This is a genomic window from Nonomuraea pusilla (assembly GCF_900109355.1).
Classification (GTDB): Bacteria; Actinomycetota; Actinomycetes; order Streptosporangiales; family Streptosporangiaceae; genus Nonomuraea; species Nonomuraea pusilla.
In genome coordinates this window covers 171,785-285,446 of record NZ_FOBF01000006.1, presented here as the reverse complement: position 1 = coordinate 285,446, position 113,662 = coordinate 171,785, and the positions used below count along the sequence as shown (strand labels likewise).

105 protein-coding genes and 1 pseudogene (2 of these 106 cut by a window edge) are annotated in these 113,662 nt (G+C 73.0%); 49 read left to right on the top strand and 57 right to left on the bottom strand.

Going from position 1 to position 113,662, the window contains the following annotated elements:
• The 3 genes in view from BMX74_RS15650 to BMX74_RS15640 are tightly spaced (at most 9 nt apart) and all read left to right on the top strand, a layout consistent with a single transcriptional unit that may run on beyond the window.
• Positions 1-948: the 3' portion of an MFS transporter gene (locus BMX74_RS15650; RefSeq protein WP_218153963.1), read on the top strand. It extends 372 nt beyond the left edge of the window; the window shows 948 of its 1,320 coding nt (coding positions 373-1,320); its start codon lies off the left edge, out of view; it ends in the stop codon at positions 946-948.
• Between the two features lie 9 nt (positions 949-957).
• A complete protein-coding gene (locus tag BMX74_RS15645) occupies positions 958-1,623 on the top strand; it encodes a response regulator transcription factor (protein WP_055503462.1) in 666 nt (221 codons plus the stop codon).
• Entirely contained in the window at positions 1,620-2,963 is a 1,344-nt protein-coding gene (locus BMX74_RS15640) for a sensor histidine kinase (RefSeq protein ID WP_091101026.1), read from the top strand. Before BMX74_RS15645 ends, BMX74_RS15640 begins: the two co-directional genes overlap by 4 nt.
• Before the next feature lie 16 nt (positions 2,964-2,979).
• Here BMX74_RS15640 and BMX74_RS15635 read toward each other — a convergent pair whose 3' ends face one another.
• Complete coding sequence (locus tag BMX74_RS15635) at positions 2,980-3,885, bottom strand: TAXI family TRAP transporter solute-binding subunit (RefSeq protein WP_055503464.1); 906 nt, start codon at positions 3,883-3,885, stop codon at positions 2,980-2,982.
• Positions 3,886-3,911: 26 nt separating this feature from the next.
• On the opposite strand from BMX74_RS15635, the gene BMX74_RS15630 reads away from it, so the two are divergent.
• Positions 3,912-4,637, top strand: a complete 726-nt coding sequence (locus BMX74_RS15630) for a Mut7-C RNAse domain-containing protein (protein ID WP_055503465.1) — start codon at positions 3,912-3,914, stop codon at positions 4,635-4,637.
• A gap of 13 nt (positions 4,638-4,650) precedes the next feature.
• Here the strand turns inward: BMX74_RS15630 and BMX74_RS15625 are convergent, their stop codons facing one another.
• Positions 4,651-5,343 (bottom strand): ABC transporter ATP-binding protein, encoded by a 693-nt coding sequence (locus BMX74_RS15625; protein ID WP_091101024.1) that lies wholly within the window; start codon positions 5,341-5,343, stop codon positions 4,651-4,653.
• A gap of 165 nt (positions 5,344-5,508) precedes the next feature.
• Here BMX74_RS15625 and BMX74_RS15620 point away from each other — a divergent pair, with 165 nt between their 5' ends.
• Positions 5,509-5,988, top strand: a complete 480-nt coding sequence (locus tag BMX74_RS15620; RefSeq protein ID WP_055503467.1) for a hypothetical protein — start codon at positions 5,509-5,511, stop codon at positions 5,986-5,988.
• Positions 5,989-6,016: 28 nt separating this feature from the next.
• On the opposite strand, the gene era is transcribed toward BMX74_RS15620, so the two are convergent.
• The 8 genes from era to BMX74_RS15580 form a co-directional block, all read right to left on the bottom strand.
• Complete coding sequence (gene era / locus BMX74_RS15615; RefSeq protein WP_420538131.1) at positions 6,017-6,925, bottom strand: GTPase Era; 909 nt, start codon at positions 6,923-6,925, stop codon at positions 6,017-6,019.
• 17 nt (positions 6,926-6,942) lie between these two features.
• Positions 6,943-7,419, bottom strand: a complete 477-nt coding sequence (locus BMX74_RS15610) for an NUDIX domain-containing protein (RefSeq protein ID WP_091101021.1) — start codon at positions 7,417-7,419, stop codon at positions 6,943-6,945.
• 1 nt (position 7,420) lies between these two features.
• On the bottom strand, positions 7,421-7,780 hold the full coding sequence (locus BMX74_RS15605) for a hypothetical protein (protein ID WP_055503470.1): 360 nt from the start codon (positions 7,778-7,780) through the stop codon (positions 7,421-7,423).
• Entirely contained in the window at positions 7,752-8,372 is a 621-nt protein-coding gene (locus BMX74_RS15600) for a hypothetical protein (RefSeq protein ID WP_055503471.1), read from the bottom strand. Before BMX74_RS15600 ends, BMX74_RS15605 begins: the two co-directional genes overlap by 29 nt.
• 331 nt (positions 8,373-8,703) lie before the next feature.
• Entirely contained in the window at positions 8,704-9,999 is a 1,296-nt protein-coding gene (locus tag BMX74_RS15595) for a hemolysin family protein (RefSeq protein ID WP_055503472.1), read from the bottom strand.
• Positions 9,996-10,472, bottom strand: a complete 477-nt coding sequence (gene ybeY / locus BMX74_RS15590; RefSeq protein ID WP_055503473.1) for an rRNA maturation RNase YbeY — start codon at positions 10,470-10,472, stop codon at positions 9,996-9,998. The genes BMX74_RS15595 and ybeY overlap by 4 nt, the downstream gene beginning before the upstream one ends.
• A 19-nt stretch (positions 10,473-10,491) precedes the next feature.
• On the bottom strand, positions 10,492-11,526 hold the full coding sequence (locus BMX74_RS15585; RefSeq protein WP_055503474.1) for a PhoH family protein: 1,035 nt from the start codon (positions 11,524-11,526) through the stop codon (positions 10,492-10,494).
• A 93-nt stretch (positions 11,527-11,619) separates the two neighbouring features.
• Positions 11,620-11,964, bottom strand: coding sequence for a histidine triad nucleotide-binding protein (locus BMX74_RS15580; protein WP_055503475.1), 345 nt, complete (start codon positions 11,962-11,964; stop codon positions 11,620-11,622).
• 256 nt (positions 11,965-12,220) lie between these two features.
• On the opposite strand from BMX74_RS15580, the gene BMX74_RS15575 reads away from it, so the two are divergent.
• Together BMX74_RS15575 and BMX74_RS15570 are read left to right on the top strand one after the other, a co-directional pair.
• Positions 12,221-12,733, top strand: a complete 513-nt coding sequence (locus BMX74_RS15575; RefSeq protein ID WP_055504092.1) for a SigE family RNA polymerase sigma factor — start codon at positions 12,221-12,223, stop codon at positions 12,731-12,733.
• Positions 12,730-13,371 (top strand): hypothetical protein, encoded by a 642-nt coding sequence (locus BMX74_RS15570; protein WP_055503476.1) that lies wholly within the window; start codon positions 12,730-12,732, stop codon positions 13,369-13,371. The genes BMX74_RS15575 and BMX74_RS15570 overlap by 4 nt, the downstream gene beginning before the upstream one ends.
• 41 nt (positions 13,372-13,412) lie before the next feature.
• Here the strand turns inward: BMX74_RS15570 and BMX74_RS15565 are convergent, their stop codons facing one another.
• The 3 genes from BMX74_RS15565 to hrcA are packed head-to-tail and all read right to left on the bottom strand — an operon-like array spanning position 13,413 to position 16,302.
• Positions 13,413-14,138 (bottom strand): 16S rRNA (uracil(1498)-N(3))-methyltransferase, encoded by a 726-nt coding sequence (locus tag BMX74_RS15565; RefSeq protein WP_091101020.1) that lies wholly within the window; start codon positions 14,136-14,138, stop codon positions 13,413-13,415.
• Positions 14,138-15,277, bottom strand: coding sequence for a molecular chaperone DnaJ (gene dnaJ / locus BMX74_RS15560; RefSeq protein ID WP_091101017.1), 1,140 nt, complete (start codon positions 15,275-15,277; stop codon positions 14,138-14,140). The genes BMX74_RS15565 and dnaJ overlap by 1 nt, the downstream gene beginning before the upstream one ends.
• Positions 15,278-15,288: 11 nt before the next feature.
• The gene (gene hrcA / locus BMX74_RS15555; RefSeq protein WP_091101014.1) at positions 15,289-16,302 is read right to left on the bottom strand and encodes a heat-inducible transcriptional repressor HrcA; all 1,014 of its coding nucleotides are present in this window, start codon (positions 16,300-16,302) and stop codon (positions 15,289-15,291) included.
• A 156-nt stretch (positions 16,303-16,458) separates the two neighbouring features.
• On the opposite strand from hrcA, the gene BMX74_RS45615 reads away from it, so the two are divergent.
• The 6 genes from BMX74_RS45615 to BMX74_RS15520 all read left to right on the top strand — a co-directional run bounded on the left by BMX74_RS45615 (position 16,459) and on the right by BMX74_RS15520 (position 22,137).
• Positions 16,459-17,418: a hypothetical protein gene (locus BMX74_RS45615; protein WP_256256966.1), complete on the top strand. Its 960-nt coding sequence runs from the start codon at positions 16,459-16,461 to the stop codon at positions 17,416-17,418.
• Between the two features lie 18 nt (positions 17,419-17,436).
• Complete coding sequence (locus tag BMX74_RS15540) at positions 17,437-18,246, top strand: DUF3097 domain-containing protein (protein WP_055503480.1); 810 nt, start codon at positions 17,437-17,439, stop codon at positions 18,244-18,246.
• Positions 18,243-19,157, top strand: a complete 915-nt coding sequence (locus BMX74_RS15535; RefSeq protein WP_091101012.1) for a DUF4870 domain-containing protein — start codon at positions 18,243-18,245, stop codon at positions 19,155-19,157. The genes BMX74_RS15540 and BMX74_RS15535 overlap by 4 nt, the downstream gene beginning before the upstream one ends.
• Before the next feature lie 142 nt (positions 19,158-19,299).
• On the top strand, positions 19,300-19,968 hold the full coding sequence (locus BMX74_RS15530; protein ID WP_091101010.1) for a TetR/AcrR family transcriptional regulator: 669 nt from the start codon (positions 19,300-19,302) through the stop codon (positions 19,966-19,968).
• 12 nt (positions 19,969-19,980) lie between these two features.
• On the top strand, positions 19,981-20,337 hold the full coding sequence (locus BMX74_RS15525) for a hypothetical protein (protein WP_055503481.1): 357 nt from the start codon (positions 19,981-19,983) through the stop codon (positions 20,335-20,337).
• A 750-nt stretch (positions 20,338-21,087) separates the two neighbouring features.
• A complete protein-coding gene (locus tag BMX74_RS15520; protein ID WP_091101008.1) occupies positions 21,088-22,137 on the top strand; it encodes an alpha/beta hydrolase in 1,050 nt (349 codons plus the stop codon).
• A gap of 108 nt (positions 22,138-22,245) precedes the next feature.
• On the opposite strand, the gene hemW is transcribed toward BMX74_RS15520, so the two are convergent.
• Entirely contained in the window at positions 22,246-23,466 is a 1,221-nt protein-coding gene (gene hemW, locus BMX74_RS15515) for a radical SAM family heme chaperone HemW (RefSeq protein ID WP_055503483.1), read from the bottom strand.
• 219 nt (positions 23,467-23,685) lie between these two features.
• Here hemW and BMX74_RS15510 point away from each other — a divergent pair, with 219 nt between their 5' ends.
• Positions 23,686-24,930: a glycoside hydrolase family 18 protein gene (locus tag BMX74_RS15510; protein WP_256256965.1), complete on the top strand. Its 1,245-nt coding sequence runs from the start codon at positions 23,686-23,688 to the stop codon at positions 24,928-24,930.
• Between the two features lie 112 nt (positions 24,931-25,042).
• On the opposite strand, the gene BMX74_RS15505 is transcribed toward BMX74_RS15510, so the two are convergent.
• The 3 genes from BMX74_RS15505 to lepA form a co-directional block, all read right to left on the bottom strand.
• Positions 25,043-25,348, bottom strand: a complete 306-nt coding sequence (locus tag BMX74_RS15505) for a hypothetical protein (RefSeq protein WP_055503485.1) — start codon at positions 25,346-25,348, stop codon at positions 25,043-25,045.
• 199 nt (positions 25,349-25,547) lie between these two features.
• Complete coding sequence (locus BMX74_RS15500) at positions 25,548-26,039, bottom strand: GNAT family N-acetyltransferase (RefSeq protein ID WP_256256964.1); 492 nt, start codon at positions 26,037-26,039, stop codon at positions 25,548-25,550.
• A 176-nt stretch (positions 26,040-26,215) separates the two neighbouring features.
• Positions 26,216-28,087 (bottom strand): translation elongation factor 4, encoded by a 1,872-nt coding sequence (gene lepA / locus BMX74_RS15495; protein WP_055503487.1) that lies wholly within the window; start codon positions 28,085-28,087, stop codon positions 26,216-26,218.
• A 14-nt stretch (positions 28,088-28,101) separates the two neighbouring features.
• Between lepA and BMX74_RS15490 the strand changes: the two genes are divergently transcribed.
• The 6 genes from BMX74_RS15490 (at position 28,102) to BMX74_RS15465 (ending at position 37,031) form a co-directional block, all read left to right on the top strand.
• Positions 28,102-29,091 carry a glycoside hydrolase family 18 protein gene (locus BMX74_RS15490; protein WP_091100999.1) on the top strand — a complete coding sequence of 330 codons (990 nt, stop codon included), beginning with the start codon at positions 28,102-28,104 and terminating at the stop codon, positions 29,089-29,091.
• Positions 29,092-29,240: 149 nt separating this feature from the next.
• Complete coding sequence (gene rpsT, locus BMX74_RS15485) at positions 29,241-29,510, top strand: 30S ribosomal protein S20 (protein ID WP_055503489.1); 270 nt, start codon at positions 29,241-29,243, stop codon at positions 29,508-29,510.
• Positions 29,511-29,730: 220 nt separating this feature from the next.
• Entirely contained in the window at positions 29,731-32,802 is a 3,072-nt protein-coding gene (locus tag BMX74_RS15480) for an ABC transporter permease (protein WP_091100996.1), read from the top strand.
• Complete coding sequence (locus BMX74_RS15475) at positions 32,799-35,405, top strand: FtsX-like permease family protein (protein WP_091100994.1); 2,607 nt, start codon at positions 32,799-32,801, stop codon at positions 35,403-35,405. The genes BMX74_RS15480 and BMX74_RS15475 overlap by 4 nt, the downstream gene beginning before the upstream one ends.
• On the top strand, positions 35,402-36,349 hold the full coding sequence (locus BMX74_RS15470) for an ABC transporter ATP-binding protein (protein ID WP_091100991.1): 948 nt from the start codon (positions 35,402-35,404) through the stop codon (positions 36,347-36,349). The genes BMX74_RS15475 and BMX74_RS15470 overlap by 4 nt, the downstream gene beginning before the upstream one ends.
• On the top strand, positions 36,339-37,031 hold the full coding sequence (locus tag BMX74_RS15465; protein ID WP_055503493.1) for an ABC transporter ATP-binding protein: 693 nt from the start codon (positions 36,339-36,341) through the stop codon (positions 37,029-37,031). Before BMX74_RS15470 ends, BMX74_RS15465 begins: the two co-directional genes overlap by 11 nt.
• An 18-nt stretch (positions 37,032-37,049) precedes the next feature.
• Here the strand turns inward: BMX74_RS15465 and BMX74_RS15460 are convergent, their stop codons facing one another.
• The gene (locus tag BMX74_RS15460) at positions 37,050-38,276 is read right to left on the bottom strand and encodes an MFS transporter (RefSeq protein ID WP_091100990.1); all 1,227 of its coding nucleotides are present in this window, start codon (positions 38,274-38,276) and stop codon (positions 37,050-37,052) included.
• A gap of 69 nt (positions 38,277-38,345) precedes the next feature.
• Between BMX74_RS15460 and BMX74_RS15455 the strand changes: the two genes are divergently transcribed.
• Both BMX74_RS15455 and BMX74_RS15450 read left to right on the top strand, forming a co-directional pair.
• Positions 38,346-38,855 (top strand): MarR family winged helix-turn-helix transcriptional regulator, encoded by a 510-nt coding sequence (locus BMX74_RS15455; RefSeq protein ID WP_055503495.1) that lies wholly within the window; start codon positions 38,346-38,348, stop codon positions 38,853-38,855.
• Between the two features lie 33 nt (positions 38,856-38,888).
• Positions 38,889-39,782, top strand: coding sequence for a permease-like cell division protein FtsX (locus BMX74_RS15450; RefSeq protein WP_143078669.1), 894 nt, complete (start codon positions 38,889-38,891; stop codon positions 39,780-39,782).
• 102 nt (positions 39,783-39,884) lie between these two features.
• Here the strand turns inward: BMX74_RS15450 and BMX74_RS46485 are convergent, their stop codons facing one another.
• Positions 39,885-40,088, bottom strand: a complete 204-nt coding sequence (locus BMX74_RS46485; protein ID WP_337959849.1) for an SbtR family transcriptional regulator — start codon at positions 40,086-40,088, stop codon at positions 39,885-39,887.
• A 14-nt stretch (positions 40,089-40,102) separates the two neighbouring features.
• On the bottom strand, positions 40,103-40,483 hold the full coding sequence (locus BMX74_RS44955; protein WP_218153962.1) for a hypothetical protein: 381 nt from the start codon (positions 40,481-40,483) through the stop codon (positions 40,103-40,105).
• On the opposite strand from BMX74_RS44955, the gene BMX74_RS46290 reads away from it, so the two are divergent.
• Positions 40,373-41,083, top strand: coding sequence for a hypothetical protein (locus BMX74_RS46290; protein WP_337959848.1), 711 nt, complete (start codon positions 40,373-40,375; stop codon positions 41,081-41,083). The two genes, BMX74_RS44955 and BMX74_RS46290, sit on opposite strands and share 111 nt — an antisense overlap.
• Before the next feature lie 83 nt (positions 41,084-41,166).
• On the opposite strand, the pseudogene BMX74_RS46285 reads toward BMX74_RS46290, so the two are convergent.
• The 10 genes and pseudogenes from BMX74_RS46285 to BMX74_RS15395 form a co-directional block, all read right to left on the bottom strand.
• Positions 41,167-41,781: pseudogene (locus tag BMX74_RS46285) on the bottom strand (epoxide hydrolase family protein); the annotation flags it as partial.
• Between the two features lie 41 nt (positions 41,782-41,822).
• The gene (locus BMX74_RS15430; RefSeq protein ID WP_218153961.1) at positions 41,823-42,578 is read right to left on the bottom strand and encodes a GNAT family N-acetyltransferase; all 756 of its coding nucleotides are present in this window, start codon (positions 42,576-42,578) and stop codon (positions 41,823-41,825) included.
• Positions 42,579-43,161: 583 nt separating this feature from the next.
• Positions 43,162-44,145, bottom strand: a complete 984-nt coding sequence (holA, locus tag BMX74_RS15425; RefSeq protein WP_177227355.1) for a DNA polymerase III subunit delta — start codon at positions 44,143-44,145, stop codon at positions 43,162-43,164.
• A gap of 764 nt (positions 44,146-44,909) precedes the next feature.
• The gene (locus BMX74_RS15420; RefSeq protein WP_256256963.1) at positions 44,910-47,015 is read right to left on the bottom strand and encodes a ComEC/Rec2 family competence protein; all 2,106 of its coding nucleotides are present in this window, start codon (positions 47,013-47,015) and stop codon (positions 44,910-44,912) included.
• A 625-nt stretch (positions 47,016-47,640) separates the two neighbouring features.
• A complete protein-coding gene (locus BMX74_RS45610; protein WP_256256962.1) occupies positions 47,641-48,045 on the bottom strand; it encodes a ComEA family DNA-binding protein in 405 nt (134 codons plus the stop codon).
• A 263-nt stretch (positions 48,046-48,308) separates the two neighbouring features.
• A complete protein-coding gene (locus tag BMX74_RS45605) occupies positions 48,309-48,476 on the bottom strand; it encodes a hypothetical protein (RefSeq protein WP_256256961.1) in 168 nt (55 codons plus the stop codon).
• Between the two features lie 1,363 nt (positions 48,477-49,839).
• Entirely contained in the window at positions 49,840-50,937 is a 1,098-nt protein-coding gene (locus tag BMX74_RS45600) for a DegV family protein (RefSeq protein ID WP_177227353.1), read from the bottom strand.
• Between the two features lie 13 nt (positions 50,938-50,950).
• The gene (gene hutI, locus BMX74_RS15405; protein WP_055503503.1) at positions 50,951-52,159 is read right to left on the bottom strand and encodes an imidazolonepropionase; all 1,209 of its coding nucleotides are present in this window, start codon (positions 52,157-52,159) and stop codon (positions 50,951-50,953) included.
• A gap of 449 nt (positions 52,160-52,608) precedes the next feature.
• Entirely contained in the window at positions 52,609-54,021 is a 1,413-nt protein-coding gene (gene hflX / locus BMX74_RS15400; RefSeq protein ID WP_055503504.1) for a GTPase HflX, read from the bottom strand.
• Positions 54,022-54,105: 84 nt separating this feature from the next.
• Entirely contained in the window at positions 54,106-54,798 is a 693-nt protein-coding gene (locus tag BMX74_RS15395; protein WP_055503505.1) for a DUF4097 family beta strand repeat-containing protein, read from the bottom strand.
• 155 nt (positions 54,799-54,953) lie between these two features.
• Here BMX74_RS15395 and aceB point away from each other — a divergent pair, with 155 nt between their 5' ends.
• The 7 genes from aceB (at position 54,954) to BMX74_RS15360 (ending at position 62,428) form a co-directional block, all read left to right on the top strand.
• A complete protein-coding gene (gene aceB, locus BMX74_RS15390; protein ID WP_091100979.1) occupies positions 54,954-56,531 on the top strand; it encodes a malate synthase A in 1,578 nt (525 codons plus the stop codon).
• Between the two features lie 277 nt (positions 56,532-56,808).
• Complete coding sequence (locus tag BMX74_RS15385; RefSeq protein WP_177227364.1) at positions 56,809-58,245, top strand: FAD-linked oxidase C-terminal domain-containing protein; 1,437 nt, start codon at positions 56,809-56,811, stop codon at positions 58,243-58,245.
• Complete coding sequence (locus BMX74_RS15380) at positions 58,245-59,450, top strand: FAD-binding oxidoreductase (RefSeq protein ID WP_091100975.1); 1,206 nt, start codon at positions 58,245-58,247, stop codon at positions 59,448-59,450. Before BMX74_RS15385 ends, BMX74_RS15380 begins: the two co-directional genes overlap by 1 nt.
• Position 59,451: 1 nt before the next feature.
• Complete coding sequence (locus BMX74_RS15375; protein WP_091100973.1) at positions 59,452-60,687, top strand: (Fe-S)-binding protein; 1,236 nt, start codon at positions 59,452-59,454, stop codon at positions 60,685-60,687.
• A gap of 2 nt (positions 60,688-60,689) precedes the next feature.
• Complete coding sequence (locus BMX74_RS15370; RefSeq protein WP_256256978.1) at positions 60,690-61,436, top strand: IclR family transcriptional regulator; 747 nt, start codon at positions 60,690-60,692, stop codon at positions 61,434-61,436.
• 38 nt (positions 61,437-61,474) lie between these two features.
• Entirely contained in the window at positions 61,475-62,212 is a 738-nt protein-coding gene (locus BMX74_RS15365) for an IclR family transcriptional regulator (RefSeq protein WP_091100968.1), read from the top strand.
• 3 nt (positions 62,213-62,215) lie between these two features.
• Positions 62,216-62,428 (top strand): DUF2277 domain-containing protein, encoded by a 213-nt coding sequence (locus BMX74_RS15360; protein WP_055503512.1) that lies wholly within the window; start codon positions 62,216-62,218, stop codon positions 62,426-62,428.
• Between the two features lie 46 nt (positions 62,429-62,474).
• On the opposite strand, the gene BMX74_RS15355 is transcribed toward BMX74_RS15360, so the two are convergent.
• Positions 62,475-62,993, bottom strand: a complete 519-nt coding sequence (locus BMX74_RS15355; RefSeq protein WP_143078668.1) for a hypothetical protein — start codon at positions 62,991-62,993, stop codon at positions 62,475-62,477.
• A 91-nt stretch (positions 62,994-63,084) separates the two neighbouring features.
• Here BMX74_RS15355 and BMX74_RS15350 point away from each other — a divergent pair, with 91 nt between their 5' ends.
• From BMX74_RS15350 to BMX74_RS15340, 3 genes are read left to right on the top strand one after another with little or no spacing between them, the layout of a single operon-like run.
• Entirely contained in the window at positions 63,085-63,762 is a 678-nt protein-coding gene (locus tag BMX74_RS15350; RefSeq protein WP_055503514.1) for a response regulator transcription factor, read from the top strand.
• Entirely contained in the window at positions 63,759-64,982 is a 1,224-nt protein-coding gene (locus tag BMX74_RS15345) for a HAMP domain-containing sensor histidine kinase (protein ID WP_091100964.1), read from the top strand. The genes BMX74_RS15350 and BMX74_RS15345 overlap by 4 nt, the downstream gene beginning before the upstream one ends.
• A gap of 35 nt (positions 64,983-65,017) precedes the next feature.
• Complete coding sequence (locus BMX74_RS15340; protein WP_091100962.1) at positions 65,018-65,416, top strand: PepSY domain-containing protein; 399 nt, start codon at positions 65,018-65,020, stop codon at positions 65,414-65,416.
• A 28-nt stretch (positions 65,417-65,444) separates the two neighbouring features.
• Here BMX74_RS15340 and BMX74_RS15335 read toward each other — a convergent pair whose 3' ends face one another.
• From BMX74_RS15335 to BMX74_RS15285, 11 genes are all read right to left on the bottom strand, one after another.
• Positions 65,445-66,143 (bottom strand): HNH endonuclease family protein, encoded by a 699-nt coding sequence (locus tag BMX74_RS15335; protein WP_082534914.1) that lies wholly within the window; start codon positions 66,141-66,143, stop codon positions 65,445-65,447.
• Positions 66,144-66,175: 32 nt separating this feature from the next.
• Complete coding sequence (locus tag BMX74_RS15330) at positions 66,176-69,358, bottom strand: 2Fe-2S iron-sulfur cluster-binding protein (protein ID WP_091100960.1); 3,183 nt, start codon at positions 69,356-69,358, stop codon at positions 66,176-66,178.
• Entirely contained in the window at positions 69,355-69,603 is a 249-nt protein-coding gene (locus BMX74_RS15325) for a sarcosine oxidase subunit delta (protein ID WP_055503519.1), read from the bottom strand. The genes BMX74_RS15330 and BMX74_RS15325 overlap by 4 nt, the downstream gene beginning before the upstream one ends.
• Complete coding sequence (locus BMX74_RS15320) at positions 69,603-70,805, bottom strand: sarcosine oxidase subunit beta family protein (protein WP_091100958.1); 1,203 nt, start codon at positions 70,803-70,805, stop codon at positions 69,603-69,605. Before BMX74_RS15320 ends, BMX74_RS15325 begins: the two co-directional genes overlap by 1 nt.
• Positions 70,802-73,207: a GcvT family protein gene (locus BMX74_RS15315; protein WP_091100955.1), complete on the bottom strand. Its 2,406-nt coding sequence runs from the start codon at positions 73,205-73,207 to the stop codon at positions 70,802-70,804. Before BMX74_RS15315 ends, BMX74_RS15320 begins: the two co-directional genes overlap by 4 nt.
• 102 nt (positions 73,208-73,309) lie before the next feature.
• Positions 73,310-74,068, bottom strand: a complete 759-nt coding sequence (locus BMX74_RS15310) for an SDR family NAD(P)-dependent oxidoreductase (RefSeq protein ID WP_091100954.1) — start codon at positions 74,066-74,068, stop codon at positions 73,310-73,312.
• A gap of 1 nt (position 74,069) precedes the next feature.
• A complete protein-coding gene (locus tag BMX74_RS15305; RefSeq protein ID WP_055503523.1) occupies positions 74,070-76,346 on the bottom strand; it encodes a hypothetical protein in 2,277 nt (758 codons plus the stop codon).
• A gap of 19 nt (positions 76,347-76,365) precedes the next feature.
• On the bottom strand, positions 76,366-77,121 hold the full coding sequence (locus BMX74_RS15300) for an SCO6745 family protein (protein WP_236714718.1): 756 nt from the start codon (positions 77,119-77,121) through the stop codon (positions 76,366-76,368).
• Between the two features lie 50 nt (positions 77,122-77,171).
• Positions 77,172-77,984, bottom strand: coding sequence for a diaminopimelate epimerase (gene dapF / locus BMX74_RS15295; protein ID WP_091100951.1), 813 nt, complete (start codon positions 77,982-77,984; stop codon positions 77,172-77,174).
• Between the two features lie 9 nt (positions 77,985-77,993).
• On the bottom strand, positions 77,994-78,899 hold the full coding sequence (gene miaA / locus BMX74_RS15290) for a tRNA (adenosine(37)-N6)-dimethylallyltransferase MiaA (RefSeq protein ID WP_091100948.1): 906 nt from the start codon (positions 78,897-78,899) through the stop codon (positions 77,994-77,996).
• 12 nt (positions 78,900-78,911) lie between these two features.
• Positions 78,912-79,439, bottom strand: coding sequence for a methylated-DNA--[protein]-cysteine S-methyltransferase (locus tag BMX74_RS15285; RefSeq protein WP_055503526.1), 528 nt, complete (start codon positions 79,437-79,439; stop codon positions 78,912-78,914).
• Between the two features lie 150 nt (positions 79,440-79,589).
• On the opposite strand from BMX74_RS15285, the gene BMX74_RS15280 reads away from it, so the two are divergent.
• From BMX74_RS15280 to BMX74_RS15270, 3 genes are read left to right on the top strand one after another with little or no spacing between them, the layout of a single operon-like run.
• Complete coding sequence (locus BMX74_RS15280) at positions 79,590-79,910, top strand: hypothetical protein (protein WP_055503527.1); 321 nt, start codon at positions 79,590-79,592, stop codon at positions 79,908-79,910.
• 5 nt (positions 79,911-79,915) lie between these two features.
• Positions 79,916-80,557 carry a nucleotidyl transferase AbiEii/AbiGii toxin family protein gene (locus tag BMX74_RS15275; RefSeq protein WP_055503528.1) on the top strand — a complete coding sequence of 214 codons (642 nt, stop codon included), beginning with the start codon at positions 79,916-79,918 and terminating at the stop codon, positions 80,555-80,557.
• Positions 80,558-80,615: 58 nt separating this feature from the next.
• Positions 80,616-81,530: a ribonuclease Z gene (locus BMX74_RS15270; protein WP_091100946.1), complete on the top strand. Its 915-nt coding sequence runs from the start codon at positions 80,616-80,618 to the stop codon at positions 81,528-81,530.
• Here the strand turns inward: BMX74_RS15270 and BMX74_RS15265 are convergent.
• The 4 genes from BMX74_RS15265 to miaB all read right to left on the bottom strand — a co-directional run bounded on the left by BMX74_RS15265 (position 81,506) and on the right by miaB (position 86,288).
• A complete protein-coding gene (locus tag BMX74_RS15265) occupies positions 81,506-82,180 on the bottom strand; it encodes a class III extradiol ring-cleavage dioxygenase family protein (RefSeq protein WP_091100944.1) in 675 nt (224 codons plus the stop codon). The two genes, BMX74_RS15270 and BMX74_RS15265, sit on opposite strands and share 25 nt — an antisense overlap.
• 17 nt (positions 82,181-82,197) lie before the next feature.
• Complete coding sequence (locus BMX74_RS15260; protein ID WP_055503536.1) at positions 82,198-82,944, bottom strand: isocitrate lyase/PEP mutase family protein; 747 nt, start codon at positions 82,942-82,944, stop codon at positions 82,198-82,200.
• A gap of 102 nt (positions 82,945-83,046) precedes the next feature.
• Positions 83,047-83,694, bottom strand: a complete 648-nt coding sequence (locus BMX74_RS15255) for a hypothetical protein (RefSeq protein ID WP_091100941.1) — start codon at positions 83,692-83,694, stop codon at positions 83,047-83,049.
• 1,100 nt (positions 83,695-84,794) lie between these two features.
• The gene (miaB, locus tag BMX74_RS15250; protein WP_055503538.1) at positions 84,795-86,288 is read right to left on the bottom strand and encodes a tRNA (N6-isopentenyl adenosine(37)-C2)-methylthiotransferase MiaB; all 1,494 of its coding nucleotides are present in this window, start codon (positions 86,286-86,288) and stop codon (positions 84,795-84,797) included.
• 137 nt (positions 86,289-86,425) lie between these two features.
• Here miaB and BMX74_RS15245 point away from each other — a divergent pair, with 137 nt between their 5' ends.
• The 5 genes from BMX74_RS15245 to BMX74_RS15225 all read left to right on the top strand — a co-directional run bounded on the left by BMX74_RS15245 (position 86,426) and on the right by BMX74_RS15225 (position 91,601).
• Positions 86,426-87,181: an amino acid ABC transporter ATP-binding protein gene (locus tag BMX74_RS15245; protein WP_055504099.1), complete on the top strand. Its 756-nt coding sequence runs from the start codon at positions 86,426-86,428 to the stop codon at positions 87,179-87,181.
• A 17-nt stretch (positions 87,182-87,198) separates the two neighbouring features.
• Positions 87,199-88,053: a glutamate ABC transporter substrate-binding protein gene (locus BMX74_RS15240; RefSeq protein WP_055503539.1), complete on the top strand. Its 855-nt coding sequence runs from the start codon at positions 87,199-87,201 to the stop codon at positions 88,051-88,053.
• 73 nt (positions 88,054-88,126) lie between these two features.
• Entirely contained in the window at positions 88,127-88,816 is a 690-nt protein-coding gene (locus BMX74_RS15235; RefSeq protein WP_055503540.1) for an amino acid ABC transporter permease, read from the top strand.
• Positions 88,813-89,724, top strand: coding sequence for an amino acid ABC transporter permease (locus BMX74_RS15230; RefSeq protein ID WP_055503541.1), 912 nt, complete (start codon positions 88,813-88,815; stop codon positions 89,722-89,724). The genes BMX74_RS15235 and BMX74_RS15230 overlap by 4 nt, the downstream gene beginning before the upstream one ends.
• 68 nt (positions 89,725-89,792) lie before the next feature.
• The gene (locus BMX74_RS15225; protein ID WP_091100938.1) at positions 89,793-91,601 is read left to right on the top strand and encodes a S9 family peptidase; all 1,809 of its coding nucleotides are present in this window, start codon (positions 89,793-89,795) and stop codon (positions 91,599-91,601) included.
• A gap of 25 nt (positions 91,602-91,626) precedes the next feature.
• Here the strand turns inward: BMX74_RS15225 and rny are convergent, their stop codons facing one another.
• The 3 genes from rny to BMX74_RS15210 form a co-directional block, all read right to left on the bottom strand.
• Positions 91,627-93,243 carry a ribonuclease Y gene (gene rny, locus BMX74_RS15220; RefSeq protein WP_055503543.1) on the bottom strand — a complete coding sequence of 539 codons (1,617 nt, stop codon included), beginning with the start codon at positions 93,241-93,243 and terminating at the stop codon, positions 91,627-91,629.
• 447 nt (positions 93,244-93,690) lie between these two features.
• Entirely contained in the window at positions 93,691-94,497 is an 807-nt protein-coding gene (locus tag BMX74_RS15215) for an alpha/beta fold hydrolase (protein ID WP_091100935.1), read from the bottom strand.
• 113 nt (positions 94,498-94,610) lie between these two features.
• Complete coding sequence (locus BMX74_RS15210) at positions 94,611-95,255, bottom strand: dihydrofolate reductase family protein (RefSeq protein ID WP_055503545.1); 645 nt, start codon at positions 95,253-95,255, stop codon at positions 94,611-94,613.
• Positions 95,256-95,360: 105 nt separating this feature from the next.
• Here BMX74_RS15210 and BMX74_RS15205 point away from each other — a divergent pair, with 105 nt between their 5' ends.
• A complete protein-coding gene (locus BMX74_RS15205; RefSeq protein WP_091100933.1) occupies positions 95,361-95,858 on the top strand; it encodes a winged helix-turn-helix transcriptional regulator in 498 nt (165 codons plus the stop codon).
• Positions 95,859-96,117: 259 nt separating this feature from the next.
• On the opposite strand, the gene recX is transcribed toward BMX74_RS15205, so the two are convergent.
• From recX to recA, 3 genes are all read right to left on the bottom strand, one after another.
• Positions 96,118-96,651: a recombination regulator RecX gene (gene recX, locus BMX74_RS45590; protein ID WP_152992396.1), complete on the bottom strand. Its 534-nt coding sequence runs from the start codon at positions 96,649-96,651 to the stop codon at positions 96,118-96,120.
• 1,328 nt (positions 96,652-97,979) lie between these two features.
• Positions 97,980-98,111, bottom strand: coding sequence for a hypothetical protein (locus BMX74_RS45585; RefSeq protein ID WP_256256960.1), 132 nt, complete (start codon positions 98,109-98,111; stop codon positions 97,980-97,982).
• 1,212 nt (positions 98,112-99,323) lie between these two features.
• Positions 99,324-100,415, bottom strand: coding sequence for a recombinase RecA (recA, locus tag BMX74_RS15195; RefSeq protein ID WP_055503547.1), 1,092 nt, complete (start codon positions 100,413-100,415; stop codon positions 99,324-99,326).
• 389 nt (positions 100,416-100,804) lie between these two features.
• On the opposite strand from recA, the gene BMX74_RS15190 reads away from it, so the two are divergent.
• The gene (locus BMX74_RS15190; protein WP_091100931.1) at positions 100,805-101,200 is read left to right on the top strand and encodes a hypothetical protein; all 396 of its coding nucleotides are present in this window, start codon (positions 100,805-100,807) and stop codon (positions 101,198-101,200) included.
• Between the two features lie 26 nt (positions 101,201-101,226).
• On the opposite strand, the gene BMX74_RS15185 is transcribed toward BMX74_RS15190, so the two are convergent.
• On the bottom strand, positions 101,227-102,174 hold the full coding sequence (locus BMX74_RS15185; RefSeq protein WP_143078667.1) for a DNA-binding response regulator: 948 nt from the start codon (positions 102,172-102,174) through the stop codon (positions 101,227-101,229).
• Positions 102,175-102,309: 135 nt separating this feature from the next.
• On the opposite strand from BMX74_RS15185, the gene BMX74_RS15180 reads away from it, so the two are divergent.
• Positions 102,310-102,579, top strand: coding sequence for a hypothetical protein (locus tag BMX74_RS15180; protein ID WP_055503550.1), 270 nt, complete (start codon positions 102,310-102,312; stop codon positions 102,577-102,579).
• A gap of 23 nt (positions 102,580-102,602) precedes the next feature.
• Here BMX74_RS15180 and BMX74_RS15175 read toward each other — a convergent pair whose 3' ends face one another.
• Positions 102,603-102,797 (bottom strand): DUF3046 domain-containing protein, encoded by a 195-nt coding sequence (locus tag BMX74_RS15175; protein ID WP_055504101.1) that lies wholly within the window; start codon positions 102,795-102,797, stop codon positions 102,603-102,605.
• A gap of 43 nt (positions 102,798-102,840) precedes the next feature.
• Here BMX74_RS15175 and BMX74_RS15170 point away from each other — a divergent pair, with 43 nt between their 5' ends.
• Positions 102,841-103,038 carry a hypothetical protein gene (locus BMX74_RS15170; protein WP_055503551.1) on the top strand — a complete coding sequence of 66 codons (198 nt, stop codon included), beginning with the start codon at positions 102,841-102,843 and terminating at the stop codon, positions 103,036-103,038.
• A 20-nt stretch (positions 103,039-103,058) separates the two neighbouring features.
• Here BMX74_RS15170 and BMX74_RS15165 read toward each other — a convergent pair whose 3' ends face one another.
• Positions 103,059-103,547: a VOC family protein gene (locus BMX74_RS15165; RefSeq protein WP_055503552.1), complete on the bottom strand. Its 489-nt coding sequence runs from the start codon at positions 103,545-103,547 to the stop codon at positions 103,059-103,061.
• A gap of 90 nt (positions 103,548-103,637) precedes the next feature.
• Here BMX74_RS15165 and BMX74_RS15160 point away from each other — a divergent pair, with 90 nt between their 5' ends.
• Entirely contained in the window at positions 103,638-108,398 is a 4,761-nt protein-coding gene (locus BMX74_RS15160) for an ATP-dependent helicase (RefSeq protein WP_256256958.1), read from the top strand.
• A gap of 71 nt (positions 108,399-108,469) precedes the next feature.
• On the opposite strand, the gene BMX74_RS15155 is transcribed toward BMX74_RS15160, so the two are convergent.
• The gene (locus BMX74_RS15155) at positions 108,470-109,588 is read right to left on the bottom strand and encodes an NAD(P)/FAD-dependent oxidoreductase (RefSeq protein WP_091100924.1); all 1,119 of its coding nucleotides are present in this window, start codon (positions 109,586-109,588) and stop codon (positions 108,470-108,472) included.
• 112 nt (positions 109,589-109,700) lie between these two features.
• Between BMX74_RS15155 and BMX74_RS15150 the strand changes: the two genes are divergently transcribed.
• From BMX74_RS15150 to BMX74_RS15140, 3 genes are all read left to right on the top strand, one after another.
• The gene (locus BMX74_RS15150; RefSeq protein ID WP_091100922.1) at positions 109,701-110,483 is read left to right on the top strand and encodes a GntR family transcriptional regulator; all 783 of its coding nucleotides are present in this window, start codon (positions 109,701-109,703) and stop codon (positions 110,481-110,483) included.
• 131 nt (positions 110,484-110,614) lie between these two features.
• Entirely contained in the window at positions 110,615-112,447 is a 1,833-nt protein-coding gene (locus BMX74_RS15145; RefSeq protein WP_177227362.1) for a gamma-glutamyltransferase family protein, read from the top strand.
• On the top strand, positions 112,444-113,190 hold the full coding sequence (locus BMX74_RS15140; protein WP_055503557.1) for a sulfite exporter TauE/SafE family protein: 747 nt from the start codon (positions 112,444-112,446) through the stop codon (positions 113,188-113,190). Before BMX74_RS15145 ends, BMX74_RS15140 begins: the two co-directional genes overlap by 4 nt.
• A gap of 64 nt (positions 113,191-113,254) precedes the next feature.
• On the opposite strand, the gene BMX74_RS15135 is transcribed toward BMX74_RS15140, so the two are convergent.
• On the bottom strand, positions 113,255-113,662 hold the 3' end of the coding sequence (locus tag BMX74_RS15135; RefSeq protein ID WP_055504102.1) for a carboxylate-amine ligase. It continues 678 nt past the right edge of the window; the window shows 408 of its 1,086 coding nt (coding positions 679-1,086); its start codon lies off the right edge, out of view; its stop codon occupies positions 113,255-113,257.

Genomic DNA, 113,662 nt, shown 5'->3' with positions numbered 1-113,662 from the left:
GTCGGTGGCGAATACGCGGCCAGCGCCACGTACCTGACCGAGGCCACGCCTCCCGGCAAGCGCGGTCTGGCCTCCAGCTTCCAGTACGTCTCCATGACGGCGGGCCAGCTCGTCGGCCTGGGCCTGCAGATCATCCTGCAGAACACCATGTCGGAGGAGGCGCTGAAGTCGTACGGCTGGCGCATCCCGTTCATCGTGGGCGCCCTGGCCGCCGCGGTCGTGTTCTACCTGCGCCGCAGCCTCATGGAGACCGAGGCGTACGACGAGGAGGAGCGCGAGGCGGACGGCACGGCCGCGCGGCGCGGCACGATCAAGGGCCTCCTGGAGCACAAGAAGGAGGCGCTGCTCGTCATCGCGCTGACGATGGGCGGCACGGTCGCGTACTACACCTACACGACGTACATGACGAAGTACCTGTCGAACACGGCGGGCCTGTCGAAGGAGACGGCGACGCTGGTCAGCTTCTGCGCGCTGTTCCTCTTCATGTGCCTGCAGCCGCTGGCCGGCGGCCTGTCGGACCGCATCGGCCGGCGCCCGCTGCTGATCACGTTCGGTGTGGGCTCGATGCTTGGCACGGTGCCGCTGATGACGGCGCTGTCGGGTGTCAGCGGGTTCGGCGGCGCGTTCGCGCTCTCGCTCATCGGCCTGATCATCATCACCGGCTACACGTCGATCAACGCGGTGGTCAAGGCCGAGCTGTTCCCGACGCACATCAGGGCCCTGGGTGTGGCGCTGCCGTACGCGATCGCGAACGCCCTGTTCGGCGGCACCGCCGAGTACGTGGCGCTGTGGTTCAAGGACAGCGGCATCGAGTCCGGCTTCTACTGGTACGTCTCGGGCTGCGCGGCCGTCTCGCTGGTCGTCTACCTGACGATGCGTGAGACCCGCGACGCCGCCCTGTCCCGCGCGGAACAGGCGAAGTCCGATTCGGTGACCGTTCGCGTCTAACCTTGCGGCATGCGGGTTCTTCTGGTCGAAGACGACGATCGGCTCGCCTCAGCGCTCACCACGGCCCTCGCGCGCCACGGCCACCAGGTCACGCGCGCGGGCCTGGCGGTCGACGCCCTCCGCCTCGCGGGGGGCGTCGACTTCGTCCTGCTGGACCTCGGGCTGCCCGACATGGACGGCCTCGACGTGCTGCGCCGCCTGCGGCGCGTGTCGGCGGTGCCGCTGATCGTGGTGACGGCCCGCACCGAGGAGCGCGAGGTGCTGCGCGGCCTGCGCTCCGGAGCCGACGACTACCTGGTCAAGCCGTTCCGCACGGCCGAGCTCATGGCCCGCATGGAGGCCGTGATGCGGCGCGGCACGCGGCCGATGCCGCCGCGCGACCACGTCGTGAGCGTCGGCGACGTCCGCATCGATCTGGAGTCCAGGCAGGTCACGGTCGCGGGCGAGCCGGTGACGCTGACCAGGCGCGAGTTCGACCTGCTGGCGATGCTCGCGCGCGAGCCCGGCGTCGTGCGAAGCCGCGAGGAGATCCTGGACGAGGTGTGGGGCGACCCGCTGCTGTCGGCGTCGCGCTCGCTGGACGTGCACGTCGCGGGCCTGCGGTCGAAGACGGGCCGGCCCGGCCTGGTGGAGACCCTGCGCGGCACCGGCTACCGCCTGGGATCGACCGCGTGAACTCACGCCTGGTCGTCACCTTCACCACGCTGATCGTCTTCCTCATCGCGGCGCTGGCGGTGCCGCTGGGTTTCGCGTACGCCTCGCACCGGACCAACCGGCTGCTGCTAGACCGCCGCGCCGACGCCACCCGGTTCGCCGAGCTGGCCGACCAGGCGTACCGGGAGAGCGACCACGCGTCGCTGATGGCGGAGGTCTTCCGTTACGCGTCGCTGTACGGTGCGGCGGTGCGCATCCGCGACCGCAACGGCTCGGTGCTGTTCACGGCGGGCCGTTTCCAGGCCGACGACGAGGAGGCGAGCCGGCTCGCGCTGTCGGGACGCACCACCGAGGACCTCCCGCTGATCAACCCGTTCGGCCCGGCCCGGGTGCTGCTCGCCGAGCCGGCCGGGCGCGACGCCCAGCTCTCCGGCGTGGTGCTGCTGGAGGCGCCCACCGACCAGGCCAGGACGGACGTGTCGCTGGTGTGGGGGGCGCTGGCGCTCGGCGCGCTGGTGGCGCTGGCGTACTCGGTGCTGGCGGCCAGGCGGCTGGCCCGCTGGATCCTGCGCCCGGTGACGGAGCTGGACCGGACGACGCAGGCCATCGCGCAGGGCCAGCTGGACGCGCGGGCCCATCCCGGGGCGGGGCCGTCGGAGCTGCGCAGGCTGGAGGAGCGGTTCAACGCCATGGCCGACGCCGTGTCGAGCGCGATCGAGCGGCAGCGGGCGTTCGTGGCCGACGCCTCGCACGAGCTGCGTACGCCCCTCACGGTGCTGGGCCTGCGGCTGGAGAACCTGGAGCCGCATCTGAAGGGCGAGGGCGCGGCCGAGTTCGAGGAGGCGATGGCGGAGCTCGACCGCCTGGCGCTGCTCGTCGAGGACCTGCTGGCGCTCGCCCGGGTCGAGGCGGGCGCGGGCGGCGACGCCAAGGAGGCCGAGCTGCGGCCACGCCTCGGCGTGTGGCGCGAGGTGTACGCCGCCAAGAAGATCAACCTGGTCACGGACGTGCCCGAGGCGGCCGCCGTGCCCGAGGCCGTGGCGCGGATCGCCGACATCGCGCTCGACAACGCCCAGAAGTTCGTGCCGGAGGGCGGCACGGTGACGGTCACGCTGGCGGACGGCGTGCTGCGGGTCGCCGACGACGGGCCCGGACTCGGCGAGGAGGAGCGGGCCGAGGCGCTGGGCCGCTTCTGGCGGTCGGGGGCGCACGCGAACGTGCCGGGCAGCGGCCTCGGCCTGGCCATCGCCGCCGAGCTGGCCAAGGCGTGCGGTGCCACGCTGAGCCTGCTCCCGGCGGAGCCTCACGGCCTGGTGATGGAGCTGCGCCTGCCCCGCGCTGGCCGCACCGACCAGCCGTGACCAGGCGGCGGGCCGATCAGCCGTAGACCGAGCGGTAGTAGCGGGCCGCCCCCGGGTGGAGCTGGACCACGCCGGTGCCGATCGCGTAGCGCCTGTCCAGCCGCCCGCCGGGCGCCGACGGGGCCTGGAGCCGGTCGCGGGCCGTGAACAGCGTCTCCGTCACCGTGTACACCACGTCGTCGGGCAGGCTGGAGCGGCACATCAGGTAGCTGGGCGTGCCCACCGTCGGCACCGGCCTGGCGTTGCCGTACGCGCCCGCGGGGACGTCGGCGTGCTCGTACATGGGGCCGAAGTCGCGGCGCAGCACCGCCACCAGCGGTTCGAGCGGGACCAACGCGACACCGGGCAGCGCGACGAGCGCGGGCGTAGGCACGCCGCCCGACCAGAAGAAGGCGTCGATCTCGCCGTCGCGCAGCGCCTTGATCGACTCGTCGAGCCCCAGCCTCGTCAGCCGGGGCGGCCTGGGCAGCGCCGCGGCGGCGAGGACCCGGGTGGCGGTCACGGCGGTGCCCGACCCCTCGGCGCCGATGGACAGCCTCCGCCCGGCGAGGTTCCTGACGCCGGTGATGCCGCCGTTCTCCGCCACGACGAGGTGGACGTAGTTCATGTACATCCTGGCGAGCGCGGCGACCGGCTGGTGCCGCACGCGGACGGCGTCGTCGGCGCTGTCGGCCAGCGCGAACCCGATGTCGGCACGGCCGTCGGTGAGCATCGTGAGGTTCTGGACGCTCGCGGCCGTCTGCAGCACCTGCACGGTCATGCCCTCGCGCCGCAGCTCGGCCGCCAGGCGGTCGCCGAGCACCCCGTACGGGCCGCCCGCGAGGCCCGTGGCCAGCCGCAGGACCCGCGTCTCGCCGCCGGTGCCCGAGCAGCCGGCCGCGACCGCGGCGAGCGCGAGGAAGGCGCGGCGGGATATCGACATGAACTCACGGTATCCGCTCACGCAGAATGAGGAATGTGACAGATTGGGACGCAGAGCTTCGTATCGCGCCAGAGTTGACCATGTTCCTGCCGGTGAGCCGCCGCAGGGAGCGGCAGCGCGTCGCCCTCGACAGCACCTCCACCCTGGGACACCACGTCGAGTCGCTCGGCGTCCCGCTGACCGAGGTGGGGCCGATGACGGCCGGCGGACGCGGGGTCCCGCCCTCCTACCAGCCGGAACCCGGCGACGTGGTGGAGGTGCTCCCGATGCCCAGGCCGCAGCCGCTGCCGGGCGAGCCGCGCTTCCTTCTGGACGTCCACCTGGGCACGCTCGCGCGGCGGCTGCGCCTGCTCGGCATCGACGCGGCCTACCACAACGACATGGACGACCCGTCGCTGGTCGTGCAGGCCAACGAGGAGCGGCGGGTGCTGCTCACGCAGGACCGCGGCCTGCTGCGCCGCCGGGCGCTGTGGCTCGGAGCGTACGTGCGCGGCTCCCGCCCGGCCGACCAGCTGCGCGACCTGCTGGACCGCTTCGCTCCCCCGCTGCGGCCGTGGACGAGGTGCACGGCCTGCAACGGCGAGCTGGTGCCGGTGGACAAGGACGACGTCGAGCCGCTGCTGGAGGCGGGGACGAAGCGGACGTACGACGCCTACGGCCGGTGCGGCGCGTGCGGCCAGGTGTACTGGCGCGGCGCCCACGCCGGCCACCTGGAGCACATCATCGAGCAGGCCCGCGCCTGGGCCTCCTGACTGGCCTCCCCGCTCAGCCCGCCACCGGGTACGGCTCCATCGCCAGACACCCGCCCGCCAGCGGGTAAGGCTCCATCGCCAGGCGCCCGCCCGTCAGGACGGCGGAGGTGTCCGCCAGGCGGGCGGCGATCCTGGGGCGCCGCTCCGCGACGAGCATCGCCACGCCCCGGTCGCGCAGCCCGGCGAGCGCGTTCTCGGCGTCGGACGCGGCGCGCGGCTGGAGCCCGTCCGCGGGCTCGTCCAGCAGGAGCAGCGCGGGCCTCGTCACGAGCGCGCGGGCCAGGGCGAGCTGCTGCCGCCCGCCGACGGGCAGGTTCCCCGCGGTACGGTTCAGCAGCGGGCGCAGCGCGGGGAGGACGTCGAGCGCCTCGTCGAGCGCCTCCCTGGGCTGCTGGGCCGCCTCGGCGGCGACGAGCAGGTTGCCGAGCACGGACAGCTGCGGGAAGCACCGGTGCCCGTGCGGGACGTAGGCCATGCCGAGGCGGGCCCGCTCCTGGGGGCGCAGCGCGGTGACGTCCGCGCCGCGGAGGCGCACCGAGCCGGCCGTGGCGGGCCGCACGCCCATGACGGTGTCGAGCAGCGCGGTCTTGCCGGACCCGCGCTCGCCGACGACGCAGGCGATGCGCCCCTGCGCCACCTCCAGGCTGATCCCGGCGAGGACGGCGACGCCGCCGCGCCGGTGTTCGAGTCCGCTCACCTGCAGCATCGCTCGGCCTCCTCGCCGGATGGGCTGTGCGACGATGCTCGCCCACCCGGATTGCCCAGGAGGTTCCACCGCGTTACGGCAGGATTGCCATCCCCTCAACACGACCGCCGACCGGGCGGGGGTGAACGGGTGGCCGGGCGGGCACGCGCGGCTTACAGTCGTCGTGTGGCCGATCACCTCAAGCCCGCCCCCGCCCCGCCGCGGGCCGGGCGCGGCTACGCGCTGTCCGTCGTCCTCGCGGGCGCGCTCCTCGCGTTCTGCGCGGTGCTCCCGTGGGCGGGCGTGGAGGCCAGGAGCGCCGTGATCGGCGGCGCGATCTCCAGCGACGTCCGCGGCATCGACGACGCCGCGGGCCTGTGGACGCTCGCCGCCGGGCTGGCCGTGCTGGCCGCCGGCGTGGCGGGCCTGCTCTCCCGGCCCCGCGTGGCGGCCCTCGCGGCCCTGCCGGCCGTGCTCGCCGCGGTGCTGCTGGTGCGCTTCGCCGCCGCCCCCCGGCAGATCGGCGACCGCCTCTCGCTCGACCTGGGCGGCCTGCTGTCGGTGCAGCCCGTGATCAGGATCGGCTGGTACGCCGCCCTGGCCACCGCGGTGGCGGCCGTCGTCCTGTCGGTGCTCGCGCTGACCCGGCGCGCCCGCCGCTCGTAGCGGCCCGCAGTCGCGGGAGCCGTGGGCGTCAGTCGAAGAAGCCGAGGCGGCGGAGCTGCTTCGGGTCGCGCTGCCAGTCCTTGGCCACGCTGATCCGCAGGTCGAGGTAGACCCGGGTGCCGAGCAGCGCCTCGATCTGCTTGCGCGCCCTGGTGCCGACGTCGCGCAGCCGCTCGCCCTTGTGCCCGATGACGATGGCCTTCTGCGACGGCCGTTCCACGAACATGTGGGCGTAGATGTCGAGCAGGTCGTCGCGCCCCTCGCGGGGCAGCATCTCGTCGACGACGACGGCGATGGAGTGGGGCAGCTCGTCGCGCACGCCTTCGAGCGCCGCCTCCCTGATCAGCTCGCCGACGAGCACCTGCTCGGGCTCGTCGGTGAGCTGGCCGCCCTCGTACAGGGGCGGGGACTCGGGCAGGTGCTCGATGAGGACGTCGCCCAGCACATCGAGCTGCTCCCCCGACTGGGCCGAGACGGGCACGATCGCGGCGAACTCGGCCACCTGCGACACCGCCAGCAGCTGCTGGGCGATCTGCTCCTTGCCGACGAGGTCGCACTTGGTGACGACGGCCACGACGGGCGTCTTCTTCACGGCGGCCAGCTTGTCGGCGATGAACCTGTCGCCCTTGCCGATCGGCTCGTTCGCGGGGACGCAGAAGCCGATGACGTCCACCTCGGTGAGGGTGGACAGCACGAGGCTGTCGAGCCGCTCGCCGAGCAGGGTGCGCGGCCGGTGCAGGCCGGGCGTGTCGACGACGACGATCTGGGCGTCGGGCCGGTGCACGATGCCCCTGATGACCCGCCTGGTGGTCTGCGGCTTCGACGAGGTGATCGCCACCTTGCTGCCCACCAGGGCGTTCATCAGGGTGGACTTGCCGACGTTCGGCCTTCCCACGAAGCAGGCGAATCCGGCGCGATGGCTGTCTGGCGAAGTCACTAGTGCATTGTCACCCATCATCCGGCGTGTTCACGCCACCAGGCGAACGCCTGGGGCGCGACGAGCGGCGTCCAGGGAGCGGTGTGGAGCGTGCCGAGCTCGTCCTCGGTCACCCAGCGGACGTCGCTGATCTCCACCCCGTCGGGCTCGGGCTCGCCGGAGGCGAGCGTGCAGGCGTAGGTGGCGGTGACGTAGCCCACCTCGTGCCCGTTCGGGTAGACGGCGCGGAACTCGGGGCCCCCGTACACGCCGATCAGGGCCATGACCGCGACCTCGACGCCGAGCTCCTCCTTCAGCTCCCTGACCACGGCGTCCTCGGGCCGCTCGTCGGGATCGACGCCGCCTCCTGGCGCCGCCCAGAAGCCGACGTCCTGGTGGCGGGCCATGAGCAGCCGGCCGCCGGCGTCGAACACGAACCCGCTCACCGACGGCAGCATGATCAGGTCTGGTCCCACCTTGGCGCGCAGGTTGGCCAGGAACGGCGACATCGGCATGTCAGCTTCGCAGGGTGCCGTCGGGGCCGGCCACGAGCAGGGACGCGACGCCCAGCTCGGCCACGACCGCGCGGTCGGCGTCGCTCGGCCCCTCGCCCGCCGTGACGAGCGCCGCCGCCTCCAGCGACCGCGCGCCGCTGGAGACCGCCATGGCCGCCGCCACCTGCACGGCCGAGAGCGTCAGCGCGTCCAGCGCGACGTTCGTGGCCGCGTACGTGCGCCCGGTCTCGTCGCGCACCGCCGCGCCCTCGGCGGCCTCGTTGCGGGCCCTCGCCGAGCGGGCCAGGGTGATGATCTTGCTGTCTTCGGGATCGAGAGTCACGGGCACTAGGTTAGGCGCCCGCCATCCGGACGACCGCATCGACCAGTTCCTTGGTGCGGGCGGCGTCCACCTCGCGCAGCCCGGCGTGCACCACGCCCACAACGGTGTCGTTCACGCGCGACAGCACCACGTCCATCGTGTACGGGTAGCCGTTGAGCCGCCCGCGCAGCCGGGCGCCCACGGTCTCGTCCCCGCCCGCCTGGACGGGCAGGTCCCGCAGCCGCAGCCGGGTGCCGGTGCCGCGTACCTCGCGGCAGGACTCCAGGGCGTCGCCCAGCTCGTCCAGGTGGTCCTCGGCCTCCCCGTCGGCGTAGCTGGCCAGGCCCACGGCGGCCTGCTCGCCGAGGGCGTCGCCCTGGTAGCTGACGGCCGCGTGCCCGGTCAGCGCCTGCGTGGGCGCCCGCCCGGCGACGAGGTCGAGCACCGCCCTGCAGTTGGCGTCCAGGTGCGCGAACGGCACCGTCCACGCCTGGTCGGGATGGTCGGAGAAGCCGTCGGGCAGGTCCGGCTGCTTCACCAGCGCGTCGCGGAGCCTCGCCATGGCGTGCGCGTCCAGCAGGCTCTCGGCCGGTCCGCCCCCGCAGGCCGTCAGCGCCGACGCGGCCAGGCCGAGCGCGATGATCTTCCTCATGATCCCCCCTGGACCGCAGCCTCCCCTGACGACCAATGCGGCAATCCACCGGAGATCCCAAATAACGCCCAAACGCTAAAAGGGTGCCCTCGTCCGGCTTACCGGACGAGAACACCCTTTACGCCGAGCAACGTCGCGGCCGGCTAGCTGACCGGACGTTGTCGTCCCCCCAGGCGCATCCTCCGGCCGCGAACCCCACCCGGCGTTCGGATGCCTCCCCGTGACACCCACCGCACCGGGTGCCGAGATCAGAGTGCTCCACCCCGCTTGCAGGACGCTTGTAGAACACTTACGACAACCGACCCCACAAAGGACACCGGATTCGAAGCCCTCAGTCGTGCTCGGAGTCGGACGGATCGGAGTCGTCCTCCGGGGGCTCCACGCGGCGCACCACCACGGTGCTGATGCGGTTGCGGCGGCCCGCCAGGCTCTCGGCGGTCAGGCGCAGCCCGGCCACCTCCGCCTCGGAGCCCGCGATCGGCACCCTCCCGAGCGCGTGCGCCAGCAGCCCGCCGACCGTCTCGACGTCGTCGACCTCGATCTCGGTGTCGAACAGCTCACCCAGCTCGTCCACCGGCATCCGCGCCGTGACGCGCAGCCCGCCGTCGGGCACGGGCTCGACGCGGGGCGCCTCCTGGTCGTACTCGTCGGTGATCTCGCCGACGATCTCCTCCAGGACGTCCTCGATGGTGACCAGGCCCGCCGTGCCGCCGTACTCGTCGATGACGATGGCGATGTGGATCTGCCTGGCCTGCATCTCGCGCATGAGCTGGTCGATGGGCTTGCTCTCCGGCACGTACGCCGCCGGCCGCATGATCGTCTCGACCTTGTCGCCGCCGCCGTTCTGGCCCGCCTCGTGGATCCTGCGCGCGATGTCCTTCAGGTACGCGATGCCGACGACGTCGTCCTCGTTCTCGCCCACCACCGGGATGCGCGAGAACCCGCTGCGCAGCGCCAGCGAGAACGCCTGGCTGATGGTCTTGCCGCGCTCGATGTAGACCATGTCGGTGCGCGGCACCATGACCTCGCGGACCAGCGTGTCGCCCAGCTCGAACACCGAGTGGATCATCTCGCGCTCGTCCGGCTCGATGACGCGGCGCTCCTCGGCCAGGTCGACCAGGTCGCGCAGCTCGGCCTCTGAGGTGAACGGCCCCTCGCGGAACCCCTTGCCGGGCGTGAGGGCGTTGCCCAGCAGGATGAGCAGCTTGGGCAGCGGGCCGAAGATCCGGGTCAGCCGGTAGACCACCGGCGCGCCGGCCAGGGCGACCGGCTCGGCGTGCTGGCGCCCCAGGGTGCGCGGCATGACCCCGACGACCACGTAGCTGACCACGATCATGACGGCCGCCGCGCTGACGTACGCCCAGCCCTGGTCGTGCATCACGTCGATGAACAGCAGCGTGGCGATGACCGTGGCGACCATCTCGCAGCTCACCCTGAGCAGCAGCAGCAGGTTGAGGTAGCGCGGAGGGTCGGTGACGATCGCCTGCAGCCGCTCGGCGCCGCGCCGCTGCTCGCGCACGAACTCCTCGGCGCGCACCCGCGAGATGCGGGTCAGTGCCGTCTCCGCGCTGGCGATCAGGCCGCCGACGATCACCAGGGCGATGGCCGACAGCAACCAGGCGTTCACCGCGTCTCGCGCACCTCCTGCCAGGACTCGAGGAGCTTGGCCTGCAGGCCGAACATCTCCTTGTGCTCCTCGGGCTCGGCGTGGTCGTAGCCCAGCAGGTGGAGGATGCCGTGCGTGCACAGCAGTTCGAGCTCGTCCTGCGCGCTGTGGCCGGCGTCGCGCGCCTGCTTGGCGGCCACCTGCGGGCAGAGCACCACGTCGCCGAGGAGCGCCGGGTCGGCCGGGCCCTCCGCGTCGCCGCGCGCGCCGCCGCCCGGCCGCAGTTCGTCCATGGGGAACGACAGCACGTCGGTGGGGCCCGGCTCGCCCATCCACTTCTCGTGCAGCTCCGCCATGGCGTTCTCCTCGACGGCCACGATGGACAGCTCGGCGAGAGGGTTGATCTCCATCTCGGCGAGGACGTGGGTGGCCAGGGCGAGGAGGTTCTCCTCGTCGATCTCGACGCCGGACTCGTTGTTGATCTCGATGCTCATCTGTCGCTCACTCGGGCGCTCACGGGCGCCGCTTTCCGCGTTGCTGGATCGCCGTCTTGGGTTCCTGGGCCGCGTCGTAGCGGCCGTAGGCGTCGACGATCTCGCTCACCAGCTTGTGCCGCACCACGTCGGCGCTCGACAGGCGGGCGAAGTGGATGTCGGGGATGCCCTCCAGGATCTCCTGGACGACGCGCAGGCCGCTCACCGTGCCCGTGGGCAGGTCGACCTGCGTCACGTCACCGGTCACCACGATCTTGGAGTTGAACCCCAGACGGGTGAGGAACATCTTCATCTGCTCGGCCGAGGAGTTCTGGGCCTCGTCGAGGATGATGAAGGCGTCGTTGAGCGTGCGCCCGCGCATGTACGCCAGCGGCGCCACCTCGATCGTGCCCGCTGCCATGAGCTTCGGGATCGAGTCGGGGTCGACCATGTCGTGCAGGGCGTCGTACAGCGGCCGCAGGTAGGGGTCGATCTTCTCGTACAGCGTGCCGGGCAGGAAGCCCAGCCGCTCGCCCGCCTCGACCGCGGGACGCGTCAGGATGATGCGGTTGACCCGCTTCTCCTGCAGCGCCCGCACGGCCTTGGCCATCGCGAGGTACGTCTTGCCGGTGCCCGCGGGGCCGATGCCGAACACGATCGTGTGCTTGTCGATGGCGTCGACGTAGCGTTTCTGGTTGACGGTCTTCGGCCTGATCGTGCGCCCGCGCGAGGAGAGGATGTCGAGCGACAGCACCTCGGCCGGCCGCTCGGACGTCATGCGCAGCATGGCGATGCTCCGCTCGACCGTGTCGGGCGTGAGCTCGCCGCCGCTGCGCAGCACCTCGACCAGCTCCTCGAACAGGCGCACGACGGCGCCGCTCTCGTCGGGGCTGCCGGTCACGGTGATCTCGTTGCCACGCACGTGGATGTCGGCCCTGAAGGCGCCCTCGATGACGCGGAGCAGCTCGTCACGGGAGCCGAGGAGGCTGACCATCGGGTATTCGTCCGGAATCAGCACCTTGGCTTGAGTGCGCGAGGGAGGTGCCGTTCGTCGGGATTCATGTAGCTCGGACATGGGCAGGCCACGCGGCCTGATGCCTCCCGGTCTCTTTACGGAGTTCTTCTCCGCCCATGGTAGCCGGGACCAGGGTGATTACTCGCGCCAATATCAGCCGGGCGGCCAGTTCAGGTCACGCCCTCCGAGAACGTGCGCGTGCACGTGGAACACCGTCTGCCCCGCCGCGGGGCCGGTGTTGAAGACGACGCGGTAACCCGCGGGCGCCACGCCCTCCTGGACGGCGATGGCGTGCGCGGTCTTCAGCACGTCGTCGGCGAGCCCGTCGTCGGCCGAGGCGAGCGCCGCCGCGTCGGCGTGGTGCTGCTTCGGCACCACCAGGACGTGGGTCGGGGCCTGCGGATTGATGTCGCGAAACGCCAATGTCCTGCCGGTCTCGTAGACGATCTCGGCCGGGATCTCCTTGGCCACGATTTTGCAGAAGAGGCAGTCGTTCACAGGAGCACCCTAGCCGTTGCGAATCGGTGATCCGGCGTGTCGTGGCGGCAGAAGATCCGCGAGGTTAGGGTGTCTGTGCGAGACTTCACCAAAAGGAACGATTCAGGGTCGGGCGAGCGCCACCTGGCGAGGACACGACTGGGTAATGCACCCTAAGGAACCGGGGAAACCTCAAGAACCGGAAGAGCGTAAACCCTCTGGGAGAGCGGCGCGTCCCACTGATGTGACCACCGAGACCCTTCTGGCCGACAGGTCGATGGGGGCGGCGCCGGTCGCGTGGGACGCCGACATGGCCGTGACCGCGCTCTACAGCGCGCACTTCCGGTCGTTGGTGCGTCTCGCGGTGTTGCTGGTGCGCGACATAGCGACCGCGGAGGAAGTCGTGCAGGACGCGTTCGTCGCCATCCACGGCGCCTGGCGCAGACTGCGCGACCCCGACAAGGCACTCGCCTACTTACGCCAGTCCGTCGTCAACCGCTCCCGCTCCGTGCTGCGCCACCGCGCCGTCGTGGAGAAGTACGCTCCCAAGGGACTGCCCGACGCGCCCAGCGCCGAGAACGGCGCCATCGGCGAGTTGGAACGGTCCGCAGTCATCGAGGCGTTACGCGCGCTGCCCACCCGCCAGAGAGAGGCCCTGGTCCTTCGGTACTACGGTGATCTGTCCGAAGCTGAGATCGCCCACGCCATGGGGATCAGCAAGGGCGCGGTCAAGAGCCACACCGCACGTGGCATGGCCGCCCTGAGATCCGTCCTGGAGAAGATGTCATGACCCAGCCCCCCGACGAGTACGGCGAGCTCCTGCGCCGTGCGCTCCGCGCGGAGGCGGACGCGGTCGTGCCCTCCCCGGACGGGTTGGAGATCATCCGCACCCGCATCGAACGGCGCGGCGTGCGCTCCCTGTTCTGGTGGCGCGCCGGCGCGGCCGCCGCCAGCGCCGTCCTGGTGGCGGGCGCGATCGTCATGGTCGTCCCCGAGCTGCGCTCGACCGTCATCCCCCAGGACACCTACCAGCAGGTCAGGGAGACCTCGAAGCTGCCGTCCAACTCCTCGACCAGCCGCTCCCAGCCCCCGCCGAGAACCTCCGCGCCCCAGCACTCACAGGTCGTGGTGCCGCCCGTCACGCAGCGGCCCGAGCCGTCGCACCCGGAGGAGACGGCCAGGTCCACCAGCAGGCCGGTACGCACACCCACACCCACCCCGACCCCCACCCCGTGCGCGACGCCCGCGGGCGCGCAGGACGAGGTGGCGGCCGACTGCCCCGAGTCCGCCCAGACGCCCACGCCCACCGACTCGTCCGCGCCCACCGGCGCCTGCCCGGCCGAGGAGTGCCCGCCGGACGACCTGACGCCCACGCCCGACGCCGCCGCGGGCAGCCCGCTGTCCGGGGTCACCCACACGACGCCCTAGGGCTCCGTCCACCCGCCCCGCTCACCGGCGACCCGTACGGGTCACCAGCGGCCCGTACGGCTCAGCAGGACCGCCGCGGCCGCCACGCCCGCCGTGGAGGTACGCAGCACGGTCGGCCCGAGGAGCACCGGCACCGCCCCCGCCCCGCGGAACCGCTCCAGCTCCTCCTCGGACACGCCGCCCTCGGGACCCACGACCACGACGACGTCGCCGCCCGGCGGCAGCGCCACCCGCGACAGCGGCTCCTCGGCCTCCTCGTGCAGCACCAGCCCCAGCGCGGCGCCCGACAGCAGCGCCTCGACGCCCGCCGTGGAAACCGGCTCCGCCACCTCCGGCAGGTGGAACCTGCGGGCCTGCTTACCGGCCTCCCTGGCGGTGGAGCGCCACTTGTGCAGCGCCTTGGCGACCTTGTCGCCCTTCCACTGCGTGACGCTGCGCGATGCGGCCCACGGCACGATGACGTCGACGCCCGCCTCGGTCATCATCTCGACCGCCAGCTCGCCCCTGTCGCCCTTCGGCAGCCCCTGGACGACCACCAGGCGCGGATCGGGCGCGGGCACCTCGTGGCGGCCCGTCACGTCGAGCCTGAGCGCGTCCTTGAGCGCCTCGCGCACCACGCACTCGGCCACCCGGCCCGCGCCGTCGGTCAGATCGACCCGCTCGCCGGCGCGCAGCCGCCGCACCGCCGCCGCGTGCCGGCCCTCGGGGCCGGCCAGCAGCAGCTCGGGCCCGTCGAGTTCCTCCGAGAGGAACACCGGTACGGTCATCAGCGCCCGTTGAAGGCGTCGCGCAGCCGCGAGAAGAAGCCCTGCTGGCCCGGCGCGAACTTGCCCGGCGGGCGCTCCTCGCCGCGCTGCCTGGCCAGCTCGCGCAGCAGCTCCTCCTGCGCCGGGTCGAGCTTGCTCGGCGTCTCCACGTTGACGTGGATGAGCAGGTCGCCCCTGCCCGACTCGTTGAGCCGCTGCACGCCCCTGCCGTACATGGTGATGACCTGGCCCGACTGCGTGCCGGGGCGCACGTCCACGTCCTCGGCGCCGTCGAGCGTCTCGACCGACAGCGACGTGCCGAGCGCGGCCGCCGTCATCGGGATCTGGACGGTGCAGTGGAGGTCGTCGCCGCGCCGCTCGAAGATCTCGTGGGGGCGCTCGACGATCTCCAGGAAGAGGTCGCCGGGCGGGCCGCCGCCGGGGCCGACCTCGCCCTCGCCGGCGAGCTGGATGTGGGTGCCCTCCTCGACGCCAGCCGGGATGCGCACCTTGATCGTGCGCCGGGTGCGCACGCGGCCGTCGCCCGAGCACTCCTGGCAGGGGTGGCGGATGATCGTGCCGAACCCGCCGCACTGCGGGCACGGCCTCGAGGTCATGACCTGGCCCAGGAACGACCGGGTGACCTGGGAGATCTCGCCGCGGCCGCTGCACATGTCACAGGTGTCGGGGTGGGTGCCGGGCGACGCGCCCGAGCCGTGGCAGACCTCGCACAGCACCGCCGTGTCGACCACCAGCTCCCTGGTGGTGCCGAACGCCGTCTCGCGCAGGTCGAGCTCGACCCTGATGGTGGCGTTGCGGCCCCTGCGGGCGCGCGATCGAGGCCCCCGGCTGCCCGCGGCCGTGCCGAAGAAGGCGTCCATGATGTCGCTGAACGGGAAGCCCGCGCCGAAGCCGCCGGCGCCCGCGCCCGCTCCGCCACCGCCGAAGGGATCGCCGCCCAGGTCGTACATCTGGCGCTTGTTCGGGTCGGACAGCACCTCGTAGGCCTGCGTGATCTCCTTGAACCGCTCCTGGGTCTCAGGATCGGGGTTCACGTCGGGGTGCAGCTCGCGGGCGAGACGGCGGTAGGCCCGCTTGATCTCGTCCTGACTGGCGTCACGGCGCACCCCGAGGGTGGCGTAGTAGTCGCTGTTTGCCACTTATCGACCTCTTAAGATGCAGCCAGGATCTGGCTGACGTAGCGTGCCACCGCGCGCACGGCGCCCATCGTCACCGGGTAGTCCATCCTCGTGGGGCCCAGCACGCCGAGCCTCGCCAGTTGGTTGTCGCCAGAACCGTACCCCGCGGCGACCACGGACGTGCCTCGCAGGTACGGGTTTTCCGATCCGATGCGCACGGTGAGCGCGGCGGGGGTGTCTGAGGAAGTCTCGCCGAGCAGCCGCATGAGCACGACCTGCTCCTCCAGGGCCTCCAGGACGTCGCGCAGGCCGGTGGAGAAGTCGGCGCCCGCCAGGTTGGCCGCCCCGGCGAAGACGATCTTCTCGTCGTGGCGTTCGACGAGCGTCTCCAGCAGCACCGACAGGATCGTCGCCACGACCGGGCGGTCCTCAGGAGGAAGCCGCTCGGGCAGGTCGGAGACGAGCTCCGGGACGCTGCTGAGGCCGCAGCCGTCGAGGCAGGCGTTGAGCATCGCGCGCATGTGCGCGACGCGGGTGTCCTCGACCTGCTCGGGCAGCTCGACGACGCGCTGCTCGACGCGGCCGGTGTTGGTGATCAGGACGAGCATCACCCGCCGCTCGCTCAGCGGGACCAGCTCGACGTGCCTGACCGTGGACCGGGTGAGCGTGGGGTACTGGACGACCGCGACCTGCCTCGTGAGCTGCGCGAGCAGCCGCACGGTGCGGGTGACGACGTCGTCGAGGTCGACGGCGCCCGCCAGGAACGTCTCGATCGCCCTGCGCTCGGCCGCCGACAGCGGCTTGACCTGGGAGAGCCTGTCGACGAACAGGCGATACCCCTTGTCGGTGGGCACCCGGCCCGCGCTGGTGTGGGGCTGCGTGATGTAGCCCTCCTCCTCCAGCGCGGCCATGTCATTCCTGACCGTCGCCGGGGAGACCTTCAGGTTGTGGCGCTCGGCCAGCGCCTTGGAGCCCACCGGTTCGTTGGTGGACACGTAGTCTTCGACAATGGCGCGGAGCACCGCAAGCTTCCGATCGTCGAGCACGTGCTCACCTCCTGCCTCTGCCTCTCGGGAAACGACAGGTCTAGCACTCTGTGTTCCCGAGTGCCAAGTGTACGGCTCTCGCCCACAAGGTGCGATAACACCGGCTCTCATCCTGCTGCTAGCGTCCTACAACCGACAGGCTTCACACTTGCCCACATGACCGACGATTCACCTTCCCCTCAGTACGGCCCGCCGCCCGGTCAGGGCCCCTACCAGGGCCAACCCCCGCAGTACGGGCAGCCGTCGTACGGGCCGCCCCCGCAGTACGGGCCGCAACCCGGCTCCCAGCCCGGTTTCGGCCAGCCGCAGTACGGGCCGCCGCCGCAGTACGGCCAGCCCGGACAGCCCGGGCCGTACGGGCAGCCCGGACAGCCAGGCCTCTACGGTCAGCCCGGCCAGCCGGGGCAGCCGGGGCAGGCGGGGCAGGCGGGGCAGGCGGGCGAGTACGGGCAGCAGGGTCAGTCCGGGCAGTGGCAGCCGCCCGGCCAGTACGGGCAGTTCGGCCAGCACGGGCAGTTCGGTCAGTTCGGTCAGGGGCCCCAGTTCGGTTCCGGCCCGGACCCGAAGGCCGTCAGGCCGCGCCTGTGGTGGATCGCCGCCGCCTGGGGCGTCGCCCTGGTGTGCGTGATCGTCGGCGTCGCTCTGTTCACCAACGGCGTCGTCGGCGGCGTGTCGGGCGTCGCCCCCACCAAGACGTTCGCCGCGGGCGAGAACGTCAAGGTGACGCTCGACCCGGCCGAGCGGCCCGCCGTCTACCTCTCCAGCGACACGCCGGTCCACTACGAGTGCCGGATCAGCGGCGGCCCCGGGCAGGCGAAGCTCGCCACGTCCGCCGCGAACCAGACCGTCAACGACGGCGGCACCACCTGGGAGCTGATCCTGCTGGTCAACGCGCCGAAGAAGGGCGAGTACGACCTCACCTGCGCCGTACAGGAGCAGGCCGACGTGCGTTTCGGCGTGGGCCGCGACCTGCTGTCGGCGGCCGGCGGCATCGTCGGCGGCGTGGCGGCGCTGTTCCTGGTCCCCGGCTTCGGCGTGCTGCTCGCGATCATCATGACCGTCGTCGTCCTCGTCCGGCGCAACGGACACCGCAAGCGCCTTGCGGTGTCCGGGTGATTTGCTACGGTCCCCGGTGTGTACGAGGGTGACGTTCTGGCGGGGAACTGGCGGCGGCCGGGCAAGGGCACGATCCCCCAAGTGCCCGCGGAGCCCGACCTGGTGGTGGAGGACGCCGACAGCGGCTTCTGCGGCGCGGTCGTGGCCTGCGACAAGGAGGCCGTGACGCTGGAGGACCGCTTCGGCAGGCGCCGTCTCTTCCCGCTCGCCCCGGCCGCCTTCCTCCTGGAGGGCAGACCGGTGACCCTCGTCCGTCCGTCGGCCGTCGCCCCCGCGGCGCCCCGGCGCAGCGCGTCGGGCTCGATCGCGGTCGAGGGGCTGCGCGCGCGGGTGGCCAGGGAGAGCCGCATCTACGTCGAAGGCGTGCACGACGCCGCCCTGGTCGAGAAGATCTGGGGACACGACCTGCGGGTCGAGGGCGTCGTGGTCGAGTACCTGGAGGGCGTGGACGACCTGCCCGCCATCGTGGCCGAGTTCGGGCCCGAGCCCGGCCGACGGCTGGGCGTGCTCGTCGACCACCTGGTGCCCGGCTCCAAGGAGAGCCGGATCGCCGCGCAGATCACCTCGCCCCACGTGCTCGTCGTCGGTCACCCGTTCGTCGACGTCTGGCAGGCGGTCAAGCCGTCCGTGCTGCGCATCCCGGCCTGGCCGGACGTGCCGCGCGGGGTCCCGTGGAAGGAAGGGGTGATCGCGGCGCTCGGCTGGCGCTGCGACCCTCCGGAGGCCTGGCGCCGGATCCTCGGCGCGGTCTCGACGTACAGCGACCTGGAGCCGGAACTCCTCGGCCGGGTCGAGGAGCTGATCGACTTCGTAACGGAGGCACCATGAGTCAGGACCCTTCGCAGTCCCCGCCCGACGACGGCCCCACACGACGCGTCTCCCCCTCCGACCTCCCACCGAGCCAGGGCCCGGGCCACGACCAGGGCCCGGGTCACGACACTCCGCCGGGTTACGCTCCTCAGCCGGGCTCCCAGGGCGGCCACTCCCCCCAGCCCGGCCCGCAGGGCGGCTACCCCCCTCAGCCCGGATCCCAGCCGGGGTATGACCGGCCGCTCGGCTACGGGGAGCAGCCCGGGTCCCAGCCGGGCTACGGGCAGCAGCCACCCTCGTACGGCGGCTACGGCCAACCCTCGGGACACGGCCAGCCCGGATACGGACAGCCGGAACCCGGCCAGCCGCCCGGCTACGGACAGCAGCCGGGATACGGCCAGAACCCCGGCTACGCCCAGGGCGCCGGGTACGGCCAGAACCCCGGTTACAGTCAGGGCGGCTACGGTCAGGGCCCCGGGTACGGCGCGTACGGTCAGGGCCCCGGGTACGGTCAGGGCCACGGATATGGCGCCCCTCCCCCGCCGCCCGGCCACGGTTACGCCGCCCACCCCCAGGAGCCGTACGTGCCGGGCAGGTTCGGCCCGCGCCCCGGCACCGACGACACCACCCTGGCGATGCTCTCGCACCTCCTCGGCCTGGTGGTCTCCTGGATCGGCCCGCTGATCATCTACCTGATGAAGAAGGACGAGTCGCCCTACGTCAGGGACCAGGCCGCCGAGGCGCTGAACTTCCAGATCACGATGTTCATCGGCTACGTCATCGCGGGCGTGCTGACGGTCATCATCATCGGAGCTCTCCTGCTGCCCGTGATCTGGATCGTCTCCCTGATCTTCCACATCCAGGCGGCCGTCGCCACCAACCGGGGCGAGCGGTACCGGTACCCGTTCTCCATCCGCATGATCAGCTGACCCCGGCGGCCACCCACCCGTGGTCCCCCTTCGAACGCCCGGCGCGGCGCTCCTGCCGCCCGGGCGTTCGCGCGTCCGGGCCGTCCCGGTTTAGGAACGATCGTTCTTGACTGAACATTCCTAAACCCGCTATGGTCGTCGCATGGGCCGACCACGAGGGTTCGACGAGACCGAGGTGGTGCGAGCGGCGGCGGCGCTGTTCGCACGCCAGGCGTACGACGGCGTGTCCGTCGACGACCTGGTCGCTCACCTCGGGGTGCACCGCAACAGCCTGTACAAGACGTTCGGCAGCAAGCGGGGCCTGTACATGGCCGCGCTGCGCTGGCACGTGGACAACGAGCTCCTCCCGCTCGTCACGGCCGTCGGGGAGGCCCCCGACCTTCCCGGGGCGGCGCGGCGGGCGCTGGCGGCCCGCGACGGGGGTTCGCCCCTCGACCTGCTGCTGATGGCGGCGGCCGAACGCGCGCCCGTCGACCCGGAGGTCGCCGCCCAGGTGGCCAGGGCACTGAACGCCCTGGAGGAGACGCTCGCCAACCGCCTGCCCGGCGGCTCCCCCGCTCCGGGCCTGGCCCACGCGCTGACCTCGGCCCTGCTGGGCCTCCGACTCCGCGCGAGAACGTCCCCACAGGATGCCGGCACCGCAGGGCCGGAACCGGGCGCAGCACCGTCCAGAACCGCCACATCACCATCCGGACCCGACACCGTACCGTCCGGAACCGGTACAGCTTCCCCCGGCTTCGTGGATGCCGAGCAGGCGGCCGTCGTCCTCGCGAGCTACTTCAACTCAACAAATACCGATATTTCCCGATAAAGGAGCACCGCAATGGCACGGGTTCAGATCGACGGCGACACGCTCACGGTCGTCATCGAAGGGCTGGACAAGCTCTGGGCGCTGAAGAGCAGCCTGAGCATCCCGCTGTCGAACGTCCGCGGCGCCACCGCCGACCCCGGCATCGTCATGGAGTCGAAGGGCATCCGCGCCCCCGGCACCCACCTGCCTGGCGTGATCACCGCGGGCACCTTCCACGTGGACGGCGAGCGGGTCTTCTGGGACGTCCAGAACGCCGCGAAGGCCATCGTCATCCAACTGGCCGACGAACGCTACGCCCGCCTGGTCGTGCAGGTGGACGATCCCCGCGCCACCGTCGCCCTCATCGAGAACGCCATCACCCACGCCTGATCCGAACACCCCGGCCCGCGCCTCCGACCGCGTTCGCCTGGAGCCCATCACCAGCAGCACGCAGGCCCCGGCCCAAGGCATCGGCCCAAGGCATCGGCCCAAGGCATCGGCGGAAGCCCCGGCCCAGCCGCTCCGAACCCATCGGAGCGATCGGGGCGGCGCCTCCCCCGCACCCCCGAACCCATCGGATCGACCGGGCCGCACCTCCCCCGCACCCCCCGAATCCATCGGAGCGAGCGGGGCGGCGCCTCCCCCACACCGCCCGAATCCATCGGAGCGACCGGGCGGCACCTCCCCCGCACGGAGCGGCCGTCCGGGCCGCCCCTGCGCCTGACCCAAGGCCGGGCCGCCCTCGCCGGTTGCCGGCGCATCCCAGGCCGGCCGCCCTCGCGTGTTCCGGCGTGTTCCAGGCCGGCCGTCCACGGCCACTCCCGTATCAGACCGGCTCCATACGGCGGCCCGCCACGCGCCTGCTGCCCATCACCGCCGGGGGGCGGAACCCGTCCAGCGCGTGCGAGGAACGGGCCGCCCCGCTCGCCCGATGGCGTGAGCTGGACGGACCGCCCCGGCGGGCGCCGGTCCTGACGTGACGGTCGCCAGCCCCTGGTCCCCTTGGCCGCCCCCCGCTTGACCGGGCCGCATGGCCGCACCCCGGCCAACCTGTTCACCTGGCACGTTCGTCCCGGGGCCGCTCTCACCGGTCGCGGACACGAGCGGCCGACCCGCACCTACCGAAGGGATCCCCTGCTCATGCGCAGGATCGCGCTCACCGCCCTCCTGACCGCCGCCACGGTGACGGCCACCGTCCTCCCCGCTCAGGCGGCGCCGCGTCCGATCCCGGCCGAGGACCGCGAGGTGGTCTTCACCGTGGACGGCACCAAGACGTACGGCACCCTGCACGTCCCCGCCCACCGCCGTGGACAGCGGCTGCCCGCCGCGCTGCTGCTGCCCGGCAGCGGGCCCACCGACCGCAACGGCGACCAGCCTCCGGCGCTGACGCCGGGCACCCTGGCGAAGCTCGCGTCCGCGCTCGGCGACGACAAGATCATCACGTTGCGCTTCGACAAGTACGGCACCGGCCGGACCGGCATGGGCGCGTACGCCGAGCACCCGGAGACGATCGACTTCCCGGCGTTCGTCCGCCAGGCGGGGGCCGCCTACGCGCTGCTGTCCGGACAGCCCGAGACCGACCGGCGGGCGGTGTCGGTGATCGGGCACAGCGAGGGGGCGCTCACGGCGCTGCTGCTCGCCGACGAGGCACGTCCGCGCCCGGCGGGCCTGGCGCTGCTGCAGCCGCAGGCGCTGCGCCTGCTCGACCACCTCGCCATGCAGCTGCACGACCAGGTCGCCAAGGCCACCGAGGCGGGGCAGTTCACCCCGGAGCAGCAGCGCGTCATCGACCAGGCCATCGACCGGGGGATCGCCGACGTGCGGGCGGGCCGCGCCCCCGACACGACGGACCTTCCCGCGCCCCTCGCCCAGCTCTTCCAGGCGTTGCAGGGGCCCAACCAGCGCTTCGTCCAGACGGACGACGCCGTCTACCCGCCGGACGCCGCCCGCGAGCTGCGTCCGGGCACCCGTGTCCTGCTGACGTGCGGAACCCGTGACCCGCAGGTGCCGTGCGCGACCACCGACGCGCTCACCCGGGCGCTGCGGCAGGCGCACACGACCGGCCCTGGACGCGTCGTGCTGCGGGGCGTCGACCACAACCTGCGTGACGAGACGCACCCCGACGTCCTCGCGGAGGACGCGCTCGCCGCCGTCCGCGCCTTCACCTCCCGCTGGCGCCGAGGCGCCTGAGGCGGACGCCCACGCCGTCAGAGCCAGCCGCGTCAGACCCGGTCTCGTCAGAGCCGGTCTCGTCAGAGCCGGCCCCGTCAGACCCGGCCCCGTCAGAGCCGGCCTCGGTCAGACGAGCAGGTCGCGGACGAGGGCGTCGGCGAGCAGGCGGCCCTTGAGCGTGAGGACCATGCGGCCCTCCTTGAACGCCTGGGTCTCCAGCCGCCCGTCCGCCAGCGCGGCGGCCACCGCCGTGCGGGCGGCCGGGGCGACGTCGGCGAGCGGGTACCCGGAGTCGAGCCGCAGCTCCAGCATCAGCCGCTCGGCGGCCTGGTCGTCGGGCGTGAGCACCTCGCGGGCGTGCGCGGGCGACTCCTCGGCGGCCAGCCGCTGCGCGTAGGCGGCGGGGTGCTTGACGTTCCACCAGCGCGTGCCGCCGACGTGGCTGTGCGCGCCGGGGCCGACGGCCCACCAGTCGCCGCCGGTCCAGTAGAGGAGGTTGTGGCGGCAGCGCGCGTCGTCGGAGGTCGCCCAGTTGGACACCTCGTACCAGCGGAACCCGGCCTCGCCCAGCACGGCGTCGGCGATCTGGTAGCGGTCGGCGGCCACGTCGTCGTCGGGCATCGGCAGCTCGCCGCGTCTGATCCGCGCGGCGAGCCTGGTGCCGTCCTCGACGATCAGCGAGTACGCCGACACGTGGTCGGGCCCCGCCTCGACGGCGGCGGACAGCGACGCCCGCCAGTCGTCGTCGCTCTCGCCGGGCGTGCCGTAGATCAGGTCGAGGTTGACGTGCTCGAACCCGGCCGCCCGCGCCTCACGTACGGCCTGCGCGGGGCGTCCGGGGGTGTGCTTGCGGTCGAGCACCTCCAGGACGTGCGGGCGGGCGCTCTGCATGCCGAAGCTGATCCTGGTGAACCCTCCGGCGCGCAGCAGGTCGAGGGAGGCGGGGTCGACGGACTCGGGGTTTGCCTCGGTGGTGACCTCCGCACCGGGACGCAGCCCGAACTCCGCGTCGATCGCGGCGAGGATCCTGACGAGGTCGCCGGGCGGGAGCAGGGTGGGCGTGCCGCCGCCGAAGAACACGGTCTCGACCGGCAGCTCGGCGTCGCCCAGGACGCGCCTGGCCAGCCGCACCTCCTCGATCGCGGTGTCGGCGTAGTCGCGGTGGGAGGCGCCCGGCCCCAGCTCGGCGGCGGTGTAGGTGTTGAAGTCGCAGTAGCCGCAGCGGGTCACGCAGAACGGTACGTGCACGTAGAACGCGAACGGGCGCGCGCCGAGGCCGCGCAGCGCGCTCGCGGGCAGCTCGCCCGAGGCGGGTACGGGGTCGCCGTCAGGCAGGGTGGATGGCACGTCATCCAGTGTGCCCGTATCCGGAGGGTGCGGGGACCGCCGACCACGCGACGTGACCGTTGACGGAGGTGCGCGGCCACCCCTGTGCCGCGGCCGTTGAGGCGGACTCGGGGGCCACCGGCCCTGTGCCCTGACCGTTGACGGGGTACGGGGGTCGCTCTACGATCACGACAACTTTTAGGAAAGTTTCCTATGAGTAGACGCTCGGGAGCCGCTCTCGTGAAGAAGATCCTGATCGCACTCTCCCTCACGCTCGGCCTGACGGCCGTCGCCGTGCCCGCCGAGGCGCGCGCCGGGTTCCACCGGGTCGCCTACTTCATCCAGTGGGGCGTGTACGGCCGGAACTACCACGTCAAGGACGTGGACACCACCGGCGCCGCCGCCAAGCTCACCCACCTGAACTACGCCTTCGGCTTCGTCAGCGCAGAAGGCGCCTGCTACTCGGCCGACCCGTGGGCCGACTGGCAGCGGCCCGTACCGGCCGAGCAGAGCGTGGACGGCGTGGCCGACCAGCCGGGGCAGGCGCTCAACGGCAACCTCAACCAGCTCCGCAAGCTCAAGGCGCGGCATCCCGGGCTGAAGGTGCTCATCTCCCTCGGCGGCTGGACCGGCTCGAAGTACTTCTCCGACGCCGTGCTCACCGCCGAGTCGCGGGCGAGGCTGGCGGAGTCGTGCGTGGACCTGTGGCTGCGCGGCAACCTGCCGGGGCTCGAACCCGGCGCGGGCGCGGGCGTGTTCGACGGGATCGACCTCGACTGGGAGTGGCCCGGCTCGTCCGGGAACGACGGCAACGTGATCCGCCCGGAGGACAGGCGGAACTTCACGCTGTTCCTGGAGGAACTGCGTGCCCGCATGTCGGCGTTCGCCCCGAGGGCCCAGCTCACCGCCTTCCTGCCCGCCGCCACGGCGAAGATCGACGCGGGGTACGAGGTGCGCGAGGTGTTCAGGCAGCTCGACTTCGCCACCGTGCAGGGGTATGACCTGCACGGCTCGTGGGAGCGGCAGACCGGGCACAACGGCAACCTGCTGACCGACCGGCGCGACCCCAACCCGGTGCGCTACAGCGTGGACCGGACCGTGCGCGACTACCTCTCGCGGGGCGCGCCCGCCAGGAAGCTCGTCATCGGCGTGCCCGCGTACGGCCAGGGCTGGACCGGCGTGAACGCCGGAGGCGACGGCCTGTACCAGCCCGCCACCGGCCCGGCCCCCGGGAAGTGGGCCGCGGGCACCGAGGACTACAAGGACCTCGTGGCCAAGCCCGGCAAGCGCTACCGCGACCTGCGCACAGGAACGACGTGGCTGTACGACGGCAACGAGTTCTGGTCGTACGACGACCCGGCCGTGCTGCTGCAGAAGGCGGCGTACATCAGGCTGAAGGGGCTGGGCGGCTCGATGATGTGGTCGATCGACCAGGACGACGCCCGCGCCTCCCTCACCTCCGCCCTCTACTCGGTGCTCCGCTGACCGGGGCGGCACGGACCGGCCCCCGCGCCGGCAGCGGGCTCCGGGCCCCTGCCGGCGCGGGCCCTCCGAGCTTCACCGGTCGATCCCCGCACCGCCAGGCCGGCACGTACGCCTACCGCGGGGCCGGCACGCCGGAGTTGAGCGTCGACTCGGAGTCGAGCCCGGCGAGCTGTAACAGCGTCTCCAGCGCCGCCTGTCTCGTCTCCTCGACGGAGCCGCCCCGCTCACCGAAGCACTCGGCGGCCACGTCGAGCAGCGCGGCGACGACCGCGGCGTCGGGGTACGGGACGTCGACCAGCACCGTGCCGTCGTCGCCCGCACCGGCCGCCCCCAGGTGCAGGCGCAGCAGCCGCCGGGTCTCCTCGGCCACGGCGACCCCCAGGACCGCGGCCCGCTCGAAGCGCTCAGAAGCAATCACGTCACCCTCCCGTCGCACAGGTGTTCGGAAGAGAAGGTAGCCGCCTCCACCGACAGAATCCGGCGCGGCCGCCGGGCGGCAGCCCGATCGCCATCCGGCGCCGCCGCCGGACGGCAGCCGCCGCAGCGTCCGCGTCGGCCTGATCGCCTCGTCCGGCCACGTCCAGGCCGCCCCCTGCGGACGTCGTCAGGGACGCGGGTCAGCCCACGTAGACGTGGCTGGGCAGCCCGCCGTAGGTGATCGCGCGGTCCTCACGCATGCCCGCCCTCTCGGCCACCTTCCTGGACGGCGTGTTGATGTCGCGGATCACGGCCACGACCGTGCCGAGCGGGCGACCGACGCGCAGGGCGGCCCGTACGAGCTCCACCGCGTAGCCCTGCCCCCACGCGGAGGGGCGGAAGCAGTAGTAGAGGGTGAGCACGTCCTCGCCGCCGAGGCGGGTGCGGCGCAGCCCGCCGAACCCGAGCACCTCCTGCTCGCCGATGCGGCGCGCCGCCCAGTAGCCGAGGCCGCGCTCGCGCCAGTCGTCCAGCCACAGGCCGAGCATGGCCTTGCTGGACTCCAGGTCGGGGACGGGGCCGCCCGGGTTGTACAGGTTGGTGGCGGGGTCGGCGTGGATCTCGTGCACGGAGTCCAGGTCGGCGGAGGTGACCCGGGAGAGCATCATGCGCTCCGTCCGCACTGCTTCCATACGCCCCAGGCTAGCCCCAGAAATTGCGCATAAATCTGTATAAATCGCCACATTTCAGGCAGATGCCGCCCGGGAGCACGACATCCGGCACTCCACGATGAACGGGCCGACGCCGAACTCCAGGACCGGCGGCACGGCAGGACGCGGATCACCGGCGGCCCGCCCGCCCGCGCCGGTTACTTCTTGGGCTTGTCGGCGCTGGAGTCGGTGGAGAGGGCGGCGACGAAGGCTTCCTGGGGGACCTCGACCCGGCCCACCATCTTCATCCGCTTCTTGCCTTCCTTCTGCTTCTCCAGCAGCTTCCGCTTACGCGAGATGTCGCCGCCGTAGCACTTGGCGAGGACGTCCTTGCGGATGGCGCGGATGTTCTCGCGGGCGATGACCCGGGCGCCGATGGCGGCCTGGATCGGCACCTCGAACTGCTGCCTCGGGATGAGCTCGCGCAGCTTCTTGGCCATGTCGACGCCGTACGCGTATGCCTTGTCCTTGTGGACGATGGCGCTGAACGCGTCGACGGGCTCGCCCTGGAGCAGGATGTCGACCTTGACGAGGTCGGCCTCCTGCTCGCCGGCGGGCTCGTAGTCGAGCGAGGCGTAGCCGCGGGTGCGGGACTTGAGCTGGTCGAAGAAGTCGAAGATGATCTCGCCGAGCGGCAGGGTGTAGCGGATCTCGACGCGGTCCTCGGACAGGTAGTCCATGCCGAGGAGCTGGCCGCGCCGCCCCTGGCAGATCTCCATGATCGCGCCGATGAACTCGGCGGGCGCGAGGATGGTGGACTTGGTGACCGGCTCGAAGACCTGCGCGATCTTGCCGCCCGACGGGAACTCGGACGGGTTGGTGACGGTCAGCTCGCTGCCGTCCTCCATGACCACGCGGTAGACGACGTTCGGCGCGGTGGAGATCAGCGACAGGCCGAACTCGCGCTCCAGCCGCTCACGGACGATCTCCATGTGCAGCAGGCCGAGGAAGCCGACGCGGAAGCCGAAGCCGAGCGCGGCGGACGTCTCGGGCTCGTAGATGAGCGCGGCGTCGTTGAGCTGGAGCTTGTCGAGCGCCTCACGCAGCTCGGGGTACTCGTCGCCGTCGATCGGGTACAGGCCGGAGAACACCATCGGCTTGGGGTGCTCGTACCCGGCGAGCATCTCCTTCGCGGACTTGGCCGCGGAGGTGACGGTGTCGCCGACGCGCGACTGGCGGACGTCCTTCACGCCGGTGATGAGGTAGCCCACCTCGCCCACGCCGAGGCCGAGGTCGGCGGGCATGGGCTCGGGCGAGATGACGCCGATCTCCAGCGTCTCGTGGGTGGCGTTGGTGGACATCATGAGGATGCGCTCGCGCTTGCCCAGGTGGCCGTCGACCACCCGGACGTACGTGACGACGCCGCGGTAGGTGTCGTACACGGAGTCGAAGATCAGCGCGCGGGCGGCGGCGTCGGCGTCGCCGACGGGCGCGGGCACGGTCTGGACGACGTGGTCGAGCAGCTCGCGCACGCCCACGCCGGTCTTGCCCGACACCTTGAGCACGTCGGACGGGTCGCAGCCGATGAGCCCGGCGAGCTCCTCGGCGAACTTCTCGGGCTGCGCCGCCGGAAGGTCGATCTTGTTGAGCACGGGGATGATGTGCAGGTCGGCGTTCATGGCCAGGTAGAGGTTGGCCAGGGTCTGCGCCTCGATGCCCTGCGCGGCGTCGACCAGCAGGATCGCGCCCTCGCACGCCTGCAGCGACCGCGAGACCTCGTAGGTGAAGTCGACGTGGCCGGGCGTGTCGATCATGTTGAGCACGTGGCCGTCCCACGGCAGCCGGACGGCCTGCGACTTGATCGTGATGCCGCGTTCGCGCTCGATGTCCATCCTGTCGAGGTACTGGGCCCTCATGGAGCGGTCGTCGACCACGCCGGTGATCTGCAGCATGCGATCGGCAAGCGTGGACTTGCCGTGGTCGATGTGCGCGATGATGCAGAAGTTGCGGATCAACGCGGGGTCGGTCTGGCCAGGCTGAGTGCGCACCGAAGTCCGTTTCGACAGGGTTGAGGTCAAGCAGTCTTTCATGGTGACATGCCCAGGTGATTGCCCGGACCGTCATCCGCCGCGGCCTGCGCCTGCTCGCGCTTGCCTTGGTCGTCGTGGTGGGCTTGGCCGGCCTTCTGGCCGCCGCGCTCCGCCTCCAGTTTACCGGTGACGCGGCTGCCTGGGCGAAGAGCACGGGCCACGACGCCCTGTGGCTGGGGCACGCGTGGGTGGACGGCCGCCGCACGGAGGCCGACGCGGAGCGGCTGGCGGCGCGGCTGCGGGCGACGGGCGTCAGGGATCTGTACGTCCACTCGGGCCCGTTCGAGCTGGACGGCCGCTTAGATCCCGCCAAATACCCCAACGCCGGAAATTTCGTGATGTGGGTGCGAAAGCACCTCCCGGGGGTCCGCGTCTCCGCCTGGCTCGGCCAGTCCGTCGAGGACGGCCTCGACCTCGACGACCCGAAGGCCCGCGAGAACGTCCTCGCCGGCGCCGCCGCCGTCATGCGGGCCGGGTTCGACGGCGTCCACTACGACTTCGAGCCGGTGGGCGACGGCGACGAGGAGTTCCTCGACCTGCTGGAACGCACGAGGCGGCACGCCCCGCTGCTGTCGGTCGCGACGCCGCAGATCGAGCCGTACCCGCTCATGCGCCCGGCCGCCAGGGTCGCGCTCGGCCATGACAAGTACTGGTCGCGGGGGTACTTCTCGCAGGTCGTGGCCCGCGTGGACCAGGTGGCGATCATGACGTACGACGTCGGGGTGCCGCTGGCGTCGCTCTACGGCGGGTTCGTGGCCAGGCAGGCCGGGCTCGCCCTGGACCTCGTGCCGGAGACGAAGGACCTGTTCGTGGGCGCGCCCGCCTACCACGACCACGGCATGCCCTGGCTGGACGGCGCGGAGAGCGTGGCGACGGCGGCCGAGGGCGCCGGGCTCGCGCTGACGGGCCACGGCCGCCGCGAGCGCTTCGGCCTGGCCCTGTACGTGGACTTCGCCGCCACGGAGGACGACTGGCGCGAGTACATGACGCACTGGATGGCCTGACGACCCTTACACTGGTCGCGGACCCTTTGCCCAGGCCGTTGATTTGAGCAGCCGCCTGGGTTATTGGTAACCTGTTCAACTGCGTGTGGCGCGCCCTCTCTCGAGCCCGCGCGCCCCATCCATCACCAGACTTTCACCGAGGCTTCTTCGTGGCGAACATCAAGTCCCAGATCAAGCGCAACAAGCAGAACGAAAAGGCGCGCATGCGCAACAAGGCCGTCAAGTCTTCGCTGAAGACGGCGGTGCGCAAGTTCCGCGAGGCCGCCGAGCAGGGCGACGTCGAGCAGGCCCTGGTGGCGCAGCGCGCCGCCGCCCGTCAGCTCGACAAGGCCGCCAGCAAGGGCGTCATCCACAAGAACCAGGCCGCGAACCGCAAGTCCGCGATCGCCAAGCAGGTCGCCTCGCTCAGCGCCAAGTGACCTGATGACCCGGCCTTCGGGCATGGCCGCGTAGCCGGGCCGCGACGCCGCACTCCTCCGGAGTGCGGCGTTTCTCGCTTTCTCGGCTCCTTTTGTCACGATTTCGATATCACGTACGCGTCGCCGCGCCGTATCGGCTGCGTCACCGTTGTCATGATCACCTTGCCCTGCCCCTGACACTCCCGGAAAGTGCCTCTGAACGGGCGGCGAAGGGGGAAGCATGCGGGGGCCGTTGGTCGTCAAGCGAGCGTTCAGCGAGCCGCTGCTCCTCCTGGCCGCGTTCGGGTCGATCCTGCTGGCCACCACCACGCTCGTGGCGCTGACCATGTACGCCTCCTCCATCGCCGACGCCGGCGTGCGCAGGACGATGGAGACCGCCTCGTTCCGCCAGACCGCGGCCGCCGTCAGCGCGCCCGTGACCGCAGAGACGTACCCGAAGCTGGACCGCGCGGTGCGGGCGAGGCTCGCGGCGGCCTACCCGGCGGCTCCGCAGATCTCCACCAGCTTCCGCTCCGACTCCTACGCCATGCCGGGGCAGGAGCGGCGCCGGACGCCCGAGCTGCTCAGGTTCGGCAGTTACGAGGGGCTCGACCGGCACGCCAAGCTCGTCTCCGGCTCCTGGCCCGCCGCCCGCGACGACGTGGTGGAGGCGGCGATCTCGCTGTCGGCCGCGTCGGCGACCGGGTTCAAGCCGGGCCAGGAGTTCACCATCGTCAGCCGGCTCGCCCCCAGACCGGTCAAGGTGCGCGTGTCGGGCGTCTTCCAGCTCGACGACCCGTACGGCGAGCGCTGGGCGGGCGAGCAGCTGCTGAGCCGCGGCGTCGAACGACGCGAGTTCACCACCTACGGGCCGCTGATGGTGTCGCGCGACACGTTCGTCTCCCGGTTCGCCACCAGCGTGAACGCCACCTGGACCGCCGAACCCGACCTGCGCGCCCTCACCCCCGCCCAGCTCCGCCCGCTCGCCACCGCCGTCGCCGAGGTGGGCGGCAAGCTGAAGGAGGACGGCTGCACGGGCTGCGTGGTGACCACCCGGCTGCCCGAGATGCTGACGCAGCTCGACACCGCGTCGCTGGTCGCGCGCTCCACCATGCTGATCCCGGTGCTCCAGCTCCTGCTGCTGGCGGCGTACGCGCTGATGCTGACGGCGCGGCTGCTGGCCGACCACCGCCGGATGGAGGTGGCGCTGCTGCGCTCGCGCGGCGCGGGCACCGCCCGCCTGGCCGCGCTCGCCGGCGGCGAGGCGCTGCTCGTGGCGCTGCCCTGCGCGGTCGTGGCGCCGTTCCTCGGCCCGCCGCTGCTCCGGCTGGTGACCGCGCTGCCGTGGATCGAGTGGTCGGGGGTGCGGCTGACGCCCTCACCCGACCTCGGGACGTTCCTCGTGTCGGTCGGCGTGGCGCTGGCCTCGGCGGTGCTGCTGATGCTGCCCGCGCTGGCGGGCGCCCGCCGCACGTACGTGGAGGAGCAGACGGCACGCGGCCGCTCCGGCGGGCGCGGCCTGATCGAGCGGGCCGGCGCGGACGTCGCCCTGCTCGTGGTGGCCGCGCTGGCCATCTGGCAGCTCCAGCGGTACGGCGCCCCCGTGACGGCGACGGCGGGCGGCGGCCTGGGCATCGACCCCCTGATCATCTCGGGCCCCGCGCTGGCGCTGCTCACCGGCGGCATGCTGGGGCTGCGGCTGGTCCCCCGCGTGTCCCGGCTGGCCGAGCGGCTGACGTCCAGGCGGGCCTCGCTCGCCCCCGCGCTCGGCGCCTGGCAGGTGAGCCGCCGCCCGCTCAAGTACGCGGGGCCCGCGCTGCTGCTCACCATGGCGATCGCGATCGGCGTCGTGTCGATGGCGACGGCGTCCACCTGGCGCGCCTCGCAGCTCGACCAGGCCCGCCACCAGGCGGGCGCGGACCTGCGGCTGTCCGGGCCCGCCGACGGCCCCGAGCTGGGCACCCTCGGCAGGGGCACCGCGTTCGCCGGGCTGCCCGGCGTCACCGCCGTCTCCCCCGCCTTCCGCGGCCAGGTCGACGTCAGCGGCGAGGACGCCGTGCTCCTCGGGCTCGACGCCGCCAGGCTCGGCCAGGTGTTCCAGCTCCGCGAGGACCTGTCGGCGCAGCAGGTGCCCGAGCTGGCCCGCGCGCTCGCCGCCGGGCCGCGGGCGGGCGGGTTCGAGCTGCCGGGACGCCCCACGTCGCTCGGCCTGCGCCTGACCGCCGACGCCGAGGTCCCGCTGCGGCTCGTGCTGTCGGACGCCCTCGGCGTCTGGCAGGACCTGCCGGTCGGCACGGTCAAGGCCGGCGAGTCGGCCGTCGAGCTGGACCTGCGTCCCCTCGCCGGACGCACCGGGAAGATCAGCTATCCGCTGTCGCTGCGCGGGATCATCGCGACCCCGCCCCAGGAGGGATCGGCGTCCGTGACCCTGACCGGGCTGAGCGCCGACGGCCGCAGCCTGTCCCCGCCGCCGGTGTCGGTCAAGGCGACCGCGCCGAGCCAGGCCGCGGCCGGGTTCGCGCCGCCCGCCGCGCAGGGGCCGCTGCCCGTGGTGCTCACCGCCGACCTGGCCGCCTCGCTCAAGCTGGCGGCCGGCCAGGTGGGCAAGGCCAGCGTGGACCGGCGCGTCATCGACGTCCGGGTGGCCGGGATCGTCGAGCGGATGCCGACGGCGCTGCCCGGCCAGCGGGCGATGCTGGCCGACTGGGGCGCGCTGCAGGCGCTGGAGCTGACCTCCGCGCAGCCGCCGCGTCCCGCCACCGAGTGGTGGCTCGCCGCCGCGGGCGGCGACGCCTCCGCCGCCCGCGCGGCGCTCCAGCGCGCCCCCGAGTGGGACGTGACCGCCGTGGACCAGCGCGAGCTGGCCGCCAGGCTCCAGGACGACCCGCTCGCCAGCGGCCTGCAGGGCGCCCTGATGCTCGGCTTCGCCGCCGCGCTCGTGTTCGCGGCGCTCGGCTTCCTCGTGAACGCCGCCGTGGCCGCGCGGGAGCGGATGGCGGAGTTCGCCATCCTGCGGGCGCTCGGCGTGAGCTTCCGTCAGGTGTTCGGGCTGCTGGCGATCGAGCAGGCGTTCGTCGTCGTGCTGTCGCTGGCGGCGGGCACCGGCCTCGCCGTCGTGATCGGCGTGCTGGTGGTGCCGCACATCGTGCTGACCGGGCAGGCGTCCGCGGTCACGCCCGACGTGGTGCTGCACATCCCGTGGGGCGCCACGGCCGCCGTGCTGGCGCTCGTGGCCGTGGTGCTGTTCGCGATCGTCGCCGGGCTCGCGCGCAACCTGCGCAGTCAGGGGCTCGACATCCGGGAGGTCCAGTGAGGATCGCGCTGCTCTCGCGCACACACGCGGGCGCGATGGGCGTGCTGTTCGGTCTGACGCTGAGCGCGTGCCTGCTCGTGGCGGCGCTGCCCCGGGCCATGCAGGGCTCGTTCGACGCGGCGCTGCGCCAGTCGCTGCGCGCCGCACCTGCCGTCCAGGCCGACCTGACGGTGACCGTCGCGCCCACCAGGCCCGCGGAGGACCTGCACGAGCGCGGCCAGTTCACGACCAGGGACGACCGCTGGCGGGAGATCCTGCCGCCGGCGCTGCGCCCGCTCGTCGTCCCCGCCGGCTCGGGCGCCGGGCACATGAGCGCCAAGACCGAGCTCACCCCCGTGCAGGGCACGGGCGGGCAGACGTACATCAACCTCGGCTGGCTCTCCGACATGGACCGGCGGGTGGACTGGGTGCGGGGGCACGCCCCCGGCGCGCCGGGCACCATGCGGTGGGAGGGCGACAGCATCCCGGTGTTCGAGGTCGGCGTCGTGGACGAGGCGATGTCCGACATGAACCTCCAGCTCGACCAGGTCAAGGTGCTCGGCGAGGACCACTACGTGGCCGTCAAGATCGTCGGCGCCTTCAAGGCGAAGGACCCCTCCGACCGCTACTGGAGCCACAACCAGGACATCCTGCACGTCAGCCGGCTGCTGCCGCCCGGGAAGCAGGAGTTCGAGAAGCACATCACCACCCTGATGGCCGACCCCGGGCTGGCCGTCCTCGACAGCTTCGGGCGCAACCTGTCGTACAACTGGGTGCTGCCGATCAACGCCGCCCGCGCGTCCGCGCTGGCCGCGCCCGACGTGGACGCGGGGATCACGGAGTTCGCCCGGCTGCTCACGCTGCAGTCGACCAGCTCGGCCGCCCCTTACCGGCTGCTCACCGGCCTGCCCAAGCTGCTGGACGACTTCCTCGCCGCGCTCACCACCGCCCAGACCGTGATGTACCTGGTGCTCGGCGGGCTGCTGGCGGTGGCGATCGGCGTGATCGTCCTGGCCGTGCAGCTGCTCGCCGACCGGCTGGACGGCACGCTGGCGCTGGTGCGGGCGCGCGGAGGGTCGCTGCGGCAGGTCGCGGGCACCGGCGCGGCGCTGACTGCGGTGGCCGTCGTCCCCGCGGGGCTGGCCGGGTACGCGCTGTCCGCCCTCGTCCCCGGCCCCGTGCTGCCGATCGTGCACCTCGGGCCGGCGCTCGTCGTCGGCTGCGCCGTGGGCTTCGCCGCCGCCAGGCTGGCCCTCACCCACCGCACGCCGCTGCACGAGCGGCGCGGCGACGTGACCGCCGCCCGCCCCTCGGCCAAGCGGGTCACGCTGGAGGTGCTGGTGGTGGTGCTGGCGCTGGCCGGCGCGTACCTGCTGCGCACCAGGGACGTCACGTCGCGCGGCCTCGACCCGTTCCTGCTGCTCGTGCCCGTCGCGCTGACCCTGGCCGCCGCGCTGGTGACGCTGCGCTGCTACCCCTACCCGCTGCGACTGCTGGTCCGGCTGACGTCGCGCGGCCGGGCCGCCGTCCCCTTCCTGGGGCTGACCAGGGCGGCGCGGGCCCGCTCCGCCGCCGTGCTGCCGGTGCTGATCCTGCTGCCCGCGCTCGCCGTGTCGGTGTTCGCCGCCGTCGTCTCCGACGGCATCGCGAGCACCCAGCGGCTGGCGTCCTGGCAGACCGTGGGCGCGCCGATCAGGATGACGTCCGAGATCGAGATCCCCGCCGACGCGATCGAGCGGGTGCGCCGGACGCCCGGCGTGGAGCAGGTGGTGCCCGCGCAGACCGGCCGGGTGCAGGTGGGGTTCGGCGCCGAACGGGCCGAGGCCATCGCGGTGGACCTGGCGGGCTGGCAGCGGCTCCTGGACGGCGCCCCGATCAGCCTGCCCGCCGAGCCCGCCGGCGGTGCGGGGACGCCCGCGCTGGTCTCGCCCGAGCTGCGCGGACGCGGCGCGTTCGAGATCGGCTGGCAGTCGCGGGTGAAGGTGGCCACGGCGGGCGTCGTCGACGTCGTGCCCGGCTTCTACACCAAGGGCAAGTTCCTCGTGCTGCCCCTCGAAGCGCTCACCAGGCCCGCCGTGAACACCCTGCTCGTCAAGGGCGACGCCGACCCGGCCGCGCTGGCCGAGGCGGTGCCGTCCGCCAGGGTCGAGTCGCAGCGGGCCGTCCTCGACGCCATCCAGTCCGACCCGCTGACCGCGACCGTCCGGACCACGCTGCTCGTCGTCACCGTCGCGCTCGCCGGATACGCCCTGGTCGCCGTCATCGTCTCCCTCGTCCTCGGCGCCGCCGACCGGGCCGGGGCGCTGGCGTTCCTGCGCGCCCTCGGCCTGTCGGACCGCCAGGCCCGCCGCCTGACCGTGCTGGAGATCCTCCCCATGATCGTCATGACCGCGCTGGCCGGGCTCGGGCTCGGGCTGGCGCTGCCCGCGGCGCTCGGGCCCGGCGTGGACCTGTCCTCCTACGCCGGCGACCTGCCCGTCTCCGCCTACGCCCTCGATCCGCTCACGCCGACCGCGCTCGCGGCCGGGCTGGCCGCCGTCGCCGCGCTCGGCGCGTACGCGCACACCGCCATCAGCCGCCGTCGCAGCCTCGGCGCCGTCCTCCGAGTGGGTGACCTGACATGAACCCGACACCGAACCTCACGCCCGACCTGACGCTCTCCGAGCTGGAGGCCGAGGCGACGCGGAAGAAGGCCGCGTTCGGCGGTGACGCGCACATCGTGTGCGACAACCTCGTCCGCATCTACAAGACCGAGGGCGTCGAGGTGGTCGCCCTGCAGGGCCTCGACCTGGTCGTGGACAAGGGCGAGCTGATCGCCGTCGTCGGCGCGTCAGGGTCGGGCAAGTCCACGCTGCTCAACATCCTGTCCGGCCTCGACGTGCCCACCGCCGGGCTGGCCAGGGTCGCCGGCATGGACCTGCTGTCGATGACGGCCAAGGACCGCCTGCGTTACCGGCGCTCCGTCGTCGGGTTCATCTGGCAGCAGACCGCGCGTAACCTGCTGCCGTACCTGAACGCCAGGGAGAACGTCGAGCTGCCGATGAAGCTGGCCGGGCGGGCGCGCGGACAGCGGGCCTCGGAGCTGCTCGACATGCTCGGCGTCGGCGACTGCGCCGGGCGCAGGATCCCCGAGATGTCCGGCGGCGAGCAGCAGCGCGTCGCCATCGCCGTCGCCCTGGCCAACGAGCCCCAGCTCATCCTGGCCGACGAGCCCACGGGCGAGCTGGACAGCGAGACCTCGGGGCAGGTGTTCGACGCCCTGCGCACCGCCAACAGGGAGCTGGGCGTCACCGTCGTCATCGTCACCCACGACCCGCTCGTGTCCGAGCAGGTGGACCGTACGGTCGGCATCCGCGACGGGCGCACCAGCAGCGAGACGCTGCGGCGCGAGGGCGCGGAGGGGGAGATCGTCGCGGAGGAGTACGCCGTGCTCGACCGGGTGGGCCGCCTGCAGCTCCCCCGCGACTTCATGAACGCGCTCAACATGGAACGCCGGGTGCGCCTCGAACTCGAGTCCGACCACATCGGCGTCTGGCCCGCACGGGAGGAGCCCTCCGATGAGCAGTGAGCCGCTGGTGGTGGCCGAAGGGGTGCGCAAGGTCTACAGGACCGGCCCCAAGGAGGTCGTCGCGCTGCGCGAGGTGTCCTTCGAGGTGCACCCCGGCGAGCTGGTGGCCGTGCGCGGCCGGTCGGGGTCGGGCAAGACGACGCTGCTCAACCAGGTCGGAGGGCTCGACAGGCCCGACGCGGGGCGGGTCGTCGTCGACGGGCGCGAGGTGACCGCGCTGTCGGAGGACGACCTGCTGGGGCTGCGCAGGGACGTCGTCGGCTTCGTCTTCCAGTCGTTCGGGCTGATCCCGGTGCTGTCGGCCGCCGAGAACGTGGGCGTGCCCATGCGGCTGGCCCGCACCCCGGTCGCCGAGCGGGAGGAGCGGGTGCGCACGCTGCTCGCCCTCGTCGGGCTGGAACGCCACGCCAACCAGCGCCCGTACGAGCTGTCCGGCGGGCAGCGCCAGCGCGTCGCCATCGCGCGGGCCCTGGCCAACCGGCCCAGGCTGCTCATCGCGGACGAGCCCACCGGCCAGCTCGACTCCCAGACCGGACGGCAGATCATGGAGCTGCTGCGGGCGCTGGTCCGCAGCGAGGGCGTGACCGCGCTGGTCGCCACCCACGACCCCAGCCTGATCACGCTGGCCGACCGGGTGCTGGAGATCGCCGACGGAGTGGTGCACGAGGCCGTACGAGCCTGAGCCGGCGGCACGCGCGGACTACCGGCCGGCGGGCGGATCGCCGGCCGGCAGCGCGTCCTCCGGCGCCTCGTGGGCGGGCCGGGAGGAGGGCCGCCTCATGGGGGTGGCCAGGGCGGCCAGGTTGGCGGCCGCCACCAGGGCGCCCATCAGCAGCACCAGCGGCGCCACCCCGGTCAGCCCGGCCAGCGGCGCCGCCACGGCCAGTCCGAGGGGCCGCGCCGCGAACGAGATCAGCCCGTCGAAGGAGCGCACCCGGCCCAGCGCCCCCTGCGGGATCTCGTCGGCCAGGACCGTCTCCCACAGCGGGCTGAGCACGCCCAGCCCCGCCATGGCCGCGAAGTACGCCGCGGCCACCGCCCACAGCGGCGCCGACATGCCGAGGGCGATCATCGGCAGCAGGTAGCAGGCCGCGCCCAGCTGGACGGCGACCAGCGGCCTGCGCACCGGCAGCCTCGGGGCGGCCAGCACGCCGGCCACCAGGCCCGCCGTGCCGCACTGGACGATCGTGACCCAGCTCGCCTCGCCGCCGAGCCGCTGCACCGCCACCAGCGGGCCGAGTGTCAGGAACAGCCCGGCCGCGAAGTGCCACACGCCGTGCCCGAGGACGCTCGTCAGGAACCACGGCCGCGCCTTGATCTCGCGCCAGCCCTCGTACAGGTCGCTTCTGAAGGAGGAGGCGGCGCGGGCACGCGGCTGGGGGGCCGTGCGCACGCCGCCGAGGGTGAGCGCCGACCCGGCGAACACGGCGGCGGCGAGCAGCGCCGACCAGCCGGGGCCGGCCGCCACGGTGACCGCCCCGGCGATGGCGGGCGCGGCCATGCTGGACAGGCTGGTGGCCACGCCGATGCGGGCGTTGACCCGCAGCCGTTCCTCACCGGGCACGACGGCGGCCACCAGCCTCGGCACGGCCGGCATGCCGAACGCGATCGCCGCCCCCGCCACCGCCGACAGCACGGCCAGGTCGGCGACCCGGGCGACGCCCAGCAGCAGCTCGGCGGCGATCGCGGCCTGCGACAGGCAGCGGGTCAGGTCGGCGAGGAGCGCGACACGCTCGGGCCTGAACCGGTCGGCGAGCACGCCGCCGACCGGGAGCAGCAGCAGGAGCGGGACGAGCTCGCTGGCCAGCACGAGGCCGAGCGCCTCCGCCGAGCCCGTGACCCGCAGGACGGCGAGGGTGAGCGTGGTCGGGATCAGGGCGGTGGCCAGGGCCGACAGGCAGCGGCCGACGAGGAGGCGGTGCTTCATGGGGCAGCAGACTATTTCGCTGGCGAACCATTCGTCAACAAAATACTCGGTGGCGTATGATCGCGTGGCATGGAGGACTCGGTCGACAGACACCTGGCCCGCTGGCGCGGCAAGGCCCCGTTCGAGGAGCGGGTCGAGGCGATCGTCACCCGCATGCAGACGCTGGTGAAGCACCTCGCCCACACCAAGGAGGCCGCGCTCGCCCAGGTCGGGATGCAGGACTACGAGTTCGAGACCCTGCACAGGCTCGTGGCGCGGGACGGCCGCGCCACCCCGTCCGAGCTGGCGGCCGACCTGCTGCTCTCCCCCGCCGGCATGACCGGGCGGCTCGACACGCTGGAGAAGGCCGGGCTGGTCCGCCGGGTACGGAGCGTCGAGGACCGCCGCCGCGTGGACGTCGAACTCACCCCCAAGGGCCGTGACCTGTGGACCGACGCCATGACGATCCGCGGCGAGGTGGAGGCGCACATGGTCCACGTCCTCGACGAGGAGGCGCAGGCGCAGCTCGACCGGCTGCTCAGGCGCCTGCTCACCAGCGTCGAGTCAGGCCGCGTCCCCTGGGACACCCGGCCCGCCTGACGGGCCCACCTTGATCACCGAACGAGGAGTGCGATGAAGCACGTGTTATGCCGAGTGACGGTCGCGGCCGTCGTGGCGCTCGCGGCGACGGCCGCACCGGCCGTGTCCGCCGCGGCGGAGCCGCCCCCGGAGATCGGCGCCGGCGACGACTGGGAGATCGCCGTCTTCCTGTGCACGCCGTCCGCGTACGACTGCCACAAGCGGTACGCCACGGCCGAGCAGCGGCGGGACGTCGAGAGGTTCCTGAAGGGCACGCCCGAGGTCACCCAGGTGCGCCACGTGAGCCGGGCCTCGGCGTACGCGAGCTTCCGCAAGGAGTTCGCCGGACGCAAGGCGGTGCTGGCGGGTGTGCGCGCCAGGGACCTGCCCGAGTCGTTCCGCGTGCGGGTGTCGGGCGTGGCGGACCGTGGCCGGATCAGGGCTCTGGCGAACCGGCGGCCAGGCGTCGGGGTCGCCGTCGATCAGTCGGAGAGTCATGCCGGCGCCACGGCGATCTCCGAGTGGTGGGACATGTCGCTGTTTCTCTGCATGAAGGACTCGGCGCTGCCCGCATGCCTGCGCGGGCGGGGCAAGGCGAACAAGAAGGCGGTCACCGCCGAGGAGAAGAAGGCGATCGCCGCCGCCATCGAAAGCATCCCCGAGGTCGAATCGTACGAGTACGAGGACCAGGCGACGGCGTACCGGAACTTCGTCGAGGCGAACCCGGACAAGCAAGAGCTCATCTCGGTCACCAAGGTGTCGGACATGCCCGAGTCGTTCCGGCTGACGCTGCGGCCCCAGGCCGACTGGGCCGCCCCGCGCCGCCGCCTGGCCCGCATGCCAGGGGTGGCCAGCATGAGCGACAAGAAGTGCAACCTGCTGACACTGAGACTCTGGTCGGAGTACGGGCTCCATGGGCCCCGCTCCGGAACCGAGGGCTGCCCATAAGAGCACGCGGTCACGAGCCCGGACGGCGGCCTCGCCCGGCCTCCGAGACGCCGTCCCCGCCCGTTCAGCCCTGCGGAGTAATCCGGACAGAGAGCCGGCTCGTCACTCCGCGCAGACGCCCGGCGGTTCGAGGTGGCTCAGCCGGGCGGGCCGGAGGCCGTCCATCAGGAGGTTCAGCAGGCGGCCGGCCCTGACTTCGCTCCCGGCACGGGGGGCCACGGTGAAGATGCCGATGAGCGAGGCGGCGACGTCCTCGGCGGTGACGTCCGAGCGGAGATCGCCTGCCGCACGGCCGGCGTCGAGAATCGTGGTGACGGCCGTCAGCAGCTCGGTTCGACGCTCTCGGAGCCGAGCCGGTCGCCTACGGCGACGGACTGGCCGACCGGGGCCGAGCGCTCGCTCCCGGCGGCGTCACCGCCGCCATCGACCTGCACGGGGTGGAGACAGTGCACGTCGCAAGGGAACCAGGCGTCCCGGACAGCCGCATCTGCGCCATCGCCGCGCAGGTCCACGGCGTGGCGGCGGCCAACGGCGCGAACGCCGCTCCCGGCGCCCTGGAAGAGATCGCCCGCCTGGTCGCGGCGGGCCGACTGCGGGTGCCCGTCGCGGCGAGCTTCCCGATCGAGCAGATCCGCCGCGCCGCCGAACTCCAGGCCGGTCGGCACGTGCAGGGCAAGGTCGTCATCGACCTCCAGCCGCACTGGCCCGTGAGGCCGGGACGCCGGTGGTGGCCTCATCCCCGCTCCAACCTGCAGAACCACCAACCCGGCGAACCATCCCGGTCAAACCACCGGCGAGCACCGCCGAGGCGGCGTCCCCCCTCCCCAGGCCCTCCAGCCGGGCAGGCCCCTCCGGTGCCGGCGGATCAGCGGAGAGGGCGGAAGAAGGTCGTCAGCTCGCGGCCCATCAGGTCGGGCTCCTCCAGCGCCAGGAAGTGCCCGCCGCGGCCCGGCTCCGACCAGTGCCGCAGATCGGTGCAGGCTCGCTCCGCCAGCGACCGTGGCATGGCCGCGATCACCGGCTCGTGGCTGAGCGTCACCCCCACCGGCACCGTGATGGGCGGGCGCGGCGCGTTGTGCCCCCAGTCGGCGTACTGGCGGAACGACGTCCCGATCGAGCCCGTAGCCCAGTACAACGTGAGGATCGTCAGCAGCGTGTCCCGGTCGAAGCGGGTCTCCACGTCGCCGCCGCAGTCGCTCCAGTCGCGGTACTTGTCCACGATCCACGCCGCCAGCCCCACCGGCGAGTCGACGAGCGCGGCGGCGATCGTGTCGGGACGGGTGATCATGATGGCGCTGTAGCCGCCGTCCTGCTCGTCGTACGCGGCCTCCGCGTCCAGGAACGCCCGCTCCTCCGGCGACAGCGGCAGCTCGTCCGCGGCGGGCGGGATCGGCGGATGGATGAAATGGACCCCTGCCACCCGGTCCGGGAACAGCGCCCCCAGCCAGCCCGCCACCGCCCCGCCGATGTCCCCGCCGAACGCCGCGTACCGCTCGTACCCGAGCACCTGCGTCATCAGGGCGTGCAGGACGCGCGCCATCGCCTCACGCGTCAGCGGCTCGTCGAGCAGCTCCGAGTAGAGGAACCCCGGCAGGGACGGGACGATCACGTCGAACGCGTCCGCCGGGTCGCCGCCGAACCGCCCAGGATCGGCCAGCCTGGCGGCCAGCGGCAGCATCTCCAGGAAACTGCTCGGCCAGCCGTGACACAGCAGGATCGGCAGCGGATCGGGCCCCCTGCCGGGAATCCTGACGAAATGCAGCTCCCGCCCGTCCACCCGCGCCCGGTGCTGCGAGAACCCGTTCAGCTCGCGCTCCCGCGCCCGGAAGTCGAAGCCGTCGGCCCAGTACGCCACCAGGTCACGCAGGTACCCGGGATCCGCCCCGCCCTCCCACGGGCGGCCCCCGCTGGGCACGGTGAACCTCGCCTTGCGCAGCCTGGCCCGCAGGTCCTGGAGCACCGCGTCCGGCACGTCGATGAGGAAGTCGGAGACAGTCACAGGTCCCACCCCACCATGCCGCCGTCCCGGATCCAACCCGATCACCGCGTACCCGGCTGGTGCTCGCCGCCGCGCTCCCACTGCCACAGGCGCTCGCCGTCCTCGACGATCTCCGTCGCCCGCAGCCCGGCCCTGGCCGCCACCTTCATGGACGCCTCGTGATCAGGGTGGACGTGCGCCTGCAGGAGCACCGCCCCCTGGCCCCGCAACCATCCGGCCAACGCCACGGCGGCCTCGGAGGCGTACCCTCGCCCCTGCCAGGCCACCCCCACCACCCAAGCGATCTCAGCCCGCCACACCCCGCTGCCGACCTGACCGGCCATGGGGACGGCCACCTCGGCAGCTGCCGACCCGACGGCCCGGACAGCCACCTGGTCGGCTGTCGGCACGCCGACCTGCACCTTGGCAGCTGTCGGCACGCTGACCTGCCCCTTGGCAGCTGTCGGCACCACGGCATGGACAGTCGCCAGGGCGGCTGTCGGCACAGTGGCCTGGACAGTGGCCTGGACAGTCGCCTGGACAGTGCCCACCGCCTGGCCGTCCTCCCTGCGCCGCAGGATCCAGTTCAGCCACTCCTGGCGTCCGTCCGGGGAACGGCCCACGGCCAGCCTGGCGTAGCGGGCACGCAGTCCCTCCAGGTCGGGCGGCTCCCCTCCGATGAAGGCGTACAGCTCCTGACCGGCGAGCACGCTCACCATGTCGTCGGCGTCCTCCACCGCGAGAGGCGTCAACGTCAGCCGGTCCGCCTCGATCCGACCAGCGACCAGGCGGCGGCTGTCGGCCTTGTCATGCTCCACGCACAGGAGTCTTCCGTCCTAGCCGCCCCACCCGCCAACCCTTTTCCCCCCGAACACCCCAAAGCCCCCAGGAAGCGCTCATCCCGACCATCGAACCCGAGCATCAGACCTGGCCACCCCCTCCGGCTTCACATATTCACAAGCGCCGGACACGATCACCGCCGTTCACCCCGTGACCAGCCCGTGTCATCCCCCTCCACACCGGCTCCTTCGGCCCGGGCAAACCCTCGCAAGCTGACCACCTCCAGGACGAGCCGAGGACGTCAAGCTTGGCGGCGACATCTCCTACTGCCTAGTGCAACTTGCCCCCGGCAGCCAGCGCGACTTATGACCAATACACCTCGCCACCGGCTCCTACCGGATAGCGCGACTTCTGACCGAACGCGCCACGGCTTCTACCGAGCAGTGCGACTCGTCCCAGCTCAATCCGCCGGTACGACTCCTACCGGGCAGTGCAACCCCTGACCGGCACAACGCGCCACCAACTCTTACCGGGCAGTGCCACTCCCGGCCGGTGCAACTCGTACATCCGCTCCTGCCGTCGGCTCGACTCGTCACCCGGCTCAATCCGCCAGTACGACTCCTACCGGCCGGTTCGGCTCGCCACGATGACCTGTACGGCGTGCTCCAGCGCGTAACCCGGGTCGGCGCCGCCGCCCTTGACCTGTTCGTCGGCGTCGGCCACAGCCTGCATCGCCCGCGACAACCCCTCCGGCCCCCAACCGTTGAGCTGCCGCTTCACCCGGTCGATCTTCCACGGCGGCATGCCGAGGTGGCTCGCCAGCTGACCGCCCCGCAGATTCCGGGGCGCGCCACCCACTTTCGCCAGCGACCTCAACCCGCCCGCCAGCGCACTGACCAGCAACACCGGCGCCACTCCCGTGCCGAGCGCCCACCGGAGCTGCTCCAGCGCCTCCGCGAGCCGCCCCTCGATCGCCGCGTCGGCCACCGTGAACCCGGTGACCTCCGCCCGCCCCTTGTGGTACCGGGCGACGGCCTCAAGGCTGATCGTCTTGTCCTGAGTGTCGAACACGAGCTGGTTGCACACCGCCGCCAGTTCCCGCAGGTCGTTGCCCACGGCGTCGAGCAGGGCCTGCGCGGCGTCGGCCGAGATGTTCCGTCCGGCCCGCTTGATCTCCTGCTTGATGAAGTCGAGCCGCTCGGCGGGCTTGGTGACTTTGTTGACCGTCACGACGGCCGCCCCGGCCTTCTTCACCCCGTCGACCAGTGCCTTGCCCTTCACCCCGCCCGGATGCGTCAGGACGAGCACCGTGTCGTCCGACGGCTGCTTGGTGTAGGCGACGAGCTCGGCGATGACCTCCTTGGACAGGTCCTGCGCCGACCTGATCACGACCACGGACCGGTCGCCGAACAGCGACGGCGAGGTGAGTTGCGTCAACTCCCCAGTGCCGACCTTGCCGCCGACCAGGTCGTGCACCTCCGTCCCCGGATCGGCGGCCCGGGCCGCCGCGACGACGCCGCTGACCACGCGCTCGGCCAGCAACTCCTCGTCGCCGAGAACCAGGGTCACAGGTGCTGGATCGCTTGCCGCCATGTCGAGCAGCATGCCATGCCCCACACCCAACCCGGAAACCGATCGCCCGACCCCAGCCACAACGCCCTGAGCCCCAGGATGCACCGCCAGGAAGAAGCAGCCCGACGGCCGGATGCCGTATCAGGACCCAGCAAGCCAGCAGCGGAAGACGACACCATGACCGAGCAGGCCCGCAGCCGGAGACGACACCAGGGCAAGCAACGCAGCAGCCGGAGGCGAGACCAGCGCACCAGCCCGGCGGCGGGATACCGCAGCAGAGCGGAGCAAGCCCCGTGCGGGCTCCAGGACGAACAAGCCAGCAGCCTCGTACAGACACCAGGGCGAACAAGCCAGCGGCCTCGTACGGGCACCAGGGCGAAGTAGGCCCGGCGGCGGGATGCGGCAGCGGGGCGGAGCACACCGTGGGCTCGATGCGGCGCCGTGCAGGGCTGTGACCGATACATGACGCCGATAACCGGAATGCCGCCCACCTCCGGCATCACGCCCTGACTGAGAACACCCCGGCATGTCGCCCTGACGGGAACATCACCACACCGCGCCCTGACCAGAAAGATCACCGCGCCGTGCACCCCTGACCCAGAACATCACCGCACCGTGCACCCCGACCCGGAACATCACCGGACCCGTGTGCCTTGACCGGCAACATCACCGGACCCGTGTGCCTTGACCGGCAACATCACCGCACTCGTGCGCCCGCGCTCGGGCATCGCGCCCTGGCTGAGGAATCACCACAAACAGGGCAGTCCGGCCGGGCGAAAGCAGTCATCAGCCGCGGCTCATGGGGGGCGGCGGGTCAGCACGGCCAGGGTGCCTTCCTGGTCGACGACGGCGATGTCGCCCGACTGGTCCGTACGGTAGACACGGGCGCCGAGGCGGCGCATGAGGGCGAGCGTCGAATCGGCCGGATGGCCGTAGTCGTTGCCCGCGCCGACGCTGACCAGGGCCGCCCTCGCCCCCACCGACGACAGGAAGTCCGGCGACTGGCGAGGCGAACCGTGGTGCGGGATCTTCAGGACGTCCGCCCTGACGGCCTCCTGCCGGACCAGTTCCTCCTGGACCTCCGTTTCGATGTCGCCGGTGAGCAGCGCCGAACCAGCCCGCCACCGCACGTGGACGACCACGCTCGCGTTGTTGCTCACACTGCCTTCGCCCTGCCCGTTCACCTCCTCGTGGGCAGGTTCGGGGGCGATGACGGTCACCTCCGACGGCCCGAACCGCCACCGGGTGCCGGGCGGCGCCGTCCACTCCGGGATCCGCTGGCGGGCCAGGGTGGTGGACAGGCGGGACTCGGCGTCCGGCGCGGTGCGCTCCGGAGTGACGAGCACGGCGCCGACCCTCCGCCCTCTGAGCACGCCGGACAAGCCGTCGACGTGGTCGGCGTGCGGGTGGGTGAGGATCACCAGCGGCACGTCGCTCACGCCGAGCCTGCGCAGGCAGCGGTCCATGACCACCGGATCGGGGCCGGTGTCGACGATCACCCCACGCCCTGGACCGGCCGCCAGCACCAGGCCGTCTCCCTGGCCGACGTCGCACATCACCATCAGCCACCCGCTCGGCGGCCAGGGTCCGGCGAGCGGCCTGACCGCCAGCGCCACGACCAGCGCGGCCCCTGCCATCACCGCCACCGCAGCCCGCCCGGCGGGACGCCGCAGGACCGGCACGGCCATGGCCACCACCGCGGCCAGCAGAGCCAGCCCGCCGAGCCCGCCCGGCCACGGCACGGTCGCGTACGGCACCGCCGCCGCCCAGCCCGCGACGGTGATGATCCACTGGACCGCGTGCCCAGCGGGGATCACGAGGAGACGCGCGGCCTCCGGCCAGAAGGGCGCGACCAGCGCCGCCCCGAACCCCAGCAGCGTCGCGGGCGCCACCGCGGGCGCGACAAGCAGGTTCGCGGGCACGGCGACCAGGCTCACCTGGCCGGACATCAGCACCAGCACGGGCGTCACCGCGGCCTGCGCCGCGGCGGGCACAGCCATCGCCTCGGCCGCCCACCGAGGCAGCCTGACCCGCCCGGACGCTCCACACAGCGCGTCGCGCCAGCGTGGGGCCAGCAGCAGGATGCCGGCGGTGGCGGCCACCGAGAGGGCGAACCCGTACGAACGGGCCAACTCCGGAGCGAACAACACCAGAAGCAGCACCGTGGCTGACAGCGCGGCGACGCCGTCCTTCGTGCGTCCGGTGCCGAGGGCCACGGCGGCCACCAGCCCCATGAGCAGGGCACGCAGCACGCTCGGGGACGGCCGCGCGACCACTGCGAACGCCACCATCGCGATCGCCGCGAAGGACGCCCGCAGCGGCAGGGAGAGACCGAGCACCCGCGACAGCGCGAGCGCCGCCCCCGCCACGATCGCCAGGTTGGCCCCGCTGACCGCCGTCAAGTGGCTGAGCCCGGCTTCCTTCAGGTCGGCGGCGACATGCTGGTCCATGCGCGACACGTCGCCCACCACAAGTCCGGGCAGGAGACCGGCCTGCTCCGGCGGAAGAGTGCCGGCGGCCTCGCGCAGGCCCGCCCGCACGGCGCCCGCCGCCGTCTGCAGTGAGGACGGAGGCGTCAGCACCTGTGGCGGCCCCCGGACCAGGAGGACGGCCGCCGTCAGGTCGCCGGGAGTCGGCCGCGCCAGCCGGGCCGTGACGTCGAGGCGCTGGCTCGGGAGGAGCGCCGTCCACTCCCGCCCGGTGGCGAACACGGTGACAGGCACGTCGACCGCCAGGCGCGCGTCACGGGTCCGGATCGTGACGAGGGTGGCGGGGACGACGATCCGGTCCCGGGCGAAACGGCCCGCCCGGCGAGGCAGGAGCTTGGGATCGTCGGTCAGGACGACACTCGCGCTGACGGTGGCGCTCCTGGCGGCGAGGTCGGCGACAGGGCCGGTGGTCACGGCCTGGACGCGAAACGCCACAGAGGCCGACGCCGCCGCCACGCAGACCAGCACCGCCACCCCGACCACCCGCCACGCTCTTCCCCCTCCCCGACAGTCGCACTCACCCATTCCCCCAACTCCCGCACAGCCAGGCCGCCCTTCCTCGCAGCATCCCGCGCATTCGTGATGCCTTGCGTCGCGGCCTCCTGCGCACTCGCGCTGCCCCTCACCGGGGTTCTCTCCGCAGTCGTGGTGCCCTGCGTCGCGGCCTCCTGCCCACTCGCGCTGCCCCTCATCGTGGCTCTCTCCGCAGTCGTGGCGCCCTGCGTCGCGGCCTCCTGTGTAGCGCGGCCATTCGCCTTCGTCTTTCAGTTGGCCGCGCCGGCCGCTCGCTCCAGTTGCCAGGCGGTCGAGGCGATCTGGGTCGTCAGCCTGGGTGCCTCGCGCTCTGGTCGGCTCGCTTCTCGTTCGCCAGGCCAGGGCTGCGGCCGAGAGGACGGCGCAGACCGCCACCGCCGCGCTGACGATCGACGGGCAGGACAGCAGCGCCAGGGTGGTGGCCCAGGCGGCGAGTGCGGGCAGCACGAGCGGCCAGAAGGGACGCCTGTCGCCGTCGTCGGGTGGTTCCGATTGGTGGTGCATGTCAGACGCGGACCTTCGGTTTCAGCTCCGCATACCTGCGCGGACCAATGCCGGTGACCTGCTGGAGCTGGTCGACGCTGCTGAAACCTCCGTGGGTGGTACGGAACTCGACGATGCGGGACGCCAGGACCTCCCCCACGCCGGGCAGCTCTTCCAGCTGGTCGGGGGTCGCGGTGTTCAGATCGATGATCATGGAAGCCGGGTCGGCGGCGGGCGCCATGGACGTCGCGGGCGCGCCCACCACGATCTGCTCGCCGTCCACGAGCCGGCGGGCCAGGTTGAGCCCGCCGGTGGACACCCCCTGCTTCACGCCGCCCGCGGCCGCGACCGCCTCGGCGACTCGGGCACCTGACGGCAGCAGGTAGACGCCGGGTTTGCGGACCTTGCCCGTGACGTGGACCGTCACCTTCGCCGAGGTGGACGATGACAGAGGGGACGTCCCAGCCGGTTGAGAGGACGTCCCCGCCGGCAGAGGGGACGTCCCGACGAGAGCCGGCGGAGGCGGCGAGGCCGGGGCGGGAGGCGGTAGCGGCTCGGGGGACGGCTGCGACCGCAGCAGGAAGAACCCCGCGACGGCGGCCGCGACGACCGCCAACCCGACCAGGACCAGCAGCCCACGACGCCCTGGATCCAGACGCGCCGGGTTCAGCCGCGCCAGGTCGAGCCGCCTCAGACCCAGACGTCCCAGATCTTGATCTCCGGAATCCGGATATCGGAGATCAACACGCTCCAGCCCCGGCCGCCCGAGATCCGCACGCCCCTGACCCGGCCGCCTTGGACCCGGATGATCGACATCCGTACGCCCGAGATTCGGCCGATCTGGATCCAGCCGTCCACCTTCCGGGCGCCCGCCCCTCAGTCGTCCGTCCCCCAGCCATCCACCGTCCCGACGTCCGTCCCCCAGCCATCCACCGTCCCGGCGTCCGTCCCCCAGCCATCCACCATCCCGATGTTTGTCTCCCAGCCATCCACCATCCCGATGTCCGCGATCCAAGCGCCTCCGATCCGGGCGTCCATCCCGGAGTCGGGGACCTCGGCGCCTGAGAGCCCCCCGTTCGGGGCCCTCGCGTTCGGGATCCCAGCCCTTGGGGGCCCAGCGTTTGAGAGCCCGGCGGTGGCGGTGTGGGGTGGAAGGCTGTGCTGACACGGCGGCCCGGAAGGCCTGGAAGGTCGGCGGCATCGGCGCCGGGCTGCGGCTCGCGCCGCCCGGGACGTGCTCCCAGAGCGACGCGCCATCGCGCGGAGCCCCGCGCTCTTCGCCCCATGCCTGGGCAGCCGTCCTGCCGTCTCCACGTGCGCTGCCCGCCTGTGCCGTCTCCTGATGAGCGCTCCCGGTGTGCAGAGTCCCTGTCCATGCGTCTCCGTGGGCGGTCCCTTTCTCTGTGTCTGGGCGTGCCGCCCCTGTCCCTGCGACTCCGTGTGCCGTCCCGTTTGCTGTGACTCTGCGCGCCGTCACACTCCCTGCGTCGCGGTGTGCCAGCCCCGTCCCCGTGCCTGGGTGCGCGCTGGCTTCCTCCGCAGTCCGCCCGGTGCCTCGCTGTGGCATCCCTCCAGCCGGGAACCCCGAGAGCCAGGAGGCCGCCCCTTGGTGTGCGGCGACCGTCTGGGACGACTCCCTAAGAAGGGCGTCCGGCTCCGACAGCTCTGCCTCTGTGGCTTCTTGGAAGGTGCGTACGCCGGGTGCGCGCCTCGGCCTCAGGGCTCCCTCGTCTGCCGCTTCGTCGACCCAGGCGTGCGTGCTCTCCAGCGGGGCGTCGCCACTGATCCCGTGTGCGCTGGGCTCCCCGTCTGCACCTGGCTGCTCGACTGGCTGGGGTGTGCCCTTTGGTGGTGTGTCCTGGAGGTGGGCGATGGGGCGAGGTTCTCTGCGGCGGCCGGAGCCAGGCGTCTCCCAGGGCAGCGTGAGGTCGTGAGCGTCGTTGGTGCGGGTGGCGAGGCCACGGTCGCGGACGGTGATGGCTCGCAGGCGGGTCGCGGCGATCGTCCGCTCCGCCTCCGGTTCTTGGGTGCGCACGGCGGAGAAGGTAGACGTCCGGCGCGGGGCGGCAATCGGCCGAGCGGCGTTCTGTGGATAACTCCATCAAGGCCCTGGGGAAATCGACGGCCGGGCGTACGGCCCGGGCGGATCGACGGCCGGGCATGTGGCGCTGGCGAGCCCGATTGATGGCCCCGCCCCGGGGCTCATGCGGCCAGGGTGCGGTCAGGGGGTGCGCGGGGTGAGAGTGATGGCGACGACGCCGGGGCCGACATGGGCGCCGATGACCGCGCCGACCTCGACCACGCGGCACTCGCCGCCCGCGGCCTCTCCAGGTCGGCCCGTGTCCACCGCGGCCTCCCCAGGTTGGCCCGTGTCCACCGCGGCATCCCCGACCTGGCTTGGGCCCGCTGCTGGCTCGCCGGGTTGGCCCGAGTCCGCGCCCTTCGCCGCCTCCCCGGGATGGGCCGTTCTCTCCAAGGCAGTGCCCTTGGGCGTCCTCCGGGTCTTTCTCGCGGGGGGCGGGCTGGCCGGGGCCTCACCGGACTGGGCCGTGGCTGCCGCGGTCTCCCCCGCCCGGGGCGTTCCCGCCGTGTCCGGCGGGAGTAGCCGTAAGCGTTCGGTGAGATGGACGGCCAGGGTGTGGGCGCGTTCTGGGGCGCCCAGGTGCTGCACGACGGCCTCCACCGGTTCCTCTCCCGCGGCCTCGACCGCGAGGTCCTCCAGGCGGGCGAGGGCGCGGCCCGATGTCCTGACCTTCTCCAGCAGGGCGATGCGGCCGTCTGCGATGTGGAGGAGGGGTTTGATCATGAGGGCGGAGCCGAAGAGGGACGCGGCCGTGCCGATGCGACCGCTGCGGCGCAGGTAGTCGAGGGTGTCGACGTAGAAGAACGTCCTGGTGGCGGCGGCCTGGCGGCGGGCGGCCTCGGCGGCTTCCGCGAGCGTGGCGCCCCCGGCGGCGGCCTGGACGGCGGCGAGGACGGCGTGCCCGACGCCCGCCCCGATGGTCCGGCTGTCGACGACCTCGACGGGCACGGGCGCGTCCCTGGCGGCGAGCCGCGCCGACTCGACCGTGCCGGAGAGGTCGGCCGACAGGTGGACGGACACGATGCCGCTCGCCCCTTCGGCGGCGAGCGCCTCGTAGCAGCTCAGGAAGCGCGACGGCGAGGGCCGCGAGGTGGTGGCCGTGGCCAGGTCGCCGGTGAAGTCGCCCTCGTCGTACGCCACGCCACGCGAGATCACCTGTACGGACACCACCGGGACATCCGGCACATCAGTCAGGTAAGCGGTTGAATCCGTGACGACGCGGACGGAGGGCGGCATACCACGAGACTAGCTACTGAACGGGAGTGCCACCCCGCCACACGCGCCGCGGCTTCAACCCGAACGACCAGGCGAACGCGCCCTCGTGGTCGGCGTCCCACTGGACGATGTCGGCGAGGCGGCCCGGAGCGAGGACGCCGCGGTCGGGCGCCCCGAGGACGGTGGCGCCGCCGAGCGTGGCGGCCCGCAGCGCGTCGTTGACGCTCATGCCGAACGCGGCCACCGCCATGGCGATGACGAGCGACATGGACGTGATGCCGCAGAAGCCGGGGTTGTGGTCGCTGCCCAGCGCGATCTGCACGCCATGCTTGATCATCTGCCGGACCGGCGGGAGGTGGCCGCGCTGGAGCGCGGTGGCAGGGCTGACCACCGCGGGCACGCCGTAGCGCGACATGATCGCGATGTCCTCGTCGGACATGTGGTGCAGGCCGTCGGCGGACGCGCAGCCCAGCTCGGCGGCGAGTTGCACGGCGCCGCGGCGGCTGAACAGGCCGGCGTGGATGCGCGGGAGCAGCCCGACGTTGCGGCCGGAGGCGAGCACCCAGCGCGCCTCCTCGGTGGTGAAGTGGCCCTCGTCGCAGTAGACGTCGACGCTGTCGGCGCCGGCCGCGGCCGCGTCGGCGCACCAGGCGCCCACGGCCTCGACGTACTCGCGCTGGCGACCGAAGTACTCGGGAGGCACGACGTGCGCCGCGAGGAAGGTGACGTGCACCCGCGGCATCATCGGCTCCTTCTCCAGCTCGCGCAGGAGCCGCACGTCGGCCAGCTCGCCGTCGCGCGTGAGGTGGTAGCCGGTCTTGGCCTCGACCGTGGTGGTGCCGCTGAGCAGCCAGCCACGCAGGCGCTCGCGGACGCCGTTGCAGAGCGTCCAGGGGTCGGTGCCGCGCGTCACGGTGACGGTGGAGCCGACGCCGCCGCCCGCCGCGGTGATGGACGCGGCGCTGGACCCGCCGGTGCGGATGGCGAGCTCCGCGTAGCGGTTGCCGGCGTAGACCGGGTGGGTGTGGGCGTCGATGAGACCGGGCGTGACGAGCGCGCCGCCGAGGTTCTCGACGTGGTCGACGTCGACGATGTCGTCGACGACGCCGGGCACGCTCTGCGGCAGGTCGGGGGCACGGCCGACCCACGCGATGCGGTCGTTGTGAACGAGGATGGCCGCGTTGCTGAGGACCTCGTTGCCCGTCCAGAGGCGGCCGATGTTGGTCAGGAGTCGAACGGTCACCGCATCACCGCCCCGCACCGGCCTTGTCGTGGACCCCCGCACGCAGGCAGCACACAGTGCACGGCCTGCGCCGCGCCCACTGAGTCCGCTCTGGGTCCGGACGACATGGGGGGTCTCCTGCTCTCATCCGCGAAAAGCTGTGCGGTGACCGTATCGCCTGAGTCATGATCCGGCGATTTCAGTTCAGTTACGTTATTTCACAGCCGGGCTTGGTGTACAGGGTTATTCGGAAGAAAGACCACTCACCCCAAGCGTCACCCGGCCTCGCGGTGTCACCATGGCCCCCGCTGACGACGTCATTACCAGCAGCCATCGACCGAACCTATGACGAACCTCAAAGACAGACCAACGTTTGGTTCGGCCAATCCTAGCAATGACGGAGTGCGGGGACCACTGCCGCATTTGGGCAGCTCTGTACGCTTTATCGCCAGAGCTGCCCAACCGTGCCGTTAAAAGACGCGTTCGACCGGCTTGCCGACCCGCTCCAGCTCCTGGAACAGGCTCGGCAGCACGCGCGCGTGCAGGACGGTGCCGTCGCCCACGTGGTGGACGGAGAGCACCTCGCCCTCCTTGTGCGCCCGCGAGATCAGGTCGCCCCTGTCGTACGGGACGAGCAGGTTGACCTCGTGGTCGAGCCGCGGCAGCCGCTGCTCGATGAGCGCCATCAGCTCGGGGATGCCCTGCCCGGTGCGGGCCGAGACCACGATGCTGTCGCGCTCGCGCCTGGTGATGCGGTCGATCGTCTCCTGGTCGGCGGCGTCGGCCTTGTTGACCACCACGATCTCGGGCACGTCGCTCGCGCCCTCGATGTCGGCGAACACCTCGCGCACGGCGGCGAGCTGCCCCTCGGGGTCGGGGTGCGAGCCGTCGACGACGTGCAGGATCAGGTCGGCGTCGGCGACCTCCTCCAGCGTGGAGCGGAACGCCTCCACGAGCTGGTGGGGCAGGTGCCTGACGAACCCGACGGTGTCGGCGATCGTGAACACCCGGCCCTCCGGCGTGCGCGCTCTGCGCACGGTCGGGTCGAGGGTGGCGAACAGGGCGTCCTCCACCAGCACGCCCGCGCCGGTGACGCGGTTGAGCAGCGAGGACTTGCCGGCGTTCGTGTACCCCGCGATGGCCACGGCGGGCACCTCACGGCGCTGGCGCCGGTTCCGCATCGTGTCGCGCGAGGTGGACATGCCGCTGATCTGGCGGCGCAGCTTGGCCATGCGCTCGCGGATGCGGCGGCGGTCCAGCTCGATCTTCGTCTCACCGGGGCCGCGGCCGCCGATGCCCACGCCGCCGGCGGCACGGCCGCCGACCTGCCTGGACAGGTTGCCGCCCCAGCCGCGCAGGCGCGGCAGGAGGTACTGGAGCTGGGCCAGCTCGACCTGCGCCTTGCCCTCGCGGCTCTTGGCGTGCTGGGCGAAGATGTCGAGGATCAGCGCCGTACGGTCGATGACCTTCACCTTGACGACGTCCTCCAGCTGACGGAGCTGACCGGGGGTCAGCTCGCCGTCGCAGATGACGGTGTCGGCGCCGGTCGACTCGACCACGTCGCGCAGCTCCAGCGCCTTGCCGGAGCCGATGTAGGTGGCGGTGTCGGGCTTCTGGCGGCGCTGGATGAGGCCCTCCAGCACCTGCGACCCGGCCGTCTCGGCCAGGAGCTTGAGCTCCTGCAGGGAGTTCTCGGCGTCCTCCGACGTGCCCGAGGTCCACACGCCCACCAGGACGACCCGCTCCAGCCGCAGCTGCCGGTACTCGACCTCGGAGACGTCCTGGAGTTCGGTGGAGAGGCCCGCCACGCGGCGGAGGGCCTGGCGCTCCTCGAGGTCCATGTCGCCGGTCTCGATCTCGTCGAGTGCGGTGTAATCGTGCATTCGTGTCATCTCTAATAGGGAACGTCTGGACACCTCGGTGTCTTCCCCACATGGTGGCATGACATCCCCAGGTGCATCACGTGGTTATCCGGCCGCGACGGTGACGTTGCCGGAACCCGCCCTGATCGAGATCTTGTGCGGCGACGCCGCGTCCTTGCGCACGTGGACGGCCAGGTCGCCCGAGCCGATCCGGGACGTGACGGCGTAGGCGCCGTCCGGCACGGTCAGCTCGATGTCGCCCGACCCGGTGTCCAGCTCGGTCCGGTCGGGGGCGATCGTGGACTTCAGCGCGATGTTGCCCGACCCCACCTGGACGCTCAGCGTCTTGCCCGCGAGCCCGGAGGCGTCCACGTCGCCGGAGCCGGCCCTGACGTTGAGGGATCCGGTCAGCGACCTCAGCGTGACGTCGCCCGAGCCCGACTGGATGTGGACGGCGAGCCCCTTCGGGACCTCGATCTTGTAGTCCACCGAGCAGTTGGACCACGCGGCGGGGCACTGGTACGACACGGACAGCTCGTCGCCGTCGACGGAGTGGCGCGGCTTCGGCTTGTCGTCGCCGCTCCAGCGCAGGATCTCGGTGACCCGCACGACGTTCCCGCCCGTCTCGGTGATCACGCTGTCGCCCGCGCCGCTCTCCAGGCGCAACGCGCCGACCTTGTCCTTCACGTCGTACGTGACGGTGTCCTCGTTCCTGGGGCCGACGAGGCCGGCCATGCCGCAACCCGTCAGGAGCATCGTGGAGGCCAGCAGGCCGCCGGCGATGGTGATCGTCTTCATGACCGTCATCCTCTCCCGGTGAGCCGGGCGGCGCATCGGGGATGCCCCTTAGCGCACCCCTGGGAGGACCTGGTCTTGAACCGGGGAAAGCCCGTGGAGTAGCGTCGCTTCCATCATACAGAATCAGTTTTCCACATAGCGGAAAAGAGGCTCCTATGGAGATCACCGGCCCGATGCTCGAACGGTTCGACGAGATCCTCACGCCGGAGGCGCTCGGCTTCGTGGAGGCACTCCAGCGGGAGTTCGGCGCCAGGCGGCTGGAGCTGCTGGAGGCGCGGCAGGCCAGGCAGGCGGAGCTCTCGGCGGGCGGCACGCTCGACTTCCTGCCCGAGACCAAGGCCGTCAGGGAGGGCGACTGGCGCGTGGCGCCCCCCGCCCCCGGCCTGGAGGATCGCCGCGTCGAGATCACCGGGCCGGTCGACCGCAAGATGACCATCAACGCCCTCAACTCGGGCGCCAAGGTGTGGCTGGCCGACTTCGAGGACGCCAACTCCCCGCTCTGGGAGAACTGCGTGGGCGGCCAGCTCAACCTGCGCGACGCGCTCGACAGGACGATCGACTTCGAGGCCGGCGGCAAGACGTACGCGCTCAGGCCGGACGCCGAGCTGGCGACCGTCGTCGTCAGGCCGCGCGGCTGGCACCTCGACGAGAAGCACGTCCAGGTGGACGGCCGGCCCGTGTCCGCCTCGCTGTTCGACTTCGGCCTGTACTTCTTCCACTGCGCGCAGCGCCAGATCGACAAGGGCAAGGGCCCGTACTTCTACCTGCCGAAGATGGAGTCGCACCTGGAGGCGCGGCTCTGGAACGACGTCTTCACGCGTGCCCAGGAGCTGCTGGGCGTGCCGCACGGCACGATCAGGGCGACCGTCCTCATCGAGACGTACCCGGCCGCGTTCGAGATGGAGGAGATCCTGTACGAGCTGCGCGAGCACTCGGCGGGGCTCAACGCGGGCCGCTGGGACTACCTGTTCAGCGTGATCAAGAAGTTCCGCACCCGTGGACGCGAGTTCCTGCTGCCCGAGCGGAACGCCGTCACGATGACCGCGCCGTTCATGCGGGCGTACACGGAGCTGCTGGTGCGCACCTGCCACAAGCGGGGCGCGCACGCGATCGGCGGGATGGCGGCGTTCATCCCCTCGCGCCGCGACCCGGAGGTGAACGCGACCGCGCTGGAGAAGGTGCGCGCGGACAAGACGCGCGAGTCGGGCGACGGCTTCGACGGCTCGTGGGTGGCGCACCCGGACCTGGTGCCGATCTGCCGCGAGGTGTTCGACGGGGTGCTGGGCTCGCGGCCCAACCAGCTCGACCGGTTGCGCGAGGACGTCAGCGTCAGCGCCGCCGACCTGCTCTCGGTGTCCGAGACGCCGGGCGACATCACCGAGGCGGGGCTGCGCAACAACGTGGACGTGGCGCTGCGCTACCTGGCCGCCTGGATGGGCGGGCAGGGCGCCGTCGCGATCCACAACCTGATGGAGGACGCGGCCACGGCGGAGATCTCGCGTTCGCAGATCTGGCAGTGGATCCACAACGACATCACGCTGGCCGACACGGGCGCGGTGGTGACGAAGGAGCTCGTGGAGCGGATCATCGAGGAGGAGCTCGGGAAGATCGCGGCCGAGCCGGGCCACGACGAGAAGCTGTACGCGCAGGCGACGGCGCTGTTCAAGGAGGTGGCGCTGGACGACGACTTCGCGGAGTTCCTGACGCTGCCGGCGTACGCGCAGATGCCGTAAAGCCGTAGATGGTGAAATTTCCTCTTATGTCAGGCGCGCCAGCGCCGGACATAAGAGGAAGTATCGGGATATAACCCCTGTAAGGGTTCGAGCCGAAACCATAAAAGCTCGGGCCGAAGCCACAAAGGGCTCGGGCTGTAACGCCGGTAAGGGTTCGGGCCGGGACCACAAGGGTTCCGGTCGAAGGCAAGGGTTCAGGCCGGGATCACAAGGGTTCGGGGCGAGACCGGCCCCGGGTCCGCGGGTCATCGGAGACCAGGAGCTGAGAGGGCACGTGCTGGACAGCCTGACGGCGGCCCTGCGGGAGCTGCTGCCCCATGACGCGGTCATCACCGATCCGGTGCGGCTGCGTACGTACGAGTGCGACGGCCTCACCTACCACCGGGCCACGCCCGGCGTGGTGGTGCTCCCCGAGTCGGCGGAGCAGATCGCCGGGGTCGTCCGGTTGTGCAACGAGACCGGGGTGCCGTTCGTGGCCAGGGGCTCGGGCACGGGACTGTCGGGCGGCGCGCTCCCCCGCGAGGACGGCGTCCTCATCGTCACCTCCAAGATGCGCCGCATCCTGGAGATCGACCTGCCGAACCGCAGGGCGGTGGTCGAGCCCGGCGTCACGAACCTGGCCATCACGGAGGCGGTGCGCGACCAGGGCTTCTACTACGCCCCCGACCCCTCCAGCCAGCAGGTCTGCTCGATCGGCGGCAACGTGGCGGAGAACTCGGGCGGCGCCCACTGCCTGAAGCACGGCTTCACGGTCAACCACGTCGAGGCGTGCGAGGTGGTGACGCCCGACGGCGACATCGTCGTGCTCGACCGGATGGACCCCGGCTACGACCTGCTCGGCGCGTTCGTCGGGTCGGAGGGGACGCTGGGCGTCGCCACGAAGGTGACGGTGCGGCTGACCCGCGTCCCGGAGGCGGTGACGACGGTGCTGGCGGCGTACGGGACGATCGAGCAGGGCGGCGAGGCGGTCTCCGCGATCATCGCGGCCGGCATCGTCCCGGCCGCGATCGAGATGATGGACGCGCTGTCCATCGAGGCGGCCGAGGCGGCGGTCCGGTGCGCCTACCCGAGCGGCGCGGGCGCCGTCCTGATCGTGGAGCTGGACGGCCCGCGCGCGGAGGTGGCGCGGCAGTTCGCCCGGCTGCTGGAGATCTGCTCGGGCGCGTTCGAGCTGCGGGTGGCCGACGACCCGGCCGAGCGGGCCGCGATCTGGAAGGGCCGCAAGTCGGCGTTCGCGGCGGTGGGCCGCATCAGCCCGGCCTACATCGTGCAGGACGGCGTGGTGCCGCGCACGTCGCTGCCGCAGGTGCTGGCCGCCATCGACGGCCTGTCGCGGGAGCACGGGATCAGGGTGGCGAACGTGTTCCACGCCGGGGACGGGAACCTGCACCCGCTGGTGCTGTTCGACGACGCCGAGCCGGGGGCGGGCGAGCGGGCGGAGGCGGTGTCGGGCGCGATCCTGGACCTCTGCATCCGTCACGGCGGGTCGATCACGGGCGAGCATGGAGTGGGCGTGGACAAGGCGAAGCACATGCCGAGGATGTTCAGCGCGGACGACCTGGACACGATGCAGCTCGTCCGGTGCGCCTTCGACCCGCGCGGCCTGTCGAACCCGGGCAAGGTGTTCCCCACGCCGAGGTTGTGCGGCGAGGTGCCGGGCGTGCGCAGAGGCGTGCATCCGCTGGTCGAGTCGGGGAAGGCGGAGCAGTTCTGATGGCGTCGCGGGACGTGCTGGCCGCCACCGGGGTCGCGCTGCGCGGGCCGGGGCCGGGCGACCTGGTCGGCGGCGTGACGCCGGGCGTGGTGGCGCTGCCGGAGTCGGTGGAGGAGATCGCGGCGGTGCTGCGGGCGTGCGCCGGGGCCGGGCTCGCGGTCGTGCCCGCGGGCGGCGGCACGAAGCTGCACTGGGGCGCGCCTCCCGAGCGGTGCGACGTGCTGCTCGACCTGTGCTGCCTGAACCGGGTGCTGGAGCACGCGGCGGGCGACCTGGTGGTCCGCGTCCAGGCCGGGGTCACGGTGGACGCGCTGGCCGCGACGCTCGGCGGCAAGGGCCAGGAGCTGGCGCTGGACGTCCCGTTCGACTCGGGCGCGACGGTCGGCGGCACGCTGGCCGTCGGCGCCGCCGGGCCGCGCTCGTTCCGCTACGGCGCCGCCCGCGACCTGCTCATCGGCGTGACGGTCGTGCTGGCCGACGGCACGGTCGCCAAGTCGGGCGGCAAGGTGGTCAAGAACGTCGCGGGCTACGACCTGGGCAAGCTGTTCACCGGCTCGTACGGGACGCTGGGGGTGATCGCGGAGGCGGCGTTCCGCCTGCACCCGCTCCCCGCGCGGCGGCGCTGGCTGACGGCGGAGCTCGCGGCGGGCGAGGTGACGGGCGGCCTGGTGGCGGCGCTGGCCGCGTCCCAGGCCGAGCCGTCGGCGGTCGAGGTCGACCGCCCGGCCGGCGGCCGGGTGGCGCTGGCCGCGCTGGTCGAGGGCGAGGCGGCCGAGGAGCGGGCGCTCGCGGTGCGCGACCTCCTCCCCGGCACGGCGGACGGCGAGGTCGGTGACACGGCCCCCGCCTGGTGGGGGCTGCTCCCCGGCGAGCGGGTGCTGGTGGAGGCGCGGTTCCCGCCCGCGTCCACCGCGGCCGTGCTGGCCGCCGCGGAGGAGGCGGGGTTCGCGCTGCGCGGCTCGCCGGTGTCCGGCCGCACCTGGCTGACGGCGCGGGACTCGGGCGAGCGCGAGCTGCGCGAGGCTGTGACGCGGCTGCGCGGCCGCGTCGAGGGCGAGGGCGGCAGGGTGACGGTTCCGGCCTCGCCGTACGAGGGCGTGGACCGGTGGGGACGGGTGGGCGCCCTGCCGCTGATGCGGCGGGTCAAGGAGCGGTTCGACCCGGGGCGCGTGATGTCTCCCGGACGGTTCGTGGGAGGGATCTGACATGACCGGCGGACCCGGCACCGGGCCGGACCCGAAGCTGATCGGCGACTGCGTGCACTGCGGGTTCTGCCTGCCGACCTGCCCCACGTACGTGCTGTGGGGCGAGGAGATGGACTCGCCGCGCGGCCGCATCCACCTGATGGGGCAGCACGTCGAGGGCACCCCGATCACGCCCGAGATGGCGGGGCACTTCGACGCCTGCCTCGGCTGCATGGCGTGCGTGACCGCCTGCCCGTCGGGCGTGCGCTACGACCGGCTGATCGAGCAGACCCGGGTGGCGGTCGAGCGGGAGCACGAGCGCGACCCGCAGGAGCGGGCGGTGCGCGGCCTGGTGTTCAGCCTGTTCCCGTACCCGTCCAGGCTGCGGCTGCTGCGGCCCGGCACGGGCCTGGCGCGGCAGATGGCGGGCTTCCTCGGCCGCGCGCACCCCAGCCTGGGGGCGATGGCGGCGCTCGCGCCCCGCGTGCCGCGCCGGCAGCGGCTGCCGCGCCTGGTCAGGGCCAGGGGCGAGCGCAGGGCCGTGGTGGGCATGCTGACGGGGTGCGTGCAGCGGGAGTTCTTCCCGCAGGTGAACGCGGCGACCGCGCGGGTGCTCGCCCTGGAGGGCTGCGACGTGGTCATCCCCCGCCAGGGCTGCTGCGGGGCGCTCAGCGTCCACTCGGGCCGCGAGGACCAGGCGAGACGGCTGGCGCGGCGCACGGTCAGGACGTTCGAGCGGGCCGGGGTCGACACCGTCGTGGTGAACGCGGCGGGCTGCGGCTCGTCGATGAAGGAGTACGCCGACCTGCTGGGGAAGCGGCCCGTGTTCCGTGTCGTGGACCTGTCGGAGTTCCTGGCGGAGCTGGGCCCGGCGGCCGAGCGGCACCCGCTGCCGATGACGGTGGCCTACCATGACGCCTGCCACCTGGCCCACGCCCAGGGGGTGCGGGCGCAGCCGCGCGCGCTGCTCGGCGCGATCCCCGGCCTGGAGCTTCGGGAGGTGCCCGAGTCGGCGATCTGCTGCGGCTCGGCGGGGACGTACAACATCTTCCAGCCGGAGGCGGCGCGCGACCTCGGCGACAGGAAGGCGGCGGCGGTCGCCGCGACCGGCGCCGAGCTGCTGGTGTCGGCCAACCCGGGCTGCACCATGCAGATCTCGGCGGCGATGCGGCGCGCGGGACGGGAGATCAGGGTGGCGCACGTGGCCGAGGTGCTGGACGCGTCGCTGCGCGGCGTGTCGCTGGGGAGGGACGCTTGAGCGTGCAGTCGGTCGAGCGGGCGCTCGACGTGCTGGAGGCGCTGGCGGAGCACGGCGGCGAGGCGGGGCTGTCGGAGATCGCCGCGCGCACCGGCCTGCCGTACGGGACGATCCACCGGCTGCTGCGGACGCTGCTCGCCCGCGGTTACGTGCGCCAGGAGTCGGACCGCCGCTACGCGCTGGGCGGCGGGCTGGTGCGGCTCGGCGGCATCGCGCAGAGCCGGGTCGGGGTGTGGGCGCAGCCGTACCTGGCCAGGATGATGGAGCTGTCGGGCGAGACGGCGAACCTGGCGGTGCTGGAGGGCGACTTCGTCGTCTACGTGGCGCAGGTGCTGTCGGCGCGGCGGCTGCGGATGTTCGCCGAGGTGGGCAGGCGGGTGCTGCCGCACAGCACGGCCGTGGGCAAGGTGCTGCTGGCGGGGCGTCCGCCGGAGGAGGCGGTGGCGGTGTTCGAGCGCACGGGCATGCCGCGGCGCACCCCGAACACGATCACCGGCGTCGAGGCCATGCTGGCGGAGCTGGCCAGGGTCGGTGACCTCGGGTACGCGCTGGACCTGGGCGAGGAGGAGCTCGGCGTGCACTGCCTGGCGGTGCCGGTGTGCGACGGCGACCGGGTGGTGGCCGCGATGTCGGTGTCGGGCCCGGCCGAGCGCATCGACGCGCTGGACCGCGACGAGCTGGCCGAGGGCATGCGCAAGATCGCGTACGACTTCGCCGCCGAGCTCGGCCCGTCGCCCGGCTCCGGCTGATCCACACCGCGGCGGACGGCGCACTATTGTGTTGCGCCATGAGCAACAGCTCGGTTCAGTCAGTCGATCGGGCCATCGCGATCCTGGAGATCCTGGCCCGCGAAGGAGCCGCCAGGGTCACCGACCTCGCGGGCGAGCTCGGCGTGCACAAGTCCACGGCGTTCCGGCTGCTCGCGGCCCTGGAGCGGGGCGGGCTCGTCGAACAGGGCGGCGACAGGGGCCGCTACCGGCTGGGGTTCGGCGTGGTGCGGCTCGCGGGGGCCGCGACGTCCCAGCTCGACCTGGCGAAGGAGGCCAGGGAGGTCTGCCTCAGGCTCGCCGAGACGGTGGGCGAGACGGTCAACGTCGCCGTGCCGCGGGACGGCTGCGCGGTCAACGTCAGCCAGGTGCGCGGCCCCGCCGCGATCAGCGGGCACAACTGGGTGGGCCAGCGCACGCCCGCGCACGCCACCTCCAGCGGCAAGGTGCTGCTCGCCTTCGGGGCGCTGCCGCTGCCCGCCGCCCTCGACCGCTACACGCCGCGCACGATCACCTCCCCGGAGGGGCTCGGGCTGGAGCAGGTCAGGGAGCGGGGCTGGGCGAGCACCGAGGAGGAGCTGGAGGTGGGGCTCAACGCGGTGGCGGCGCCGATCAGGGGCGGCGACGGGTCGGTGGTGGCCGCGGTCAGCGCCTCGGGGCCGTCGTACCGGCTCACCCGTCAGCGGCTGCCCGAGGTGGGCAAGCTGCTCGTGGAGGGCGCGCGGGAGATCAGCCAGCGCATCGGACACTACGGTTGAGCCATGTGCAGAAGCATCAAGACGCTGCGTCCCCCGTACACGGAGGACGTGACCGAGGAGGACGTGCGGGCGGCCGCGCTGCAGTACGTCAGGAAGATCTCGGGTTTCCGCGCCCCCGCGGCGCACAACGCCGAGGCGTTCGACCGGGCGGTCGAGGCGATCACGCGGGCCTCGGAGGAACTGCTGGCCGCCCTGCAGGTCCGCGGCTCCCGCTGACCGGCGCGCCCGGGGTGCGCCGCCGGTGGCGCCGTCAGTGGTGCCGTCAGTGGCGCACGGCGAGCGGGCGGCCGGCCACGCAGGTGATGCGCAGCTCCACGTCGTGCCCCTCGTCGGGCTCGAACTCCACCCTGGCCTGACGCGTGGGGCCCGGCTCGACGCCGTCCACCGAGTAGCCCTGCGCGGGGCTCCAGGACCTCAGCGTGACGAGGTCGCCTTCGCAGGAGGCCACCACCGTGCCGCCCGGCGAGCGCACCAGCGCGACGGAGTCGTCCTCGCCGGGGGCGGTGGAGACCGCCGCGTCCGTCGCGTCCGGCTCAGGCGAGGTGGCGGGCCGGGCCTGCGCGTCCTCGGACGCGGTGGCGGGCGGGGCCGTCGGGAGCGGGGACGCCTGGCCTCCCACGGCGGCGGACCTGGCGGTGGCGAGGGCGGCGCGGACCTCGGCGGGCTCCAGCACGCGCCCCGGCCCGCCCGTGACGCCGGTGCCGATCGGGCCCAGCACGGCGACGGCCGCCGCCGTCGCCGCCACGGCGGTGGCCGCCCAGGCCAGCACGAGTCGTCTCACTCCTCCACCCTCCTCCGTCGGCGGCTAAGGGCAGGTTAAGGCGACGATAAGGGTGGATGGCGCACGGCCGGGCAGCGGTTACGTTCTGTGTGTGGCTGACATCCTGCTCATCGAGGACGACGTGGCGATCCGCACCGCGCTGACCCGCGGGCTGCGCGAGCTGGGACACGCGGTGGCGTCGTCGCCGACGGCGCTCGACGGGCTGCGGCTGGCGGTGCAGGACCGTCCCGACCTGATCGTGCTCGACCTCGGGCTGCCCGACCTCGACGGGGGCGAGCTGCTGCGGATGCTGCGGGCCGTGAGCGCCGTCCCGGTGATCGTGGCGACCGCCCGCGACGGCGACGCGGAGATGGTGCCCGTGCTGGACGCCGGAGCCGACGACTACGTGGTCAAGCCGTTCAGCGCGGCCCAGCTCGACGCCCGCATCAGGGCGGTGCTGCGGCGCGCGGGCGGCACGCAGCCGGAGCCGCTGCGGGTGGGCGAGCTGCATGTGGACCCGCGGGCCCGTACGGCCACGCTGGGCGGCGCGGCGCTGGACCTGACGCCGCGCGAGTTCGACGTGCTGCACTACCTCGCGGCGCGGCCGGGCGAGGTGGTGACCAAGCGCCAGCTCCTGACGGAGGTCTGGCAGCTCCCGTACGGCGGCGCCGACAAGACCGTGGACGTCCACCTGTCGTGGCTGCGCAGGAAGCTGGGCGAGACGGCGGCCGAGCCGCGTTACCTGCACACGGTGCGCGGCGTCGGCGTCAAGCTGGTCGAGCCGTCGTGAGGCGCTGGCTGGCGCTGCTGGTGGCGGCCACGACGTCGGTGGTGCTCATCGCGCTGCTGGTGCCGATGGCGCTGCTGATCAGGGCGGTCGCGGAGAACGGCGCGATGAGCAGGGCCACGGCCGCGGCCGAGTCGGTGGCGCTCGCGCCGAACCTCAGCGTGGACCAGGCGCCGCTGCCGGTGACGGTGTTCCTGCCGGACGGGCGGACGACGGGCGTCCCCGCGCCGCGTTCCGACGCGGTGCGGCTGGCGGCGACGGGACGCAGCGTGACGGCCGCCGTGGACGGCGGCAGGGAGGTGCTGGTGTCGGCCCAGTCGCCCGGCGGCACCGCGGTGGTCAGGGTGTTCGTGGCGGACGCGGAGCTGATGCGGGGCGTCCCGCAGGCGTGGCTCGGCCTGCTCGGGCTGGGCCTGGCGCTGGTGGTGCTCGGCATCCTGCTGGCCGACCGGCTGGCCCTCGCGGTGACCCGGCCGGTGGACGGGCTGGCGCGGGTGTCGCACCGGCTGGCGGGGGGCGATCTGACGGCGCGCGCGGAGCCGGGCGGCCCTCCCGAGGTGAGGTCGGTGGCGCTCGCGCTCAACCGTCTCGCCGACCGCATCGACGACCTGCTGGCGGCCGAACGGGAGTCGGTGGCGGACCTCTCGCACCGCCTGCGCACGCCCCTGACCGGCCTCAGGCTGGACGCGGAGTCCCTGCGCGACCCGGAGGAGGCGGCGCGTCTGCAGGCCCGTGCGGACGACCTGGAGCGGGCGGTGAGCGCCGTGATCGCGGAGGCCCGGCGGCGCTCGGCCGGGCGCGGCTCGTGCGACGCGACCGCGGTGGTGGGCGAGCGGGTGCGGTTCTGGTCGGTGCTGGCCGAGGACCAGGGCAGGGAGGTGAGCGTGTCGCTGCCCGCCGCGCCGCTGGAGGTCGCCGTGGGGGCGGAGGACCTGGCGGCGTGCGTGGACGCGTTGCTCGGCAACGTGTTCGCGCACACGCCGGAGGGCACGGCCATGGCGGTGCGGCTGACGCGGCGCGACGGCGGGGCGCTGCTCGCGGTGGTGGACGCCGGGCCGGGCTTCGGCCCGTCGATGCTGGAGCGGGGCACGAGCGGCGGCGGCTCGACCGGGCTGGGCCTGGACATCGCCCGCCGCACCGCGGAGTCCTGCGGCGGGCGGCTCGCCGTCTCCTCCCCGGTGGGCGGCGGAGCACGCGTGGAGGTGTTCTTAACGGTCGCTTAGCGCGTGGTTACCGCGCCTGCCGTTGTACTGGCGGCATGCGAATCACGAAGAAGCTCATCGTTGCAGGGGCCGGGATCGTCGTGCTGGCGGCCGGAGGCGGAGCCGCGTACGCGGCCACGGCGGCGGACGGCGCGGCGGAGGCGACGGCCGCCGTGACCGCCCCCAAGGTCACGGCCGAACGGGCCATCGAGATCGCCCACCGCGAGGTGCCGGGCGCCTGGGTGCGCGAGGTCGGCTACGACTCGCGCGGCTCCCGTCCCGACGTGTGGGAGGTCGAGCTGGTCAAGGGCACGTCCGAACACGAGGTGGACGTGGACGCCGCCACCGGCCAGGTCGTCGCCCGCGAGCGGGGCGACCACCACGGCCGGGGCGACGACGACAGGCACGACGGCAAGCACGACGGCAAGGACGACCGGCACGGCGACGACGACTGATCGCCGCCGGGCGGGTGCGGGGTCCGGGTCAGCAGTCCTTGAGGATCTTCTCCATCGCGTCCTTCTCGCCGGACGTGACCCAGACCCCGTACTTGTCCTTGACGTCGATCTGCCTGATGACGTACGCGCACCAGTAGGCCCTGCGGGGCGGCAGCCAGGTGGCGGCGTCGGAGTCGCTCTTCTGGCCGTTGAGCGGGCCGTCGACGGCGAGGAGGTTCAGGGGGTCGTTGGCGAACTCCTTGCGCTTGGCGGCGCTCCACTGCTGGGCGCCCTTCTGCCAGGCGTCGGACAGCGGCACGAGGTGGTCGATCTGCACGGCGGTGCTGGTGTTCTGGCCGCGCTTGAACTCGATGGTCTTGCCGCTGTAAGGGTCCTTCAGGGTGCCGGTCAGGACGATGCAGTCGTGGGTGCCGGATTTGAACGTCTCGTTCTCGAGGTCGCGCTTGAGTATGTCGTTGCGCGTGTCGCAGCCGTTGTGGTCGACGTCGGACCAGGCGGGCCCGAACTGGTCGCGGTCGAAGCCGGTCTTCGGCGCGCGGCCCTTCACGGCGAGCTTGCCGAGCTTGTCGCGGGCCTGGGCGACGTCGCCCGAGGCGGGCTTGCCGCCCGTCGCGCCGCTGGAACGCGCCTCCAGACCTCCGCACCCGGCCACCGCCGCGACGACCGCCAGTCCCGCGGCGAACACCCGAACCCGCACCCCGACCCCCCAGACTTCAGTTTTGGGCAAAGTCTAGGTATAGCAAATACCCCGGAATGGCCTTACAACCCCAAAATTGCGTCGAGCAACCATTCCGCGAGATATCCGGCGAATGACGAGCGGACGTGGATCCGGTACGCCTCCGCTCCGCGCCGCTCCAGGATGACCGGGGCCTTGGCGAGCAGCGTCTGCGCGTGGCCCGCGAACACCTCGGGATGCAGGTCGATCGGGCAGCCGGTCACCAGCACGTCGAGCGCCGAAGGCCCCGACAGGTCGAAGGCGGTGCGCTGACCCGACACGTCCACCCAGCGCGGGCCGGGCGACCCCGCGGACTCCCCGCGCGGGCCGGACGGAGCCGCCGACTCCCCGCGCACCAGCCACCAGGACGGGCCGAGCCGTAGCCCCACGCCGGGGTCCGCCCCGCGCACCTCCCAGGCCGGCTCGTACGGCGCCTCACGCACCGTCACGGCGTCCGACGAGGCCGCGGCGAACCGGTCCGCGTACGCGGCGGCCGGGCTCTCGGCGGCGGCGCGGCGGGCGAGCGGCGCCACCGGGGCGGCCAGAGGCTCGCCGTCGCGACGGGCGTTGTCCGGGTCGTAGAAGACGGGGGCGACGACGGTCACCGGGTGGGCCGCACCGCCGGAGAAGGCCGTGAGCCGGTCGCCGGGCCGCACGTCCCTCGCCATGGCCAGGGCGAAGGAGCGTCCCAGCGTGGCGCTGCGGTAGCTGGAGGTGACGTGGCCGAGTGACGGCGGCCCTCCCGCGACCAGCTGCGCCCCCTCCTTCACCACCGTGAGCGGGTCGTCGGGGAGCAGGCCGACGAGCCGCTCGCGCCCCTCGCGCGCGGTGTCGGGCCGGGCGTGCGAGCGCCTGCCGACGAAGTCCCGCTTGCCCGGGGAGACGATCCACGCCATGCCGAGGTCCTGCGGGGTGACGGTGCCGTCGGTCTCCTGCCCGACGATCGGGAAGCCCTTCTCGGCCCGCAGCACGTGCATGGCCTCCGTCCCGTACGGCACCGCGCCCAGCTCCAGAACCGCCTCCCACAGCGCCCTGCCGTACCGCCAGGGCACGTTCACCTCGTACGCCAGCTCGCCCGAGAAGCTGATCCTGAACACCCGGCCCGGCACGCCGAGGACGTCGGCGGGGGCGTACCGCATGAAGGCGAGCTCCTCGGCCCCCGGGGCGACGGCGGCCACCACCTCGCGTGCCTTCGGCCCCACCACCGCGACCGTCGCCCAGTGGTCGGTCACGGAGGTGAACGCGACGTCCATCCACGGCCACTCGGTCTGCCGCCACTCCTCCAGCCAGTCGAGCACGGCGGCGGCGTTGCCGGTGGTCGTCGTCATGAGGAAGTGGTCCTCGGCCAGCCTGGTCGTGGTGCCGTCGTCGAACACCATGCCGTCTGCCCGGCACATCACCCCGTACCGGCACGCGCCGACGGCCAGCGTGGAGTACGTGTTGGTGTAGATCCGGTCGAGCAACGCGCCCGCGTCCGCGCCCCTGATGTCGATCTTGCCGAGGGTCGAGGCGTCCATGGCGGCCACCGCGGTGCGGGCCGCGCGGCACTCGCGCAGCACGGCGTCGTCCATGCTCTCGCCCGCCAGCGGGAAGAAGCGGGGCCGCTTCCACTGGCCGACGTCCTCGAACACCGCGCCCCGCGCGACGTGGGAGGCGTGCGGCGCGGTCGTGCGCACCGGGTCGGACAGGGCGCCCCTGTCGCGCCCGGCGAACACGGCGAACGCGACCGGCGTGTACGGCGGCCTGAACGTGGTCGTGCCGACCGCGCCGGGCTCCGCCCCGAGCAGCGCGGCCATGACGCCGACGACGGTCGCCCCCGACGTCTTGCCCTGGTCGGCGCCGGTTCCCGCGGTGGTGTGGCGCTTGACGTGCTCGACCGAGCGCATGCCCGTGCCCGTCGCCCTGACGACGTCGGCGACGGTGACGTCCCTGTGCAGGTCCACGAAGGACGGCTCGTCCGTCCGCCCCTCGACCAGCCAGAGCGCTGCGGGCGGCCGGAGCGGCGGCTCGCCGGACGCGGGCGGCTCCCACCCGTCCGTCCCGCGCACCGGGCGGCCGAGCGCGAGCGCGGCGGCCCTGGCCCCGGCGGCGTGCCCGTCGGCGACGCAGGCGGCGGTGCCGTACACGCCCCGGCAGGCCCCCGCCACGTCCACCACACCCACCGGCTCGCCGGGCACGAACGCCTGCAGGTCCCCGTCGAAGCGCAGCCTGCCGCCCGCCTGGCCGAACAGGTGCACGGCCGGGTTCCAGCCCCCGGCGACGGCCAGCAGGTCGGCCTCGACGTGCCGGTCGCCGATCCACACGCCGGTCAGCAGGCCGTCGGCGTCGGCGCTCGTCCCGGTGACGGCCGAGCCCGCCAGCACCTCGACGGGCAGGTCCAGCCCCTCGGGACGCGGGTCGACCACCGCGGCGACCTCCACGCCGCCCGCCAGCAGGTCGCGGGCCGCCTCGTAGCCGGAGTCCGCGCAGGCGAACACGACCGCGCGGCGTCCGGGCGCGACGCCGTACCTGTTGACGTACGCGCGGGCGGCCGAAGCCAGCATCACGCCCGGCCGGTCGTTGCCGGGGAAGGCGGGCGAGCGCTCGTGCGCGCCGGTCGCCAGCACCACCCGGCGGGCGCGGATGTGCCACAGCCGCTCGCCGCGCGCCCGCCGCTCGACCGCGACGACGTAGCCGTGGTCGTAGCAGCCGGCCGCGGTGGTCCCGCTCAGCACCCTGGCCTCGGGCCGGACGACGTCCACCCAGCTCAGCGCGGGCGCCCCGGCCAGGAGGACGCGGCTGTCCAGCAGGTCGCCGCCCGGCCTGGGCCGGTCGTCGAGGAGGATCACCCGCGCGCCGCGCTCCCCTGCGGCACGCGCGGCGGCCAGCCCGGCCGGGCCCGCGCCCACCACCAGCACGTCGCAGTGCAGGTAGCCCTTGTCGTGGCGCCGGTCGTCGTCGCGGTCCGCGGCGGCGTCGAGCCGTCCCCTGCCGCGCAGGCTCCACGCCTCCATCCCCTCGCGCAACTCCACGCAGGTGGCCGCCACCATGGGGTCGGCGCCCACCCTGACCAGCGCGTTCGGCTCCTCAGGACCGGCCGAGAAGACGCCGCGCGGGCGGCCCAGCGTCACGCTGCGGCCCACCACCCGCACGCCGTTGCGCAGCAGCGCCGCGGCCAGCGTGTCGCCCGGCAGGCCCTCCAGCCGCCGCCCGTCGAACCTGAACGGCACCCCTCGCGACGGCGTCATGGCACCTGCCTGATCTCGTGCGTCACCGTGTGCCGCTCCACCACGAACCAGCCCCGGCAGCCGACCCCGTGGAACCAGCGCTCGCGGAACCAGCCCTTCGGGTTGTCGCGCATGAACACGTACGCGGCCCACTCCTCGTCGCTCAGCTCCCAGGGCCGCTCCGGGTAGGAGACCCCGGCCTGGCCGCCGTAGTGGAACTCGTTCTCGTCGCGCGGGCCGCAGTGCGGGCAGTCGATGAGCAGCATCAGTGCGCCACCGCCGCCGCGCCGTGCTCGTCGATGAGCGCGCCCGTCGTGAACCTCTCCAGCGCGAACGGCTCGGCCAGCGGATGCGGACGGCCCTCGGCGATCGTGTGCGCGTACACCCAGCCGCTGCCCGGCGTCGCCTTGAACCCGCCGGTGCCCCAGCCCGCGTTGATCAGCAGACCGTCCACCGGGGTGCGGCCGATGACCGGCGAGGCGTCGGGCGAGACGTCCACGACGCCCGCCCAGGTGCGGAGCACCCGCACGCGGGCGAAGAGGGGGAACAGCTCCAGCGCCGCCGCCATCTGCGCCTCGATCACATGGACGCCGCCGCGCTGCCCGTACGAGTTGTACGCGTCGATCCCCGCCCCCATGACCAGTTCGCCCTTGTGCGCCTGGCTCACGTAGACGTGCACCGCGTTGGACATCACGACGCAGTCGAGCACCGGCTCCAGCAGCTCCGACACCAGCGCCTGGAGGGGGTGCGACTGCAGCGGCAGCCTGAACCCGGCCAGCCCGGCCAGCACCGACGTGTGCCCGGCCGCCGCCAGCGCCACCGTGCCCGCCGCGATGCGGCCCCTGGTCGTGCGCACGCCCGTCACCCGGTTCCCGCTGATCTCGAACCCGGTGACCTCGCAGCCCTGCACGAGGTCCACGCCGTACGCGTCGGCCTTCCTGGCCAGCGCCCAGGCGACGTGGTCGTGCTTGGCGATGCCGCCGCGCCGCTGGAGGGTGGCGCCGAGCACCGGGTACCTGGCCCGGTCCGAGACGTTCACGACCGGGCAGAACTTCCTGACCTCGTCGGCGTCGAGCCACTCCGCGTCCACGCCGTTCAGCAGGTTGGCGTTGACCCTGCGCCGCCCCTCGCGCACGTCGGCCAGGGTGTGCGCCAGGTTGAGCACGCCCCGCTGGCTGAACTGCAGGTCGTAGTCCAGTTCCTCGCTCAGCCCCTCCCAGAGCTTCAGCGAGTGCTCGTAGATCGCGGCGCTCTCGTCCCACAGGTAGTTGGAGCGGATGATCGTGGTGTTGCGTGCCATGTTGCCACCGGCCAGCCAGCCCTTCTCCAGCACCGCGACGTTCGTGATGCCGTGGTTCCTCGCCAGGTAGTAGGCGGTGGCCAGGCCGTGGCCGCCGCCGCCCACGACGACGACGTCGTAGGCGGGCTTGGGGTCGGGGTCGCGCCAGAGGACGTCGGGGTGGGTCACCGGCGGATCTTCTCCATCTCGGGGTCGAACAGCGGCTCGGCGGCGACCACGGCGGGCACGCCGCGACCGAAGTAGGCGATCTCGACCTCGGTGCCCGGCGCGGCCAGCTCGGCGGGCAGCCACGCGTACGCGACGGGCCTGCCGATCGTGTGGCCGTACGCGGCGCTGGTGACGTACCCGACGGGGCGGCCGGCGTGGCGCACCGGCTCCCTGCCCATCACCACCTCGGCGCTGAGCAGCGGCACCAGCCTGCGCCTGACCTCCGAGGGCAGGGCGTCGCGGCCGACGAAGTCCTTGTCCTCCCTGACGGCGAACCCGAGCCCGGCCTCCTGCGGGGTGTGCTCGGTCGTCATGTCCACGCCCCAGAGGCGGTACCCCTTCTCGAGGCGCAGGCTGTTGAACGCGGCGCGCCCCGCCGCGACCGGCAGGCCGGTGGCCCACAGCGTGTCCCACAGCCTCAGGCCGAGGTCGGCGCTGGTGTAGAGCTCCCAGCCCAGCTCTCCGACGTACGACAGGCGCAGCGCCAGCACCGGGACGTGCCCCACGTGGCCGGACCTGCAGGAGAAGTAGCGGAAGTTCCGGTGCGAGAGGTCCATGTCGGTCAGCGGCTGGAGCAGTTCCCTCGCCCGCGGCCCCCACACGCCCACGCAGCAGGTACCGGGGGTGACGTCGCGCACCTGGACCCCGCCCGGCGCGTGCCTGACCAGCCAGTCCAGGTCGAGGTTGCCGTTCGCGCCGACCTGGAACCTGTCGTCGTCCAGCCGCGCGACCGTCAGGTCCGACCGGATGCCGCCCCCGTCGTCCAGCAGCAGCGTGTACGCGACCGAGCCCGGCTTCCTGTCGACGTCGTTCGTCGTCATGCGCTGGAGGAACGCCGCCGCGCCCGGGCCGCGCACCTCGATGCGCTTGAGCGGCGTCATGTCGTACAGGGCGACGCCCTCCCGGGTGGCGCGGGCCTCCGCGGCGGCGACCGGCGACCAGTACCGGGCGGCCCACGCGTCCCTCGCCGCCGCGCCCACCTCCGGCTCCGCCAGCCCCTCCAGCAGGGACGCGTTCGCCTCGAACCACTGCGGCCGCTCCCACCCCGCCGCCTCCAGGAAGCGGGCGCCCAGCTCCTGCTGCCTGGCGTAGAACGGGCTGGTGCGCAGGGGGCGCGGCGACTCCATCGGCTGCAACGGGTGCACCACGTCGTAGACCTCGACGAAGTTCTGCCGGCCGCGCTCCTCGACGTAGGCGGGCGAGAGCTGCGCCGCCTCGAACCTCGCCAGGTCGCACTCGTGCAGGTCCGCAGCCGACCGGCCGGTCACCAGCAGCTCCGCCACCGCCCGCGCCACGCCCGCGGAGTGCGTCACCCAGACGGCCTCCGCCAGCCAGAAGCCGTCGAGGTGCGGCGCCTCCCCGATGAGCGGGAACCCGTCGGGGGTGAAGGAGAAGATCCCGTTGATGCCGTCCTCGTACGCCGAGTCGCCGAGCGCGGGCATGAGCTCGGCCGCGTCCCGCCAGGCCGGCTCGAAGTCCTCGGGCGTGAACTCCTGCACCGACGGCATGACCGTGCTCTTCGGCCCGATCTCGTGCTGGGCGACCGGCATGGGGCGGTGCGCGTACGAGCCGATGCCGACGCGGTCGCCGTGCTGCCGGGCGTACAGGTCGCGGTCCTGGTGCCGCAGGATCGGGCCCCGCGGCTGCGGCGGCAGCGGGCCGGACCTCGCGTACTGGTGGGCGAGCGGCAGCAGCGGCACGGCCAGCCCGGCCAGCTCCCCCAATGCCGGGCCCCAGAAGCCCGCCGCGCACACCACCACGTCGGCGGGGATCACCCGGTGGCCGTCGGCCGCCTCCGCCGCGACCCCGGTGACCCGGCCGCCGCGCTGCTCCACGCCCACCACGCGGTGGCCCGCGAGGAACCGGGCGCCCCGCTCGCCCGCCCGCAGCGCCTGCGCCTCGCCGCACGCCACGGCCCGCGCCAGCCCGTCGCCGGGAACGTGGAACCCGCCGAGCACCTTGCTCTTGTCGAGCAGCGGCCACAGCTCGGCGCAGCGGCCCGCGTCCACGAGCCGCGCCTCGACGCCCCACGACTCGGCCCAGCCGTGCTTGCGGTGCAGGTCGGCCCAGCGTTCCGGGGTGGTGGCGACCTCCAGGCCGCCCACCTGGCGGAAGCAGGGCTCGCCGCGCAGCGTCAGCGCGCCGTACTTGCGTACCGTGTACGCGGCGAACTCCGTCATCGTCTTCGACGGGTTGGTCTGGAAGACGAGCCCGGGCGCGTGGGAGCTCGACCCGCCCGCGGCGAACAGCGGGCCCTGCTCGACGACGGTGACGTCGGTCCAGCCGCGCTCCGTGAACTCGTCGGCCAGGGCGCAGCCGACGATCCCCGCTCCCACGATCACCAAACGCGGCCGACCCGCCATGCGCCCTCCGGTTGTTCCCTCATACGCAACAGAAACCGGACTACGCAACGAACATAGAGCGCGAGGGATCAACGGACAAGAGCCGGTCCGGACGGGGAGGGGTCAGGTGATGAGGATGCCGCCGTCGACCGGCAGCGTCACCCCGGTGACGTACGAGGAGGCGTCGCTCGCCAGGAAGACCGCCGCGGCCACCAGCTCGGCCGGGTCGCCCGCCCGCCGCATCGGCACGCGGGACTCGATCATCCGCTCGAGGTAGCCGTCAGGGTACTGCTCCGTCATCTCCGAGGCGAAGAAGCCGGGTTCGAGGCAGTTCACGCGGATGCCGCGCCGGCCCGTCCACTGCTGGGCCAGGTCGCGGGTGAGCCCCGCCACCGCCGCCTTGGACGCCGTGTACGCCGCCTGCGGCAGCCCGGCCGTGGTCTCGCCCAGCACGCTGCCGATGTTGACGATCGACGACCCCGGCCGCATCACCCGGGCGCACGCCTGCGCCATCCAGTACGTGCCGTTGAGGTTCACGTCGACGACCCGGCGGAACTCCTCAGGGCTCTCGCGCAGCGCCGGCACCGCCGTGCCCAGGCCCGCGTTGTTGACGAGGACGTCGACGTGGCCGAACTCCAGCACCGCCGCCGAGACGAGCGCCTCGCAGTCGTCGGGCAGCGCCACGTCGGCGCGCACGGCCACGCACCGGCGGCCGGTCTCCTCGACCAGCCGCCGCGTCTCCTCCAGGCGATCGGCGCGCCGGGCGCCGATCACGACGTCGGCGCCCGCCTCGGCGAGCCCGACGGCGAAGGCCACGCCCAGCCCCGACGACGCGCCCGTGACGATCGCGACCTTGCCGTCGAGGCTGAAGCGCTCCAGCACGTCAGAGCCCGTATTCCTTGACGATGCGCTCGTGCCGCTCGACCTCGACGTCGATCTCGCGGGCCAGGTCGAGCCAGGCCAGCGGGTGGACCCAGCGCTCGGTGGCGTCGTCGAGCAGGGCGTCGACCTCGGAGGGCGAGACGCTCGGCGGCACCGCGACCCAGCCGTAGACGCCGGGCAGCCGCTCGCCGGAGGTGGGGTGGGTGACCGTGTAGTTCTCGTCGCTGTAGACCCACATCGGCCAGCCGCGCTCGGCCATGACCTCGGTGAACTCCGCCCAGTCCTCCTCGCTCGGCGCGGCGCCGTCGAAGAAGTAGCTGGTGTAGCCGCCGGGGCGCAGGACGCGCACGGCCGCGAACGGCGGCACGAAGTTCTGCTGCTCCTTCGGGTCCTCGGGCACGGGCTCCAGGAGCTGCGGGTCGAAGACCACGAGGTCGCCGGCGTTGTACTCCATGCCGCGCGGCTGCGGCAGCGCGAGCCTGGCCGTGGCCGGGCCGGTGCGGATCGACAGCACCTGCCGCTGGCCGCCGTCGGGCCCCGGGAGGATGACCCGGATGAGGCCCATCTCCTCCTCGATCGGGCCCTCGGTGGACTTGATCGGCATGCCGATCTTGGCCGCGCCCTTGCGGACGGTGTCCCAGTCCTCGGCCGAGGTCGCCATGACGACCATGCGCCAGACGTCCTCCTCGGTCAGCTCGTCCATGACCTCGGCCAGCACCTGGGCCGCCCTGGCGTTCTGGTCGAGCTGCTGGGCCGCGCCGGCCAGCAGGCGGCGGGCCTCGATGCCGGCGCCCGCCGCGACCGCGTGCTCGGCCGCCTCGACGGTCTCGGCCCAGCGCTCGCGCGCGCTGTGCAGCCGGGCCAGCGTGAGGTGCTGCAGCGCGTGCGGCAGCATGGCCGCCATCTGCTCCAGCCGCTCGTCCTGGCGCGCCTCCACCAGCAGGGTCGTCAGGTACGCCACGTCGTCGGCGTCGGCGCTCGCGATGCCGCCGCCGTCGACGAGCAGCTTCCAGTAGATGTCGGCGCCGGCGGCCGGGTAGCCGAGGAAGCCCAGCGTGGTGGTGTGGCGGCGGGTGGCCTCCAGGTCCTCGCCGGACAGCGGGGCCAGCCAGCCCACCCACTTCTCGGGGTCGGCGTTGAAGCCGTCGGCGGCGTCGAAGTAGGCGACGCGCTCGGCCACGGGGCCGGGTGCCTCGGGCTCGGAGGTGGCGTCGGCGGCGGCCCGCAGCGCGGCGACCCGCTCCGCCAGGCCCTCGGTCTCGCGCAGCTCGGCGGCGCCGGACTCGGCGAGGTCGGCGAGCAGCCGCGCCTGCCACACGCCCTGCCTGCCGACGGCCAGGTCGCCCGCGACCAGGGCCAGCTCGACCCGGGCGCGGTAGCCGCCCATCATGCCGAAGTAGTCGATCCACTGGCGCAGCACGCGGCCGAGCTGCCAGGTGTTGGTGATCTTCCCGGACGGGGCCAGCAGGCTCACGGCACGCGACCACTCGACGAAGACGCGCGGGTGGTCGCCGACGACGTCGAGGTCGGGCAGCGCGTCGACCGACTCGCTCATGCGGCCGAGCGAGGCCAGGATCAGCGCCCTGCGCACGCCGTCGCGGTGCTCCTTGGCGACCGGGTCGTCGGCCTTGAGGCCGGAGGCGGCCTGGAGCGCGTCCAGCGCGTCCTCGGCGCGGCCCGCGGCGAGCAGCGCGCGGGCGCTCTCGGCGCCGAGATCCCAGCTCGCCTCGTGCCCGGCGATGCGCAGCCGCTCCACCGCCGACTCGGCGTAGGCGACGGCCTCGTCGGCCCTGCCCGCGTCGGTCAGCGCGGAGACGTACTGGGTGACCAGGCCGACGAAGGCCGGCCGCTCCGGGCTCAGGCCGTCGAGGTGGCGGCCGAGCAGTTCGAGGCGCTGGGCGGCGTAGCCGGGGCCGTCGGTGTTGGCCCACGCGACGGCGAGCGCCTCGACCGCGGCCGGCGTGGACGGGCAGTCACGCACGTCTTCGCGCTCGGCGAACGCCAGGAGCTGCTGCGCGTCGTCGATCGCGACCGCGCCCTGGGCCCTGTCGCCGATCCTGCCGACCAGGTGCCAGTAGCGGGCGTAGAACTCGAGCCAGGGCAGCTCCAGCGCCTCGGCCTGCTGCGCGATGGCCGGGGCCATGACGTCGAGCTGGGGATACCGGCCCTCGTACGCCTGCGCGGGAAGGTCTCCCAGCGCCATGGCGAGGCCCACGTTGCCCGCCTCGGAAAGCTGCTGCTGGGTTTCGCCGACCCAGGCCCAGATGTCCACGTCCATGGGCAGTCAGTCTGCCAGGTCAATGGGCGTGGCCAAAACGCAGAAGCCGGATCAGCTCGTCCGATTCGCTGTCGGTGAGGGCGGAGAAGGGCTGGGCCATGAGGTCGTCGGTCGTCTCCTCGACCTCCGCGCGCCGCGCCACCGTCTCGGCGCTGGGCTCCGCGTACGGGCCCGGCCAGGTGAAGAACCGCGCGATCTGCTCCCCGGTGGCGTGGCCGAACGGGGTGCCGTCGTGCTCGGCGGCGAGCACGGCCTCCAGCGGGTGCAGGCCCGCCGCGAGCACCGCGTTCGCGTGCAGCCCTCCGCGCAGCTCGCGTACGACATGCATGAGTTGGGTGGCGCGGGCCGCCGGGTCGGAGGGCAGCGGAACCGCGCGCCAGCCGGCGAACAGCGGCGCGCCGAACACCTGCGCGTGCGCGACGACCTTCTCCAGCAGCTCGGCGATCCTGGCGCAGCCGTCCTGGCCGCCGAGCCTGCGCCGTCCCCACGCGTGGCAGGCCCCGGCGTACAGCTCGACCGCGCGCTCGACGGGCAGCTTGCGCCCGCCGTTCCAGCTCTCCTCGACGTGGGCGGGAGGGAAGAACACCGCCACCGACGTGACGACGTCCGCCTCGCACTCGCCGAGCACGCCGCAGCGCCCGCGGAAGTACAGCTCGCGGGCGCCCAGCCCGTGCTCCTCGCACAGGGCCTTGGCCTCCCTGGAGACCATGAACCCGCCGCCGTACTGGCCGATGGGAGCCTTCACCTGCACGGCGGTGCTGCGCGGGTCAGCCATGTCCACCCCTCTCGCTTCAGGAAGTGGACCCACGATCCCTCAGGAGAACATCATTCTGCAAGCAGGAGATCGCCGCTGGCCACCAGCACCGCCGGGCCGGACAGGTAGCTGGTGTCCGCGTCCAGCACCACCGTCAGCGTGCCCCCAGGCACCTCCACCGTCCAGGTGCCCGTGGTCTCGCCCGTCAGGTGGGCGGCGGCGACCGCCGTGGCCACCGCGCCCGTGCCGCACGAACGGGTCTCGCCCGAGCCCCGCTCGAAGACGCGCATGAGGGCGCGCCTCGGGCCCACCGCGTTGAACAGCTCGATGTTGACGCCCTGCGGGTAGACGCCCGGGTCGAACGCGGGCTGGCGGGTCAGGTCGAGCTGGACGACAGGGTCGCCGATCGCGCACGCCAGGTGCGGGTTGCCCATGTCGACGCGCAGGCCGGGGTACTCGTGCCCGCCGACCGACGCCACGCTCTCGCCCAGGACCCGCGGCCTGCCCATGTCCACGGTGATGTCGCCGTCCGGCTCGACCCGCAGCCGCTTCAGGCCGCCCCTGGTCGCCACGGCGAACTCGTCGGGCTTGGCCAGCCCCGCCTCCACCAGGTAGCGGGCGAACACGCGCACGCCGTTGCCGCACATCTCGGCCACGCTGCCGTCGGCGTTGCGGTAGTCCATGAACCACTCGGCCTCGGCCGCCTGCTCCGCGACCTCCGCGACGTGCTCGCTCCTGACCACGCGCAGCACGCCGTCGGCGCCGATGCCGGCCCGCCGGTCACAGATCCTGGCGACGAGGGAGGCGGACAGGTCGAGCTCACCGTCGGCATCAGGCAGGATCACGAAGTCGTTCTCCGTGCCGTGCCCCTTGAGGAAACGCATTGTCGGATTTTACCCGCAACCCGGCCCCGCGACCCGCTCCAGGGCGCGTTCCAGCAGGTCAGGGGCGTCGTACGGCAGCCAGCACACCCGCGGGTCGCGGCGGAACCACGACTCCTGCCGCCTGGCGAAGCGGCGCGTGGCCCTGATCGTCTCCTCGAACGCCTGCTCCTCGGTCCACTCCCCCTGCAGGAAGCGGATGACCTGGGCGTAGCCGAGCGCCCGGCCCGCCGTGCGGCCCTCCGCCAGGCCGTGCCCCAGCAGCTCGCGCACCTCCGCCACCAGCCCGGCCTCCCACATGCGCGCCACCCTCAGCGCGATGCGCTCGTCCAGCTCGGGCCTCGGCACGTCCAGGCCGATCTGCACGCTCGGGTAGACCGCCTCGTACGACGGCATGGTGGCCGAGAACGGGCGGCCCGTGTGCTCGATCACCTCCAGCGCGCGCACGATGCGCCGGCCGTTGCTCGGCAGGATGGCCGCCGCCGCGGCCGGGTCGAGGACGCGCAGCCGCTCGTACAGCGGGGCCGTGCCGCGCTCGGCCAGCTCCGACTCCAGCCGCGCCCTGATCTCCGGGTCGGTGCCGGGGAACTCCAGCTCGTCGAGCGCCGCCCGCACGTACAGGCCGCTGCCGCCCACGAGCACCGGCACCTCGATGACGTCGAACAGCGACCTGGCCAGCCGCTGGTACTCGGCGACGCTGGCGGTGACCGTGACGTCCCAGACGTCCAGGAGATGGTGGGGCACACCCCTGCGCTCGGCCTGGGTGAGCTTCGCCGTGCCGATGTCCATGCCGCGGTAGAGCTGCATGGAGTCGGCGTTGACGCACTCGCCCCCGAGACGGAGCGCGATGTCCACGGCGAGGTCGGACTTTCCTGCGGCCGTGGGGCCCACGACGGCGATGACTGACTGCTGACGCACGTGACCAGTGTGCTAGAGGTCGAGCAGCGTCGGTTGCAGGTACCCCTCGTGCGTGAGCAGCCAGCGCTTGGTCTCCACGCCGACGCCGCCGCTGAAACCGCCCAGGCCGTTGCCCGCCACCACCCGGTGGCACGGCACCACGATCGGGATCGGGTTCGACCCCATGATCGAGCCGATGCCCCTGGCCGGGACGGACGAACCGCTCAACCTGGCCAGCTCCCCGTACGTGACGGCCCTGCCGTACGGCACCCGGTGCAGCGCCTGGAGCACCCGCAGCCGCGACCCCGACATCAGCCGCCAGTCCACCGGGGTCTCGAACACCCTCAGCTCCCCCGCGAAATAGGCGTTCAGCTCGGCGACGACCGAGGCCGTACGATCCGAATCATGAACCTCAGGCAGGCCGAGGCGCTCGCGCAGCCACTCCAGCGAACCCCGCTCGCGCGACCCCCATCCGGAGGCCGCCAGCCCCGTCTCCGTAACGGCCAGCACGAACGCGCCGACCGGCGTCGGCACCTCGGCGAACGCGACCGTGGTCATCATGTCCTCACGTGAACTCGTCGTCCTCGGCACCTCCAGCGCGGTGCCCACCCGACAACGTAACCACAACGGCTAGAAATTTCTTTCGAGTGAGACCGATCGGAGAGCCGGGGATGAGCTGCAGAAGCGTCTCGGAATGGGCAGACTGAAGGTGTGAGCTCTCGGTCCCGATACGCAAGCCGCCGGCCGTACCTCGTTCCTGTTCGTCTCGACGAGCTGGCAGGACCTGTCACCGGCATGGTCGAGCTGCCCACCCATCTCGACTGGTCGGAGCAGCGGGTCTACGACTTGGACGACGACGCCCAGCTGGGCCTGATGTACGAGCGCGTCATCCGTGAGGCGGCGTACATCGACGACCTCCGCGCCTACCTGAACGCCGCGGTCCTGGTCCGTATCTGGCCGCGCCTCTTCCTGCCCGTCCAGGCGAGGCAGGCGTGGGAGGCCCGGTTCCGGCATCTGGTACGGGCCGCGTAGCCACCATGGACCCCCTGCACGAGCGGGTCACCAGGATCGGCTTGCTGGCCACCGAGCGCTTCGGCTTCGCCCTCGCAGGCGGCTATGCCGTACAGGCCCATGGATTCCTCACCCGGCGTTCAGAGGACGTGGATCTCTTCACATCGGCTGGAGGCGGCTTCGACCTCGCCGTGCGGGCGGCCGTGGCGGCGTACCGGGAAGCGGGCATGAAAGCTGAGATCGCCCAGGAGAATCCGGGCTTCGCCCGCCTACTGGTCATCGACGACATCGGGCGCTCCGTGAAGGTCGAGCTGGGAGTCGACTGGCGCGCCCATCCACCGGTTCGACTGGAGATCGGCCCCGTTCTGCACCAGGACGACGCGGTCGCGAACAAGGTGGCCGCCCTCTACAGTCGAGCCGAGGTCCGCGACTTCGTCGACGTCAACGCTGTGCTGCGCAGTGGCAGATACACGATGGACGATCTGAGCCGGCTCGCCGCCGAAGCCGACCCCGGCTTCGACAAGGCCATGTTCGCCACGGCTCTGTCCGCGCTCAGCCGCATCCCCGATCAGGCACTCGCTCACCATGGCCTGACGTCCGACGACATCACGGGGCTACGCCGGCGTTTCCGACGGTGGGAGCGGTCTGTGGAATCAGAGCGTCCCTGACGCCCGTCCGTGGGCTCAGAGCCGCCGATATCCGCAACAGGCGTCTAGCATCGCGCTCGTGTCAAACCGTGAACTCGTCGTCCTCGGCACCTCCAGCGCGGTGCCCACCCGACACCGTAACCACAACGGGTACCTTCTGCGCTGGGACGGGCAAGGGTTCCTTTTCGATCCGGGTGAGGGCACGCAGCGGCAGATGCTGCACGCCGGGGTGAGCGCGAGCGACGTCCACTGGCTGTGCCTGACGCACTTCCACGGCGACCACTGCCTGGGCGTGCCCGGAGTCGTCCAGCGCGTCTCCCGCGACAGGGTCGCCCACCCCGTGAACGCCGTCTACCCCGCCTCGGGCGAGGTGTACTGGCGCAGGCTCAGGCACGCCGCCGTCTTCGCCGACACCGCCGTCATCGACGAGCATCCCGTGTCCGGCGAGCTGGCCGGCGTCGGCCCGCTGACCGCGCACAGGCTCTCCCACCCCGTCGAGTCCTACGGCTACCGGCTGCAGGAGCCGCACGGCCGCCGCATGCTGCCCGACAGGCTCGCCGCCCACGGCATCCGCGGGCCCGAGATCGGGGAGCTGCAGCGCACCGGCTCCGTCCGGGGCGTCACGCTCGACCAGGTCAGCGCGCCCAGGCCGGGGCAGAGCGCGGCGTTCGTCATGGACACCCGGCTGTGCGACGCGGTCTTCCGCCTCGCCGACGGAGCCGACCTGCTCGTCATCGAGGCGACGTTCCTGTCGGCCGAGGCCGCGCTCGCCGAGGAGTACGGCCACCTCACGGCCCACCAGGCCGGCGTGGTCGCCGCCGAGTCGCGGGTGCGCCGCCTCGTGCTCACCCACTTCTCGGAACGCTACGGCTACGACCGCGAGCCCGACTTCCTGGCGGAGGTGCGGCGCAGCTACGACGGCGAGGTGCTGCTCGCCCGCGACCTCATGCGCGTGCCCGTGCCCCGCCGTCAGGTCCAGGAGCCCGCGAAGTAGCCCACGCCGTACGGGGACGACTCGGCCAGCAGGCGGCCCGAGAAGCGGCGGCCCGCCGCCGCGCCCGCCAGCACCTGGAGCGCGGCCCTGCCGCCCACCCACAGGCGATCGGCGTCCGCCGCGTCGAGCCCGGCCAGCGCCCGCGGGTCGCCCTCGGCCACCGCCCTGGCGATGGCGTCGTTGTACGGCCGCGCCGCGTCGTCGTACCTGCCCGGCGCTCCGGCCGCCAGGCAGGCCGACCCGTCGGCCAGCACCAGCAGCCCCACCCGGCCCTCCTCGGCCAGGGCGGCGCCCAGGGCGAGGCAGTCGGCCGGGGCCGCGTCGAAGGCGACCGACTGGAAGGCGCCGGGGCCGTCAGGGTCGTCCTGGTGGTCCTGGTGGTCGGCGTCGAGGAGCCACCGGCCGATCGTCAGCGACAGCGGCAGCACCGGCTCGCCCGCGCCGGCCGTCACGTCGAGGCCCCAGGGACGCAGCGTGCCCGCCGCCGACCCCGCGTACCTGCGCGTCTCCTCCGCCCCGCCCACCACGACCAGCAGGTCGGGGGCGGCGGAACGCAGCGCGGCGACCGCGGCGCGGGCGGCCGAGCGGAGCTCGTCCAGGTCTCGGACGATCAGCGGGGTGTGCGGGCAGACGGCCGCGGCGACAAGCACGACGGCAAGCGTAGCGGTCAGTACGGATCGCGCCCGTCCCTGATCCCCCTGACCAGGTCCCCCACGTAGGCCATGGCCGCCCGGTGCACTCCGGATCCGAAGCTGATCCGCGCCACGCCCAGCTCCGCCAGCCGGCGCAGCGGCGGGGCGCCGGGGACGTACAGGATGTTGACCGGCGCGCCGCCCAGCTCCTCCACCAGCGCCCGGATCTCGTCCTCGGCCCGCAGGGTGATCGGGTACACGCAGTCGGCGCCCGCCTCCAGGTAGCGCCGCGCCCTGCCGAGCGCCGCCGCCCTCGACGTCCCGCCCTTCAGGTACGTGTCGACCCGGGCGTTGACCACCAGCCGGTCGCCGGCGGCGGCCCGGACCCCTGCCAGGAAGTCGGCCTGCTCGCCCGGGTCGACCAGCTCGCCGGTGCGCGGGTCGGAGTCCTCCAGGTTGCACCCGGCCGCCCCTGCTTCGAGCAGGCGCTCCACCAGCTCGGACGGCTTCAGCCCGTAGCCGCGCTCGACGTCGGCCGTGACCGGCACCGCCACGGCGCCCGCCACGCGGGCGACGGCCGCGAGCATCTCGGCGACCGGCATGGCCTCGCCGTCCTGGTGGCCCAGGGCGCCGGCGACGGCGGCGCTGCCGGTGGCGACGGCGGGGAACCCGGCGTCGGCGACCACGCGCGCGGAGGCGGCGTCCCAGACGTTCGGCAGGACCACGGGATGGCCGGGCACGTGCAGCGCGCGCAGCACCGCCGCGCCGTCGTCAGCTCTCATGCGAGAACCCTAGAGCGGCGCCGGCACCTCCCGAAGGTCCACTGCCGCCGCCGACCGGCATGCCACTTCCCCCGGCCGCGGCTGACGCGCCGTGCGGGGTGGTCAGCAGCCGCTCTTCGCGCACTGGCCGCCGACCTCGCCTGCCGGGCCGTCGGCGGGGTTGTCGGCGTCGGGGACGGCCGGCGGCTCGGCGGAGGGGCGGCCGGAGCCGCCGGGCGAGGAGGCGCCCGTGCCCGTGCCGCTGCCGGTGCCCTGGTCGGAGGCCGTCCCGCCGTCGGCGGCGGGGTTCGCGGCGGTGTCGGCACCGGAGTCCGCCGCCGGATCGGCCGCCGTGTCGCCGCCGCCGTCGGCCGTCTCGTCGGCCGCGGTCTCGTCGGCCGCGGTCTCGTCGGTCCCGGTCCCGTCGGTCCCGGTCTCGTCGGTCCCTGTCTCGTCGGTCGCCTGGTCGTCGGCTTCGGCCCCCGTGGAGCCGTCGGTGCCGCCCCGTGGATCGCCCGCCTCGGCGGTCGAGCTCCGGGTGGGGGCGCCGCCTCCTCCTCCGGACTCCTGGCCCGCCAGCAGGTAACCGGCCCCGCCCGCCCCGAGCAGCCCGACGAGCGCGGCGGCCACGATGACGGCGGTGCGCCTCGTGTTCCTCGGGCCGCCCGACCCCCGGGCGCCTCTCGCGCTCCTCGGGGCGTCGTCGAGGTTTCCCGGCCCTGACAGGACCTCCTGGCGATCCGGCTCGATCGGGTCGATCGGGTCGTGCATGGCGGTGCGACTCCCTGCGGTCGTATCGGGGAAAGCTCGCCGGCTTCCGCGGGTGATGCACCACACTAGCCGCAACAGCAGAATGCTCGCGCACCCATCACAAAGGAATCACGACTTGTCCCCCCATCGACACATTCGCCCAGGTCGTCGCTCCCCTCTGATGCCGCTCGCCGGGACGTTAGGCGTCCTCGCCACCGCCGCCGTCGGCATATTCCTGGCGACGGCTGACTCGGAGAAACCCACGGCGCAAACCGCGGGGAAAACCGATCAGGAAACGCCGCTTTTCGCTAGATCGTTTTCTCCGGAATCACCTGGAGGGCCTCCCGATCGGCGCGGCGACACACCGCACGCGCCACCCCCCTCGGCCGCGTCCACGTCGCGACCGTCCGGTACGCCGCCGGCGGAAGGCTCGGCCGACCCGATGCGCGGCGAGGACGGCACGGGCCCTGGAGGGGGCGGATCGCCAGGTTCGGCACCGGCGCCGGACGGCACGGGATCACCGGGGCGCGGGGGCGGCGTCCTGGCCTGGCGGGGCGGCGACCGCACCGGGCCAGGGCCGGTCGGGGCGCCCGCGGCGCCGTCGCTGATGCTCCCGCCGGGGTCGCCGGCGGCTCCCCCGGGACGGCCCGGACGGGAGGCCAGGCCGGGCACCCCGCCGCAGGCGCGGGGCACGGTGCCGCCAGGCGCGGCCGGGCGTCCCGACGCGCCCGGACCGGGCGGGAACCCCGAGGCCCCGCCCCAGCCGGGAAGCGCCCGGATCGCCCCTCAGGCGCCGAACCCCCGCCAGGGCACGCCGCCCAGGCCGCCCCGCCCGGAGACGCACGGCGGGCCCGGCCGTCAGGCACCTCACGCAGGAGTCGAACGCCGGCCGGGGGCGGCAACGACGGCGGACCGCGGGCCCGCGCCCGACCCGTGCGCCACCTTCCACGACTTCCGCAGAGGCGCCTGCTACAGCGTCATGCGCCGCCTCACCCGCTGACCTCCGCCGCTGACCTCACCCGCTGACGTCCGCCGCTGACCTCACCCGCTGACGTCCGCCGACGACGAAGGCCCGCCCGGGACAGCCGCGACTGTCCCCGGCGGGCCTTCGAGGAACCGCGTCAGTGGGCCGAGCAGGCCGAGGCCGGCGGCGGCGTGGCGGCCGGGCGGCCGACCGTGGGCATGCCGAGCAGGACGCCCGGTCCCTTCGCGGGCCCGCCCTGCCTGGCCTCCCACGCGTCGCCCGCGCGGGTGCGGCGCAGCGCGCGTACGGCCCCGTCGGCCACCAGGTGGTGCGGCGCCGCGTACGTCACCTCGACCGTCACCATGTCGCCGGGCCGCGGCGTCTCGTCGCCCACGGCGAAGTGGACGAGCCGGTTGTCGGGCGCCCGCCCGGACATGCGGCTGGTGGCGTCGTCCTTGCGGCCCTCGCCCTCGGCGACGAGCACCTCCAGCGTCCTGCCGACCTGCTTCTTGTTCTCGTCCCAGGAGATCTCCTCCTGCAGGGCGACGAGGCGCTCGTACCGCTCCTGCACGACCTCCTTCGGCACCTGGTGCTCCATCGTGGCGGCGGGCGTGCCGGGCCTGATGGAGTACTGGAAGGTGAAGGCGTTGGCGAAGCGGCTCTCGCGGACGACGTCGAGGGTGGCCTGGAAGTCCTCCTCGGTCTCGCCGGGGAAGCCGACGATGATGTCGGTGGAGATGGCGGCGTCGGGCATGGCGGCGCGCACCCGCTCGATGATGCCGAGGTAGCGCTCGGCGCGGTACGACCGCCGCATGGCCCGCAGGACCCGGTCGGAGCCCGACTGGAGCGGCATGTGGAGCTGGTGCATGACGTTGGGCGTCTCGGCCATGGCCTCGATCACGTCGTCGGTGAACGCGGCCGGGTGGGGCGAGGTGAAGCGGACCCGCTCCAGCCCGTCGATCGTGCCGCAGGCGCGCAGCAGCTTGCCGAACGCCAGCCGGTCGCCGAACTCGACGCCGTAGGTGTTGACGTTCTGCCCGAGCAGGGTGACCTCCAGGACGCCCTGCTCGACCAGGGTGCGCACCTCGGCGAGGACGTCGCCGGGCCTGCGGTCCTTCTCCTTGCCGCGCAGCGAGGGGACGATGCAGAACGTGCAGGTGTTGTTGCAGCCCACGGAGACGGCCACCCAGGCGGCGTACGCGGACTCGCGCCTGGTGGGCAGCGTGGAGGGGAAGACCTCCAGCGACTCCTGCAGCTCGACCTGCGCCTCGCCGGCGACGCGGGCGCGTTCGAGCAGCACCGGCAGCGAGCCGATGTTGTGGGTGCCGAACACCACGTCGACCCACGGCGCCTTGCGGACGATCTCGCCCTGGTCCTTCTGGGCGAGGCAGCCGCCTACGGCGATCTGCATGCGCGGGTTGCGCGTCTTGGCCGGCCGCAGGTGGCCGAGGTTGCCGTACAGGCGGTTGTCGGCGTTCTCCCGCACGGCGCAGGTGTTGAAGACGACCACGTCAGCGGTCTCGCCCTCGGGCGCGGGGACGTATCCGGCCTCCTCCAGCAGGCCGGACAGCCGCTCGGAGTCGTGCACGTTCATCTGGCACCCGTATGTGCGCACTTCGTACGTGCGGGCGCTCTCCTGGGTCACAGTCATGGCACGTTCAAGGGTAGTCGCTGCTGGGGTCGCGCCCGCCGCCTCACACCCGTTTGGCCAGCTTGACGGCGGGCTGTGACCGGATCGGTACCGCTTGGTTAGTGACCAGCGCTCTCGTGCCCTTTACGGTTTACGCCATGACGGAGAACGGCGACGCCACTCCACTTGTCAAGTTGGAGAACGTCAATAAGCACTTCGGGGCACTGCACGTCCTGAAGGACATCAATCTGACCGTCTCCCGTGGCGAAGTCCTGGTCGTTATCGGCCCTTCGGGCGGGGGGAAATCCACGCTCTGCCGGACCGTCAACCGGTTGGAGACCATCGACGGCGGACGCATCGTCTTCGACGGGCAGCCCCTGCCCGACGAGGGCAGAGGCCTGGCCCGGCTCCGCGCCGACGTCGGCATGGTGTTCCAGTCGTTCAACCTGTTCGCGCACAAGACCATCCGCGAGAACGTCACCCTGGGACCCATCCGGGTGCGTCGCAAGTCGCGCGAGGAGGCGGACCGGCGGGCCATGGAGCTGCTGGAACGGGTCGGCATCGCCGCGCAGGCGGACAAGTACCCCGCACAGCTCTCGGGTGGCCAGCAGCAGCGCGTCGCGATCGCGCGGGCCCTCGCCATGGACCCGAAGATGATCCTGTTCGACGAGCCGACGTCGGCGCTGGACCCGGAGATGGTCCAGGAGGTGCTGGACGTGATGGTGAGCCTGGCTCGCGAGGGAATGACCATGATGGTCGTCACCCACGAGATGGGATTCGCCCGCCGCGCGGCGAACAGAGTGGTGTTCATGGCGGACGGTCAGGTGGTCGAGGAGAACAGCCCCGACGAATTCTTCGGGGCCCCGCGGACCGACCGGGCCAAGGATTTCCTTTCTAAGATTCTGACGCATTGAGAGAGCCGAGGTAGACGATGCAGATCCGCCGTATTGGTGTTGCCCTCATCGCCGCCGGCGCCATGGTCGCCGGCCTCGCCGCGTGTGGCGGCGGCGGCCCGACGTCCGTGCTGCAGAAGGCGAAGGACGAGAAGAAACTCGTCATCGGCGTGAAGTACGACCAGCCCGGCATGGGGCTGAAGAAGCCCGACGGCACGGTCGAGGGCTTCGACGTCGACGTGGCCAAGTACATCGCGGGCAAGCTGGGTGTGCCGGAGAGCGGCATCGAGTTCAAGGAGGCCCGGTCCGCCAACCGGGAGAGCTTCCTGAAGCAGGGCCAGGTCGACCTGGTCATCGCCACCTACTCGATCACCGACGCGCGCAAGCCGCAGGTCACCTTCGCCGGCCCGTACTACCTGGCGCACCAGGACTCCCTCATCCGGACCGACGACACCTCGATCACCAGCCTGGAGACGCTGAAGGGCAAGAAGGTCTGCCAGGTCAGCGGCTCGAACTCCTGGAAGAACATCGCCGAGGGCACCAACAAGATGAACCAGAAGGTCGACGTGACCCTGGTGCCCGCCGGCGGCTACGACGAGTGCATCCAGAAGCTCAAGACCAACGCTGTCGACGTCGTCACCACCGACGACACGATCCTGGCCGGCTTCGCCAAGCGCGAGGGCAACTCGGTGAAGGTCGCGGGCGCGCCGTTCACGGACGAGAAGTACGGCATCGGCATCAAGAAGGGCGACATCGAGAGCTGCAACGAGATCAACAAGATCGTCGCCCAGATGTGGTCGGACGGCACCGCCGCCAAGCTTCTGGACAAGCACTTCGCCGGCACCGGGCTGAAGGTGGAGACCACGGCGCCCCAGCCCGCGGGCTGCTCCTGATCCCCGTCCAGGCCCGACCGCCCGCCGGTGAGCCGTACAGGCGCGCCGGCGGGCACTCTTGACGAGGAGTGTCATGGACACCTCCACCTTGTTCGACTTCTCCCCGCTGGTGCAGGACTTTGACAAGATCATCGCGGGGTTCTGGGCGACGATCCGGCTGACCGTCATGAGCGCGGTGCTCGCGCTCGTCCTGGGCACCGTCCTGGCGGCCATGCGCGTGGCCCCCACGCCGGTGCTGCGCTGGGCCGGCGCCGCGTACGTCAACGTGGTGCGCAACACCCCGCTGACGCTGGTGCTGATCCTGTGCGCGCTGGGCCTCAGCGACGCCATGCAGCTGACCTTCTCCGACGAGCCGTCCACCAACTACTACTGGTGGGCCGTGACCGGCCTGTCGGCGTACACGGCGGCGTTCGTGTGCGAGGCGCTGCGCTCCGGCATCAACACGGTGTCGGTGGGGCAGGCCGAGGCGGCCAGGGCCATCGGGCTGACGTTCACCCAGTCGCTGCGGCTGGTGGTGCTGCCGCAGGCGTTCCGCACGGTCATCTCGCCGCTCGGCAGCATCCTGATCGCGCTGACCAAGAACACCACGATCGTGATCGTGGGCAGCTACATCGAGGCGGCCGCCCAGATGAAGCAGATGTTCGACGACTACGGCGGCACCATCCCGATCTTCCTGGGCTTCGCCTTCGGGTACATGGTGCTCACCCTGCCGACCGGCTTCTTCTTCGGCTGGCTGGCCAAGCGGATGGCGGTGGCCCGATGAGCACGAACGTCCTGTTCGACCTGCCAGGGCCGCGCACGCGGCTGCGCAACAACGTGCTGACGCTGCTCTCGGCCGCCGTCCTGCTGCTCATCGCCTACCTGGTGATTGCGAAGCTGGGCGAGAAGGGCCAGCTCGACGCGGCCAAGTGGGAGCCGTTCCTGCGCGGCGACACCTGGACGGGCTTCATCATCCCCGGCCTGATCAGCACGCTGCAGGCGGCCGCGGTGGCGGCGGTGCTGGCGATGGCGTTCGGCGTGCTGTTCGGCCTGGGCAGGCTGAGCGACCACCGCGTGATCCGCGTGTTCTGCGGCGGAGTCGTGGAGTTCTTCCGCGCCATCCCGCTGCTGATCCTGATCTTCTTCGTGCAGGCGGGCCCGGCCACGCTGAGCGGCTACACCGTCAGCGTGCCGGCGTTCTGGGCGGTCGTCGTCGGCCTGACCCTCTACAACGGCTCGGTGCTCGCGGAGATCGTCAGGGCGGGCATCCTGGCCGTCCCGAGGGGCCAGTCCGAGGCCGCGTACGCGATCGGGCTGCGCAAGTCGGAGGTCATGCGGCTGGTGCTGGTGCCGCAGGCCACGACGGCGATGATGCCGGCCATCGTCAGCCAGATGGTGGTCCTGCTCAAGGACACCGCGCTCGGCTGGATCATCGCGTACGAGGACCTGCTGAACAACGGTCTGAAGCAGTTCGCCGTGAACTACGGCAACCTCATCCCGAGCGCCATCGTGCTGGCGCTGATCTACGTGGCGATCAACCTGGCGCTGGGCTGGCTGGCCCACCGGCTGGAGCGCCGCAACAGGCGCAGCCGCAAGTCCGCCGCCGGCCCGGTCACGCCGCCCTCGGCGATCGGCACGGGCGGAGGCAGGAGCGGCGGCCCCGGCAGGGAGGCCGTCGCCACGATGGAATGACCCGGCGGGCGCGCCCCGTTCCCGCTGACCGGGGCGCGCCGCCGGTGATCTTCCGGCAGGATGCGGGTATGCCTTTTCGGCCCTCCCCCATCTCGTCCATGCACGTGGCCCGGTCGGGCCTGCGCCTCGGCTGGCCCGCCGTCCGCGACCGCCGGGTGTGGTGGACGGAGGACCGCCCCGACGAGGGCGGCCGCACCACGATCGTGCTCCGCTCCCCCGACGGCACCCGCCGCGAGCTGCTGCCCGCGCCGTGGAACGCGCGCACCCGCGTGCACGAGTACGGCGGCAGCCCCTACACCGTCACACCGGCCGGCGAGGTGGTGTTCGCCAACTTCGCCGACCAGCGCCTCTACCTCCTCGGCGACGACGGCGAACCCACGCCCCTCACGCCGGAGGGCTCCTCCCGCTACGCCGATCTGAGCGTCCACGGCGGCGAGGTGTGGTGCGTCCGCGAGCACCACGGCGACGACGGCACGGTCACCAGGGGCGTCGTGTCGGTCCCGCTCGACGGCGGCGAGCCGCGCGAGCACGTCACCGGCAGCGACTTCTACGCCTCCCCCTCGGTGTCGCCCGACGGCGCGCACCTCGCGTACGTCTGCTGGAACCACCCCCTCATGCCGTGGGACGGCACCGAGCTGCGCGTCACCTCGCTCACCGGCGGCGGCACCCGCACCCTCGCGGGCGGCCCGCGCGAGTCGGTGCTCGCGCCGAGCTGGCGCGACGCCTCCGCGCTCTACCTCGTCTCCGACCGCTCCGGCTGGTGGAACCTGTACGAGGCCCGGCTCGACGGCACGCCGCCCCGGCCGCTCCACCCCGCCGAGGAGGAGTTCGTCCGGCCGCCGTGGCACCTCGGCGGCCTCCCCTACGCCGTGCTCGGCGACGGCCGGCTCGCCGTGCTCCACGGCCGGGCCGACCTGCGGCTCGGCCTGCTCGACCCCGCCACCGGCACGCTCGACGACCTCGACCTGCCCTACACCGGGTGGGGCGGCGTCCTCGCCGCCGACGGCGCGTCGCTGGTCGGCGTCGGCTTCTCGGCCACCACCCCGCGCGCCGTCGTCCGTCTCCGGCCGTCATCGGGCGAGGCCGAGGAGCTGCGGCGCGACCTGGCCGACCTGCCCGACCCCGCGCTCCTGCCCGTCCCGCGCCCCGTGCGCGTCGGCGGGGGCGTCCACGCCTTCCTGTACGAGCCGCCCGAACCCGACGGCCCGCAGCCGTACGTGATCTTCCTGCACGGCGGCCCGACCGCTCACGCCGGCACCGAGCTCGACCTGGAGAAGGCGTTCCTCACCTCGCGCGGCATCGGCGTGCTCGACCTCAACTACGGCGGCTCCACCGGCTACGGCAGGGCCTACCGGGAGCTGCTGAAGGGCCTGTGGGGCGTCGCCGACGTCGCCGACACCGTGGCCGCCGCGCAGTGGCTGGCCGCCGAGGGCCTGGCCGACCCGGCCCGCATCGCGGTACGCGGCGGCAGCGCCGGCGGCTGGACCGTCATGGCCTCCTGCTGCCGGTCCGACGCGTTCGCGGGCGGCGTGTCCTACTTCGGGGTGAGCGCGCTCGGGCCGCTCGCCGCGCACACCCACGACTTCGAGTCGCGGTACATCGAGTGGCTGGTCGGGCCCGACCCCGCCGTCCACGCCGAGCGCGAACCCCTCGCGCTGGCCGGGCAGGTGTCGTGCCCCATGCTGCTGCTCCAGGGGCTCGACGACCCCGTGGTGCCGCCCGAGCAGTCCGAGGCGTTCGTCGCGGCGCTGTCCGAGCGGGGCGTGCCGTGCACCTACCTCGCGTTCGACGGCGAGTCGCACGGCTTCCGCCGGGCCGAGACGCGGGCTGCGGCCCTCGCCGCCGAACTCGCCTTCTACCAGCAGATCTTCCAGTGACACCGGGTTCGTGCCGGTCGATGGGTCAGCGGGCGAACTCGGTGGCGCGCGACTCCCGCACCACCGTGATGCGGATCTGCCCCGGGTAGGTCAGCTCCTCCTCGATCTGCTTGGCGACGTCCCTCGCGATCACCTGGGCCTGGATGTCGTCGATCGCCTCGGGCTTGACCATCACCCTGATCTCCCGCCCGGCCTGCATGGCGAACACCTTCTCCACGCCCTCGTACGACTGCGCGATCTCCTCCAGCCGCTCCAGCCGCTTGACGTACGCCTCCAGCGACTCACGCCGCGCACCCGGCCGGCCGCCGCTGATGGCGTCGGCCGCCTGGGTGAGCACCGCCTCCACCGTGCGCACCTCGACCTCGTTGTGGTGCGCCTCGATGGCGTGCACCACGTCCTCCGACTCGCCGTACCTGCGGGCGATCTCCGCGCCGATCAGCGCGTGGCTGCCCTCCACCTCGTGCGTGAGCGCCTTGCCGATGTCGTGCAGCAGCGCGCACCGCTTCAGCAGCGTCTGGTCGAGGCGCAGCTCCGCCGCCATGATGCCGGCGATGTGCGCCGACTCGATGAGGTGCTTGAGCACGTTCTGACCGTACGACGTCCGGTAGCGGAGCTGGCCCAGCAGCAACGTCAGCTCCGGATGCATGTCGGTGATGCCGAGTTCGACCAGCGCGTCCTCGCCCGCCCGCGCGCACAGGTCCTGCACCTCCTGGCGGCTGCGGTCGTGCGCCTCCTCGATGCGCTGCGGATGGATGCGGCCGTCCAGCACCAGCTTCTCCAGCGTGAGCCGGGCCGTCTCCCTGCGCACCGGGTCGAAGCAGGACAGCAGCACCGCCTCCGGGGTGTCGTCGATGATGAGGTTCACGCCCGTGGTCGACTCGAAGGCCCTGATGTTGCGGCCCTCGCGGCCGATGATGCGGCCCTTCATCTCGTCGCCCGGCAGGTGCAGCACGCTGACCACCGACTCGGCCGTCTGCTCCGTCGCGACCCGCTGCACCGCCAGCGTCACGATCTTGGTAGCGCGCTTCTCGCCCTCCTTGCGGGCCTGGCTCTCGATCTCCCTGATGATCAGCGCCGCCTCGCGCTTGGCCTGGTTCTCGATCTCCTTGACCAGCTCGGACTTCGCCTGATCGGCCGTCAGCCCCGCCACCCGTTCCAGGATGGCGCGCCGCTCGCCCTCGACCTGGAGCAGCTCCTCACGCCGGTCGGCCAGCTCGACCTCGGTCTCGGCCAGCTTCCTGTCACGCTCGGTCTGCCGCCTGGCCTCCTCGTCCAGCCGCTGCTCCCGCTCGGCCAGCCGCGCCTCCCTGCGCTCCAGGTCGGAACGGAGCTCCTTGAGCTCGGACTTCAGGATCCGGCTCTCCTCCTCGACCTCCCGCCGCATCTGCGCCGCGCTCTCGGCCGCCGCCTCCGACCTGCGCAGCATCTCCTCCGCGTCGGACTCCGCCTTGGTGCGGATCTCCCTGGCCTCCTCGCGGGCCTGCTCCAGCTCGTCCTGGACGGCCTGCACCTGCTCAGGGGTGGGCCTGGCCGAGCGCGGGACGCCGCCAGAGGTGCGCCGTACGACGACGAGCAGCGCGGCGACCATCCCGAACGCGAGCACGAGCACCGCCACCATCAGCACCACGACCAGCGGCCCCATGTGCGCCCCGCCCTCCTCGCGTCGTCCTCACAACGGCGGTCTCAAAACGGGAGGGGTCACACGCCCGTGACGGAATGCCCTGTCGGTGTCGGTACCTGGACAGCCGTCAAGCCAGGACTGATCGGGCGTCGGCTGGCACAGCCGACACCTCGCCTGTCTCGATCGACCAAGCTCGTACGTCCGTCGTTCACCGGTATGGCGATCCGCTGCGCGGAGTAACTCCTCACTGCCGTCGAGGTTATGCGTCGAACAGGTCACGAGCAAGCAAACGCGTCATCAAGCGTGTCTTACCGACCGGCCTCCCGAAGATCACCCCATCGCGCGCGAACCTCCCGGCCCACAGGCACTCCGGCCCTGACAGCCCCCTTGACCCAGGGCGGTGCTCCACCGCGCCGCGCGCCCGCCCGCCACGCCTTCGCCGACCGCGAGCTCCCGCCCCCTCGGGGTTCAGCCGAAGAAGTCCGCGAGGATCCCGGCCAGCCCCGCCGGCCGCTGCAGCACCGCGTGGTCCTCCCCTTCCATCACCTTCAGCTCGGCGCCGGGCACCGTGGCCGCGACCGCCCGCGTCGCCTCCGCCAGGCCCGGCGCCGTTCGGTCGCCGTAGACCGCCAGCACGGGGACGCCGATCCGGGCGAGCCGGTCGAAGGGCATCACCTGCCAGGGCGTGCTGAGCAGCACGTCGTACGGCAGGCTCGGAGCCTTGCCGGTCAGGAACGGCCACGCCTCGCCGCTCCTCATCCCGGCGATCACGCCGTCAGGGACGCCGACCGCCTCGCGCAGAAACACCTCCGCCGCGCCGTCGCGGTCACCCGCGGCGACCAGGGCCTTGAGCCGGTCGTAGAGGTCGGCCGCCGGCCCCGGGGCGTCCTCGGCGGCCCGGTACGCCGGCTCGTAGACCGCGACCCGGTCGATCGGCAGCCCGCGCATGGCCCCCTCCAGCACGAGAACGGCGCCGGAGGAGTGACCGAACACCGAGGCCCGCCCGCCGGCGTGCGCGATGACCGCCGCCAGGTCGTCCACCTCGTTGGCGACCAGGTAGTCGCCGCTCCTGTCGTCGCTGCCCCCGCGGCCGCGGCGGTCGTAGGTCACGACGCTGAACCGCGGCGCGAGCTCCGCCCCGAGCGCGGCCACGGTCGAACGGTCGTTGAACGCGCCCCCGACGAGGATCACCGGCGCGCCCTCCCCGACCGTGTCCACGGCTAGGGTCGTGCCGTCCTTCGAGGTGATGTGTACGGACGTGATGTCTTCTGGCATGTCTGTCAGCCTTTCCGCTCCGCCGCCAGGCGGAAGCCGAGGCGCCGTCGTGACGACGACGCGGGACGTCACAGTCGGACGGCGGCGTGGAGCCCACGCCCCGCCGGCCGAGCCTACGGCCGGGTGAAGGTCACGTGCGTGACGCCACCGGGGGTGGTCACGGACTCGATGTGGAAGCGGTCCTCGATCCCTTCGAGGCCGTCCCACAGCCGCTCGCCGCGCCCCAGGACGATCGGGACGACGACGACGTGCAGGTGGTCGACCAGGTCCGCGGCCAGGAACGCGCGGACCGTGCTCGGGCCGCCGCCGATCCTGACGTCCAGGCCGCCCGCGGCCTCACGGGCCTGGCGCAGCGCCTCCTCAGGGGTGGCGTCCACGAAGTGGAACGTGGTGCCCCCTTCCATCTCCAGCGGGGGCCGGGGGTGGTGGGTGAGGACGAACACCGGCGTGTGGAACGGAGGGTTCGTCCCCCACCAGCCGGTCCACTCGTGGTCCTCCCACGGGCCACGCTGCGGCCCGAACTTGTTGCGGCCCATGATCTCCGCACCGATGCCGTCGCCCCACGTACCGGCCAGGGCGTCGTCGACGCCGGCGCCGCCACCGGGTTCGCCACGCATGGCGTGGAACGCACGGGTGCCGAAGAACCACTGGTGGAGCCGCTCGCCGGCGTGGCCGAAGGGAGCCTCCAGGCTCTGCCCCTCACCGGTGGCGAAGCCGTCGAGGGAGACGGAGAAGTTGTGGACCCTGACGCGGGACATGCGAGGCCTCCTGCCTTCACACCCTCAAGTGATTGCGAATTGCAATCACCGGGGAGGAGCCTAGACTAGGTGGTTGCCGAATGCAATCACTTGAGGAGGACGTCCATGCGAGACGAACCGCGATCGGGGTGCGCGATCAACGCCGCCGTGGAGGCACTCGGGGACCGGTGGAGCCTCATCGTCCTGCGAGACGTGATCTTCGGGGGGCGGCGGCACTTCCGTGACCTGCTCGCCCACTCGGAGGAGGGCATCGCCTCCAACATCCTCAGCAGCCGGCTCAAATCCCTCGTCGCCGGGGGGCTCCTGACCCACGAGGAAGGGGGACGCGGCCGGCGAGGCACCTACAGCCTCACCGAGGCGGGCATCCAGACGGTCCCGATCATGGCGGTGCTCGGCTCGTGGGGGCTGCGGCACCGGCCGACCACGCCGGAGCTGGGCGTCCGGGCCCGCCTGCTCGAACAGGCCGGCCCACCCCTCTGGGAAGACCTGATGGACGAACTCCGCGAAACCCACCTCGGCATCCCCCGCCCCGACCCCGACCGCCCGCGCGCCTCCCAACTCCTCCAGGAGGCATACGAACGCACCCAGACCCCATCCCCCTGACCTCTGCCGCACAAGAAGAACACGCAGTCCACCACCCGCGAACGTCTCCCCTGCCCCCGCCCAACCAGGAGAACCGGGCAGCCCGCCGCCCCGCGAACACCTCCCCCGACCACCCCGCGGTCAGGAGAACCACGCAGTCGACCGCCCCGCGAACACCACCCAACCAGGAGAACCGGGCAGCCCGCCACCCCGCGAACACCTCCCCCGACCACCGCCCGGCCCGGAGAAACCTCACAGGAGAAGTCGTCGGCAGGAGCCGTCAAGAGAAGTCGTCCTCCACCTCGACCCCCTCCTGCTCCAACGCCTCCCTGATGACCCGGAACGCCAGCCCCGAGGGGTACCCCTTCCTGGCGAGCATGCCCGCCAGCCTGCGCGTACGGGCCTGGGGGTCGAGCGACCGGGTGGAGGCCAGCTTGCGCTCCACCAGGCGGCGGGCGGTCTCCTCCTCTTGGTCGGGTTCGAGCCGTTCGACGGCTTCGTTCACGGTGTCACGGTCGACGCCCCGGTGCCGCAACTCGGCGGCCAGAGCGCGGCGGGCCAGCCCGCGTCCGTGGTGCCTGGACTCCACCCAGGCCTCGGCGAACGCCTCGTCGTTGATGAACCCCAGCTCCGTGAACCGGTTGAGCACCGCCTCCGCCGCCTCCTCCGGAACGCCCCGCTTGCGCATGGCCTCCGCGAGCTGAGCGCGCGTCTTGGGCGCCATGGTGAGCAACCTGAGACAGATCGCCCTGGCAACCGCCTCCGGATCAGCATCACCACCATCACGCGAGCCCCCAGACGAACGCTCGGCCACCCCACCGCCCCGGCCATCAGAGGAATCCCCAGCCGAGCCGCTGGCCCGCCCCTCGGACGGACTGACGGACGAACTGCCCCATGACCTCCCGGACGGGCCTTCCGCGTCGGACTCGTCAGGCGACCACCCGCGCCGCCTGCCCCCTCCAGCCCGACGCCTCCCGCCCTTGGCCTTCCGCCGCCCAGACTCGGCTCCACCGAACTCCCCGTACGCCGGATCGGCATCCGAAAGCCAGCCAGAAGACCGATGCTCACCGCCTGGCTCAACCGCCTGCCCCACAGCGGGCGCCCCTTCGAACACCTCGCCCGACGCTTCCAGCCCGGTCGCCGCCCTTTCCAACCCGGCTGCAGACCCTTCCGGCTCGGTCTCAGCCCCCTCCGCCCCGGTCTCAAACGCCTCCAACCCGTCGCCCGCCCCTTCCAACGCGGCGGCAGGCCCTTCCGACCCGGCCTCAGACCCTTCCGAGCCGTCAGCCGCCCCTTCAAACCTGGTGGTACGGCCTTCCGACACGGCGGCCGTCCCTTCCGGCCCGGTCTCGGACCCTTCGGAGGCGTCGGCTGCCCCTTCGAACCTGGGGGTACTACGTTCCAACCCGACAGCCGGTGCTTCCAACCCGGCTGCAGGCCGTTCCCACCCGGTCTCAACCGCCTCCAACCCGTCGCCCGCCCCCTCAAACCTGGCGGTACGGCCTTCCAACACCGTCGCCGACCCTTCCAACCCGGTGGCATGGCCTTCCGGTGTCGCCTCAAGCCCTCCGGAGGCGGCGGCCGGCTCTTCGGACACAGCGGCAGGTCCCTTCAGCACGGTGGCCGGCCACTCGAATGCTGGACGCTCTTGCGATGCCTCGCGGTCCTCCGGAGCTTGGCGTTTCCTGGCCCCTCGCGCCGTACGCCGAGGACGTTTCGACCCCGAGCCGCCGCCCACTGTGCCGCCGCTCCCTGTACCACCACTAGGCGCTAGATCAACGCTGGGCAGGCCGCCGCTGCCTGGATCAACGCTGGGCGGGCCGTCGCTCGCTGAGCCGTCGCTCGGCGAACTGCCGGCCGATGGGCGGCCGGCGTCCTGGCCCCCACCCCACGCTCCGAACAGGGGTGACGCAGCCGAGGACGGCTCGTCGCCCAGCGCCTCGGAGCGGCTGGCGGACCCTGGGCGGCTGAGCTGCTGGGGCCAGTTCCAGATGGGATCCGGCCTGGTCTTCCACGGCGGCTCTGAACGACCGCCCCGCGGCTCCTCCGAGCCTGCGACCTGCGCTCTCTCCACCCGAGGACCTGCGGCTGCCCCCGCCGCAGCACCTCGGACGTCTTCCGCCCCAACGCCTTGGGCATCCTCTACCGCAGCGCCTCGGGCGTCCTCCACCCCGGTACCTTGGACATCCCCTGCCACAGCACCTCGGGCGTCCTCCACCCCGGCACCCTGAACATCCCCTGCTGCACGGCCTTGGGCGTCCTGGGCGCCCGCACTTTGGGCATTCTTCGCCCCGGTCTTGCCGGCTCTCTTCGACCTGGCTTTCCTTGCCTTCTCCGGCTCGGTGCTCTGGGGTTCCTCTTGGGCCGCGTTCCGGGATGGCCCGGGGTGGACGTCTCGATCCGGCGTGCTCGGGGAAGTCAGGTCGCGGCTCCATGGAGGAGTCCAGGCAGGGGTCCAGGCGCCCGCTTGCTCGGTGTCACCGGAGCCGGGCCCGTCGAAGCTCCAGTCAGGCATGTTCGCCGGACGCCACGGGGCCGAAGTCTCGGCGCCCCACCCGCGCCACCCCGTGGCCGTCTCCCCGGTCTCCGGGGTCGTGCCCGTCTCCTCCTGACGGGAACGCCAGGAGTCGCCGGGCTCATCGGCGCCGCGCCCCGGCGCAACGCTGTCGCCGGACACCTCATCGCCGGCCCGGTTCTCAGGGCGAGAGGGAGCGATCGCTTCTCGCTCTGTGCTCCGGGTGGGCGACATATGGGCGTACTGGGTCTCGGGCGGGCTGGGCGGCGCGTCAGGATGCGCAGGCCCGACCAGGGCGGGCCGCGCGCCGGTGTGCGGAGGCTCGGGCAGAGGGGGCGGCGCATCAATGCGCGACGGCTCGGGCAGCGTGGACCGCGCATCAGCACGTGAGGGCTGGGGCAGGGCGGACTGCGCGTCGGCGCGTGCAGGCTGGGTCACGGCGGACCGCGCGTCAGCGCGTGCCGACTCGGGCAGGGCCGACTGCGCGTCTGCGAGCGGGCCGCCCTGGTCGGGCCGAAGGGGCGGCGTGTCGGTGTGCGAGCGCTCGGCGTGAGCGGTCGGCGCCCTGCCGGGTGTGAGGTGCGGGGATGGAGGGTGCGCGTTCGCGTCGGCGACGGCCTCCGCGGTCTCCTGCGCCTCGGCGTGCCGAGGCGCCTGCGAAGTCTGTGCGTTGTCGCCGTGCTGGGGGTTGGGAGAGTCGAGGGGTGCCTTCCCGTACACGGGTTCCGGCGGCGCCTCCCTGGGGGCGTCGTTGGAGGAGGGGCCGGATGCGGCGGTGTGCCCGCTGGGCGCGGTGGCGGGGTGGGGTTCCTCGGGAGAGAGGGTGGTGCGGAGGCGGTTGCGGTGTTCGCGCCACTCCTCCACCGACGGCCAGCCGGACGAGGACGCGCCCGTGGCCTGGTCACGCCGGGCGCCCCAGGTGCGGCCCTGGGGCGCCTGCGACGAGTCCGTGTCACTCATGCGGCGATCGATCAGACGTCACCCGGCTTCGGGGTGGACTTCGAGCCACGGCCCGAGGACGGCGCGGCGGCCGCGACGGGAGCCGGAGCCTCGGCCGGGGCGTCGAGGCGCGGCCCCACGCCCAGCTTGTCCTTGATCTTCTTCTCGATCTCGTTGGCCATGTCGGGGTGGTTCCTCAGGAAGTTACGGGCGTTCTCCTTGCCCTGCCCGAGCTGATCGCCCTCGTACGTGTACCAGGCGCCCGACTTGCGGACGAAGCCGTGCTCGACGCCCATGTCGATGAGGCCGCCCTCGCGGGAGATGCCCACGCCGTACAGGATGTCGAAGTCGGCGACGCGGAAGGGCGGCGCCATCTTGTTCTTGACGACCTTCACGCGGGTGCGGTTGCCGACGGCCTCGGTGCCGTCCTTGAGGGTCTCGATGCGGCGGATGTCCATGCGGACGGAGGCGTAGAACTTGAGCGCCTTACCACCGGTCGTGGTCTCGGGGCTGCCGAACATGACGCCGATCTTCTCGCGCAGCTGGTTGATGAAGATCGCGGTGGTGCCGGTGCTGTTGAGCGCGCCGGCGACCTTGCGCAGGGCCTGCGACATGAGGCGGGCCTGGAGGCCGACGTGGCTGTCGCCCATCTCGCCCTCGATCTCGGCCTTCGGCACGAGCGCGGCGACGGAGTCGATGACGATGATGTCGACGGCGCCGGACCTGATCAGCATGTCGGCGATCTCGAGCGCCTGCTCACCGGTGTCGGGCTGGGAGACGAGCAGCGCGTCGGTGTCGACGCCGAGCTTCTTGGCGTACTCGGGGTCGAGGGCGTGCTCGGCGTCGATGAACGCCGCGATGCCGCCGGCGCGCTGGGCGTTGGCCACCGCGTGGAGGGCGATGGTGGTCTTACCCGAGGACTCCGGACCGTAGATCTCGACGATGCGGCCGCGCGGCAGGCCGCCGATGCCGAGCGCCACGTCGAGCGAGATCGAACCGGTGGGGATCACCTCGATGGGAGCTCTGGCGTCGTCGCCGAGGCGCATGACGGAGCCCTTGCCGAACTGCCGCTCGATCTGCGCGAGGGCGGTCTCGAGGGCCTTGTCGCGGTCGTTGATAGCCATGGGAACTCCCCCTGGAGGGTCGTGGTCCGAACAGTCGAGTGAAAGCTACGGCCTGCCACCGACATTTTCGCGGGAGTCGGGAAGACGTGGCCCGGCGCGGTCCATCGTAGCCGAACGACTGTTCGATCACATCAGGAACACGCGGCGAGGAAGCCGGGCGGAGGGGGACGACGCCCAGGTGGGAGGCAGGGGACGGGCCCGGGCCCGTTGCGAGCCGGCGGCGTGGTACCGGGTCGCCGCCCACGGGCGAGCGGCCCTGCGGGCACGCACCGGGTCGGCCCCCGAGCGCGCAGGTGCTCAGGTTTGCCCGGTCTTCTGGCCCTGGGCGAACGGGATTCCGGAGGTGCCGGACGGCCGGGCGCAGGGTGGTCCGAGGTTCAACCGGCGGCGTGTACGCGCCACGGACCACCCGGGCGGGGCCCGCCGCCCGCACTCTGGCGGCGCCGGCCGGCGCTCTCGTCAGGACCACCCGTTCCAAGGAGTACGCACACGCACGACACGACCACCCGCCGTCCGATCGCGAGGCGGCCGCCGGCCTCGCAGCGGGCACCGCGTCCGCCGAGGCCGGAGGGCGCCGCGACCACCCGAGGCTGCCCCGGCCGCACGAGTACTGCCAGAAGCACGGGTACCTCGGCTCGGTGGCCACGAACCCCCGCTGCGTGGGCCACCGGGGCGAGCTGGTCGGCATCGACATGAACGACGCCTGCGCGTGGCACTACCCGGACGGGCCGCACCGGGCGAACTTCCACCGGGCCGACGACGCGTTCTCCTGGTACTGCTACTGACGGCTCCCGGGTCGTGCCGTTGACGGTCAGACCCAGCCGCGACGCGCGGCCGGCGCTCCCGCCTGGAAGCGGCTGGCCGCGCCCGGCAGCGTGAGGATCTCGCTGTCCCGCCGGTTGTACGTGCGTGGTGACGGGCCGAGTCGGGCGCAGGCGGCGCGGTCGGTCAGGCCGTCGAGCATGGCCATGAGCGTGGGCCGCAGGTAGGCGGGGAGACGGGCGGAGTCGACCCTGCCCGAGACCCTGCCCGAGACCCTGCCCGAGGCCTGCCCGAGGCCTGCCCGAGGCCTGCCCGAGGCCTGCCCGAGGCCTGCCCGAGGCCTGCCCGAGGCCCTGCCCGTGCTCGCGTCGCCGGCGTCGGCTCCGGCCCGCCAGTGGGCGCGGCGCGCGGCGACGAGGGCGCCGACCACGACCGGGTCGCGCACCAGGACCAGGCCGTTGTGGGAGACGCCGAGGTCGAGGGGGACGACGGCCGCGGCGCGGTCGAGGACGCCGAGGCGGAAGGGGACCTGGCCGGTGAGCCGGGCCTGCGCCCCCTCCCACCGGGGCGATGGCGCCGATGTCGCCGCCGTTCGCCAGCCCGCCTTGTGCCGTCGTTCGCCAGCCCGCCCGGTGAGGTGATCCGGCGGACGACCGGCACCTGACCGACGAGGGCGTGCAGGGCCGCGACGCGCCTTCCAGCGGGCGGTCCGGACGGGCGACCTGCGCGGCCTGCCCGACCCCGCGACCGTGTGCATGAGCTGCCGTTCCTGGATGTTCTGCGCGATGCACCCGGACGGGTCGCCGAAGCTGAGCATCTCGTGCCCGGCCTGGGCCGCGAGCCCGCCGATCAGGTGTCCGACGGCGGGCCTGCCCCTGACCGTCCGCGACGGCGGGCGGTCGCCGCGGTGGACGTGGAAGGCCGATTCCTGGAGGGGTTCGGTGACGGCGTCTCTGGAGTGCTGCCGCTCGCCGGGGGCCGGCAACGCTTCGTCCAAGGGGGGAAGGCCTCTCGACGACGGCCTGCGGTCGTTCGATGGCCCGACGTAAGGGCTCCGCGATGGGCGTCGCGGTGTTGATCCGCGCGTTGAGCTGGGGAGACTCACTGCAGCGACGAGGTTGGAGGCTGCGACGTGGCGAGTGCGTACACGGGGGAACGGCGCGTCCGTCTGGAGTCGCTCGCCGAACTGCTGCCGGGCCACGGGCTGGTCAGCCGCATGGTGGGCGGCGACGAGCCGGTGCTGTGGGTGTGGAGTCCGCGGACGTCGCGGCAGACGATGGTGTTCGCGACGCCGTCGCACGGCGGGTGGGTGTTCCTGTGGTCGCCCGGGGGGCAGGGCAGCGCGGACGACCCGGAGCGCGCCGCGCGTGCGCTGCGCGAGTCGCTGGAGCCGGACGCCTGAGCCCGCCCAGGCGTCTGACCGCGTCAGCGCAGCTTGGGTGAGACGTCCTCGACCTGGCAGACGGCCCGCCAGACGTCCTTGGCGCTCTCGCCGTCGGCCAGCGCCTGCATGACGGTGCGCCCGCCGAGCGGCGCGAGCACGAAGTCGCGGGCCCACGACTCGGCGTACGTGTCGCCGAAGTGGGCTCGCATACGTCTCCAGAACTCCGTCAGGCGCATCCACCAAGTATGGAAGCCGCCGGCGAGTGGGTACGACATCTCCATGCCGAAGACCCCCAGGCCGTCCCCCCGCAAAACCCCCACGATCAAGGCGAACCGGGCCAGGCGCCGCCGGTTACGCCTGTGGCACAGGCTGGCCGTGCAGAAGGAGAAGGCAGAGCGCTCGGAGCGGCACGCCGGGCTCGGCCGCGACCCGCTGCCCCCCGGCCGCCCCTGGCTCCGCAGGCCGTCGCGCCGCTGAACGCGCGCGGGCGGCGCGGTTCACAGGACGGTGGAGCCGTACATCTCCCCGAGCGGGTCGGCGAGCAGTTCGAGCCGGGCGCCGTCCGGGTCCCTGAAGTAGATGGACGCGCCGCTCTCGATCTGGTGCGGCACGCCGGCGGCCTCCAGCTTTCCGCGCAGCCGTTCCCACGTCGCGGCGTCGACGGAGATCGCGACGTGGTGCAGCCCGCCCAGGACCTCCTGGTACGGCCCGAGGTCCAGCCCGGGGAAGTCGAAGAACGCGAGCAGGTTGCCGTTGCCGATGTCGAAGAAGAAGTGGTTCGAGCCCTGGTAGTCGCGGTTCTCGATGATCTCCGTCAGCGGGAACTCGAGGAGCTCGTGGTAGAACCTGATCGTCCGTTCGGCGTCGGAGGAGAGCAGCGCGGCGTGGTGCAGGCCGCGGGCGCTGCTCGGTGGCCGGTGCGGTAACACGTAACGGCGTCTCAGCTCGGCTCGGCGAGCTTCGATGGCCGCGTGGTCCATGCTCATTGTCGCTGTATGTCCGCCGCGACGGCCCCTCAATCACCGGGCGCGGGCTCGAAGGCGTTTTCTGTCGGTACGACGAGGCACTATGGGCACGTGAGCTCGCTCGACCAGTTCAGCCAGGTGACCAGGCAGTGGTTCACCGGCGCGTTCGCCGCGCCCACGGCCGCCCAGGAGGGCGCGTGGGAGTCGATCGCGCGCGGCGACAACACGCTCGTGGTGGCGCCCACCGGGTCGGGCAAGACGCTCGCGGCGTTCCTGTGGTCGCTCGACCGGCTGGCGTCCGACCCCGGCGAGGGCTCCGGCACCAAGGTGCTGTACGTGTCACCGCTGAAGGCGCTGGCGGTCGACGTCGAGCGCAACCTGCGGGCGCCGCTGGCCGGGCTGAGGCAGACCGCGCGGCGGCTGGGGCTGCCGGTGCCGGAGATCTCGGTGGCGATCAGGTCGGGCGACACCCCCGCGGAGGACCGCAGGAGGTTCGCGTCGCGGCCGTCCGACATCCTCATCACCACGCCCGAGTCGCTGTTCCTGCTGCTCACCAGCCAGGCGCGGGAGGCGCTGCGCGGCGTGCGCACGGTGATCGTCGACGAGGTGCACGCGGTGGCGGCGACCAAGCGCGGCGCCCACCTGGCGCTCAGCCTGGAGCGGCTCGACGCGCTGCTCGACCGTCCGGCGCAGCGCATCGGGCTGTCGGCGACGGTGCGCCCGGTGAGCGAGGTGGCGGCGTTCCTCGGCGGTTCGCGGCCGGCCACGGTGGTGCAGCCGCCGTCCGACAAGCGCATCGAGGTCGAGGTGGTCGTCCCTGTCGAGGACATGACGGAGATGGAGTCCCGGCCGCGCCTCCCTGAGGCCGGCGAGTTCGACGGGGGCGAGCCACAGCCGTCCAACCGGTCGATCTGGCCGCATGTCGAGGCCCACCTGTTCGACCTGATCGAGGCCCACAGCTCCACGATCGTGTTCGCCAACTCCAGGCGGCTGGCCGAGCGGCTGTGCACGCGGCTCAACGAGCTGGCGTACGAGCGCGGGCAGGGCTCCGAGGCGGTCGACCTGTCGATCTGGGAGACCCCGCCGGCCCGGCCGCCGGCCGAGATGATGGCGCAGGCCGGGGCGAGCAGGGGCGTGGTCACCGAGATCGTCAGGGCGCACCACGGCTCGGTGTCGAAGGAGGAGCGGGCACAGATCGAGGAGGCGCTCAAGTCGGGCCGGCTGCCCGCGGTGGTGGCGACGTCCAGCCTTGAGCTGGGCATCGACATGGGCTCGGTCGATCTCGTGGCCTGCGTCGAGGCGCCGCCGAGCGTGGCGAGCGGCCTGCAGCGCATCGGCAGGGCGGGCCACCAGGTGGGGGCCGTGTCCAAGGGCGTGATCTTCCCGAAGTACCGCGGCGACCTGGTGCAGACCGCGGTCGTGGCCGAGCGCATGCGCGACGGGCGCATCGAGGAGCTGCGCTACCCGCGCAACCCGCTCGACGTGCTCGCCCAGCAGATCGTGGCCATGACGGCTCTCGACGAGTGGACGGTCGACGAGCTGGAGGCCGTGGTCAAGCGGGCCGCCCCGTACGCCACGCTGCCGAGGAGCGCCCTGGAGGCCACCCTCGACATGCTGGCGGGCCGCTACCCGAGCGAGGAGTTCGCCGAGCTGCGCCCGCGCGTCGTGTGGGACCGCGTCACGGGCACCCTCCAGGGCAGGCCGGGCGCGCAGCGGCTGGCGGTGACCAACGGCGGCACGATCCCCGACCGGGGGCTGTTCGGCGTGTTCCTCGTCGGCGAGAAGGCGTCCAGGGTGGGCGAGCTCGACGAGGAGATGGTCTACGAGTCGCGGGTGGGCGACGTGTTCGTGCTGGGGGCGACGTCCTGGCGCATCGAGGACATCACGGCCGACAGGGTGCTCGTCTCCCCCGCGCCCGGCCAGCCGGGCAAGCTGCCGTTCTGGCACGGCGACTCGCCCGGCCGCCCCGCCGAGCTGGGCCGGGCGATCGGGGGGTTCCTGCGCGAGCAGGCCGGTGGGGGCTCCACGGAGCGGCTGCTCGCGGCCGGCCTCGACGAGTACGCCGCCCGCAACCTCCTCGCCTACCTCGACGAGCAGCGCGAGGCCACCGGGTACGTCCCCGACGACCGCACGCTGCTGGTCGAGCGCTTCCACGACGAGCTGGGCGACTGGCGGGTGGTGATCCACTCCCCGTACGGCGCCAGGGTGCACGCGCCGTGGGCGCTGGCGATCAACCGGCGGCTGCGCGAGCGGTACGGCGTCGACGTGCAGGCCGTCCACTCCGACGACGGCATCGTCCTGCGCATCCCCGACACCCTGGCCGAGCCGCCGTCCGACGTCGCGGCCTTCGACCCGGAGGAGATCGAGCAGATCGTCACCGAGGAGCTGGGCGGCTCGGCGCTGTTCGCGTCGCGCTTCCGCGAGTGCGCGGGACGCGCGCTGCTGCTGCCGCGCCGCACCCCGGGCCGGCGCAGCCCGCTGTGGCAGCAGCGCCAGCGCGCCGCCCACCTGCTGGGCGTGGCCTCGCAGTACGCCTCGTTCCCGATCGTGCTGGAGACGATGCGGGAGTGCCTGCAGGACGTGTTCGACGTGCCAGGCCTGGTCGAGCTGATGCGCGACATCGCCGCGCGGCGGGTGCGCGTGGTGGAGGTGGAGACCTCGCAGGCGTCGCCGTTCGCCGCGTCGCTGCTGTTCAACTACGTGGGCGCGTTCATGTACGAGGGCGACGCGCCGCTGGCCGAGCGGAGGGCGCAGGCGCTGGCGCTCGACACGGCGCTGCTGGCCGAGCTGCTGGGCCAGGCCGACCTGCGCGAGTTGCTCGACCCCGACGTCGTCTCCGACACCGAACGCGAGCTGGCCAGACTCGACCGTCCGCTGCGCGACGCCGAGGACCTCGCCGACCTGCTGCGCTCGCACGGGCCGCTGCTCGCGTCCGACGTGAGCCTGCGCGGCGGCGACCCGGCCTGGCTGGAGGCGCTGGAGCGGGCGCGGCGCGCGATCCGGGTGCGTGTCGCGGGCGAGGAGCGGTGGGCGGCGGTCGAGGACGCCGCGCGGATGCGCGACGCGCTCGGCGTGCCGCTGCCGGTCGGCATCCCGCACGCCTTCCTCGAACCCGTGCCCGACCCGCTGGCCGACCTGGTGGCGCGGCACGCGCGTACCCGCGGCCCCTTCCAGGCCGGTACGGCGGCGACCCGGTTCGGCCTGGGCGTGGCCGTGGTCACCGACGCGCTGCGGCGGCTGGCGGCGGCCGGGCGGGTGGTCAGCGGGGAGTTCCGTCCGGGCGGGCGCGGCGAGGAGTGGTGCGACGCCGGGGTGCTGCGGATGCTGCGCCGCAGGTCGCTGGCCCGGCTGCGCAAGGAGGTCGAGCCGGTCGCGCCCGAGGCGCTGGCGCTGTTCCTGCCTGCCTGGCACGGCATCACGGGGGCGGGTTCCGGCGCGGGCGGAGGTCCCGGTGGAGGCATCGGCGGAGGTTTCGGCGGTGGTTTCGGCGGAGGCGAGCCCGGCGGGCAAGCCGCCCGCGGCTCCGGGGCGGCCAGGGCGATGGACGCGCTGGTCCGCGCGGTCGAACAGCTCCAGGGGGCGGCCGTGCCGGCCTCCGCGCTGGAGACGCTGGTGCTGCCGTCCCGCGTGCCGGGCTACCACCCGGCGCTGCTCGACGAGCTGACCTCGTCCGGCGAGGTCATGTGGGTGGGGCAGGGGTCGCTGCCCGGCGGCGACGGCTGGGTGTCGCTGTACTTCGCCGACACCGCGCCGCTGCTGCTGCCCGAGCCCGCCGAGATCACGATGACGCCGCTGCACGAGGGCGTGCTCGACCTGCTGGGCGGCGGCGGCGCGCTGTTCTTCCGCGGCATCTCCGACCAGCTCGGCTCGCTCGACGACGCCACCCTGGTCTCCGCGCTGTGGGACCTCGTCTGGTCGGGCCGGGTGTCCGGCGACACGCTGGCGCCGCTGCGCGCCACGCTCGGCACCGGCCGTCCCGCGCACCGGCCCGCGACGACCAGGCGGCGCAGGGCGGTGCTGCCCACCAGGAGCGGCCCGCCCACCGCGGGCGGCCGATGGTGGCTGCTGCCGCCTCCCGCCGCCGACGCCACGCAGCGCGCCCAGGCGCAGGCCGAGGTGCTGCTCGAACGGCACGGGGTGGTGACGCGCGGCGCGGTGACGTCCGAGCGGCTGCCCGGCGGGTTCACGCCGGTCTACCAGGTGCTGCGGGCGTACGAGGAGAGCGGGCGCTGCCGCAGGGGCTACTTCGTGGAAGGTCTCGGGGGCGCCCAGTTCGCGTTGCCGGGAGCGGTCGACCGGATGCGCGCCATGGCCCCGGGCCTCGCCCGCGACGCTTCCGAGGCGACCTCGCCGTCCCCCTGGCCCGAAGACGGGACGCCAGGAGAGCCGTCACCGAGGGGACGGGGCGGAGGTTTCGGCGGGCCGGCAGGCGGTGCTGGCGTCTCCGGAGGAACCCTTCCGAGGGGACGGGGCGGAGGTTTCGGCGGGGGCGGGGTTTCCGGTGGGCGGCGGGCGGTGGTGCTCGCGGCGGCCGATCCCGCGAACCCGTACGGCGCGGCGCTCCCCTGGCCCGCCCACCCCGGCGAGGTGGGCCACAAGCCCGGCAGGAAGGCGGGCTCCCTGGTGGTGCTGGTCGACGGCCATCTCGTGCTCTACGTCGAGCGCGGCGGCAAGACCCTGCTGTCGTTCACCGACGACGAGCGGCTGCGGCCCGCCGTCGACGCGCTGGCCCTGGCGGTGCGCGACGGCGCTCTGGGCAAGCTGACGGTCGAGCGCGCCGACGGCACGTCCATCACCGACTCGCCGCTGGCGGCGGCGCTGGAGGCGGCCGGCTTCCACCCGACCCCCCGCGGCCTCCGCCTCCGCGCCTGACCAGGAGCAGCACGCCCCGCACGGCATCGCGCCGAGGAGCAGCGGCCCCGCGTCGGTGGCGTGGCAGGCGGTCAGGGGGCTGACGGGACCTTCGCGGTGAGGCCGAAGAGCTCGGCGAAGCGGCCGGTGAACAGGTCCTTGCCCTTGTAGTCGGCGACGGCCTCCGGGGGCAGGACGATCGGCCCGCCCGGTGACGGCAGCTGGCCCACGCCGCCGTCCGGGCCGAGCGGGAGCAGCACGAACGGCACCGCCGACGGTTCGTAGACGGCCGAGGGCGTCTCGCCGCGCAGGTCGGCGAGGATGTTCGCGGCGACGATCTCGGCGTGCGCCATGGCGTTGCCGGCCATCCTGGCCTCGGGCAGGTCGGTGATGTCGCCGATGGCGTAGACGCGGGGGTGTCCTTCGACGTTCAGCGTCGGGGTGACGCGGACGCGTCCGCCTGGGGTGCGGGCGGCGGCCAGGTCGCCGGCGAGGTAGCCGGTCTGGACGCTGACCCCGTACGCGCGGAACCAGATGTCGGCGGCGATCTCGCCGCGGCCGGCCGGCCCGGTGGCGGTGACGGTGAACGGCGCGGCGCGGCCCGGCTCGACCGGCGGCGTGCCGAGCGCGGTGCCGAGCCGCAGGTCCACGCCGAGCGCGTCGAGCTGGCGGCGCAGGTCCTCGCGCAGTTCCGGCTGGAATCCGGGCAGGAGCTCGGGCGCCGGGTCGACGACGGTGACGTGCTTGCCGGGCCAGACGGCCTTGATCTCGCCGGACAGCTCCAGGCCGACGGGCCCGGCCCCGGCGATCAGCACCCGGGCGGCGCCCGCGAGCGCGGCGTGCACGTCGAGGAGCCGTTCGCGGGTCCGGCTCGCCTGGTCGTGCTCGGGCTTGAAGGGGAACGGGTAGCCGGAGCCGGTGGCGAGCACCAGGTGGTCGGCGTCGATCCGTTCGCCGGAGGCGAGGATCACGTGGCCGGGCCCGGCGGAGACGGCGCGGTCGCGCACGATCGTGCCGCGCCGCAGCAGCCGGTCGTAGGGGAAGAACAGGTGGTCGGTCCAGTCGGGCCGCGCGAGCGCCCGCATGGACACGGCGTTCTGGACGAAGGCGTCCTTGGGTTCGACGAGGATCACGTCGGCGTGCTGGTCGAGTGCCTTGGCGACCGCGGTGCCCGCGTAACCTCCGCCGATGACGGCGACTGTGCGCCCCATGGTGCTCACTCCTCACGAGGGATCATCTTGTTCGGGATACGAACCATATTAGTTCGTAGGCCGAACTGCAAGCTCGGAGGGCGGCGGCCGCCTGTATACGATTGGCCTACCTATGACTGATCAGACCCTGGGCGCCGCGCACCGCACCCTGCGCGACGAGGTCACCGCCGAGCTGCGGCGCCGCATACTCTCCGGCGAGCTCGCCCAGGGCGAGCGACTGGTGGAGGACCGCCTCGCCGCCCTGCTCGGCGTGTCCCGCAACCCGGTGCGCGAGTCCATCCGGGTGCTGGCCGCCGAGGGGTTCGTCCAGGTGGTGCCGCGCATCGGGGCGACCGTCGCGCGCCTGTCCGTCGAGGAGGGCGAGGAGCTGTTCGACGTCCGCATGGCCATCGAGGGCCTGGCGGCGCGGCTCGCGGCCCGCAAGCGGACGCCGGGCTCGGCCGACCGGCTGCGCCGTGTGCTCGAATCGGCGAAGGAGGCCGTCGAGCAGGGCAGGCTGGACGACGTGGCCGACCTCAACACCGCCTTCCACCTGGCCGTGGGCGAGGCGGCCGGCAACTCGTACCTCAACCTGATGATGACGCCGATGCTCCAGCGGGCGCAGTGGGTCTTCAGCCAGACCGCCGCGGCGCGCGGCCCCCACTCCTGGTCGGAACACCTCAGCCTGTACGAGGCCATCGCGGCGGGCGACGAGGACGAGGCCCAGGCGCGGGCCGTCGCGCACGTCGCCGCGGCCCGCCGCTCGTTCCTGTCCGCCGTCGACCGCGCCCACGACCAGCCCCACGAGCCCCACGACCAGCCCCACGAGCCCCTCGACCCGGCCGGCGAGGCCAGCGGCCCGGCGCGGCATCCCGCCCGGGGGCCCGTCGGCCCTGCCCACGACCCCGCGCCCTGAGCTCCGGCCGGAGACCCTCCTCCTGGCTCCCCTGTGAGGTTTTGTATACAGTGTCCCAAAGTCGAGCCAAGCACCCCTCCTAGGAGCGTCCCGTGTTCACCACCAGGCCCGAGCTGTCGGGCGACTTCGGCATGGTCGCCAGCACCCACTGGCTCGCCTCCGCCACCGGCATGGGCGTGCTGGAACGCGGCGGCAACGCCTTCGACGCCGCCGTGGCCGCCGGTTTCGTCCTCCAGGTGGCCGAGCCGCACCTGAACGGCCCCGGCGGCGAGGTGCCGATCCTGCTGTGGAGCGAGGACGACCAGAAGGTGTCCGTGGTGTGCGGCCAGGGCGTCGCGCCCGCCGCCGCCACCGTCGAGCGCTACACCGGCATGGGCCTCGACGTCGTCCCCGGCACGGGCCTGCTGGCCGCGACGGTTCCCGGCGCGTTCGGCGGCTGGATGCTCATGCTGGAGCGCTGGGGCACCTGGCGGCTGGCGGACGTGCTGGCCCCGGCCATCCACTACGCCGAGCACGGGGTGCCGGTGCTCGGCCGCATCGCCGCCACCATCGCCTCGGTGGAGGGCCTGTTCACCGCCGACTGGCCCACGTCGGCGGCGACCTGGCTGCCCGGCGGCCGGGTGCCGGACGTCGGCTCGAAGCTCGCCAACCCGGTGCTCGCGGAGACGTACAGGAGGCTGGTGGCCGAGGCGGAGGCGGCCTGCTCCACGCGCGAGGGCCAGATCGCGGCGGCCCGCGCCGCCTGGTACGAGGGCTTCGTCGCCGAGGCGATCGCCCGGTTCTGTGCCACGACGGCCTGGCGCGACAGCTCGGGCGAGGTGCACGGCGGGCTGCTGACCGGCGACGACCTGGCCCGCTGGACGGCGACCGTCGAGGACCCCGTCCGCCTCGACTACCACGGCCACACGGTCTGCAAGACCGGCCCCTGGGGGCAGGGCCCGGTGTTCCTCCAGCAGCTCGCGCTGCTGTCCGGGTTCGACCTGGACGCCATGGGCCACCTCAGCGCCGACTACGTCCACACCGTCACGGAGTGCGCGAAGCTGGCGTTCGCCGACCGCGAGGCCTGGTACGGCGACGCCGACGTGCCGCTGGCCGACCTGCTGGGCGAGGAGTACAACGCGCGGCGGCGGGCGCTGGTGGGCGACGAGGCGAGCCTGGAACTGCGTCCGGGCGCTCCCGGCGGGCGGCAGCCGCGGCTGCCGGCGTTCCCGGGGCCCGAGGGCGACACCACGGGAGGCGCCGGGGCGCGCCGTACGGGCGGCCTCGGCGAGCCGACGATCGGCCAGGGAGGCCGCCGGCCGGGCGAGCAGAGCGAGCCGGCGGGTGGCCAGGCGGGCGGCCCGGCAGCCGGTGACGAGATCGTCGGCCCCGACGGCACCGTACGCGGCGACACCTGCCACCTCGACGTCGTGGACCGGCACGGCAACATGGTCTCCGCCACCCCGAGCGGCGGGTGGCTGCAGAGCTCGCCGATCATCCCCGAGCTGGGCTTCTGCCTGGGCACCAGGGCGCAGATGTTCTGGCTGGAGGAGGGGCTGCCGGCCTCGCTGCGGCCCGGGGCGCGCCCCCGCACCACGCTGTCGCCGTCGTTCGCCCTCAGGGACGGCAGGCCGTGGCTGGCGTTCGGCACGCCGGGCGGCGACCAGCAGGACCAGTGGAGTCTGGCGTTCTTCCTTGCGGTGGTCCACGGCGGGCTGAACCTGCAGGAGGCCATCGACGCGCCCATGTTCCACTCCGAGCACTTCCCCAGCTCGTTCTTCCCGCGCGGCTCGCGTCCGGGCGTCGTCAAGGTGGAGGAGCGGCTGGACCCGGGCGTGGTCGCCGAGCTGCGCCGGCGCGGTCACCTGGTCGAGGTGGACGGCCCGTGGTCGCTGGGCCGGCTCAGCGCGGTCGCCCGCGACGGCGGCTTCCTCAGGGCGGCGGCGAACCCGCGGGGCGCGCAGGGCTACGCGGTGGGCCGATGACGCCCGCCGACCTGGCCTTCATGGCGGGGGCGGGGCTCCTGGCCGGGGCGGTCAACGCCCTGGCCGGCGGCGGCACGCTGATCTCCTTCCCCGCCCTGGTGGCGCTGGGGTACCCGGGCGTGACCGCGTCGGTGACCAACGCGGTGGCGCTGTGGCCCGGCTACCTGGGCGGCGTGCTGGGCTACCGGGCCGAGCTGCGCGGGCAGCAGGCGAGGACGGCGGCGCTGTCGGCCGCGACGGTGCTCGGCGCGGCGGCGGGCGCGGCGATCCTGCTGCTCACGCCGGGCCAGGTGTTCGACTCGCTGGTGCCGTGGCTGGTGGCGTTCGCCAGCGTGGCGCTGCTGGCCCAGCCGTGGCTGCGGCGCAGGTTCGGCGGCGCGGCGGGCGGGCCGCCCAGCCGCCTGGTGTACGCGGGCGTGTTCCTCGGCGGCTGCTACGGCGCGTACTTCAACGGCGGGATGGGGGTGCTGCTGCTGGCGGTGCTCGGCATGTTCCTGCACGATGACCTGCACCGGGTCAACGCGGTGCGCGCGGCGCTCTCGCTGGTGATCAGCACGGTGTCGGTGGTGGCGTTCTCGCTGTTCGGTCCCGTGCAGTGGGAGGCGGTGGCCGTGGTGGCTCCGGCGAGCCTGGCGGGCGGCTTCCTCGGCACCCGCCTGGCGCGACTGCTGTCGCCGAACGTGCTGCGCGGCGTGGTCGTCGCGTTCGGTCTCGGCGTCGCCGCGGTGCTGGCGCTGCGCTGAGACCCGTGGGCATGTTCCGGCGCCCTTCGGCCTGGTCCGCGGCCAGGACGTCCGCGACGCGGGGTCAGGCGACGGTCGCCTCGATGAGGTCGTCCACCACCTCCGCCAGGTCGTGGCCCCTGGCGTGGACGCGACGCTGGCGCATCGCCCCCGAGCCCTTCCTGAGCAGGCGGTCCAGGCCCTCCTCGACGAAGCGCAGGTCACCGGCCTCGGCCAGCGCCCCCTTGACGTGCTCGAACAGGCGACCGGCCAGCACCGGCGCGGGCACCAGCCTGCCGTCCCGCACGTCGAGGCTGTCGCCGAGCAGCCCGTCGCGGGCGGCCCGCCAGTACGCGGCGCGCAGCACCTCCGACGGGATGGGCAGGCCCCGGTCGCCGCGGGTCACCGCGGCGAGCGAGGTGACGACGAGGGCCCTGATGAGGCCGATGATGGTCAGGCTGTCGGTGACGTCGAGGGGCACGTCGGCGACGCG

Coding starts and splice junctions, on each gene's coding strand:
- BMX74_RS15240 (WP_055503539.1), top strand. CDS start 87,199: ATGCAGATCCGCCGTATTGGTGTTGCCCTCATCGCCGCCGGCGCCATG.
- BMX74_RS15575 (WP_055504092.1), top strand. CDS start 12,221: ATGGGGGCGGCGCCGGTCGCGTGGGACGCCGACATGGCCGTGACCGCG.
- BMX74_RS15215 (WP_091100935.1), bottom strand. CDS start 94,497: ATGCCAGAAGACATCACGTCCGTACACATCACCTCGAAGGACGGCACG.
- BMX74_RS15380 (WP_091100975.1), top strand. CDS start 58,245: ATGGCGTCGCGGGACGTGCTGGCCGCCACCGGGGTCGCGCTGCGCGGG.
- BMX74_RS15170 (WP_055503551.1), top strand. CDS start 102,841: ATGCCGAAGACCCCCAGGCCGTCCCCCCGCAAAACCCCCACGATCAAG.
- BMX74_RS45600 (WP_177227353.1), bottom strand. CDS start 50,937: ATGCCGCCCTCCGTCCGCGTCGTCACGGATTCAACCGCTTACCTGACT.
- BMX74_RS15470 (WP_091100991.1), top strand. CDS start 35,402: ATGAACCCGACACCGAACCTCACGCCCGACCTGACGCTCTCCGAGCTG.
- BMX74_RS15585 (WP_055503474.1), bottom strand. CDS start 11,526: ATGTCCGAGCTACATGAATCCCGACGAACGGCACCTCCCTCGCGCACT.
- BMX74_RS15150 (WP_091100922.1), top strand. CDS start 109,701: ATGACTGATCAGACCCTGGGCGCCGCGCACCGCACCCTGCGCGACGAG.
- dapF (WP_091100951.1), bottom strand. CDS start 77,984: ATGCGTTTCCTCAAGGGGCACGGCACGGAGAACGACTTCGTGATCCTG.
- BMX74_RS15465 (WP_055503493.1), top strand. CDS start 36,339: ATGAGCAGTGAGCCGCTGGTGGTGGCCGAAGGGGTGCGCAAGGTCTAC.
- BMX74_RS15330 (WP_091100960.1), bottom strand. CDS start 69,358: ATGACGCCGTCGCGAGGGGTGCCGTTCAGGTTCGACGGGCGGCGGCTG.
- BMX74_RS15225 (WP_091100938.1), top strand. CDS start 89,793: ATGCCTTTTCGGCCCTCCCCCATCTCGTCCATGCACGTGGCCCGGTCG.
- BMX74_RS15230 (WP_055503541.1), top strand. CDS start 88,813: ATGAGCACGAACGTCCTGTTCGACCTGCCAGGGCCGCGCACGCGGCTG.
- BMX74_RS15375 (WP_091100973.1), top strand. CDS start 59,452: ATGACCGGCGGACCCGGCACCGGGCCGGACCCGAAGCTGATCGGCGAC.
- BMX74_RS15565 (WP_091101020.1), bottom strand. CDS start 14,138: ATGACCGTACCGGTGTTCCTCTCGGAGGAACTCGACGGGCCCGAGCTG.
- BMX74_RS15455 (WP_055503495.1), top strand. CDS start 38,346: ATGGAGGACTCGGTCGACAGACACCTGGCCCGCTGGCGCGGCAAGGCC.
- rny (WP_055503543.1), bottom strand. CDS start 93,243: ATGGGGCCGCTGGTCGTGGTGCTGATGGTGGCGGTGCTCGTGCTCGCG.
- BMX74_RS15605 (WP_055503470.1), bottom strand. CDS start 7,780: ATGCGGTCGTCCGGATGGCGGGCGCCTAACCTAGTGCCCGTGACTCTC.
- BMX74_RS15525 (WP_055503481.1), top strand. CDS start 19,981: ATGGCACGGGTTCAGATCGACGGCGACACGCTCACGGTCGTCATCGAA.
- BMX74_RS15395 (WP_055503505.1), bottom strand. CDS start 54,798: ATGAAGACGATCACCATCGCCGGCGGCCTGCTGGCCTCCACGATGCTC.
- BMX74_RS15140 (WP_055503557.1), top strand. CDS start 112,444: ATGACGCCCGCCGACCTGGCCTTCATGGCGGGGGCGGGGCTCCTGGCC.
- BMX74_RS15570 (WP_055503476.1), top strand. CDS start 12,730: ATGACCCAGCCCCCCGACGAGTACGGCGAGCTCCTGCGCCGTGCGCTC.
- BMX74_RS15260 (WP_055503536.1), bottom strand. CDS start 82,944: ATGAGAGCTGACGACGGCGCGGCGGTGCTGCGCGCGCTGCACGTGCCC.
- BMX74_RS15300 (WP_236714718.1), bottom strand. CDS start 77,121: ATGGCTGACCCGCGCAGCACCGCCGTGCAGGTGAAGGCTCCCATCGGC.
- BMX74_RS15235 (WP_055503540.1), top strand. CDS start 88,127: ATGGACACCTCCACCTTGTTCGACTTCTCCCCGCTGGTGCAGGACTTT.
- BMX74_RS15305 (WP_055503523.1), bottom strand. CDS start 76,346: ATGGACGTGGACATCTGGGCCTGGGTCGGCGAAACCCAGCAGCAGCTT.
- holA (WP_177227355.1), bottom strand. CDS start 44,145: ATGCTGCTCGACATGGCGGCAAGCGATCCAGCACCTGTGACCCTGGTT.
- BMX74_RS15205 (WP_091100933.1), top strand. CDS start 95,361: ATGCGAGACGAACCGCGATCGGGGTGCGCGATCAACGCCGCCGTGGAG.
- BMX74_RS15520 (WP_091101008.1), top strand. CDS start 21,088: ATGCGCAGGATCGCGCTCACCGCCCTCCTGACCGCCGCCACGGTGACG.
- BMX74_RS15245 (WP_055504099.1), top strand. CDS start 86,426: ATGACGGAGAACGGCGACGCCACTCCACTTGTCAAGTTGGAGAACGTC.
- aceB (WP_091100979.1), top strand. CDS start 54,954: ATGGAGATCACCGGCCCGATGCTCGAACGGTTCGACGAGATCCTCACG.
- lepA (WP_055503487.1), bottom strand. CDS start 28,087: ATGAAAGACTGCTTGACCTCAACCCTGTCGAAACGGACTTCGGTGCGC.
- BMX74_RS45615 (WP_256256966.1), top strand. CDS start 16,459: ATGACCGACGATTCACCTTCCCCTCAGTACGGCCCGCCGCCCGGTCAG.
- BMX74_RS15360 (WP_055503512.1), top strand. CDS start 62,216: ATGTGCAGAAGCATCAAGACGCTGCGTCCCCCGTACACGGAGGACGTG.
- BMX74_RS15610 (WP_091101021.1), bottom strand. CDS start 7,419: ATGCCGATGTCGCCGTTCCTGGCCAACCTGCGCGCCAAGGTGGGACCA.
- BMX74_RS15210 (WP_055503545.1), bottom strand. CDS start 95,255: ATGTCCCGCGTCAGGGTCCACAACTTCTCCGTCTCCCTCGACGGCTTC.
- BMX74_RS15500 (WP_256256964.1), bottom strand. CDS start 26,039: ATGGAAGCAGTGCGGACGGAGCGCATGATGCTCTCCCGGGTCACCTCC.
- BMX74_RS15175 (WP_055504101.1), bottom strand. CDS start 102,797: ATGCGCCTGACGGAGTTCTGGAGACGTATGCGAGCCCACTTCGGCGAC.
- BMX74_RS15325 (WP_055503519.1), bottom strand. CDS start 69,603: ATGCTGCTCATCGACTGCCCGCACTGCGGCCCGCGCGACGAGAACGAG.
- BMX74_RS15165 (WP_055503552.1), bottom strand. CDS start 103,547: ATGAGCATGGACCACGCGGCCATCGAAGCTCGCCGAGCCGAGCTGAGA.
- BMX74_RS15600 (WP_055503471.1), bottom strand. CDS start 8,372: ATGAGGAAGATCATCGCGCTCGGCCTGGCCGCGTCGGCGCTGACGGCC.
- miaB (WP_055503538.1), bottom strand. CDS start 86,288: ATGACTGTGACCCAGGAGAGCGCCCGCACGTACGAAGTGCGCACATAC.
- BMX74_RS15645 (WP_055503462.1), top strand. CDS start 958: ATGCGGGTTCTTCTGGTCGAAGACGACGATCGGCTCGCCTCAGCGCTC.
- BMX74_RS15145 (WP_177227362.1), top strand. CDS start 110,615: ATGGTCGCCAGCACCCACTGGCTCGCCTCCGCCACCGGCATGGGCGTG.
- BMX74_RS15275 (WP_055503528.1), top strand. CDS start 79,916: ATGGACCCCCTGCACGAGCGGGTCACCAGGATCGGCTTGCTGGCCACC.
- BMX74_RS15635 (WP_055503464.1), bottom strand. CDS start 3,885: ATGTCGATATCCCGCCGCGCCTTCCTCGCGCTCGCCGCGGTCGCGGCC.
- BMX74_RS15285 (WP_055503526.1), bottom strand. CDS start 79,439: ATGATGACCACGGTCGCGTTCGCCGAGGTGCCGACGCCGGTCGGCGCG.
- BMX74_RS15315 (WP_091100955.1), bottom strand. CDS start 73,207: ATGGCGGGTCGGCCGCGTTTGGTGATCGTGGGAGCGGGGATCGTCGGC.
- BMX74_RS15480 (WP_091100996.1), top strand. CDS start 29,731: ATGCGGGGGCCGTTGGTCGTCAAGCGAGCGTTCAGCGAGCCGCTGCTC.
- BMX74_RS15450 (WP_143078669.1), top strand. CDS start 38,889: ATGAAGCACGTGTTATGCCGAGTGACGGTCGCGGCCGTCGTGGCGCTC.
- BMX74_RS15255 (WP_091100941.1), bottom strand. CDS start 83,694: ATGCACGACCCGATCGACCCGATCGAGCCGGATCGCCAGGAGGTCCTG.
- hflX (WP_055503504.1), bottom strand. CDS start 54,021: ATGCACGATTACACCGCACTCGACGAGATCGAGACCGGCGACATGGAC.
- BMX74_RS15460 (WP_091100990.1), bottom strand. CDS start 38,276: ATGAAGCACCGCCTCCTCGTCGGCCGCTGCCTGTCGGCCCTGGCCACC.
- BMX74_RS15340 (WP_091100962.1), top strand. CDS start 65,018: ATGCGAATCACGAAGAAGCTCATCGTTGCAGGGGCCGGGATCGTCGTG.
- recA (WP_055503547.1), bottom strand. CDS start 100,415: ATGGCTATCAACGACCGCGACAAGGCCCTCGAGACCGCCCTCGCGCAG.
- BMX74_RS15365 (WP_091100968.1), top strand. CDS start 61,475: ATGAGCAACAGCTCGGTTCAGTCAGTCGATCGGGCCATCGCGATCCTG.
- BMX74_RS15530 (WP_091101010.1), top strand. CDS start 19,300: ATGGGCCGACCACGAGGGTTCGACGAGACCGAGGTGGTGCGAGCGGCG.
- BMX74_RS15630 (WP_055503465.1), top strand. CDS start 3,912: ATGAGGAATGTGACAGATTGGGACGCAGAGCTTCGTATCGCGCCAGAG.
- ybeY (WP_055503473.1), bottom strand. CDS start 10,472: ATGAGCATCGAGATCAACAACGAGTCCGGCGTCGAGATCGACGAGGAG.
- BMX74_RS15155 (WP_091100924.1), bottom strand. CDS start 109,588: ATGGGGCGCACAGTCGCCGTCATCGGCGGAGGTTACGCGGGCACCGCG.
- BMX74_RS15625 (WP_091101024.1), bottom strand. CDS start 5,343: ATGCTGCAGGTGAGCGGACTCGAACACCGGCGCGGCGGCGTCGCCGTC.
- BMX74_RS15535 (WP_091101012.1), top strand. CDS start 18,243: ATGAGTCAGGACCCTTCGCAGTCCCCGCCCGACGACGGCCCCACACGA.